Annotated in this window: 108 protein-coding genes and 1 pseudogene (2 of these 109 running past the window's edge); 65 read left to right on the top strand and 44 right to left on the bottom strand. The window is 70.6% G+C overall.

Features of this window, described 5'->3' with window-relative positions:
* Positions 1 to 1,091: the 3' portion of a phosphotransferase family protein gene (locus HALOF300_RS01000; RefSeq protein ID WP_156738785.1), read on the top strand. Its footprint begins 40 nt before the window's first position; the window shows 1,091 of its 1,131 coding nt (coding positions 41-1,131); the start codon falls outside the window, past its left edge; its stop codon occupies positions 1,089 to 1,091.
* 27 nt (positions 1,092 to 1,118) lie between these two features.
* Here the strand turns inward: HALOF300_RS01000 and HALOF300_RS00995 are convergent, their stop codons facing one another.
* Complete coding sequence (locus tag HALOF300_RS00995) at positions 1,119 to 1,445, bottom strand: TA system VapC family ribonuclease toxin (protein WP_231954940.1); 327 nt, start codon at positions 1,443 to 1,445, stop codon at positions 1,119 to 1,121.
* A 138-nt stretch (positions 1,446 to 1,583) separates the two neighbouring features.
* Entirely contained in the window at positions 1,584 to 2,468 is an 885-nt protein-coding gene (locus HALOF300_RS00990; RefSeq protein ID WP_156738783.1) for an Fpg/Nei family DNA glycosylase, read from the bottom strand.
* A gap of 175 nt (positions 2,469 to 2,643) precedes the next feature.
* Between HALOF300_RS00990 and HALOF300_RS00985 the strand changes: the two genes are divergently transcribed.
* Entirely contained in the window at positions 2,644 to 4,701 is a 2,058-nt protein-coding gene (locus tag HALOF300_RS00985; protein WP_156738782.1) for an elongation factor G, read from the top strand.
* 37 nt (positions 4,702 to 4,738) lie between these two features.
* On the opposite strand, the gene HALOF300_RS00980 is transcribed toward HALOF300_RS00985, so the two are convergent.
* The 7 genes from HALOF300_RS00980 to HALOF300_RS00950 all read right to left on the bottom strand — a co-directional run bounded on the left by HALOF300_RS00980 (position 4,739) and on the right by HALOF300_RS00950 (position 13,978).
* The gene (locus tag HALOF300_RS00980; RefSeq protein ID WP_231954939.1) at positions 4,739 to 6,115 is read right to left on the bottom strand and encodes an ABC transporter substrate-binding protein; all 1,377 of its coding nucleotides are present in this window, start codon (positions 6,113 to 6,115) and stop codon (positions 4,739 to 4,741) included.
* Positions 6,116 to 6,126: 11 nt separating this feature from the next.
* Positions 6,127 to 7,080: a carbohydrate ABC transporter permease gene (locus HALOF300_RS00975; protein WP_156738781.1), complete on the bottom strand. Its 954-nt coding sequence runs from the start codon at positions 7,078 to 7,080 to the stop codon at positions 6,127 to 6,129.
* Positions 7,081 to 7,090: 10 nt separating this feature from the next.
* Positions 7,091 to 8,005 carry a carbohydrate ABC transporter permease gene (locus HALOF300_RS00970; protein ID WP_156738780.1) on the bottom strand — a complete coding sequence of 305 codons (915 nt, stop codon included), beginning with the start codon at positions 8,003 to 8,005 and terminating at the stop codon, positions 7,091 to 7,093.
* 52 nt (positions 8,006 to 8,057) lie between these two features.
* The gene (locus HALOF300_RS00965; protein WP_156738779.1) at positions 8,058 to 9,299 is read right to left on the bottom strand and encodes a Gfo/Idh/MocA family protein; all 1,242 of its coding nucleotides are present in this window, start codon (positions 9,297 to 9,299) and stop codon (positions 8,058 to 8,060) included.
* A gap of 93 nt (positions 9,300 to 9,392) precedes the next feature.
* Positions 9,393 to 10,589, bottom strand: a complete 1,197-nt coding sequence (locus HALOF300_RS00960) for an ROK family transcriptional regulator (protein WP_197522203.1) — start codon at positions 10,587 to 10,589, stop codon at positions 9,393 to 9,395.
* Positions 10,590 to 10,620: 31 nt separating this feature from the next.
* Complete coding sequence (gene lysS / locus HALOF300_RS00955; protein ID WP_156738777.1) at positions 10,621 to 12,375, bottom strand: lysine--tRNA ligase; 1,755 nt, start codon at positions 12,373 to 12,375, stop codon at positions 10,621 to 10,623.
* Positions 12,376 to 12,490: 115 nt separating this feature from the next.
* Complete coding sequence (locus HALOF300_RS00950) at positions 12,491 to 13,978, bottom strand: Gfo/Idh/MocA family oxidoreductase (protein ID WP_156738776.1); 1,488 nt, start codon at positions 13,976 to 13,978, stop codon at positions 12,491 to 12,493.
* A gap of 111 nt (positions 13,979 to 14,089) precedes the next feature.
* Here HALOF300_RS00950 and HALOF300_RS00945 point away from each other — a divergent pair, with 111 nt between their 5' ends.
* Entirely contained in the window at positions 14,090 to 16,222 is a 2,133-nt protein-coding gene (locus HALOF300_RS00945) for a dienelactone hydrolase family protein (RefSeq protein WP_156738775.1), read from the top strand.
* A gap of 105 nt (positions 16,223 to 16,327) precedes the next feature.
* Here HALOF300_RS00945 and HALOF300_RS00940 read toward each other — a convergent pair whose 3' ends face one another.
* The 5 genes from HALOF300_RS00940 to HALOF300_RS00920 form a co-directional block, all read right to left on the bottom strand.
* On the bottom strand, positions 16,328 to 18,247 hold the full coding sequence (locus HALOF300_RS00940; protein WP_156738774.1) for an ABC transporter ATP-binding protein: 1,920 nt from the start codon (positions 18,245 to 18,247) through the stop codon (positions 16,328 to 16,330).
* The gene (locus HALOF300_RS00935) at positions 18,247 to 19,428 is read right to left on the bottom strand and encodes an ABC transporter permease (RefSeq protein WP_156738773.1); all 1,182 of its coding nucleotides are present in this window, start codon (positions 19,426 to 19,428) and stop codon (positions 18,247 to 18,249) included. Before HALOF300_RS00935 ends, HALOF300_RS00940 begins: the two co-directional genes overlap by 1 nt.
* A gap of 4 nt (positions 19,429 to 19,432) precedes the next feature.
* Entirely contained in the window at positions 19,433 to 20,425 is a 993-nt protein-coding gene (locus HALOF300_RS00930) for an ABC transporter permease (RefSeq protein ID WP_156738772.1), read from the bottom strand.
* 103 nt (positions 20,426 to 20,528) lie between these two features.
* Positions 20,529 to 22,484, bottom strand: coding sequence for an ABC transporter substrate-binding protein (locus HALOF300_RS00925; RefSeq protein WP_197522202.1), 1,956 nt, complete (start codon positions 22,482 to 22,484; stop codon positions 20,529 to 20,531).
* A gap of 189 nt (positions 22,485 to 22,673) precedes the next feature.
* Complete coding sequence (locus tag HALOF300_RS00920; RefSeq protein ID WP_156738770.1) at positions 22,674 to 23,888, bottom strand: Gfo/Idh/MocA family protein; 1,215 nt, start codon at positions 23,886 to 23,888, stop codon at positions 22,674 to 22,676.
* A gap of 248 nt (positions 23,889 to 24,136) precedes the next feature.
* Here HALOF300_RS00920 and HALOF300_RS00915 point away from each other — a divergent pair, with 248 nt between their 5' ends.
* The 3 genes from HALOF300_RS00915 to HALOF300_RS00905 all read left to right on the top strand — a co-directional run bounded on the left by HALOF300_RS00915 (position 24,137) and on the right by HALOF300_RS00905 (position 26,569).
* Positions 24,137 to 25,126, top strand: a complete 990-nt coding sequence (locus tag HALOF300_RS00915; RefSeq protein WP_156738769.1) for a LacI family DNA-binding transcriptional regulator — start codon at positions 24,137 to 24,139, stop codon at positions 25,124 to 25,126.
* Positions 25,127 to 25,189: 63 nt separating this feature from the next.
* Positions 25,190 to 25,675, top strand: coding sequence for a hypothetical protein (locus HALOF300_RS00910; protein WP_156738768.1), 486 nt, complete (start codon positions 25,190 to 25,192; stop codon positions 25,673 to 25,675).
* A gap of 60 nt (positions 25,676 to 25,735) precedes the next feature.
* Positions 25,736 to 26,569, top strand: coding sequence for a CPBP family intramembrane glutamic endopeptidase (locus HALOF300_RS00905; RefSeq protein WP_156738767.1), 834 nt, complete (start codon positions 25,736 to 25,738; stop codon positions 26,567 to 26,569).
* A 9-nt stretch (positions 26,570 to 26,578) separates the two neighbouring features.
* On the opposite strand, the gene HALOF300_RS00900 is transcribed toward HALOF300_RS00905, so the two are convergent.
* The 3 genes from HALOF300_RS00900 to HALOF300_RS00890 form a co-directional block, all read right to left on the bottom strand.
* Positions 26,579 to 27,826, bottom strand: coding sequence for an N-acetylglucosamine-6-phosphate deacetylase (locus tag HALOF300_RS00900; RefSeq protein WP_156738766.1), 1,248 nt, complete (start codon positions 27,824 to 27,826; stop codon positions 26,579 to 26,581).
* A 73-nt stretch (positions 27,827 to 27,899) separates the two neighbouring features.
* Positions 27,900 to 28,679 (bottom strand): 6-phosphogluconolactonase, encoded by a 780-nt coding sequence (locus HALOF300_RS00895; RefSeq protein WP_197522201.1) that lies wholly within the window; start codon positions 28,677 to 28,679, stop codon positions 27,900 to 27,902.
* Between the two features lie 292 nt (positions 28,680 to 28,971).
* Positions 28,972 to 29,706 carry an HAD family hydrolase gene (locus HALOF300_RS00890; RefSeq protein ID WP_156738764.1) on the bottom strand — a complete coding sequence of 245 codons (735 nt, stop codon included), beginning with the start codon at positions 29,704 to 29,706 and terminating at the stop codon, positions 28,972 to 28,974.
* A gap of 496 nt (positions 29,707 to 30,202) precedes the next feature.
* On the opposite strand from HALOF300_RS00890, the gene HALOF300_RS26830 reads away from it, so the two are divergent.
* The 3 genes from HALOF300_RS26830 (at position 30,203) to HALOF300_RS00875 (ending at position 32,430) form a co-directional block, all read left to right on the top strand.
* Positions 30,203 to 30,382 (top strand): hypothetical protein, encoded by a 180-nt coding sequence (locus HALOF300_RS26830; protein ID WP_197522200.1) that lies wholly within the window; start codon positions 30,203 to 30,205, stop codon positions 30,380 to 30,382.
* Positions 30,383 to 30,524: 142 nt separating this feature from the next.
* Positions 30,525 to 31,445, top strand: a complete 921-nt coding sequence (locus tag HALOF300_RS00880; RefSeq protein ID WP_156738763.1) for an LLM class F420-dependent oxidoreductase — start codon at positions 30,525 to 30,527, stop codon at positions 31,443 to 31,445.
* A gap of 4 nt (positions 31,446 to 31,449) precedes the next feature.
* The gene (locus HALOF300_RS00875) at positions 31,450 to 32,430 is read left to right on the top strand and encodes a hypothetical protein (protein ID WP_156738762.1); all 981 of its coding nucleotides are present in this window, start codon (positions 31,450 to 31,452) and stop codon (positions 32,428 to 32,430) included.
* 15 nt (positions 32,431 to 32,445) lie between these two features.
* Here HALOF300_RS00875 and HALOF300_RS00870 read toward each other — a convergent pair whose 3' ends face one another.
* Genes HALOF300_RS00870 through flgN form a run of 5 tightly spaced genes read right to left on the bottom strand, consistent with a single transcriptional unit; the run spans position 32,446 to position 36,052 of the window.
* Positions 32,446 to 32,886, bottom strand: coding sequence for a helix-turn-helix transcriptional regulator (locus HALOF300_RS00870; RefSeq protein ID WP_156738761.1), 441 nt, complete (start codon positions 32,884 to 32,886; stop codon positions 32,446 to 32,448).
* Positions 32,883 to 33,263 carry a flagellar assembly protein FliW gene (fliW, locus tag HALOF300_RS00865; RefSeq protein WP_156738760.1) on the bottom strand — a complete coding sequence of 127 codons (381 nt, stop codon included), beginning with the start codon at positions 33,261 to 33,263 and terminating at the stop codon, positions 32,883 to 32,885. Before fliW ends, HALOF300_RS00870 begins: the two co-directional genes overlap by 4 nt.
* Entirely contained in the window at positions 33,260 to 34,141 is an 882-nt protein-coding gene (flgL, locus tag HALOF300_RS00860; RefSeq protein ID WP_156738759.1) for a flagellar hook-associated protein FlgL, read from the bottom strand. The genes fliW and flgL overlap by 4 nt, the downstream gene beginning before the upstream one ends.
* A gap of 5 nt (positions 34,142 to 34,146) precedes the next feature.
* Positions 34,147 to 35,562 carry a flagellar hook-associated protein FlgK gene (flgK, locus tag HALOF300_RS00855; protein ID WP_156738758.1) on the bottom strand — a complete coding sequence of 472 codons (1,416 nt, stop codon included), beginning with the start codon at positions 35,560 to 35,562 and terminating at the stop codon, positions 34,147 to 34,149.
* Between the two features lie 7 nt (positions 35,563 to 35,569).
* Positions 35,570 to 36,052: a flagellar export chaperone FlgN gene (gene flgN / locus HALOF300_RS00850; RefSeq protein ID WP_156738757.1), complete on the bottom strand. Its 483-nt coding sequence runs from the start codon at positions 36,050 to 36,052 to the stop codon at positions 35,570 to 35,572.
* A gap of 185 nt (positions 36,053 to 36,237) precedes the next feature.
* Here flgN and HALOF300_RS00845 point away from each other — a divergent pair, with 185 nt between their 5' ends.
* The 31 genes from HALOF300_RS00845 to HALOF300_RS00695 all read left to right on the top strand — a co-directional run bounded on the left by HALOF300_RS00845 (position 36,238) and on the right by HALOF300_RS00695 (position 61,067).
* Entirely contained in the window at positions 36,238 to 37,041 is an 804-nt protein-coding gene (locus HALOF300_RS00845; RefSeq protein ID WP_156738756.1) for a sigma-70 family RNA polymerase sigma factor, read from the top strand.
* A gap of 112 nt (positions 37,042 to 37,153) precedes the next feature.
* On the top strand, positions 37,154 to 37,990 hold the full coding sequence (locus tag HALOF300_RS00840) for a flagellin N-terminal helical domain-containing protein (protein WP_156738755.1): 837 nt from the start codon (positions 37,154 to 37,156) through the stop codon (positions 37,988 to 37,990).
* A gap of 147 nt (positions 37,991 to 38,137) precedes the next feature.
* A complete protein-coding gene (fliD, locus tag HALOF300_RS00835; protein ID WP_156738754.1) occupies positions 38,138 to 39,532 on the top strand; it encodes a flagellar filament capping protein FliD in 1,395 nt (464 codons plus the stop codon).
* A gap of 56 nt (positions 39,533 to 39,588) precedes the next feature.
* Positions 39,589 to 40,008: a flagellar export chaperone FliS gene (gene fliS, locus HALOF300_RS00830; protein ID WP_156738753.1), complete on the top strand. Its 420-nt coding sequence runs from the start codon at positions 39,589 to 39,591 to the stop codon at positions 40,006 to 40,008.
* Positions 40,008 to 40,310 carry a hypothetical protein gene (locus HALOF300_RS00825; RefSeq protein ID WP_156738752.1) on the top strand — a complete coding sequence of 101 codons (303 nt, stop codon included), beginning with the start codon at positions 40,008 to 40,010 and terminating at the stop codon, positions 40,308 to 40,310. Before fliS ends, HALOF300_RS00825 begins: the two co-directional genes overlap by 1 nt.
* Before the next feature lie 194 nt (positions 40,311 to 40,504).
* Complete coding sequence (locus tag HALOF300_RS00820) at positions 40,505 to 40,849, top strand: flagellar basal body rod protein FlgB (protein WP_156738751.1); 345 nt, start codon at positions 40,505 to 40,507, stop codon at positions 40,847 to 40,849.
* A complete protein-coding gene (locus HALOF300_RS00815; protein WP_156738750.1) occupies positions 40,846 to 41,235 on the top strand; it encodes a flagellar basal body rod protein FlgC in 390 nt (129 codons plus the stop codon). Before HALOF300_RS00820 ends, HALOF300_RS00815 begins: the two co-directional genes overlap by 4 nt.
* Positions 41,235 to 41,549, top strand: coding sequence for a flagellar hook-basal body complex protein FliE (locus HALOF300_RS00810; RefSeq protein WP_156738749.1), 315 nt, complete (start codon positions 41,235 to 41,237; stop codon positions 41,547 to 41,549). Before HALOF300_RS00815 ends, HALOF300_RS00810 begins: the two co-directional genes overlap by 1 nt.
* The gene (fliF, locus tag HALOF300_RS00805) at positions 41,549 to 43,141 is read left to right on the top strand and encodes a flagellar basal-body MS-ring/collar protein FliF (RefSeq protein ID WP_156738748.1); all 1,593 of its coding nucleotides are present in this window, start codon (positions 41,549 to 41,551) and stop codon (positions 43,139 to 43,141) included. Before HALOF300_RS00810 ends, fliF begins: the two co-directional genes overlap by 1 nt.
* Entirely contained in the window at positions 43,138 to 44,157 is a 1,020-nt protein-coding gene (gene fliG / locus HALOF300_RS00800) for a flagellar motor switch protein FliG (protein WP_156738747.1), read from the top strand. Before fliF ends, fliG begins: the two co-directional genes overlap by 4 nt.
* Complete coding sequence (locus tag HALOF300_RS00795) at positions 44,147 to 44,761, top strand: FliH/SctL family protein (protein WP_156738746.1); 615 nt, start codon at positions 44,147 to 44,149, stop codon at positions 44,759 to 44,761. The genes fliG and HALOF300_RS00795 overlap by 11 nt, the downstream gene beginning before the upstream one ends.
* Positions 44,758 to 46,089 (top strand): FliI/YscN family ATPase, encoded by a 1,332-nt coding sequence (locus HALOF300_RS00790; RefSeq protein WP_156738745.1) that lies wholly within the window; start codon positions 44,758 to 44,760, stop codon positions 46,087 to 46,089. The genes HALOF300_RS00795 and HALOF300_RS00790 overlap by 4 nt, the downstream gene beginning before the upstream one ends.
* Positions 46,086 to 46,514, top strand: coding sequence for a hypothetical protein (locus HALOF300_RS00785; RefSeq protein ID WP_156738744.1), 429 nt, complete (start codon positions 46,086 to 46,088; stop codon positions 46,512 to 46,514). The genes HALOF300_RS00790 and HALOF300_RS00785 overlap by 4 nt, the downstream gene beginning before the upstream one ends.
* Positions 46,511 to 47,236: a C40 family peptidase gene (locus tag HALOF300_RS00780; protein WP_156738743.1), complete on the top strand. Its 726-nt coding sequence runs from the start codon at positions 46,511 to 46,513 to the stop codon at positions 47,234 to 47,236. The genes HALOF300_RS00785 and HALOF300_RS00780 overlap by 4 nt, the downstream gene beginning before the upstream one ends.
* Positions 47,233 to 48,723, top strand: a complete 1,491-nt coding sequence (locus HALOF300_RS00775) for a flagellar hook-length control protein FliK (protein ID WP_156738742.1) — start codon at positions 47,233 to 47,235, stop codon at positions 48,721 to 48,723. The genes HALOF300_RS00780 and HALOF300_RS00775 overlap by 4 nt, the downstream gene beginning before the upstream one ends.
* Positions 48,724 to 48,739: 16 nt before the next feature.
* Positions 48,740 to 49,159, top strand: a complete 420-nt coding sequence (locus HALOF300_RS00770) for a flagellar hook assembly protein FlgD (protein WP_156738741.1) — start codon at positions 48,740 to 48,742, stop codon at positions 49,157 to 49,159.
* 34 nt (positions 49,160 to 49,193) lie between these two features.
* Entirely contained in the window at positions 49,194 to 50,369 is a 1,176-nt protein-coding gene (locus HALOF300_RS00765) for a flagellar hook protein FlgE (protein ID WP_156738740.1), read from the top strand.
* Positions 50,370 to 50,474: 105 nt separating this feature from the next.
* Positions 50,475 to 50,792: a flagellar FlbD family protein gene (locus HALOF300_RS00760; RefSeq protein ID WP_156738739.1), complete on the top strand. Its 318-nt coding sequence runs from the start codon at positions 50,475 to 50,477 to the stop codon at positions 50,790 to 50,792.
* Positions 50,774 to 51,547 carry a motility protein A gene (locus HALOF300_RS00755; RefSeq protein ID WP_156738738.1) on the top strand — a complete coding sequence of 258 codons (774 nt, stop codon included), beginning with the start codon at positions 50,774 to 50,776 and terminating at the stop codon, positions 51,545 to 51,547. The genes HALOF300_RS00760 and HALOF300_RS00755 overlap by 19 nt, the downstream gene beginning before the upstream one ends.
* Positions 51,544 to 52,359 (top strand): flagellar motor protein MotB, encoded by an 816-nt coding sequence (locus HALOF300_RS00750; RefSeq protein WP_231954938.1) that lies wholly within the window; start codon positions 51,544 to 51,546, stop codon positions 52,357 to 52,359. The genes HALOF300_RS00755 and HALOF300_RS00750 overlap by 4 nt, the downstream gene beginning before the upstream one ends.
* A 121-nt stretch (positions 52,360 to 52,480) precedes the next feature.
* A complete protein-coding gene (locus tag HALOF300_RS00745; RefSeq protein WP_231954937.1) occupies positions 52,481 to 53,329 on the top strand; it encodes a flagellar motor switch protein FliM in 849 nt (282 codons plus the stop codon).
* Positions 53,326 to 54,018: a flagellar motor switch protein FliN gene (gene fliN, locus HALOF300_RS00740; RefSeq protein ID WP_156738736.1), complete on the top strand. Its 693-nt coding sequence runs from the start codon at positions 53,326 to 53,328 to the stop codon at positions 54,016 to 54,018. Before HALOF300_RS00745 ends, fliN begins: the two co-directional genes overlap by 4 nt.
* Complete coding sequence (locus HALOF300_RS00735; RefSeq protein ID WP_156738735.1) at positions 54,018 to 54,440, top strand: FliO/MopB family protein; 423 nt, start codon at positions 54,018 to 54,020, stop codon at positions 54,438 to 54,440. Before fliN ends, HALOF300_RS00735 begins: the two co-directional genes overlap by 1 nt.
* Before the next feature lie 17 nt (positions 54,441 to 54,457).
* Positions 54,458 to 55,309 (top strand): flagellar type III secretion system pore protein FliP, encoded by an 852-nt coding sequence (gene fliP / locus HALOF300_RS00730; RefSeq protein WP_156738848.1) that lies wholly within the window; start codon positions 54,458 to 54,460, stop codon positions 55,307 to 55,309.
* Position 55,310: 1 nt separating this feature from the next.
* Positions 55,311 to 55,586, top strand: a complete 276-nt coding sequence (fliQ, locus tag HALOF300_RS00725) for a flagellar biosynthesis protein FliQ (protein WP_156738734.1) — start codon at positions 55,311 to 55,313, stop codon at positions 55,584 to 55,586.
* Position 55,587: 1 nt separating this feature from the next.
* Positions 55,588 to 56,346, top strand: a complete 759-nt coding sequence (locus HALOF300_RS00720; RefSeq protein WP_156738733.1) for a flagellar biosynthetic protein FliR — start codon at positions 55,588 to 55,590, stop codon at positions 56,344 to 56,346.
* Position 56,347: 1 nt separating this feature from the next.
* Positions 56,348 to 57,544, top strand: coding sequence for an EscU/YscU/HrcU family type III secretion system export apparatus switch protein (locus tag HALOF300_RS00715; protein ID WP_156738732.1), 1,197 nt, complete (start codon positions 56,348 to 56,350; stop codon positions 57,542 to 57,544).
* Between the two features lie 9 nt (positions 57,545 to 57,553).
* Positions 57,554 to 59,608: a flagellar biosynthesis protein FlhA gene (locus tag HALOF300_RS00710; RefSeq protein WP_156738731.1), complete on the top strand. Its 2,055-nt coding sequence runs from the start codon at positions 57,554 to 57,556 to the stop codon at positions 59,606 to 59,608.
* A complete protein-coding gene (locus HALOF300_RS00705) occupies positions 59,577 to 60,491 on the top strand; it encodes a hypothetical protein (RefSeq protein WP_156738730.1) in 915 nt (304 codons plus the stop codon). The genes HALOF300_RS00710 and HALOF300_RS00705 overlap by 32 nt, the downstream gene beginning before the upstream one ends.
* A gap of 9 nt (positions 60,492 to 60,500) precedes the next feature.
* Positions 60,501 to 60,767, top strand: a complete 267-nt coding sequence (csrA, locus tag HALOF300_RS00700; RefSeq protein ID WP_156738729.1) for a carbon storage regulator CsrA — start codon at positions 60,501 to 60,503, stop codon at positions 60,765 to 60,767.
* A 15-nt stretch (positions 60,768 to 60,782) separates the two neighbouring features.
* Positions 60,783 to 61,067 (top strand): hypothetical protein, encoded by a 285-nt coding sequence (locus tag HALOF300_RS00695; RefSeq protein ID WP_156738728.1) that lies wholly within the window; start codon positions 60,783 to 60,785, stop codon positions 61,065 to 61,067.
* 128 nt (positions 61,068 to 61,195) lie between these two features.
* On the opposite strand, the gene HALOF300_RS00690 is transcribed toward HALOF300_RS00695, so the two are convergent.
* Positions 61,196 to 61,795 carry a LysE/ArgO family amino acid transporter gene (locus tag HALOF300_RS00690; protein ID WP_156738727.1) on the bottom strand — a complete coding sequence of 200 codons (600 nt, stop codon included), beginning with the start codon at positions 61,793 to 61,795 and terminating at the stop codon, positions 61,196 to 61,198.
* A gap of 69 nt (positions 61,796 to 61,864) precedes the next feature.
* Between HALOF300_RS00690 and HALOF300_RS00685 the strand changes: the two genes are divergently transcribed.
* A complete protein-coding gene (locus tag HALOF300_RS00685; RefSeq protein WP_156738726.1) occupies positions 61,865 to 62,746 on the top strand; it encodes a LysR family transcriptional regulator ArgP in 882 nt (293 codons plus the stop codon).
* Positions 62,747 to 62,828: 82 nt separating this feature from the next.
* On the opposite strand, the gene HALOF300_RS00680 is transcribed toward HALOF300_RS00685, so the two are convergent.
* A complete protein-coding gene (locus HALOF300_RS00680; protein WP_156738725.1) occupies positions 62,829 to 63,038 on the bottom strand; it encodes a hypothetical protein in 210 nt (69 codons plus the stop codon).
* Positions 63,039 to 63,242: 204 nt separating this feature from the next.
* Entirely contained in the window at positions 63,243 to 63,611 is a 369-nt protein-coding gene (locus HALOF300_RS00675) for a hypothetical protein (RefSeq protein ID WP_156738724.1), read from the bottom strand.
* Between the two features lie 436 nt (positions 63,612 to 64,047).
* Between HALOF300_RS00675 and HALOF300_RS00670 the strand changes: the two genes are divergently transcribed.
* The 4 genes from HALOF300_RS00670 to HALOF300_RS00655 all read left to right on the top strand — a co-directional run bounded on the left by HALOF300_RS00670 (position 64,048) and on the right by HALOF300_RS00655 (position 67,865).
* Positions 64,048 to 64,998 (top strand): hypothetical protein, encoded by a 951-nt coding sequence (locus HALOF300_RS00670; protein WP_156738723.1) that lies wholly within the window; start codon positions 64,048 to 64,050, stop codon positions 64,996 to 64,998.
* 65 nt (positions 64,999 to 65,063) lie between these two features.
* Positions 65,064 to 66,104 carry an LLM class F420-dependent oxidoreductase gene (locus tag HALOF300_RS00665; protein WP_156738722.1) on the top strand — a complete coding sequence of 347 codons (1,041 nt, stop codon included), beginning with the start codon at positions 65,064 to 65,066 and terminating at the stop codon, positions 66,102 to 66,104.
* 106 nt (positions 66,105 to 66,210) lie between these two features.
* Positions 66,211 to 66,744, top strand: coding sequence for an RNA polymerase sigma factor (locus HALOF300_RS00660; protein WP_156738721.1), 534 nt, complete (start codon positions 66,211 to 66,213; stop codon positions 66,742 to 66,744).
* Complete coding sequence (locus HALOF300_RS00655; RefSeq protein ID WP_156738720.1) at positions 66,741 to 67,865, top strand: hypothetical protein; 1,125 nt, start codon at positions 66,741 to 66,743, stop codon at positions 67,863 to 67,865. Before HALOF300_RS00660 ends, HALOF300_RS00655 begins: the two co-directional genes overlap by 4 nt.
* Before the next feature lie 4 nt (positions 67,866 to 67,869).
* Here the strand turns inward: HALOF300_RS00655 and HALOF300_RS00650 are convergent, their stop codons facing one another.
* Entirely contained in the window at positions 67,870 to 68,820 is a 951-nt protein-coding gene (locus HALOF300_RS00650) for an oxidoreductase (protein ID WP_156738719.1), read from the bottom strand.
* A 95-nt stretch (positions 68,821 to 68,915) separates the two neighbouring features.
* Here HALOF300_RS00650 and HALOF300_RS00645 point away from each other — a divergent pair, with 95 nt between their 5' ends.
* Together HALOF300_RS00645 and HALOF300_RS00640 are read left to right on the top strand one after the other, a co-directional pair.
* Complete coding sequence (locus tag HALOF300_RS00645; protein ID WP_156738718.1) at positions 68,916 to 69,572, top strand: helix-turn-helix domain-containing protein; 657 nt, start codon at positions 68,916 to 68,918, stop codon at positions 69,570 to 69,572.
* A gap of 88 nt (positions 69,573 to 69,660) precedes the next feature.
* Entirely contained in the window at positions 69,661 to 69,954 is a 294-nt protein-coding gene (locus tag HALOF300_RS00640) for a DUF4287 domain-containing protein (RefSeq protein WP_156738717.1), read from the top strand.
* A gap of 21 nt (positions 69,955 to 69,975) precedes the next feature.
* Here the strand turns inward: HALOF300_RS00640 and HALOF300_RS00635 are convergent, their stop codons facing one another.
* On the bottom strand, positions 69,976 to 70,881 hold the full coding sequence (locus HALOF300_RS00635; protein WP_156738716.1) for a macrolide 2'-phosphotransferase: 906 nt from the start codon (positions 70,879 to 70,881) through the stop codon (positions 69,976 to 69,978).
* 151 nt (positions 70,882 to 71,032) lie between these two features.
* Here HALOF300_RS00635 and HALOF300_RS00630 point away from each other — a divergent pair, with 151 nt between their 5' ends.
* Positions 71,033 to 72,388 carry an MFS transporter gene (locus HALOF300_RS00630; protein WP_156738715.1) on the top strand — a complete coding sequence of 452 codons (1,356 nt, stop codon included), beginning with the start codon at positions 71,033 to 71,035 and terminating at the stop codon, positions 72,386 to 72,388.
* Positions 72,389 to 72,480: 92 nt separating this feature from the next.
* Here HALOF300_RS00630 and HALOF300_RS27595 read toward each other — a convergent pair.
* The 3 genes and pseudogenes from HALOF300_RS27595 to HALOF300_RS00620 form a co-directional block, all read right to left on the bottom strand.
* Positions 72,481 to 73,038, bottom strand: a pseudogene (locus tag HALOF300_RS27595) (VC0807 family protein); the annotation flags it as partial.
* A 231-nt stretch (positions 73,039 to 73,269) separates the two neighbouring features.
* Positions 73,270 to 74,235, bottom strand: a complete 966-nt coding sequence (locus HALOF300_RS00625) for a phosphotransferase enzyme family protein (protein ID WP_156738714.1) — start codon at positions 74,233 to 74,235, stop codon at positions 73,270 to 73,272.
* Positions 74,236 to 74,323: 88 nt separating this feature from the next.
* On the bottom strand, positions 74,324 to 77,434 hold the full coding sequence (locus HALOF300_RS00620; protein ID WP_197522199.1) for a discoidin domain-containing protein: 3,111 nt from the start codon (positions 77,432 to 77,434) through the stop codon (positions 74,324 to 74,326).
* Positions 77,435 to 77,672: 238 nt separating this feature from the next.
* Here HALOF300_RS00620 and HALOF300_RS00615 point away from each other — a divergent pair, with 238 nt between their 5' ends.
* The 4 genes from HALOF300_RS00615 (at position 77,673) to HALOF300_RS00600 (ending at position 82,982) form a co-directional block, all read left to right on the top strand.
* Positions 77,673 to 80,753 (top strand): family 20 glycosylhydrolase, encoded by a 3,081-nt coding sequence (locus HALOF300_RS00615; protein ID WP_156738712.1) that lies wholly within the window; start codon positions 77,673 to 77,675, stop codon positions 80,751 to 80,753.
* 70 nt (positions 80,754 to 80,823) lie between these two features.
* Positions 80,824 to 81,828 carry a helix-turn-helix domain-containing protein gene (locus HALOF300_RS00610; protein WP_156738711.1) on the top strand — a complete coding sequence of 335 codons (1,005 nt, stop codon included), beginning with the start codon at positions 80,824 to 80,826 and terminating at the stop codon, positions 81,826 to 81,828.
* On the top strand, positions 81,825 to 82,364 hold the full coding sequence (locus HALOF300_RS00605; RefSeq protein WP_156738710.1) for a dihydrofolate reductase family protein: 540 nt from the start codon (positions 81,825 to 81,827) through the stop codon (positions 82,362 to 82,364). The genes HALOF300_RS00610 and HALOF300_RS00605 overlap by 4 nt, the downstream gene beginning before the upstream one ends.
* 93 nt (positions 82,365 to 82,457) lie before the next feature.
* On the top strand, positions 82,458 to 82,982 hold the full coding sequence (locus HALOF300_RS00600) for a GNAT family N-acetyltransferase (protein WP_197522198.1): 525 nt from the start codon (positions 82,458 to 82,460) through the stop codon (positions 82,980 to 82,982).
* Between the two features lie 6 nt (positions 82,983 to 82,988).
* On the opposite strand, the gene HALOF300_RS00595 is transcribed toward HALOF300_RS00600, so the two are convergent.
* Positions 82,989 to 83,864, bottom strand: a complete 876-nt coding sequence (locus HALOF300_RS00595) for a formate/nitrite transporter family protein (RefSeq protein ID WP_156738708.1) — start codon at positions 83,862 to 83,864, stop codon at positions 82,989 to 82,991.
* Positions 83,865 to 84,037: 173 nt separating this feature from the next.
* Between HALOF300_RS00595 and HALOF300_RS00590 the strand changes: the two genes are divergently transcribed.
* On the top strand, positions 84,038 to 84,460 hold the full coding sequence (locus tag HALOF300_RS00590; protein ID WP_156738707.1) for an MmcQ/YjbR family DNA-binding protein: 423 nt from the start codon (positions 84,038 to 84,040) through the stop codon (positions 84,458 to 84,460).
* 106 nt (positions 84,461 to 84,566) lie between these two features.
* On the opposite strand, the gene HALOF300_RS00585 is transcribed toward HALOF300_RS00590, so the two are convergent.
* From HALOF300_RS00585 to HALOF300_RS00570, 4 genes are all read right to left on the bottom strand, one after another.
* Positions 84,567 to 84,794, bottom strand: coding sequence for a hypothetical protein (locus tag HALOF300_RS00585; RefSeq protein ID WP_156738706.1), 228 nt, complete (start codon positions 84,792 to 84,794; stop codon positions 84,567 to 84,569).
* On the bottom strand, positions 84,791 to 85,246 hold the full coding sequence (locus HALOF300_RS26825; protein WP_197522197.1) for a Pr6Pr family membrane protein: 456 nt from the start codon (positions 85,244 to 85,246) through the stop codon (positions 84,791 to 84,793). The genes HALOF300_RS00585 and HALOF300_RS26825 overlap by 4 nt, the downstream gene beginning before the upstream one ends.
* Before the next feature lie 126 nt (positions 85,247 to 85,372).
* Entirely contained in the window at positions 85,373 to 86,386 is a 1,014-nt protein-coding gene (locus tag HALOF300_RS00575; protein ID WP_156738705.1) for an LLM class flavin-dependent oxidoreductase, read from the bottom strand.
* A complete protein-coding gene (locus HALOF300_RS00570; protein ID WP_156738704.1) occupies positions 86,383 to 86,736 on the bottom strand; it encodes a TIGR04076 family protein in 354 nt (117 codons plus the stop codon). The genes HALOF300_RS00575 and HALOF300_RS00570 overlap by 4 nt, the downstream gene beginning before the upstream one ends.
* 143 nt (positions 86,737 to 86,879) lie before the next feature.
* Here HALOF300_RS00570 and HALOF300_RS00565 point away from each other — a divergent pair, with 143 nt between their 5' ends.
* The 4 genes from HALOF300_RS00565 to HALOF300_RS00550 all read left to right on the top strand — a co-directional run bounded on the left by HALOF300_RS00565 (position 86,880) and on the right by HALOF300_RS00550 (position 90,816).
* On the top strand, positions 86,880 to 88,334 hold the full coding sequence (locus HALOF300_RS00565; RefSeq protein ID WP_156738703.1) for a Na+/H+ antiporter NhaC family protein: 1,455 nt from the start codon (positions 86,880 to 86,882) through the stop codon (positions 88,332 to 88,334).
* A 95-nt stretch (positions 88,335 to 88,429) separates the two neighbouring features.
* A complete protein-coding gene (locus tag HALOF300_RS00560; protein WP_197522196.1) occupies positions 88,430 to 88,660 on the top strand; it encodes a PLD nuclease N-terminal domain-containing protein in 231 nt (76 codons plus the stop codon).
* 115 nt (positions 88,661 to 88,775) lie between these two features.
* The gene (gene mqo / locus HALOF300_RS00555) at positions 88,776 to 90,245 is read left to right on the top strand and encodes a malate dehydrogenase (quinone) (protein ID WP_156738702.1); all 1,470 of its coding nucleotides are present in this window, start codon (positions 88,776 to 88,778) and stop codon (positions 90,243 to 90,245) included.
* A 37-nt stretch (positions 90,246 to 90,282) separates the two neighbouring features.
* Positions 90,283 to 90,816 (top strand): NUDIX domain-containing protein, encoded by a 534-nt coding sequence (locus HALOF300_RS00550; protein ID WP_197522195.1) that lies wholly within the window; start codon positions 90,283 to 90,285, stop codon positions 90,814 to 90,816.
* Between the two features lie 15 nt (positions 90,817 to 90,831).
* Here HALOF300_RS00550 and HALOF300_RS00545 read toward each other — a convergent pair whose 3' ends face one another.
* The 8 genes from HALOF300_RS00545 to HALOF300_RS00510 form a co-directional block, all read right to left on the bottom strand.
* Complete coding sequence (locus HALOF300_RS00545; RefSeq protein WP_156738700.1) at positions 90,832 to 91,566, bottom strand: SDR family NAD(P)-dependent oxidoreductase; 735 nt, start codon at positions 91,564 to 91,566, stop codon at positions 90,832 to 90,834.
* Positions 91,567 to 91,724: 158 nt separating this feature from the next.
* Positions 91,725 to 92,426, bottom strand: coding sequence for a phosphotransferase (locus HALOF300_RS00540; protein WP_197522194.1), 702 nt, complete (start codon positions 92,424 to 92,426; stop codon positions 91,725 to 91,727).
* A 197-nt stretch (positions 92,427 to 92,623) separates the two neighbouring features.
* The gene (gene nrdF / locus HALOF300_RS00535; protein ID WP_156738699.1) at positions 92,624 to 93,598 is read right to left on the bottom strand and encodes a class 1b ribonucleoside-diphosphate reductase subunit beta; all 975 of its coding nucleotides are present in this window, start codon (positions 93,596 to 93,598) and stop codon (positions 92,624 to 92,626) included.
* Between the two features lie 125 nt (positions 93,599 to 93,723).
* Positions 93,724 to 95,859 carry a class 1b ribonucleoside-diphosphate reductase subunit alpha gene (gene nrdE, locus HALOF300_RS00530; RefSeq protein ID WP_156738698.1) on the bottom strand — a complete coding sequence of 712 codons (2,136 nt, stop codon included), beginning with the start codon at positions 95,857 to 95,859 and terminating at the stop codon, positions 93,724 to 93,726.
* Positions 95,860 to 95,864: 5 nt separating this feature from the next.
* Positions 95,865 to 96,266, bottom strand: a complete 402-nt coding sequence (nrdI, locus tag HALOF300_RS00525; RefSeq protein WP_156738845.1) for a class Ib ribonucleoside-diphosphate reductase assembly flavoprotein NrdI — start codon at positions 96,264 to 96,266, stop codon at positions 95,865 to 95,867.
* A gap of 89 nt (positions 96,267 to 96,355) precedes the next feature.
* On the bottom strand, positions 96,356 to 96,628 hold the full coding sequence (gene nrdH / locus HALOF300_RS00520) for a glutaredoxin-like protein NrdH (RefSeq protein WP_156738697.1): 273 nt from the start codon (positions 96,626 to 96,628) through the stop codon (positions 96,356 to 96,358).
* Between the two features lie 657 nt (positions 96,629 to 97,285).
* Positions 97,286 to 101,059, bottom strand: a complete 3,774-nt coding sequence (locus tag HALOF300_RS00515) for a metallophosphoesterase family protein (protein WP_156738696.1) — start codon at positions 101,057 to 101,059, stop codon at positions 97,286 to 97,288.
* Positions 101,060 to 101,244: 185 nt separating this feature from the next.
* On the bottom strand, positions 101,245 to 103,977 hold the full coding sequence (locus HALOF300_RS00510; protein WP_156738695.1) for a LuxR C-terminal-related transcriptional regulator: 2,733 nt from the start codon (positions 103,975 to 103,977) through the stop codon (positions 101,245 to 101,247).
* 163 nt (positions 103,978 to 104,140) lie between these two features.
* On the opposite strand from HALOF300_RS00510, the gene HALOF300_RS00505 reads away from it, so the two are divergent.
* From HALOF300_RS00505 to HALOF300_RS00490, 4 genes are all read left to right on the top strand, one after another.
* Positions 104,141 to 104,689 (top strand): hypothetical protein, encoded by a 549-nt coding sequence (locus tag HALOF300_RS00505; protein WP_156738694.1) that lies wholly within the window; start codon positions 104,141 to 104,143, stop codon positions 104,687 to 104,689.
* Positions 104,690 to 104,878: 189 nt separating this feature from the next.
* Positions 104,879 to 105,769 carry an NAD-dependent epimerase/dehydratase family protein gene (locus HALOF300_RS00500; RefSeq protein WP_156738693.1) on the top strand — a complete coding sequence of 297 codons (891 nt, stop codon included), beginning with the start codon at positions 104,879 to 104,881 and terminating at the stop codon, positions 105,767 to 105,769.
* A 42-nt stretch (positions 105,770 to 105,811) separates the two neighbouring features.
* On the top strand, positions 105,812 to 107,092 hold the full coding sequence (locus tag HALOF300_RS00495; RefSeq protein WP_156738692.1) for an enolase C-terminal domain-like protein: 1,281 nt from the start codon (positions 105,812 to 105,814) through the stop codon (positions 107,090 to 107,092).
* A 14-nt stretch (positions 107,093 to 107,106) separates the two neighbouring features.
* On the top strand, positions 107,107 to 107,937 hold the full coding sequence (locus HALOF300_RS00490) for an aldose epimerase family protein (RefSeq protein WP_156738691.1): 831 nt from the start codon (positions 107,107 to 107,109) through the stop codon (positions 107,935 to 107,937).
* Positions 107,938 to 107,963: 26 nt separating this feature from the next.
* Here the strand turns inward: HALOF300_RS00490 and HALOF300_RS00485 are convergent, their stop codons facing one another.
* Positions 107,964 to 109,568 carry an FAD-dependent oxidoreductase gene (locus tag HALOF300_RS00485; protein ID WP_197522193.1) on the bottom strand — a complete coding sequence of 535 codons (1,605 nt, stop codon included), beginning with the start codon at positions 109,566 to 109,568 and terminating at the stop codon, positions 107,964 to 107,966.
* Positions 109,569 to 109,733: 165 nt separating this feature from the next.
* On the opposite strand from HALOF300_RS00485, the gene HALOF300_RS00480 reads away from it, so the two are divergent.
* The 4 genes from HALOF300_RS00480 to HALOF300_RS00465 form a co-directional block, all read left to right on the top strand.
* Positions 109,734 to 110,753, top strand: coding sequence for a LacI family DNA-binding transcriptional regulator (locus HALOF300_RS00480; RefSeq protein ID WP_156738690.1), 1,020 nt, complete (start codon positions 109,734 to 109,736; stop codon positions 110,751 to 110,753).
* Between the two features lie 335 nt (positions 110,754 to 111,088).
* Positions 111,089 to 112,402 carry an extracellular solute-binding protein gene (locus HALOF300_RS00475; protein ID WP_156738689.1) on the top strand — a complete coding sequence of 438 codons (1,314 nt, stop codon included), beginning with the start codon at positions 111,089 to 111,091 and terminating at the stop codon, positions 112,400 to 112,402.
* A gap of 4 nt (positions 112,403 to 112,406) precedes the next feature.
* Entirely contained in the window at positions 112,407 to 113,357 is a 951-nt protein-coding gene (locus tag HALOF300_RS00470) for a carbohydrate ABC transporter permease (RefSeq protein WP_156738688.1), read from the top strand.
* Positions 113,347 to 113,379, top strand: partial view of a carbohydrate ABC transporter permease gene (locus HALOF300_RS00465; protein ID WP_156738687.1) — the 5' portion only. It continues 909 nt past the right edge of the window; 33 of the gene's 942 nt are visible here — the first part of the coding sequence; the start codon lies at positions 113,347 to 113,349; the stop codon falls past the right edge of the window. The genes HALOF300_RS00470 and HALOF300_RS00465 overlap by 11 nt, the downstream gene beginning before the upstream one ends.

Here is a 113,379-nt window from a genome sequence, read left to right as displayed (position 1 = left end):
GCGCCGGGCACACGCTCGAGCGGGCGACGCCCCGCGAGGACGATCACGCGCTGCTGATGGTGCGCACCGGTTCCGGGGCAAGCGTCGCCGGCCAGTGGTTCGCCGACCACGACCGGGCCGCGCACGTCGCCACGGCCACGGCCCGCCGGCCGGGAGCGGCACCGCACGTCCGTCGGGTCGGCGAAGGCATCATCCTGCAGTCCGGGGGCGCCGACCGGCGGCTGCCGGCGCTACAGGACCTCGCCACGGCACCCGGTGCGCACGTGGTGGCGCACCGCCCGGAACGCCGCGGCGTTGTGCGGCACGAGGCGGACGGCCACACCGTCTTCACGAAGGTGGTGCGGCCCGGCCGCGCCGCCGGGCTCCTCGACATGCTCACCGCGGTCACTGCCGCCGGGGTGAGCGCCCCGCGCGTGCTCGGTGCCGACGAGACCAGCGTGACCACCGCCGCGCTGCCTGGACGCACGCTGCACGAGGCGCTCGCCGCACCCGACGCCGATGCCGGCTCGCTGACCAGGGTGGGCCACGCCGTCGGGGCTGTGCTGCGCCGGCTGCACGCGGTGCCGGCGCCCGCGCGCGTGGTCGTCACGCACGACGGCGCAGCCGAGATCGCAGTGACGCGGCGGTGGCTGGAGCTCGCGCAGGCGTACCGGGCGCTGCCGCGGACCTCGGCGGAGCCGCTCGCGATGCTCGCCCGGGCCGAGTCCGCGTTGGTCCCGTGCGCGCGACCGGTGCTGCTGCACCGCGACCTGCACGACAAGCAGCTGCTCACCGCCGGTGACGACGTCGCGATCCTCGACCTCGACCTGCTCGCCGTCGGCGACCCGGCCCTGGATCTGGCGAACCTGCTCGTGCACCTCGAGCTGCGCGCCAAGCAGGGCCTGACCGCGCGGGCGCTCGCGCACGCCTGCGCCGCCGGCGTGCTGCGCGGCTACCGTCCCACCGCCGTCGAGCGGACCACCCTGCTCGGCTACGCCCTGGCGACCCGGCTGCGGCTGCTCGCCGTGTACGCCTTCCGACCCGAGAGCACGGACGCGGCGACGAGTGTCCTCGACGACCCCTGGGAGTTCCATGACGAGCGTTCCGGCTGAGCCGGAGCACGTGCTCGTCGGGGTCCGTCAGCTCATCGGCCGCTCCCGGCGGACGCCCGGGAATCGATCGAAGTCAGAGTCGTAGGACACAACGGTGGCGCGATGCTCGATCGCCAGGGCCGCCAGGTGGCCGTCGGTGACCAGGTTGCCGGCCGCGTTCGTATGGCTCAGGAGATCCGCTAGGACGGTCGCGTGCCGGGCGGTCGGTTGCACGATCTGCGCACTGGGCTGCGCCAGCCAGGCGGATACCTGGGACGTGACCTGTTCGATGGTCGCCGGTCGGGGAAAGAGTCCGGGCCTCGTCGCGAGCCGGATGAAGGCCAGCAGCGGCACCCTCCCTGGCCATTCGCTCACGCAGCATCTGTTCGACATCGGAGTCGAGAGTCACGGTCGTTCGCACGATGACAGCATCGCATCACCGTCAATGATGCCATGCTGTCAGCAGGCGTCAGACGCGCTGGGTGAGCGCCGCGGGATGCTCGAGCCTCCCGGCTACCGGCGGCGCTGGCAGCGGCCGCACCAGTACAGGGTGCGGCCGGCGAGCGGCTTCGAGCGGACCTTGGAGCCGCAGACCAGGCAGGGCTCGCCGGTGCGCTTGTACAGGAAGAACCGCCGCTCGAAGTGGTCGCCGAGGCGATCGCCGGTGATGTCGGCGGTGTACCGAGGCGCCTGCCCGTCGGCGATCTCGGCCTGCGCGGCCTCGATCTGATCGTCCATCGTGAGGATCTGGTGGTAGACCACGCCGAGCGGCAGCATCAGCACCAGGTCGTCCCAGATCGCCCGCCAGGTGGACCGGCGGAGCTCCTTGCCCGGGCGCATCGGATCCACCCGGTGCCGGAACAGCACCTCGCACCGGTACACGTTGCCGACACCGGCCAGCACGGCCTGATCCATCAGGAGTTCGGCGATGGGCCGGGTGCTGCGGCTCAGCTTCGCCCACCCGAGCTCCGGGTCCGCGTCCGGCCGCAACGGGTCCGGGCCGAGCCGGCGGGAGAAGGCGGTGACCTCGTCGCCGGTGAGCACCGCGCACGTCATCGGCCCGCGCAGGTCCGCGACGTGGCCGTCGCCCGTGATCCGCAGCCGCACGGCGCCGGTGACAGGGATGTCCTCAGGGTCGGCGGCGCCGCGCAGGTCCGCCGGCAATGGCATCACGGGGAACAACCCGATCAGGCCGAGGTGCACGTGCAGCCAAGCGTCGCCGTCGAACTCCACGAACAGATTCTTGCCCCACGCGCCGGCCTCCACCAGCACCCGCCGGTCGAGGATCTGTGCGCCACCCGCGAACCGGCCCTGCAGGCTCGTCACCCGCACGGACTCACCGGCGAACGCGCGGTTGAGCCGGCCCGCGAGCGCGTGGATGGTGTGGCCTTCGGGCACGATGCTCCCAGGGGTCTCGGACGTCGCCGGCCTCAACCGTATGCCACCGATCGCAACACCTGCGACGACGACGGATGACGCCCGCCCGTGACGTGGAGGGCACGCGACGCCCCCAGCAGGCGCCGTGCGGGTCTAGCATCGAAAGGCCCCGGCGTCCCGAGCCGAACGGACAGACATGGACGATCCGCGCACGCAGGACATCCGCACCATCGCCGTGATCGGCCACAGCGGCAGCGGCAAGACCACACTGGTCGAGGCGCTGCTGCAGCGCGCCGGCGTGATCGGCCGGATGGGCCGCACGGAGGACGGTTCCACCGTCTGCGACACCGAGCCCGAGGCCACCAGCCGGGGCATCTCCACCTCGCTAGCGTTCGCCCCGCTTGACTGGACGACGGCGGGTCGCGGCTATCGGGTGAACGTCATCGACACCCCCGGTCACGATGATTTCGGGTACGCGGTGGACGTGGCACTGTCCGTGGCCGACCTCGCCGTGCTGGTGGTCGCCGCTACCAACGGCGTCGAGCCGGGCACCCAGCGAGCCTGGGCCAGGTGCGCGGCGCTGCACCTGCCGGCGCTGGTGTTCGTGACCAAGGAGGACAAGTCCGGCGCTGACTTCCGTCGGGTGCTGACCGACCTCCAGGACCGGTTCGGGCCGACCATCCGACCGCTGGAGCTGCCGCTGGGCGAGCGGGCCGACTTCCACGGCATCGCGGACCTGCTGACCGACACCGACGCCGACTACGACGGCGAGGGCCACAGCCACCCGGTCGCTGCACCGTCGGAGCTGGCCGCCGAGCAGCACCGGCTGCACGAGGACCTGGTGGAGGAGGTGGTCACCGGGGACGACGATCAGTTGGAGCGGTACCTGGCCGGGGACCCGCTCACCCCGGTCGAGATCGGTGCCACGCTGGCCGCCGAGATCGCTGCCGGGAGCGTGGTGCCGGTGCTCGTCGGCTCTGCGATCACCGGGGTGGGCATCACCGAACTGCTCGACCACATCTGCCTGCTCGGCCCGCCGCCACGACCGACCCGGGTTCTCGTTGGTGGCCGCGAGACCGACGTGCCGGCCGATCCCGACGGGGAGCCGCTGGTGCACGTGTTCCGGACCCTGTCCGATCCTTTCGTGGGGCAGGTCTCGCTGATCAAGGTGCTCAGTGGCACGGTGCAGGCCGAGGACCACCTGACCAACACCGATACCGGCGCCGCCGAACGGCTGCACGGCCTGTTCCGGATCCGCGGTGCGGACCACCTGATGGCCATCCGGGTGCCGGCCGGTGACATCGCCGCGGTCGCGAAGCTGTCCGACTCCCCCACCCGTACCCTGCTGGCCCGCCCGGGCCGGCCGGTCACGCTCGGCGAGCCGACCTGGCCGGAGCCGGGGTTCGCCGTGGCCGTGCACGCCGCCTCGCCGGCGGAGGAGGACCGGCTGCCCGAGGCGCTGCGCCGGCTGTGCGCGGAGGATCCGGCACTGGTCACCGAGCACGTGGCCGACACCGGGCAGGTGCTGCTGCGCGGCACCGGGGACATGCACCTGGACGTCGCGATCGAGCGGCTGGAGCGCAAGTTCGCGGTGCGCGCCGTGACCGAGCCGGTCCGGGTCGCCTTCCGCGAGACCCTCGCGGCACCCGTCGAGGTCGAGGGTCGCGTGAAGAAGCAGTCGGGTGGGCACGGGCAGTTCGCCGTGGTGCGGGTGCGGTTCACCCCCGCGTCGCGCGGCACCGGCCTGACGTTCGAGAGCAAGGTGGTCGGCGGTGCGGTGCCACGGCAGTACGTGCCCGCGGTGCAGCGCGGCCTGACCGAGGCAATGGCGGCCGGCGGCGCGCACGGGTACCCGGTGGTGGACCTGGTGGCCGAGTGCGTGGACGGCAGGTACCACTCGGTCGACTCCTCGGAGATGGCGTTCCGCGCCGCGGCCGGGCACGCGCTCCGCGAGGCCGTCGCCCAGGCGGGCACGGTCGTCCTCGAGCCGATCAGTGCCGTGCAGGTGAGCGTCCCGGACTCGAGCACCGGGGACGTGCTGGCCGATCTGGGCGCCCGCCGTGCCCAGGTGCGCGGCACCCGCACCCTGGACGGCGGCACCCAGGTGATCGAGGCGCTGGTCCCGGCCGCGGAACTCGGCCGCTACGTGCTCGACCTCCGCTCCCTCACCGGCGGCTGGGGCTCGGTGCAGAGCACCCACGACCACTACGAGGTGCAGCCGGCACGCGCCGCGGCCCGCGGCCGGGACCGGTGACCGCGGGCCGCTGACCCACCCGTCGTGACGACCGGAGTCATCCGCCGGAGAGGATCGCGTTCACCTCCTCGTTCATCTCGGTGAGGGTGGCCACGTCCCGGTTGCCGATGTAGATCTCGTCCATGATCGGGGCACCGAGAGCCGAGATCGAACCGTACGCATCCGTGACCGGGAAGTAGACCGTGTACCCGTTGTCCACGAGGTCCGTGAACGGCGACACGTCCAGGCCGCGGTCGGCGAACGCCTCGATCGCCGCCTCCGTGCCGGCGGGCCGCGCCGGGAGCACCACGCCCGCCTCACCCACGAGGTTCTGGCAGTCGTCCGATCCGAGGAAGGCCACCCAGCGGGCGGCCTCCTCCGGGTCCGGCGACTGGGCGCTGACCGAGTCGGCGAGGCCGTTGTACATCGAGACCGGGTGCCCGATCGGCCCGCTCGGCAGGGAGGCGATGCCGAGGTCGACGCCCTCGAGATTGGCATAGGTGCCGAGCATCCAGGACCCGTTCACCGACAGTGCCGCCCGGCCCGAACCGAGCGCCTGCTGCGGGTTCGGCGCGGTCCCGACCTCCTCGAACGGTGCCATGTAGCCCTTCTCCACGAGGCCGAAGAGCCAGGCCAGGGACGCCTGCAGCCGGGGGTCGTCGTAGTAGTACTCGGTGCCCCACACGTCCGCGTTCGTGAACTCCCACCCGGTCGAGGCGGCGAGCCAGGACCACGCGGTCTGCCCGTCCGTTCCGCCCGAGCCGTTCGAGGCGTAGCCGTACACCGCGACGTTGTCCGGATCGAAACCCTCCTCGTCGCCGCGCACCCCGCTCTCATCGACGCTCAGATGCGCCAGGAGCTCCTCGAACGAGCCACCGTCCTCGGGGTTCCAGTCCAACGACTCGAGGTCCTCCGGGCTCAGGCCCGCTTCCTCGATCACGTTCCGGTCGTAGAACAGCGCGACCGTGTCGAAGTCCTTGGGCATGCCGTACTGCCCGCCGTCCTGACCCACCCAGAGGTCGGCGAGGCCCTCCTGGAACCCGCCCGGATCGAGATCGGCTGTGGCGTCGAGAGTGGACAGATCCACCAACAGGCCGCGCTGGGCGTACTCCGGGTACCGGGTCAGGTGGTCGGTGAACACGTCCGGGCCGGCGCCGGCCACGAAGCCGGCGGTGAGCTTGCTCCAGTAGTCGTCCCAGCCGTACTGGCTGATCCGGATCTGCAGGTCCGGGTTCTGTTCCTCGAACGCGTCCGCGCAGCGTTGGTATGCCGGCAGCTGGTTGGCGTCCCAGAGCCAGTAGTCGATGGCCGTCCGGCCGTCACCCTCGGCGGTACCGGAGCACCCGGCCGCCACCAGCGTCACGGCAGCGAGTGCCGCCGAGGTCCGCGCTATCCGCGATGCGAGCCCACGCCGTCGGGAATGTGTCTTGTTCATGGTTGACCGCCTCACTTGATCCCGCTGAAGCCGATGGAGTTGACGATCCGTTTCGCGAACACGAGGAAGAGCAGGATCATCGGCAGCGCCGCCACCAGGGTCGCGGCCATCAGGCCGGCCCAGTCCGGTCCGGTCTGCGGCGTCTGCGACTTGAAGTTGCCCAGGGCCACCGTCAGCACCCGGGACTCGTCGGTGTAGGAGACCATCAACGGCCAGAAGTAGTCGTTCCAGGAGCCGATGTAGGTCAGGATCGAGATGGTCGCGATCGGCCCGACCGACATCGGGATGATCAGTGCGAAGAACACCCGGACCTTGCTGGCACCGTCGATCAGTGCCGCCTCCTCGACCTCGATCGGCACGTTCATGAAGAACTGGCGCAGGAAGAAGATCGCGAACGGGGTCATGAACAGGCCCGGCAGCATGATGCCCAGCAGCGTGTCGATCAGGCCCAGGTCACGGATCATCACGAAGTTCGGCAGCAGCGTGAAGATGGCCGGGACCATCAGGGAGAGCAGGAACACGCTGAACACCGCGTTGCGGCCCTTCCAGCGCAGCCGCGAGAACGCGTAGGCGGCCATGGCTGAGAAGAACACCTGGCAAGCGGTCACCACGGTCGCGACGATCACCGAGTTGCGCAGATAGAGCCAGAAGTCGATGGAGGCCCCGGAGCCACCCTGCGCGATGGCCTCCTCGGTGGTCTGCAGGCCGAAGACCCGCTCGAACCCACCCCAGCTGAAGTCCACCGGCAGGAGCGAGGTGGCGTTCGAGTAGAGGGCGCCGTTGCTGGACAGCGCGGTGCGCAGCATCCAGTAGAAGGGGAACAGGGTGATGATCAGCAGGACGATCATCACCGCCCAGGCCACCACCTTGCCGACCGTCGGCCGGCGCCGCCGGCGCGGCGCGGCGGTCCGGTCGGTGGTGCGTGCGGTCACGGGTTCGAGACCCGCCGTTGCGATGCCGGTCATGTCCGCCTCCTCAGTTCAGGTCCGTCTGGCCCGCACGCGTGATGCGGTACTGGAGGAATGTGACGACCATCAGGATGACCAGCAGCGCCACGCTGAGCGCCGACGCGTAGCCGAAGTCGAACTGGCCGAAGGCCTTGTCGTAGATGTAGACCTGCAGCACCCGGCTGGCGTCCACCGGACCACCGCCGGTGGTCACGGCCACGGTGTCGAACACCTGGAACGAGCCGATCACGGAGACGATCAGGACCAGGCCGAGGATCGGGCGTAGCAGTGGGACCGTGATCCCGAAGAACATCCGGGTCTCGGACGCGCCATCGATCCGGCCGGCCTCGTACATCGTCGGCGGGATCGTCTGCAGGCCGGCGAAGATCAGCAGCGCCGTGTAGCCCATGTGCCGCCAGACGTTCACCAGGGCGATGGTCGGGATCGCCCACGCCTCGGTGGTGAAGAACCCGATCCGGTCCAGCCCGATCCACTCCAGGACCTGGTTGCCGATCCCGAGCTGGAAGTCGAGGATCCACAGGAACACCAGCGCCGCGACCACGTTCGAGACCAGGAAGGGGGTCAGCACCAGCCCCCGCAGCAGGGTGGACTGGCTGAGCCGCTGCATCAGCACTGCCAGCACGAGGGCCACCACGGTCTGCACGCCGATGTTGATGATCACGTACAGCACGGTCACCCGCACGGCGTTCCAGAACACCGGGTCCGCGATCATCTCGCGGTAGTTGTCGAGGCCGATGAACTCGACGGGGCTGAGCAGGTCCCAGGACGTGAAGCTCAGGTAGATGCCCCGCAGCAGAGGCCAGAAGTAGAACATGGCCAGGCCGATCGAAGCCGGCAGGATGAACGCCAGCGCGAGCCGGGTGTCATCCCGGCGCCGACGGCGTCCCTCCCGTCCGGTGCGGGTGGTGGTTGCCAGGGCCATGTTCTACTCCTTGCGTCGTTGCAGGCGTTTCAGGTGGCTGGTGGTGCTCGGGTCAGGCGCTCGGGTGGGCGTAGTCGGGGATCGGCAGGCGCTCGCCGCCGGCGAGCGCGGAGGCGTGCGCCACGATGCCGGGGGCGGTGAACATGGCAGCCCGTCGAGCGTCCACCGGGGGCGCGACGCCGGTGACGACGGCGCGGACGAAGTCGTCGGCAAGGAAGTGGTGGGAGCCCTCGTGGCCGTTCGGGGCGTCCGCGTAGACGGCCGGGAGCCGGCTGCGGTCGTGCACCGGCGCGGAGCCGGAGGTGAACGCCTCCCGCAGGGCCGGGTCGACGTCCGCCAGCTCCTCCACATCGGTGTCGCTGCGCAGCGGCACGAACTTCTCGGAGATGTCGGTCGAGTCGGACTTGTCGTTCCACACGCTCTGGTGGGCGAGCTGCTCGAAGCTCGCCTCGGTGCCGAAGAACCGGAACCGGGACTCCCGGATGTGCGAGGGGTAACCGACGCGGCGCATCTCGTTCGTGCGCATGGTGCCGCCGTCGGAGAGTTCGAACAGCGCCGTGGCGTTGGAGAAGCTGTTGCCGAACTGGCTGACCTCCCGGTCGAAGACCCCGTCGCCGCGGCGGTCCTCCACCCCGAGGCAGCTGACGCTCACGGCCTGCGTGGGCACCGCGCCGAGGACGCCACCGATCGCGTGCGTGGGGTACAGCATCGGCGGGTAGCTCGCCGTCGCCTTCCAGTCCTCGCCGCCGCTGTACTGGTAGGCCGCATAGAAGCCGAGGTCCATGTCATGAACGTAGTCGCCCTCGGCGTAGAACACCTGGCCCAGCGCCCCTTCGGCGATCTTGTTCCGCAGGTGCACGGTGGCCGGGTTGTAGTAGCTCGTCTCGCCCATCATGTAGGTGAGGCCGGTGCGGTCGGTCTCGGCGATGATCGCGTCGATGTCGGTGATCTCGGTGGCCATCGGCACCGCCGAGTACACGTGCTTGCCCGCGGCCAGCGCCGCCAGCACCAGCGGGGCGTGGGTCCAGCGCTGGGTGAAGATGGCGACGGCGTCCACGTCGCTGGCGAGCATCTCCTCATAGCTTGCCACCGTGGTGGCCCCCTCGTAGCGGGCCGCGAGTTGTTCCGCGCGCTCGGGCACGAGGTCGGTCACGACGAGCCGGCTGACGTTCGGGTGCAGGTCCCAGAGCGTGGCGAAACTCTTGGAGAACTGTCCCGCGCCGACGATGCCGATGCTGAACGTGCCGGCGGCGGGGTCGAGGGGGGTGTGCGGTTCGGGCGCGAAAGCGGTCACTGGTGCTCCTGGGTCGGGTGGTCGGGGCTGTGGTCGGGTCGATCGGTGGGTGTTGGTTCGGATCGGGTGCGAGCGGCCGCCGGGCGTCCTCGGTCAGATGCCGGACGGCGCCCGCTCGGTCGGTCGGTGCGTGCCGACGGTCTCGGGTGCGGCGAGCACCCACTGACAGGCCACGACGGCGGCGCCGCGGGCCCACTCGTCGAACGTCGAGTCGAACTCCTCGATGTGGGGTGCGCGGGTGCCGGGATCGAGGTGCTCGGAGAGCGCCGCGGCCATCGCGGCACGGGCCACGGGCATGATGCCGAGCCCGTCGCCGGCGAGGATGACGGCCGGCAGGTCGAGGAGGTTCACGATCGAGGCGATGAGCGTGCCGAGCGCACGCCCGGCGTCGGTCAGCGCGCGCAGGGCGGCGAGATCTCCGGCCTCCGCGAGCGCGACCGCGCCGGCCAGGTCCAGGTCCGCACGCCCGTGTGGCACGCCGATGGACCGGCTGATCGCCTCGGCGTTCAGCAGGCTCGCGGCGCAGCCGCGATGTCCGAGTTCGCACAGCGGCCCGGAATCCGTGACCGGGGTGTGGCCCACGTGTCCGGCGGTGCCGTGCCCGCCCGCGCGGACCTGGCCACCGAGGACCAGGCCGACGCCGATCCCGACGCCGATGGTCACCACAGCGAAGTCGTCGTAGCCACGGCCCGGCCCGGACCACTGAACGCCCGCGGTGAGCGCGCGGGCATCACCGCTGAGCACCGTCGGCACACCGGTGGCGTCGTTGATCAGGCGGGCGAGCGGGACGTCGTCCCAGCCCAGATAGCCGTTGTCACGGACCGTGTCGTCGAAGTGCAGCATCCGACCCGCGAGTCCGATACCGAGCGCCTGAGCGATGCCCTTGGGGTCGAGTTCATTCACCATCTCAACTATCACCCTGGAGACCGTGGTGACGTCTGTGCTGAGCAGGTCACGGTGTGCGACCTCCTGCACGGCCCCACCGGCGTCCGTAGAGACCCCGAACAACTCGTCGCCAGTGACTTTCATGCCGAGGAAGCGATGCCGGCCCACATCCATGGCGAGTGGCGCCCCAGGGCGCCCCGGGCGCGCGGATTGCGCGGATTCTTCACGAACCAGGCCGGAGTTCACCAAGGGCCGAGTGAGCTTTGTCAGGCTCGCCGGGGAGAGGTCCAGGCGGCGGGCCAGGTCCGCGCGGGACAGCGGACCGGCCCGCAGGAGCTCACGAACCACGGCCCGGGTGGTGGGCCGAAGGCTCGAGAGGGAGGTGGCGTCGGTGCTGCGGTGCACGAGGCTAGCGTGGCCCCGTTCGTTCACCTTGTCAAGGAACTACCAGCAATCCCGTCACGGTGTCCAGGCCAAGCGCAAGGATGAGCGTGGGCAGCCGCGGTCCCCGCTCGGCATCGACGAGGAGGCGATAGAGCAGCCGGAAGAACTCCTTCTGGTCGGTCTTCACGTCGTCGGTCGGTGCTTCGTCGAGCGCGAGCCCGTGCGCGAGCTTCGGTACGCCGTAGACCACCGTGGTGACGCGCCCGAGGTCGGGCACGCCGTGGCTCCAGGCACTCGGCAGGTGCTCGACCAACAGCCGGAGCCACTCGCGCTCCCGCTCACCGAGCGACACCATTAGCTCGCGGTCCGGGGCGGAGCGCACCGTGGTGCGGTCTTCGGGAGGCACGAACTCCTGCGTCCACGTCATGGCCCGGGTCAACCGGGGTTCGAGATCGTTGACCGACGCGTGCTCGTGCCCGAGATCGCCGACGAGGCGGCTGATCTGGGCGGCACTACCGGCGGTGACGTCGGCGATCGATGAAAGGGTACGAAATGGCACGGCCACGGGTGGGGTCGGCAGCGCACCGGCACTCGAGGTGGCCGAGGCACGTTGGAACGCCAACACCTGGGCGTCCAGCTTGTCGGGGTCGCCCGCCCTGCGGCCCAGGGCATCCCACTCGTCATAGAGCCGCACGACCTCGGGCCCGAGGTCGACGGTGAAGGCCTGCTTGGGCTGGCGGCGGGCATAGAGCCAGCGCAGCATCGGCGCTTCCAGCACGCGCAGCGCGTCGGACGGGGTCGGCACGCCGCCCTTCGACGACGACATCTTCGCCATGCCGGCGACGCCCACGAAGCTGTAGCCGACGAACGAGGGCGCGCGTCCGCCGAACAGCTTCACGATCTCCTTGCCGACGGTGTAGGAGGAGCCCGGGGAGGCGTGATCCATTCCACCGGGCTCGAAATTGACGCCTTCCACCGACCAGCGCATCGGCCAGTCAACCTTCCAGACGAGTTTGCCCTCGTGCTGCGTGCGCACGGTGGTGACGTGCGCCGACCCGCACTCGTCGCAGGTGTAGGCGAGGTCGGTCGTGCTGTCGTCGTAGGACGTCAGAGTCACCGTGTCCCGGCCGCAGGTGCGGCAGAACGGCTTGTACGGGAAGCGCGCCAGGGTACCCGCCTGGGTGGCCGGATCGTCGCCGGCGACCGAGTCGGCCAGGTTTGCGGCTTCCCCCTCGGAGAGGACCAGCGCTTCGGGCTTCTTGGTGCGATGCCGGGCGAGCACCGCCTCGATGGCCTCACGCTGCGAGAGCGCGTGCAACACCTGCTCGGTGTAGTCACCCGCCCGGTATCGCTGGGTCTGATCGACCTCCTCCATCGTGGCACCCATCTCGGCGAGCGCCTCGCGCAGCGGTGCCTTGAAATGCTCGGCCCACGATGCGTGGCACTCCCACGGGTCGGGCACCGCCGAGAGCGGCCTGCCGACGTGAACCGCCCAGCTCGCGTCGACGCCGGCGGGTACCTTCCGCAGCCGGTCGAAGTCGTCCCAGCTGTGCAGGTGCCGCGCGGGCACGCCACGGCGCTTGAGCTCCTCGGTCACGAAGTGCACGGTGAGGACCTCGCGCAGGTTACCCAGGTGGATCGGGCCGGACGGGCTGATCCCGGAGGCGCACGTGACGACCCTGCCCTCGTCCGCGAGGCTCGCGCCGACCGCCGGGTCGCGCGGGTCGCCACCGGCGTGCCGAATAGCATCGGCGGCGGCGCGGGTCACCCAGTCCGTGGGCGCGGAGTCGTTGCCTCGTCGTGCCATTCCTGGTCTCTGCCTGCCTCGAAGTGCCCGATGTGCGGGGCACCCGGGGGTGCCGACCGGCTACGTTACCGCTCCGGGGCCGCCCGTCCCGGACCGGCAGGGACGAGCACGGCCGTCACCGTCGGGTTGCGTGGGGTGTGGGATCCGAGGGGATCTGTAGGAGTTCGGCGACGTCAACGATCCTGCGCTCGGCGATGGAGCGCCAGATCCCTTCCCCGGCGGCCACGGCCAAGGCGCCCTCGCGCGCGGACGCCCCGAGGCGTAGCGCCTCGGACTCGGAGTCCGGGCCCACGAACAGGTCTCGTCGCATCAGCGGGTCCGCGCCGTCGTGCCCCCCGGACACGCTCTCGATGTCGATCGTCTCGGCCGGTCCGAACAACGGGCGGTGGGTCACCTGACCGGACCCGGGCAGCGCCTCGCCGGCGGGCGTGCGGCCGGTGAACACCTCGATGGTGCCGTGCGTGCCGGTCAGCGTGGCCCGGTAGCCCTCCCACGGTGAGGAGAAGTCGACGGCGTAGGCCGCGGTGGCACCGGACGCGAACGTCAGCAGGGTCGCGACGTGGTCCTCGATGTCGATCTCGTCGTCGTAGAGGTAGAGGTCCTTGCCTGCCGGGTACTGCACCTCGTAGGGCAGGTCGAACAGCCCGCGCCGGGCCTCGTCGGCGCCGTCGTGGAACGTGCCGCTGCCGCGTTGGGCGAGGTAGTACGGGTCGCGTTCACGCATCTGTGCGGCTACGGCCCCCTCGGGCCGGTGCGGGCTCTGCGGTCCGTAGTAGTCCCGCCCGCCGACGGCGTAGACGGTGCTCGGGGCGTCCGCCAGCCACCACGAGATGAGGTCCAGGTGGTGGGTCGACTTGTGGATGGTCAGGCCACCGGAGTTCGCCCGTTCCCGGTTCCAACGCAGGAAATAACTCGCACCGTGCCGAATATCCACGTGGTAATCGAGGTTCACGTGCAGCGGCCGTCCGATCGCCCCGGCCAGAACCATCCTCTTGATCTGCCGGTGCCGGGCCGTATAGCGCAGATTGTGGGTGACTCGCACGGTGCCCGCCGAGGCCCGCTCCGCCTCGAGCACCCGGGCCGCGTCGGCGGCGGTGGCGACCATCGGCTTCTCGGAGATCACGTCGACGCCCGCGGCCAGCGCGGCCTCGATGTACCGGGCGTGGCTGTGGTCGGGCGAGGTCACGATGACCACGTCCGGGCGGACGTCACGCACCATGTCGTCGAACTGTTCCGGTGCGTAGATCGGTACCTCGGGGTGTCCCGGGGGCAGGATCGTCGCCGCGAACGTGTCCGCGCGAGCCCGGTCGATGTCCAGCACCGCGACGAGTTCGCCGTGACCGGAGAAGTCGTCGGCGCTGGCGCCGTAGCCGAGCGCCGAGTCATCTGAGTTGTCGGTATCCGTACGGCCGGCAACGGAGACGCCCAGGAGTGGTCGCACGAAGCTGGCCACGCCACGGTTCGACAGGCCGACGACGGCGTAGCGTCGCCTCGGTCCGCCGGGGTCGGCACGGTCCGCGGTGCCGACCGGTCCGGCGGCCCGGACGTCCGGGTTCCGACCACTCGAACCGGAATCGCTCGGGTATTCCCGGGGCGTGCTCATGACATCTCCCTGACATCGTCGTAGGCTTGTGCTGCAATTGCAGCAACCGCATGCATCCAGAGCACGATACCGTCGCGTGGCCCTGCCCGCGACACCCACGAAGGAGTGCCATTGCCCTCGCTCGGCTTCCGAGTCAACCTCGACGGCTACGTGGACGTCTCGATCGATCTGCTCCGGCACGTGGCCGCTCGCACCGAGACGGCGCTGGCAGGGGGTCGGGCCGGGCTGCTTGCGGCGGACTCCCCCGATCTTGTCCGCGCGCACCAGGCGGCCACCCGAGCCGCGGTGGCGGCAGGGATCGGCGGGGAAGTGACCACCGACGGCGACGGCACCTGCCCGCCGGTGAGCTGGGGTGAACGCATCGAGACCGCCCACCACACCGTCGACATGCTGATCCTGGAGTCCCTTCCGGGCGTGCCCGTGACGGCGAACCTGTACCGGCCGGTCGCCACCGGGTCTGCCCGTGAGTCGTCGGGACCGAACGCCGCGGGCCCTGCGGTGCTGTTCGTCTGCGGGCACGCGAACCTCGCCAAGGCTGATCCCGAGTACCAGGCCGTGTGCGGGCGACTGGCGGACGCCGGGTTCGTGGTACTCGCGATCGACCCATGGGGACAGGGGGAACGGCTCGGTTACCTCGACGCCGACGGCAGCCCGCTCGTCGCCGGTGGGACCACGGAACACACCTACGCCGGGATCCAGTCGTGGTGGCTCGGCGAGTCCCCGGCTCGCTACTTCGTGCACGACGCGCGCCGGGCGATCGACCTGCTCACGCATCTGCCCGAGGTCGATCCGGCTCGGATCGGCATCACCGGCAACAGCGGCGGCGGGATGCTGTGCACCCTCATGATGGCCCTCGAGCCACGGTTGGCGGCTGCCGCGGTCGGCACCTACCTGACCAGCCGGGCGTCCTACCTGTGGACCGGCCAACGTCAGGACGCCGAACAGGTCCTGCTCGGCGGCACCCGCAACGGCGTCGACCACGCGGACCTCCTCGCCGTCATGGCACCACGGCCCGTGGCGGTGCTCGCCGCCGAGTTCGACTTCTTCCCGATCGAGGGCACGCTGGACTCGGTCGCTCTCGCCCAGCGAGCCTACGACGCGTCCGGCGCACCGGACGCACTGCGGCTCGCGCGCGCACACAGCACCCACCGTTACGCGCCGGAACTGGCGAGCGCCGCCGTCGAGTTCTTCGGCTGGGCGCTCGCCGGATCGGCGGCACCCCCGGGATCGGCTCCCGCACGCCCGGGGTCGACGGCGCCGATGGCGCCGCCGGCCCGGGTCGCCCTCGCCACGCCGGGTGGCGCCACCTCGGCCACCACGTCCGACTCCGGCGCCGAGACAGATCGGGCTGCCGGATCCGACCGCGCCGCCGAACCGGATCTGCTCGATCCCGCTCGGTTGGCCTGCACGCCATCGGGCCAGGTCGCCCTCGACCACCCGGACGCCCGGTTCCTGTACGACCTGAACCTGGCCACCTACGACGCGCTGCCCGAACCGACCCCGGCGGATGCGGTGGCCTGGCTGCGGGACCGGGTCGCCGGCGGGCGCCGGCCGGCCGGCCGACCCAACGCCCGCTGGCTTCCTGGACCGTCGGGGACCGCCCACGGGCTCTGGCGGGCGGAGACCGACCTCTGGGGTGCCGGGGTCCTGCTACCCGCCGACCAGACCCCGACCGGCGGCACGCGGGCCGTGCACGTGCTCCTGCTCGAGGAGGGCACGCGCGCATTGACCGACGACCACCCGCTCACTCGACGAGCCGATCCGCGCGACCTCGTCCTCGCTCTCGACGTGCGCGGGCACGGCGCCCTGACGCCGCACGACAGGGACGGCCTGCCGCCCACCGACCAAGCGAGCTCGACCTACAAACTCCTCTGCGACCTGCTCTGGCTCGACGACTCCCTCACCGCCGCCCGGGTCCACGACGTCACCCGCGCCGTCGACATGCTCCTGACCGATACCCACCTGGCTCGCACCTACCCGGGCCTTGCCACCGGCAGCCCGGTCCACCTGCACGGGGAGGGTGCCGGCGCCTTCCTCGCCGTGCTCGCGGCAGCCGTCGACGAACGGGTTCGCACCGTGCACGTGCGAGACGAGGTCGTCGAGCCGGACCGGTTGATGCGGACCCGCTGCTACGACGATGGCCGCGGCGGCTGGCAGTGGGTGCTACCCGGGATGGCGCGTCGCGCGCCCCTGCGGGTCCTGCGTGCGGCGCTCGGCGAACGGCTCGTTGGCGCCCCCGCCTGACCGCGCGCGCACCGAACCTGCGATCGCGACCGGACGCTCGCCACGAGACCGGCCTCCACGAGGTGCGGTCTCGCCGTCGAAGTCGGGCCCCGCCGGCGCACCGGCTCAGGCGGCCGACTCCTCCTCGGACTCGTCCTCGTCGGGCCGGTAGACGATGCGCTCCCGGGTACCGCGCAGCCGGGGGTCGGCGACCGGCACTGCCGAGAGGAGCGCTCGGGTGTAGCCGTGCTGGGGGTTCGCGAACAGGCGCTCCGCCGGTCCTTCCTCGACCAGGTTGCCGTAGTACATCACCGCGACCCGGTCGCAGATCCGCTCCACCACGGACAGGTCGTGGGAGATGAACAGATACGTCAGGCCGAGCTCGTCCTGGAGGTCGGCGAGGAGTTCGAGGATCTGCGTGCGGACCGAGACGTCCAGGGCCGAGACCGCCTCGTCCGCGATGACCAGTTTCGGCGCCGTGATCAGCGCTCGGGCGATGCCGATGCGCTGGCGCTCACCACCGGAGAACGCGTGCGGGTACCGGCTGGCCATCGAGCGCTTCAGTCCGACCCGCTCCAACATCGCCTCGACCCGGTCATCCAGTTCGGAGCCCTTCGCCAGGCCGGCCACCCGCAACGGCTCGCCGATCACCTGGCGCACGGTCATCCGCGGGTTCAGCGATCCGTACGGGTCCTGGAACACCATGCGCACCTGCCGCCGATAGGGCAGCAGCTGCTTCTGGGAAAGGCTCGCGAGGTCGACGGCGCCCGAACCGTCGTCGTAGAGCAGCTCACCCCCGGTGGGGTCGTAGGCCCGCATCACGCACCTGCCGAGGGTCGTCTTTCCGCACCCGGACTCGCCGACCAGGCCGAGGGTGGCCCCCTCCGTGATGTCCAGGTCCACGCCGTTGACGGCGACGATCTTCTCCTTGCGGCGCCGCCCGAACATGTTCCCCGAGACCGCGTCGAACTCCATCCGCAGGTCCCGGATCCGCAGCAGCGAGCGCGCCGACGCCTCCTCGTGGCGGAGCGTGCGGGCCGGGTCCGAGACCACCTCGACGGCGGTGGCCGGCTCGGGCGGCGGCGTCGCCCGCGGGCGGTCCGCGCCATCGTCCTCGGGCTCACCGAGCGGCGCGGACCGCTGCGGCAGGCTGGCCAGGAGTTCCTTGGTGTAGTCGTGCTGCGGGTCGTGGAAGATCTGGTCGACCGGGCCGGTCTCGACCACCTTGCCGTGCCGCATCACGACCACGTCGTCGGCGATCTCGGCGACGACGCCGAGGTCGTGGGTGATGAAGATCATGGTCATCGACAGCTCGGACTTGAGCTCGCCGAGCAGGTCGAGGATCTGTGCCTGCGTGGTGACGTCGAGGGCCGTGGTCGGCTCGTCGGCGATCAGCAGCGCGGGCCGGGCGATCAGCGCCATCGCGATCATGGCGCGCTGGCGCATGCCTCCGGAGAGCTGGAAGGTGAAGGCGTCGACGCGCTCGTCCGCGCGGGGGATGCCCACGTTGTTCAGCTCGTCGATGACCCGCTCGCGGATCTGCGCCGGGCTGAGGTCGCTGTGCAGCTCGAGGACCTCGCTGATCTGGTTGCCGATCGTGTGCACGGGACTCAGCGCTGACATCGGCTCCTGGAAGATGATGCCGATCTCACGACCCCGGATGGAGCGGATCGCGTCCCCCTGCGACTTCAGCGCGGCCAGGTCCCGCACCGGCCCGTTCGGCTCCGCGCGGAACAGGATCCGTCCGCCCTCGATCAGACCCGGGTTGTCGACCACCTGCAGGATCGAACGAGCCGTGGCGGACTTGCCGGACCCGGACTCCCCGACGATGCAGGTGGTCCTGCCCCGCCGGACCACCAGGTCGATGTCGTCGACGGCATGCACGGTGCCCTCGTCGGAGTGGAACGTGGTCTTCAGCCCCTGGATGTCCAGGATCGCGTCGGCCTCGCTGAGCTCGGCGGCGTCGACGGTCGCGGCGGCCAGGCCGCGTCGTGCGGTCTGGGCGGCGCGGTCGCGCTCACGGATACGGCGACGGGCGGAGAACATCAGGACCTCTTTCCGTACGGGTCGGCGGAGTCTCGGAGCCCGTCACCGACGAAGTTGAACGCGACCACTGCCAGCACTACGGCCACGCCGGGCAGGATCAGCCAGGGCGCGGTCGCCACGACGTTCACGCTCTGCGCGTTCTGCAGGAGCACGCCCCAGGAGACCGCGGGGGCCCTCAGGCCGAGGCCGAGGAAGGACAAGGACGTCTCGGACAGGATCATCGCGGGCACGGCGAGCGACACGGTGGCGATGATGTGGGAGGAGAACGAGGGCAGCATGTGCCGGAAGATGATCCGGCCGGTCGGGACGCCGTCCAGCCTGGCGGCCAGTACGTAGTCCTCGCCGCGAGTCTGCAGCAGCCGACCACGGATCACGCGGGCCAGCGATGTCCAGCCCACCAGCGAGAGGATGACGGTGATCATCAGGTACGTCTGCATCGGCCCCCACTGGGGTGGCACCGCAGCCGCGAGACCCAGCCAAAGGGGCAGGGTCGGGATGGACATGAACAGCTCGATGATCCGCTGCAGCACCGTGTCCACCGCACCACCGAAGTATCCGGAGATGCCGCCGAGGATGAGGCCGAGCAGGAGCGAGATCGCCACGCCCACGAGCCCGATCGACAGCGAGATCTGGGATCCGTAGATGATCTTCGAGAGGAGGTCGCCGCCGCCGCGGTCCGCACCGAGCGCGTACCAGCGCTCGCCCGGGTCCTCGGGGCCGAAGAAGTGGACGTTCGCGTCGATGACGCCGAGCAGCCGGTAGGGGTCACCCTCGACGAAGAACCCGAGGTGCACCATCTGTGAGGTGTCCTCGGTGAAGACCGGGGCGAGCGTCTCCGGGTCCGTGGCGCCGGTCGTGGGGTGCACGTAGAAGCCCTCGGAGAACGAGAAGTGCGGGATCTGCGGGGGCTGATAGGCGTGCTGACCGCTGTAGGAGGTCGTGTTGAACGGCGCGAAGAAGCCCGCGAAGAGGGCGACCACGTAGAGCATCACCAGGATGACCATCCCGATCATCGCGAGCCGGTGCCGGCGGAACCGCCACCAGATGAGCTTCCACTGCGGTGCCGAGGTGACCTCGGAGCGGCTCCGACCGGTCTCGGTGTCGAGGTTGTCGGCCGTCCCGGTCCCGGTCGGGTCCGCCGGCTTGGGAGCGGCTGGGGGGAGTTGGGTCTGGGAGGTCATCCGATCACGCCTTCCCGAATCGGACCCGCGGGTCGACGGCGGCCAGCAGCAGGTCGGAGATCAACGTGCCCACCACGGTGAGCACGGCGATGATCAGGATGATCCCGCCGGCCAGGAACATGTCCTGGGATTTCAGTGCGGCCAGCAGGAGCGGGCCGGTGGTGCCGAGGGCGAGCACGGTCGCCACGATCACCTCGCCGTCGAAGATGGACGGAATCGACCAGCCGACCGTCGAGATGAACGGGTTCAGGGCGATTCGCAGCGGGTACTTGCGAATGTTGCGTCCCTCCGGTAGCCCTTTCGCCCGGGCCGTGGTGACGTACGGCTTGTACAGCTCGTCCAGCATGTTCGCGCGCATGGTGCGGATGATGCCCGCGGTGCCGGCCAGCCCGATGACGAGCACGGGGATCCACAGGTGTTCGAGCAGGTCCCCCACCTTGGCCAGGCTCCACGGAGCATTGACGTACTCCGGCGAGAACAGCCCGCCGACGCTCTGACCGAAGTAGGCGAAGCCGATGTAGGCGAGGACCAGCGCAGCCAGGAAGTTCGGTACCGCGAGGGCGATGAAGCCGACCACCGAGATCGTGTAGTCCGCCGCTGAGTGCTGCTTGATCGCCGAGTAGATGCCGGCCGGCAGCGCGATCGCCCAGGTGAACAGCAGTGTGGCGACCCCGAGCAGGATCGTCAGCGGCAGGCGCTCGGTGATCAGGTCGATGACCGGCCGCTGGAACTGGAAGGACAGACCGAAGTCACCGTGCAGCAGGATGTTGCTGATCCACTTCCAGTACTGGATCCAGAACGGGTCGTCGATCCCGTACCGGACCCGGAGGGCATCGAGCTGAGCCGGGTCGATGCTCTCGCCCTGGGCTTCCAACGCCGCCACCTGCGTGGTCAGGAAGTCCCCGGGCGGGAGCTGGATGATGAAGAACGAGATCACCGAGATGATGATCAGGGTCGGGATCACGTGCAGGATCCGGTGGATCGTGAATCTCAGCATCGCTTCCTCCTTCCGCTCGGTCCGAAGTCGTGAGTCATTGCACGAGGGTGGGCACGGCCGTCAGCCGCAGTGAGGCTCCGGTGACGACCGTGCCGCCCGCGGTTCACGCCGGCTGGAACGAGATCTGCTCAGGCTTCGTGATGCCCTCACGTCCGTAGTAGAAGGACAGCTTCGGCTCGTCGTCGCGCACTCCGCGCACGTCGTTGGTGACGATGACCGGCTGGAACGGCAGGCCGAGCAGTCCGATCGCGTACACGTTCTCGTCATGCTGCGTGACGATGGCGCGGCCCGCGTCGAGCCGCTCCTCGTCCGTGGCCGCACCGCGGAGCAGGTCCCAGTTGTCCATGAGCGCCAGGATCTCCGCCGGCGGTTCCATGCCCTCTGCCCCGTTCGAGGCGTACCACTGGCCGTAGGCCGGCCCGCTGTGGCTGTTGGCACCGGTCGGGATGAACCAGACCGGTTCGAGGTCGAAGTCGTCGCCGGGCACGGTGGTGCCGCTGATGTCGAAGTCGTTCGCGCTGCGCAGTTCTGCATAGAGCGTCGGGTCAACCGGCCGCAGGCTGAGCGTCACCCCGATCTCACCCCAGTACCGCTGCACCATCGTGAACGCGTCCGCGGTCGGCACCCCGGCGGTGCTGTCCACGTACAGCACGACGAGCGCCAGCGGCTGCCCGTCCGGACGCAGCCGGACGCCGTCCGCGCCGCGGGTCAGCCCGAGCCCGTCCAGGAGCGAGTTGGCCGTGTCCAGGTCGAACTCGATGAACCGCTGCCCCGTTCCCTCGACGTAGTAGTCGGAGTTCTCCGTGGCGAGCGGCTGCCGGACGTCTCCGAGGCCACCGAGGAGGGTGGCGTTCAGGTCCTCGCGGTCGATCGCGTGGGACAACGCCGCCCGGAAGTCCACCTCGAGGAACAGCTCACGCAGCACGTCGTCGGTGCTGGACAGGTTCAGACACAGGGAGAGCAGTGTCGCGTCGTTCTTCCACCGGAGCATCTCGTAGCCCCGGTCCGCGGCGTTCTGCAGGTACACCTGCGCCGAGTTGTACCCGAGGTAGTTGCCCTGGAAGTTGAGGTCACCGTTGGCGGCGCGGAGGTCGAGCGCGTCCTGGGCGAGCACCTGTACCTGGATCTGGTCGATGAAGGGCAGCTGTCGCCCGTCCGGGTCGACCTTCCAGAAATACGGGTTGCGCTCGAGGTTCGCGGTGCCGCTCTGGGCGTTCGCGGCACTGACCACCTGGTATGCGCCGAGAACCGGGCGTTCGGGGTTCGTCCACCAGTTGTCCCGGTCCCCGAAGTACTGGTCCCAGGAGTCGAACCCGGCCGCCGCGGTGGCCGCATCCACCTCGGCCTGGTCGGTGTAGGTGGGGTGGAACTGCTCGAGGTAGTGCTTGGGCTTGAGGAACTGGTTGCTCACGGCCGGGTGGCACATGTACTTCTCGAACAGCGCGAACGGCTGGGTGTAGCGGAAGATGACGGTGCGCTCGTCCGGAACCTCGACCGTGGGCCGTGCGTCACCGTCGCTGAACCAGAACGGGGCCGACGGGATGGTGGTCTCATTGCGCAGCACGTCGTCCACGGTGAACTGCAGGTCGGCGGAGGTGAAGGGCTCGCCGTCGGACCACCGCAGCCCTTCGCGAAGCACGAACGTGAACTCCGTGTTCGTCTCGTTCTTCGTGAACTCCTCGGCCAGGCTGGGCAGATATCCGTCCGAGTCCCAGTTCCACTCGAGCAGGCCAACGCTCGCGAAGGCAGTGAGGGCACCGGCGTCGCCGACGTCGGTCTGGGCCCTGTTCAGGGTGCCGCCGTACTGGGCCGGCCCGTCCATGACCTCGACCTCCATCGGCGTCGCCGGCAGCCGCTCGGCAAGTTCGGGGAGCTCACCGGCGTCGACACGCTCGGTGAGCATGGGTGACTCCTTGACGTCCGCTCCGTTGCCGTCGAACGGGTTGGGCGCCTCGTCCTCGGAACACGCGGTGAGTCCGAAGATGGCGATCGCGGCCGCGCCACCGCCACCGAACTTGAGCAGGGACCGGCGGGAGATGCTCCGGTGTTCCATCGTCATTGAAATTCCTCCAGCTCGCGGCTCTCGCCGTGGGTCAGACTTCATGTTGGGTGCACCGCTGGGGTGCGGGACCGGCACCGACGGCCACGTCGGCCCGGGAATGTCGCGGTGCGCCCTGCGGCGTCGGGACGGTACGGGGGTTATCTGAACCTAGCGACCGCAAGCGGTTGCTGCAACATCAGCACAGATTCAGCCAGGGTCACGCTGGCCATTCTCGAAGTACGTCCGTAGCGCTGCATCCAGCTCGGGTACGTCCAGCGCACCCGAATCCCCACGCATCGACTCGGCCGCCGTGGCGCCGGCCGCGACCGCCTCCCGGGCGGCCACGGGCGAGGTCGCGGTCGGGGCGCCGGTGCGGACGAAGTCCAGGAACTCGGCGAGCAGCGCCGGGTCGGCGCCGTGATGGCCGCCCTCGACGTCCGGGATGGGGAACTGCTCATCGCCCTCGGCGTTGTACTCGGTGCGACGGTTCCACAGGCGCACCACGCCGTCATGCCCGAGCCCGAAGTTCTCGATCCGGCCCTCGGTGCCGATGATCGTGTAGTTGCGCCAGTAGTCCGGCGTGTAATGGCATTCGGAGTAGGTGGCGAACACCCCGTTGTCCAGGCGCATGGTCATCATCGAGATGTCCTCGACGTCAACCACCGGATTCAGGCCCTCCTGGGCCAGCGGCGGCCAGTTCTTCTCCCGGTCCAGCCACTCGGTGACGACCTGACCGGTCCGGTCCGTCCGGGACGTCACGTCCCCGTACACGGTGAGGCCGCCCATCGCACTGACTCGCCGCGTGTACCCGCCGGCGAGCCAGTGGATCACGTCGATGTCGTGTGCACCCTTCTGCAACAGGAGCGTGTTCACGTTCGCGCGCTCGGCGTGCCAGTCCTTGAAGAACCGGTCCCCACCGTCGCCGACGAAGTACCGGCACCAGACCGCCTTGACCTGACCGATCCGACCCTGGAGGACGAGGTCCCTCATCAGCCTGATCACGGGCATGTGGCGCATGTTGTGACCTACATACAGGCGCGATCCGGTCGAGCGGGCGGTCGCGAGCATCCGGTCCGCGTCCGCGACCGTGGTGGCCATCGGCTTGTCCACGAAGACGTCGACGCCGGCCTCGAGCAGCGCGACCACGTGGTCGGCGTGCTGGTGGTCGAGCGAGGTCACGAAGGCGGCATCCAGGTCCGCACCGAGCAGCACGCCCAGGTCCGAGCCCACCGCTACGTCCGCGCCGAAGCGTTCACGAGCCCGGTCCTGCGCCCGGGGGTGCGGGTCCGAGACGGCCACCACGGTGGCGTTGCCATCGTCGATGCTGGCCCGCTGCGCGATCACCCCGCGGTTGCCGTTGCCCACGAGTCCGAGCCTGAGATGGGCGTCGGCGCCAGGGCCGGACGGAGCCTGCGTTGCCATCGGAGATTCCATGACCAGGGACGTTACGGGACGCAAGCGGTTGCGGCAACCATGCGTCACTTGTGGCAACCTTGGTCCGGCAATCGTCCGCTCGCCACCGCCGTGCGGTAGCATCGGCGCACGTTGCGCACACGTTCGCACAACCATCGACGGCGCACCCACACGGAAATCCATCACCGAAGTCGGTAGTGGACGCCCACCGGGCGGCCGGTTCGCCACCGCCCCGGGGCCGGAAGGAAGAGGAAGCCATGGCCGTCACGCTCGCCGACGTCGCCCGAGCCGTCGGCATGTCCGCCTCCACGGTCTCCCGCGCCCTGTCCGGCACCGAGAAGGTCAACGACGCCACCCGCGAGAAGATTCGCCGCGTGGCCCAGGAGATGGGTTACGAGCCGAATCAGGTGGCGCGCTCGCTCACCTCGGGCCGCAGCGACCTGATCGGGCTGATCGTCCCGGACATCGCCAACCCGTTCTTCCCGCCGATCATCAAGGCGGTGCAGAGCCGGGCCAGCGCCAGGGGCAAGACGGTGCTGATCTCCGACGTCGACGAGCACCCGGCCGATGAGATCCAGCGGGCCCGGGTGATGCGCAAGCGGGTCGACGGGCTGATCGTGGTCTCCCCGCGGACCCCGGTGGAGTCCCTTCCCGAGCTGGCCGCACTGCAGCCGATCGTGTTCGTGAACCGCAAGGTCGACGGCGCGGCGAGCGTGATCATCGAGGCGTCCGAGGGCATCCAGGAGGCCGTGGAACACCTCGCCTCGCTCGGGCACAAGCGGATCTGCTACCTGAACGGCCCCCGGCGATCGTGGTCGAACTCCCAGCGCCAGGCGGCGATGCGCGCCGCCTGCGCCGAGCTGAACCTCGAACTGGTCGAGTTCGGTCCCTTCGAGCCGCAGATCCAGGCCGGGGTGCGCGCGGCGGACCTCGTGCACAGCCGCGACATCACCGCGGTGATCGCCTACGACGACATGATCGCCATGGGCCTGATGGCCCGTCTGACCGAGCGCGGGGTGCGCGTCGGGTCGGACATCTCGGTGATCGGCATCGACGACAGCCCGATGTCCGGCATGGCCTACCCGACCCTCACCTCGATCCACGTGCCGGGCACGCGGGCCGGGGCGACCGCCGTCGACCTCGTCCTGGACCTGGTGGACCACCCGGACGACGCTCCGAAACCTGTCGTCCAACTCGAGACCCGGCTCATCATCCGCGGCAGCACGGCACCGGCACCCGCCCCGTAGAATCCGGCCGAAGCCCTGCACCCTCCACGAGCGGAAGCCACACCGATGAACCAGCCTGCCCCCATGGCCGCCGACCTGCGCCTGAACACGACCATGCTCACCGGGGCGACGGTCTTCCAGACGAGGAAGGTGCGCCTGGAGTGGACCCGGCAGGACCGGCTCCGGATCATCGACCTCGAGAGCCCTCAGGAGCAGGTCATGGCCGACTTCGCTCCCCAGGAGGTCGCGAAGGCGTCCTACGTGGGCGGCGTCTACGGCTCCCAGCAGTCCACCCTCACCCTCAGGACCGTGTCCGGGCAGAAGTTCCGGATCATGATCGAGGATGCGGTGATCAGCCCGCAGCCGTGGGAGTCCGTCGAGCAGTACAACGCCCGCGTCATGCAGCAGGGCATCCCGGGACCCCAGTGGTGGACCGACCGGCTCGCGGCGTTCGGTGTGAACGCCAAGCACACGGGCGCGGGAAAGGTGTGGCTCTGGGCGGTGGGCGGCGCGGTGGCACTCGTCATCGTGATCGTGGTGGTCGTCCTCATCGCCGACGCCCTCGGCTGAGCCTGCCGCCCCGACGGGGTCACCAGCCCGCAGCCCGGGCACGACGGAAGAGGAGTCCTCGTGACGGACCTGGTCGCCGAGGATGCGTGGCGCGCCTTCTGGAACAAGGGCGGATGGTGGCGAGCCCTGCTCGTCGCCGCGGTCTACCTGTTGCTCTACCTGGGCACGAGTGTGGTCACCAGCACGGTCTTCGCGGAGTTCATCGACCCCGAGGATGTCTTCGGCACGGCGGGCAGTGTGTTCTTCGCAGTGGCTCTCCCGATCCTGATCGGGGGCCTGCTCCTGCTGGCTTTCGCGATCTCCCTCGGCTGGCTGGGTGACCTCTTCGGCCCTCAGCCGATCGCGGGGCGGCGCTGGATGTGGATCGCCGTCGCGCTCGTCGCCATCCCGATCGTGCTTCGTCTCTTCGGCACCGACTGGGCGGCACTCTCGGTGGGTGTCGTTGCGGCAACCCTGTTCATGGGGCTGTGCGTCGGGTTCGCGGAGGAACTCCTGACCCGCGGCATCGCCGTCACGCTCCTACGCAGAGCCGGCTACGGCGAGAAGCTCGTCATGGTGGTCTCGTCGGCCCTCTTCGCTCTGCTGCACTCCGCGAACATCCTCGAAGGGCAAGCACCGCTCACGGTGCTGCTCACCGTCGTGTACGCGTTCGGCTTCGGCGTCATGATGTACCTCGTGCTGCGCGTGACGGGGTCGCTCGTCTGGCCGATGTTGTTGCACGCGGCCACCGACCCGACGACGGCCCTGGCCACGGGTGGCATCGACCAGGCCACGTCCGCCGCAGGCTCGGCCGGTCTCATCGGGATCGCCGGCGTCTTCAACGTCATCTACCCGCTGTTCGCGATCGTCGCGATCGTCCTCGTGAAGGGCAAGGTCGCGCCGCGTCCCTCGTGACGACGCACGTCACCGAGGCGCAGCGACCTCGTGCCCGCGCACGAACGTGCGCCACGGGACCAGGTCGTCGGAGAGGACGACCACGTCCGCGTCATGACCGGGCGTGAGCGCACCCTTGCGATCGGCCACGCCCGCCACCCGGGCAGGGCGTGAGGAGCCCATCGCGAGCACTTCGAGCAACGGCCAGCCGAGGTCCACGTGCAGGTGGGCCAGCATCGCGGCGAGGGTGGTGGTGCTGCCACCGAACGCGTCGGCGCCGATGACCACGCCGACCCCGTCGCGCACCTCGCAGCGGACGTCCGCGAGCCCGTAGGTGTACCCCTCGGGCATGCCGGCGCCCTGGGTCGCGTCGGAGACCACGACCAGTCGCTCGCCGAGGCAGCGGCGCGCGATCTCGAGGAGCGCGGGCGGCAGGTGCTTGCCGTCGGCGATCACCTCCGCGGTGAGGGTGTCCGAGGACAGGGAGGCCTCGAGCAGTCCGGGCACCCGCCACGGGCCGCTGCGCGTGGTGCTGGACTGCCCGCTCCACAGGTGGGTGACGTGAGTCAGGCCGGCCTCGACAGCGGCGGCCAGCGCCGGCCCCGTCGCCTCGCTGTGCCCGGCGGCCACCACGGTGCCGGCGGCGACGAACGCCCTGATCGCGTCGACGGCGCCCGGTAGCTCCGGCGCGAGCGTCACCATCGCGGGGGCGAGCGCGCTCAACCGCGCCACGTCCGCCGCGGCGGGCGCACGCAGCTTGCTCGGCTCATGGGCGCCGGCCTGGGCCTCGGCGAGGAACGGGCCCTCGAGGTGGATGCCGAGCAGGTCCGCGCCGCCGGCGACGCCGCGATCACGCCAGGCGTGCAGGGCCCGGACCTTGCCGGCCATCACGCCGATGCGGTCGGAGGCGAGCGAGGCCTGGGTGGCGGTCACGCCGACCGATGCCAGGTGCCGCAGGATCGCGGGGACCGCGTCGTCGGTGGGCGCGGCCGCCGAGACGTCGCCGCCCAGCGCCGCCTCCTCGAAGGAGTGGCCCGCGGCGCCGTGGATGTGCAGGTCGATGAGGCCGGGTGCGACGATCCGCCCACCGACGTCCAGGACCCGTGCGGACTCCAGCAGCGCGGGCGTCGGCGCGGACGTGAGCACGTCCGCGACCCGTGTTCCCTCGATAAGGACGCAGGCGCCGTCGAGCAGCGCGCCCCCGGCGATCACCCGGCCGGACGTGAGCAGTACCCGCTCGACCATCTCGTGCCCCGCTCTGCCGGCTCCGAACGTCATGATCCGAACCTACCCGGCCGCCCGACCGGCCCGGCCCCACCCCCGCGGGGCCGGGCCGGGGTCCTGGCCGTGCTCAGGCCTGCGCGGGGAGCAGGGACGCGGATGCCGGCTCAAGGAAGAGCCGCGCGTTCGGGGACTCGCGCAGCTTGGTGGCGGGGCAGGCCGTGCTGACGTCCTCCGACAGCGCGCGGGCCACGGCCCTGGCCTTGCGGGCCTCGGGTGCGCAGACCTGGACGTGCGTCGCGGACAGCAGCGCGGGGATGGTCATCGAGATGGCCGTCCTCGGGGTGGCGGCCTCGTCCGGGAAGTGTCCCTCGCCGACCTGCTGCAACACGGACTCCGAGGTCAGCGTGATGATCCGGGTCCAGCGCTCGTCGTCGAAGTCGGCGTCGAACGGCTCGTTGAAGGCGAGGTGGCCGTTCTCTCCGATGCCCATGCAGACCAGGTCGAGCGGGGCCTCGCGGAGCAGGCCCTCGTAGGCGTCGGCAGCCGCCTGCGGGTCGGGCGCATCGCCGATGATGTACTCCACCTTCGCCGGCGCGAAGGGCTCCTCGATGCGCTCCCGGATCCAGCGGCGGAAGCTCGCGGTGTGGTTCTCGTCGATGCCGACGTACTCGTCCATGTGGAACGCGGTCACGTCGCTCCAGGGGACGTCCTGGTCCTTGAGCGCCTCGACGAACGCGAACTGGGAGTTTCCCGTCGCGATGACCACCCGTGCGTGCCCCTTGGCGGCGACGGTGTCGCGGATGACCTGGGCGGCGCTGGCGGCCGCGGCGGCCCCCATCTCGGCCTCCGAGGCGTACACCGCAACGGGTAGCTCCCCGGCGACGAACTGCTGGATCGGCTCCGACACTTGACTCCTCCTGCGCTTCAACTTGGTTGGATCGGCGGCGGGGACCAGCCCCGCCGCAACGAATTGCAACCGTACCGCAACCGCGTGCATTACGCGATTGTCGAGGAATTGCACGGAGCCTCGAGTGTCGATCGTGGACGTGCAGGACCGCTTGCGGTCCTGGCTGGAACGGGAGCCCGACGGCGGTGGTGCCGTCGGGTGGCACGGGTCGCGACGGCGGTGGTCCCGTCAGGCGACGAGCGTCCCCACCCCCACTGGTGCCGTCAGCGCCCGCACCCGCGCGCGGTTCGCCTCAGGCGCCCACGGACTCAGGAGACGCCGCCTCGACGATGGCGCGCACCGCCGTCGGGAGCTCGGACGCCTCGGCGACCGTATAGAGGCGGCGGGCGTGCGCCGTCGGGATCTCCGCCTCGAGCTCGTGGGCCCAGGTGAGGTGATAGGGGACGTGCACGCCCCAGCCGCCGAGCGCAAGCACCGGTGCGATGTCCGAGCGCAGCGAGTTCCCGATCATCACGAACTCCGACGCCCCCGCGTCGAACTCGGACAACAGCCGCGCGTAGGTGGCCGCGTCCTTCTCGCTCACGGTCTCGATGCGCCGGAACAGGTCGCCGAGGCCGGAGTCCCGGACCTTGGCCTCCTGGTGGAACAGGTCGCCCTTGGTGATCATGACGATCGGGTGGACCGCGGCGATCTCCTCGACCGCGGCCCGGATCCCCGGCAGGAGCTCGACCGGGTGCGCCAGCATCTCCTTGCTGAGGACGACGATCCGATGCAGGTCGGCCGCGCCGATCCGCTGTTCGGTGACCTCGATGGCGGCCTCGACCATGGACAGCGCCATGCCCTTGACGCCGTAGCCGAAGACGGCCAGGTTCGCCCGTTCGATGGCGGCAAGCCGTTCGAGCGCGCCGGGGCCGCTCACGTGCGGCGCGACGATGCGCTCGAACTCCGCCTGGGCTGCGTCGAAGTAGTCCTCGCTACGCCAGAGCGTGTCATCGGCGTCGAAGGCGACCATGCGGATCTGCGGCATTGCTCGAGTGTAGGCAGCGGCGCTGCGAGATTTGCATCGGAAATACCTTGGCGTGTGGCGACGACAGACGTAGATTGGCCGCACACGCGAAAGGAGGTGGTCCGAGACGTGAAGAATCTTGGGACTCGTGAGGTGGCTGTCCGCTAGCCGCTCGTCAAAGTGAACGGACGGCATGCCGTCTCCACGGCGCGCGAGCGCTAGCGAGACCACGGCAGCCACCGGAGCCCTGCGGGGCCGCACCTTCGTCCAGTGCGGCACCCCGACACCACGTCGGGAACCGCGGGGCTTCTTCATGCCCGAATGCCGCGCACCGCTCACCGCGTAGTACGCGCGGGCTCGAGTTCGGACGCACGGACCAGCGATCTCATCGCCTCCGGTACTAGGTCAGAACCTGGACCGCCCGGCTCGGAGTCGCCCGGCATAGCGATTGTTCGCCCGCAACGGTCGTACGCTGGCCGACCTCGAGTCGCACGTCGAGATGACCAGGTTCGGTGTCATGAAGCACCTGAAGGTCCTCGAGGACGCGAACCTCGTCGCCGCCATCGCCACGCAGATCTATCACGTGTTCATCAAGGCGACCCCGGAGGCGATCTGGGAGGCGATGCTGACAGTCACCCATGACCGGCTCGAGGGTGCGCCCGCACGGCCGAGAGTGTCCGCGGCGAGGGGTGGATGATGGTGCTGTCCGGGCTGAAGACCCTGCTCGAGACGGGCGAGCCGCTCGTCAGCTGATCGGAGCGGGACGAGTGCTCGCACAGACCGGCCGGGCGCGAGAGGCGTCGCGGCCACCGGCGGACCGGTCGTGGCAGGGTGGACCCATGCAACTGCGCATCTTCACCGAACCCCAACAAGGCGCCACCTACGACGACCTCCTCGCCGTCGCCAAGGCCACCGAGGAACTCGGCTTCGACGCCTTCTTCCGCTCCGACCACTACCTGACGATGGGCGGCGACGGCCTGCCCGGGCCCAGCGACGCGTGGACCACACTCGCCGGCCTGGCCCGGGAGACGTCCCGGATCCGGCTCGGCACGCTCGTCTCCTCCGCCACGTTCCGGCTCCCCGGCGTGCTCGCCATCCAGGTGGCCCAGGTGGACCAGATGTCCGGCGGCCGCGTGGAACTGGGCCTGGGCTCGGGCTGGTTCGAGGCCGAGCACACCGCGTACGGCATCCCGTTCCCGGCGAAGCGGTTCGGGCTCCTCGAGGAGCAACTGGAGATCATCACCGGCCTGTGGCGGACGCCGGTCGGCGAGACGTTCTCGTTCACGGGTCAGCACTACCAGCTGAACGACGCACCCGCCCTGCCGAAGCCGGTGCAGGCGTCAATCCCGGTGATCATCGGCGGACAGGGCCCCAAGCGCACGCCGGCGCTGGCGGCGAGGTTCGCGTCCGAGTTCAACCTCGGATTCGCCGAGTTCGACCAGGTCGCACCCAAGCTGGACCGCGTCCGGGCCGCGTGCACCGAGGCCGGCCGGGACCCGGACTCGCTGACCTACTCGGCCGCGCATGTCCTGTGCGTGGGCGCGAACGAGGCGGAGTTCACCCGCCGCGCCGCCGCCATCGGCCGCGAGGGCGCGGAGCTGCGTGAGCACGGCATCGCCGGCACCGTGGCCGAGGCCACGGATCGCCTCGCCGGCCTGCGTGAGTCCGGGGTGGAGCGGGTCTACCTGCAGGTGATGGATCTGCACGATCTTGACCATCTGGATCTGGTCGCACGCGAGATCGCGCCGCACGTGGGTTGATGCCATGCGCTTCACGATCAAGGGTCGATCACACCACCTCACGCAGGAGAGCGTGCGCGAGTCGCTCGCGGGGCACCGACCCGCGCGGGTCCAGCTCCATTGGGTCGCGGTGGCTGGTCTGCACTGGCCGGTGAAGCAGGCGCTGGAGTTGAGCATCGGGCTCTACCGAGCCGACTTCACCACGGATACCGCGCGGCGGATCTTCCAACAGCTGGGGTTCCAGGTCTCCTCCCCCGCGACCGGTCGGACGCGGCGTCAGAGCGCGCCGACCACCCGACGACCGGAGGACGTCACGGCCGCCGCCGGACTCGCCTGGCAGAACCTCGCGAGGGCGCTGGTGACACCGTCCCTCGGCCGGTTCGTGGACGACTGGGAGCGCGCGCTGTCCGGCACGACGGCGGCCGCCCCCGAGTCCTCCGACGGTGACGCCCGGCGCGTGGCGGCGTCGCTGGTCTCCGATCCGGACGCGGCCGCCGAGCTGATCGAGTACGCCACCCTCGCCCGCAGGCGTGCGGACCGACTGTCCGCGGTGAGCACGGCGACGGCGGTCGCGCTCGGCCTCCAACGGATGCTCCGTGACGGAGAACGGATCCTCGAACCCCCCAACCTGACCGGCCGGGCACGTCCTGGTTTCGACCTGACGACCACGCACCGGCGCGCGCAGTTCGTCATCGGCCCACTCACCTCGAGCAACACCGTGCGGCAGCGGCGGGCGATCTCCTCCGTGGTGCGCCTGGCCCTGGACACGTCCGGAGCGGAGTGCGAGCTCTGGACGTCGGACCCCCTGTTCGCCGACTTCCTGCGTTCGACCGACGAGACCGTGGAGTGGGGCCTGTCGCGCTCCCCTCGGGCGCTGCGGGAGGCGTTCGAGGAGGTCTATTCCTCGACCAGGATCCCGGTCCGCGTGTTCGTGAACGGGCCGGCCGGCGACGTGGCCCTGCGGGACCTGTCCGCGCTCGTGCCGCAGGCCCGGCTCATCGACTGAAGGATGCCGCGGGCGTCAGTCGCCGGTCTCCAGCGCGGCCACCGCTCCGCGCACGTGTGGCTCGCGGAGATGGCGCCGGCGCGCCCTGCCGACGCGGCCGGCGGCCCGGCGGGCGGCGTAGTCGGAGGCGCGCACGACCTCGATCGAGCCATCGGGCAGGGCCCGGGTCATGGTCGAGGAGAACGGACGGGCAGCGAGCCACTGCCGTACGTCCTCCACCCGCCAGAGCGGGGTCGCCCCGGCCCGCCAGGTGGGCTCGGGGAAGCCCGACGACGAGTCCCGACGGTACGAGCGCAGCGTTCCGACGGCGATCGCGGCCAGGGCTGCGATCTCGCGCAGGCCGAGGTACCCGGGCAGCGCCGGGGTCACTCGCGTAGCCGGTTCGTGCCGGTCCCGGTCGGGGTCCGCCGGTGTTGCGTCGTCCGGAACGGGGTCGACCGGATCGGGAGCGCTCACCTGCTCACCGGTTCACCGAGGGGGTGCTGCAACGGCCAGTCCTGGTTCTCCAGGATCACCTGGAGGGCGGCACCGCTGCTGCGGTGCACGATCACTGGTGCCATCAGGTTGACGGTGGTGATCTCACCCGAAGGGTTGGCGACCACGAAGACCCAGGCGTCGTCGGCGTGGGCCAGGCCGAGCCGGGTGCCCTGCTCGGCGGAGAGGACCGGGGCGTAGCCGGGCAGTTGCGTCGGAGCGTCGACGAGGAACAGCCGCGGGCCGTCGTCTGCGGCGGTCAGCGTCAGCAGGCCGGTGACTCCGGGCACCGGTGTCAGCTCGAACCGGGCATGCGGGGCCAGCCCGGGGGGCGGCGTGAGGAAGGAGACCGTGCTCATCGCAGGAAGTCCAGCAGGCTGTTCTGGAGTACCCGAGCCGTGACGCCGAGGGCACCCTGATAGGCGACCTCGGCGGACTTCAGGTCGATGATCATCCTGGCCATGTCCACATCCTCGACTGCGGAGAGTCGGCTCTCCAACCCTCCCATACGTTCCTGCGTGGCCACCTGGGCCACCTCCAACCGGTTGTAGCGGGTGCCGACGCCCGCGAGTTCGCCGAGCATCTCCTGCCGGCGCTCGTCGATCGCGTCGATCCGGGGGGACACGTCGGCACCCGAGCGAAGGTCCGCGGCGATGTCCGCCATCAGGGCGAAGACCGATCCCGGTCCCGAACCGAACACGGCCGCACCGTCGGCGTCGACCCGGACCGACTCGTCCGGACCGACCCGCCTGTGCACCGTGGCACCCGGGACGCCCACGTAGGTGCCGTCCGGGCCGAACGCCATCCCGGCATCGGAGGTCCCCGCGAATACCGATCGCCCGCCGAAGGTGGAGTTCGCCTGCACGAGCAGCGCCTCCCGGATGCCATCGATCTCGACGGCGAGCGCCTCCCGGCCGGCCGGGGACATCGCCCCGTTGGCCCCCTGGATGGTCAGGTCCTGCGCGCGCCCGATCAGGTCGAGGCCGGCCTGGATGGCGGTGTCGGCCGTGGTCAGCCAACCGAGGCCGTCCTGGGCGTTGCGGGTGTGCTGCTGCGCGAGGCGCTGCTCCCCCCGCAGGCGCAGGGATTCCGCCGTGCCGCTCGGATCGTCGGACGGGCGCGTGATCCGGGTGTTGCTGGTCGCCTGGTCGGTGAGCCGGTTCAACTGGGCCAGCGAAGCCTGGAGGTTCTGCGCCGCGGTGCGTGCGGTCATCTGGTGGGTGACTCGGGTGATCATGGCCATCACCTCCCGACGATTCCGGTTCGGTTGATGAGGGTGTCGAGCATCTCGTCGATCGCCGTCATCACCCGCGCGGAACCCTCATAGGCACGTTGGAAGGTCATCATGTTCATGGTCTCCTCATCGAGGTCGACACCTGCGGTGCCCAGCTGCTGATCCAGTGCGGAACCCGCCGCGAGCGCCGCCAGGGCGGCGCTCTGGGCGTCACCACGGGCGCGGACGCCGGTCTCACTGACGAAGGTGGCCCAGAGCTCGTCCGGCGCCTGCGGCCCGGATCCGATCTGCGCGATCGCGTCGGCCACCGAGCCGTCCTGGCCGCCGGCACCGGGTGCGCCGGTCGCCAGTGCGGTGGCGACCACCCGCAGGCCGGCAGCGGCCGGAACGCCTGCGGCGAGGCCGAAGAAGTCGCCGGCCGCGACGCCGTCGACGGTCAGGCCGGCGGCGTGCACGGCATTCACCTTCGCGGCAAGGTCCGTGGCGAAGGCGTTGTAGGAGGCGGCCGCCTCGGCCAGTACACCGCCGGTGCCGTTGCCGTCGGCGGGAGCCAGGAGCGAAATGGTCCCCGCGAGCTCGCCCCCGCCGAGTCCCGCGGGTGCACCCGGCCGGTGGGCCCACTCCACACGTACGGGATCGGAGGAGGCCTCAGCCAACCGACTCGCACCGGCCACCTGGACCGGGTTGTGCGTGGTGCCGGAGACCAGGGGATTGCCGCCGACCAGGACGTCCACGGTGCCGTCCTCGCGCTGGCGCACCTCCCCACCGGCGAGCGCGGCGATGGTGCTGGTCAGGTTCGAGCGTTGGTCGACGAGCTCGTTCACCGATCCCCCGGCTGCGGCCGTGGACCGGATCCGCGCGTTCAGATCCGCCACCTGCGCGGCGGCCGTGTTCAGTTCGCCGACGAGTGCGTCGGCCTGCGCGCGGGCCCGGCCCCATTGCGCGTCCACCTCGGCGTAGCCCTGGTTGACCGTGACGGCCACGGCGGCGGCCGTCTCCAGGACGACGGCCTCGGGCGCTCTCTCACCGGGGCGGTTGGCCAGGTCGGACCAGGACGCCCAGAAGTCGTCGAGCTTGGCCGCGAGCCCGTTCTCCCCCGGCTCGCGCAGGGACTCCTCCAGGGTCGCGAGCGCGGCGGCCCGGACGGCGCTGAAGCCGTGCGTCGAGGCGGTGCCGCGGACCCGGGCGTCGAGGTAGGCGTCGCCGAGCCGGGTGACGCCGTCCACGCGGACACCGCGTCCGGGTTCCGGACTGCCGGCGAACAGGCCGAGCACGGCCGGCGAGCCGATGCCCGAGAGTTCCACCCGCTGGCGGGTGTATCCGACGGTGTTGAGGTTGGCCACGTTCTGGGCCACCACATCGAGGGCACGGCGCTGGGCCGTGACGCCGAGATAGGCCGTGTTCAGTCCGGCGAAGGTGCTCATCGTGTCCTCACAGTCTCTTGTCCACGAGCCGGGCGCCGACCAGCTCGGTCCGGCTGGCCCCGTGGGAGTCGTACGTGCCGGCCGCACCGTCGAGGCCGGCCAAGGTCTCCTGGGCGGCACGCAGCCCGGTATGCAGGAACTGCGCGTTGGCATCCCGCACGTCCCGGATCCGAGTGGTCAGCGCGGTCAGGGCGCTGAGGTGCTCGGCGAGCACCTCGTCCCAGGGCGACGGCGCCCGCTGGATCAGCTCGCGCAGGCTGCTTCCGTCCGCAGCCCCCCACTCGCTGGCCACCCCGGCCGCTTCAACGTCCCGAGCCAATCCAGATTCGTATAGACGTCCGAGCACTTGTTCTACTTCACGGGTAGCGTTCGCCAGCCAGTCGGTCCGACCGGCCGTGAGCAACAGCTGCTCCTCGGTCAACTTGAACAGGAGCAGCTCCAGCAGGTTCCTTTGGTGCCAAATGGCGGCAGACAACTCTTGCACTCCCATGCCAACCCCGATTCGGTCCAAGGCGGGGACCCGTTCCCTCGCACCATTGACTCTCGGCATCGGCACGCTGGCCGTAAGGTCTAGTCCAACGTCTATACATGCGGTAGGGTCAGCGACGCACGACGGCAGGGCCGACCCGGCCCGACCCGATCGTGCTTTCGTTCGAGGTCCCGGGGGTCCGAGTCGTGAATCGTGCCGAGCGCAATGCCGTCGTCGTGGCGAACCTGCCACTGGTCGGCTATCTCGTCGCCGACGTCTGCCGGCGGGCTACGCACCTGAGCCGCGACGATCTGGCCTCGGCCGGTGCCGTGGCCCTGGTGACCGCCGCCGACGCCTTCGATCCGACCCTCGGCGTGCCGTTCGGCGCCTACGCCCGGCAGCGGATCATCGGCGCGCTCGCCGACGAGATGCGCGCGGGCGACTGGGCAACCCGCGGGGCCCGCTCCCGGATCCGTCAGACCCTCTCGGCCCACGAGCAACTGCGCGCGACCCTCGGCCGGGAGCCGGCCCGCGTGGAGCTTGCCGACGCCCTCGGCGTCGACGTGGCCGGAGTCGACGCCGCACTCGCCGACGCTGCCCGCACGGTGCACCCCCTCGACGACGTCACCGTCGACCGACTGCAGGATGCCGACGGCTCGCCACAGGACGCGGTCCTGGTCGCCGAACGCGCCACCTATGTGCGCGCCGCGGTCGCGGCGCTGCCGGAGCGGATGCGCTACATCACCGAGCAGGTGTACTTCGCCGACCGCGCCGTGAACGAGGTCGCTGCGGAGCTGGGCATCTCCCACGCTGCGGTGTCGCAGCAGCGCGCCGAAGCGGTCCGATTGCTCCGGGACGGACTCGCCGCGCACTACGGCGACGACGACGCGCCCGCCCCGGAGCCGACGTCGCGGGTTGCGCCCTCACGCCGCCGCGCCTTCCTCACCGAGCTCGCCGCGCTGACGCAGGGCGGCTTCACCCGCCCGGAGAGCGTTCGCGCCGTCTCCTGACCGATGAGGATCGATCCGACTCCTTACATCGGTGCGCGGCCGGCCGAGAACTACCGGTGACCGGCCCACGGATGGGCCGGACACGACCAACCCACTCACGGAGGAAAGCATCATGGGTTTCGCCATCAACACCAACACCGCGGCGGCCAACGCCTACCGCAACCTGTCCATCACCCAGGACCAGCAGGCCAAGTCCCTGGAGAAGCTCTCCTCGGGTCTGCGGATCAACCGCGCCGGTGACGACGCGGCCGGCCTGTCCATCGCCGAGGGCCTGCGCAGCCAGGTCAACGGCTACACCGTCGCAGCCCGCAACGCCCAGGACGGCATCAGCGTCGTCCAGACCGCCGAGGGCGCGCTCGGTGAGGCACACTCCATCCTGCAGCGGATGCGCGACCTCGCCGTCCAGGGTGCGAACGACACGAACAACGCCGACTCCCGCACCGCGATCGCCAACGAGCTCACCGACCTCACGTCCGAGCTCACCCGGATCGCGGACAGCACCAACTTCAACGGCATCCAGCTCCTCGACGCCACCGCGACGGACCTGACCCTGCAGGTGGGTGCCGATTCCGGGACCAGCTCCCAGATCACGGTGGGGCTGGCCGCCAACAACCTGAGCACCATCGTGGCGGACATGACCACGGCCGGCGTCGCGGTGACCGACGCCACCGCGGCGCAGACGGCGATCGAATCCATCGACGCCGCCATCGCCTCGGTCTCCACCGGACGTTCCGAGCTCGGGGCCACGCAGAACCGGCTCGAGTACGCGGTCAAGAACATCAATGTCTCCATCGAGAACCTGACCGCGTCGGAGTCCCGCATCCGCGACACCGACATGGCCAACGAGATGGTGAACTTCACCCGCTCGCAGATCCTGTCCCAGGCCGGCACGGCGATGCTCGCGCAGGCCAACCAGGCATCCCAGGGCGTGCTGCAGCTGCTCCAGTGATCCGGTGCCGGCCGGTGGTGAACCCACCGGCCGGCCACCTGAGCACCGCCGCAACCTGCAGTATCCGCAACACCCGACGCCCGGGGCGGGAGGGACCCCGTCTCCCTCCCGCCCCAGGCATCGGCACCCCACCGATCGGAGCAACCGATGGCCGGCTTCGGCATCGACGGCATCATCAGCGGCCTGGACACCACCAGCCTGATCAACGCCCTCATCTCGGCGGAGGCAGGTCCGCAGCGCATCCTCGCGAACAAGCGCACGGCCGCCGAGAGCCTGATCACCGCTTGGCAGTCGCTGAACACGAAGATCGCAGCCCTCACGGACCGGGCCAAGGACGTCTCCTCGGGCACCGGCCTGCAGCCGCGCACGGTCACCAGTACCGAGCCCTCGGTCACGGCCACCGCGGCGGACGGCGCGGGCATCGGTGACCTCACCCTCGTGGTCTCCGCCACCGCGCAGACGCAGACCTCGGTGACCGCCGCCATGACCCGCTGGGCCGCGGACCCCGCCGTGCTCACGGTCCGGTCCGCCGATGGCACCCTCACCGAGATCAGCGCCGCGGGCACGGACCTGGACGCCGTCGCCGCAGCCGTGAACACCTCCGAGGCCGGGGTCAGGGCGACGAAGGTGCCCGCCGGGACCGACCCCGACACCGGCGAGACCCGGTTCCGACTGCAGTTCACGTCCACCGAATCGGGCGCCACCGGTGCCTTCGAGGTGTTCGACGGCGACGCCGCCGCCGTCACCGCCGGCACCGCAGAGAATCTGTTCGAGCGGCCCGGCGCCGCCCACGTACGCACCGCAGCCGACGCCGTCGTGACGCTGTGGGCCGGCACCGCCGCCGAGCAGCAGATCACCTCGGCCACGAACACGTTCGTCGACCTGATGCCGGGCGTCGACCTGACCGTCGGTGCGGCGAGCACCGAGCCGGTGACCATCACCGTCTCCGCGGACGTCGAGGCGCAGACCACCTCCGCCAAGGACCTCGTGGCGGCACTGGCCGCGATCTTCGGCGAGATCGCCACCCGCAGCAGGGTCACCAGCAGCACCGGCGCGAGCGGCCAGCCCGTGGTCACCGGCGGGCTGTTCGCCGGGGAGTCGACCGTGCGGGACGCCTCTGCGCGGCTGCTGAACGCGGCAACGGCACCGGTGGGCGGCCGCTCGCCGTCCGAGATCGGTCTGGTCATCACCCGTGACGGCACGGTCGAGTTCGACGAGGAACGGTTCCGTGAGGCACTCGCCGCCGACCCGGACCTGGTCACCGGCACCCTGGCCGCCATCGGTGCGCGCGTGGCCGAGGCGGGAGAGATCATCTCGGCACCCAAGGACGGCCTGCTCAGCGCGCGGATCTCCGGCCAGGAGAGCCAGGTCGCCGACTTCGGCACCCAGATCGCGGAGTGGGACCGCCGGCTCGCCTCCCGGCGGGAGACGCTGCAGCGCACGTACACCTCGATGGAGGTCGCGCTCTCCCGGCTGCAGTCGCAGCAGTCCTACCTGACCGCGCAACTCGCCTCCTTCGCCACATCCGCCAGTTCGTCCTGAACCCGAACACCCCACCCGGAGAGGAGGCAGCACCCCGACAGGGGCGCGCCGCACCCATGACCACCCTCAGCACCGCCCGCCGGTCCTATCTCGCGGACCAGGTCCTGGCGGCATCGCCCGCCCGCCTCGTCACCATGCTCTACGACCGCCTCATGCTCGACCTCAGCCGGGCCGAGACCGCGCAGCGCGCCGGCGAGTGGTCCCAGGCGACCACGCAACTCGTGCACGCCCAGAGCATCGTCACCGAGCTGATGACCACGCTCGACGTGGACGCATGGGACGGGGCAGCCCAGCTGCACGCGATCTACGTGTATGCGCTGTCCACCCTGTTGACGGCGAGCTCCACCAGGGACGCCGAACTCACGGCCTCCGTGTGCGAGCTCCTCGAGCCCATCCGGCAGGCCTGGCACGACGCCGCCGCCGCCCTGCCGGCGACTCGCAGCGCAGCGCCGAACGGCTCGCTCGGAGTCGCCTGATGGCCACCTGGGCCGAGGTTCTGGACGAGTTGGAGCAGGAGACCCGTCGCGAGACCGGTTCGCCGGGTGGCGTGGCCGGCAGCGGCTTCCAGCCCGACGGCGGCACCTGGGTTCCGCCGTCAGGCCTCGGGCCGCTGCCGGCCGAGCTGGCCGGACGCGCCCGCGAGGTGCTCACGGCGCAGCGTGAGGCCACGGCCACCCTGCGGTCATCGATGACGCGGGCCCGACGCCACGACTCCGCCCTCGCCGCCGTGCCGGCGGCGCGATCGGCCCGTCCGGTCTACCTCGACGTCACAGCCTGACCGGTCTGTCAAGACGCCTCTCGGCGATGATGCCGTAGAGCGGGCCGCACTTCCTTGGCAACGTCTATACAGTGGATGTCCAGAACCGCTTACCGGCGGCACCCCGCTGCCGAGAGGAGGGAGTGAGCACGGATCGCTCACTCCTCCGGCCACGGATCGGCCACCCACAGTCTCGACGCTAAGTGAGTGTCCTCGTGCTGGAATCCGTGACCGCCCTCGCGATCTCGAGCGCCCTGGATGGCCTGTCCGCGCGACAGCGGGCCATCGCCTCGAACATCGCGAACGTGAACACCCCGAACTACACTGCCCGCCGGGTCGCCTTCGAGGACGCCATCACCCGGTCCGTGGCCTCGGGTGACGGGCGCGCCGAGGCGACCGAGCAACGCTCCCTCGAGCCCACCCGACTCGACGGCAACAACGTCAACCTCGACACCGAGACGCTCTCCAACGTCGACACCGTGCTGCGGTTCCAGTTCGCGGCGCGCGCGGCCGAGGGCCCGTTCACCGGCCTGCGCACGGCGATGCGGACGAGCTCATGACCTTCGACGCCATCGGCGTGGCCGGCACCGGCCTGACCGTGCACCGCAAGTGGCTGGACGCGATCAGCGACAACATCGCCAACGTCAACACGGTGACCGGCACGGACGGCGAGGCGTTCCGCGCGCGGTACGTCCTGGCCGCCGCAGGCGAGGACGGTGGCGTGTACGTGCAGGGCGCGGCGTACGGGGACGCCGAGGGCAGGCTCGTCCACGAGCCGGACCACCCGCTCGCCGACGCCGACGGCTACGTGCGCTACCCGGACATCGACATGGCCGCCCAGATGTCGCAGCTCATCCTCGCCCAGCGCGGCTACCAGGCCTCGGCCGCCGTCGTCGACCGGGCCAAGGACACCTACACGGCAGCCCTCCAGATCGGACGAAACTGATGCCCATCGAAGCCATCGGCGCGCTCGGCGCCGCGCTCCCGACCACGGCCGCCGGCCTCGCCGGCGCCGACCGGGCCGCCCCGACCACCGGGCCGGACGGGTTCGGCACGGCGCTGACCGGCGCGCTCGAGGACCTGCAGGCACTGCAGGGCGCCTCGGACGAACTCGCCATCCGCGCGGTGAGCGGTGACCTCACCGACATCCACCAGGCCACCCTGGCCTCCACTCGCGCCCAGGTGACCCTCGAACTCGTCGCCACGATCCGGAACAAGGGCGTGGACGCGTTCAACGAGATCATGAGGATGCAGGCCTGATGGCGGCGACCCTGACGTCCTGGTTCGGCCGGCTCGTCGAGTCGGTCCGCTCGTTCAGCCTCGCTCAGCGCACGCTGGCGCTGATCGGGATCGCCGTGCTGGTTCTCGGCACGATCGCACTCTCCTCCTGGCTCACCCGCCCGTCCTTCGCACCGCTGTTCTCCGGCCTGTCCCCCGGCGACGCGAACACGATCGTGGACCAGTTGCGCACGAACGGCGTCGAGTACCAGCTCGCCGACGGCGGCTCCACGGTCCTCGTCCCCGAAGACGCGGTGTACGACCAGCGACTGCAGGCCGCAGCCGCTGGGCTGCCGAGCTCGTCCACCGGCGGCTACTCCCTGCTCGACGACATGGGCGTGACAACCAGCGAGTTCCAGCAGGAGGTCACCTACCAGCGCGCCATCGAAGGTGAGCTTGCCGCGACCATCGGTGCCATGTCGGGGGTCCGGACCGCCTCGGTGCGGCTCGCCATCCCGGAGGAGACGGTGTTCGTCTCCCAGACCGCGAACCCGACCGCGTCCGTGTTCATCGAGACCGAGGAGGGTGTCTCGCTCAACTCCGACCAGGTGCAGGCCATCGTGCACCTCACCTCGGCGTCCATCGACGGGATGTCTCCCACGGATGTCGCCGTGATCGACGCGACCGGACGGGTGCTCTCCGCCGTCGGGCAGGGTGCCACCGGTACCCCGGACCAGCAGGCGAGCGACCACGAGGAGCGGGTCCGCGCGCAGGTCCAGGCCATGCTCGACCAGGTGCTCGGCGCCGGGAACTCCACGGTGGTGGTGGCGGCGCAGGTCTCCACCGAATCGGCCGAGCGGCTCGAGGAGAGCTTCACCGCCCCGGAGGGGACGCCCGCACATTCGACCTCAAGTACCACGGAGAACTACACCGGGTCCGCGGGGACCGGCGCCGGAGTCCTCGGACCGGACAACATCGCCGTCCCCGATACCGAGGCCGGCGGTGGGGACTACAACTCGGAGTCCGAGGTGCGCGACAACGCGCTCAACTCCGTCACACAGACGACCACCATCCCGGCCGGAACCCTGATCCGCCAGTCCGTGTCCGTGGCCGTGGACACGGCGGCCGCGGCGCCGGTGAACATGGCCGAGCTCTCCGCGTTGGTGGCCACCGCCGCGGGCGTCGACGCCGAGCGCGGCGACGAGGTCACCGTCACCCCGGTCCAGTTCGACACCTCGTCGGCACAGGAGGCACAGGACGCGCTCGCCGCGGCGGCTGCCGCCGAGGGTGCGCAACAGCGCGCGGACCTCACCCGCACCGGGATGATCATCGCGGGAGTCCTGGCCGCCGTGATCATCGCGCTCGTGATCTACGCCCGCCGCAACCGACGCCAGGACCGGGAGCCGATCGAGCTCGGTCCGGCCACGATCGAGCCGATCGAGGACGAGATCGCACCAACGGCGCTGCTGACCGACCCGGAGCCGCGGTTCGAGCTGCCGCCGCCACCGTTCCTCGACAACGGACCCGAGGACCTCGTGCGCAAGCGGGCCGAGCTCGACGCCATCGCCGAGCACGATCCGGAGCGGATGGCCGAGGCACTGCGCGACCTGATGGACGAACGGCGCCCGGTATGAGCGTCACGGACGCGCCGTTGACGGGCGTGCAGAAGGCGGCTCTGCTGCTCATGCAGCTGGACACCGAGCGCGCGGCCAGGGTGATGCAGCAGTTCTCCGAGTCCGAGGCGGAGGAGATCACCGCGGAGATCGTCCGGCTGCGCCGGGTGGATCCGGCGCTGGCCGATTCGGTCATCTCGGAGGTGCACGACTCCACGATCGCCGGCCGGTTCCGCTCACGTGGCGGCAAGGACGTCGCGACGGGGCTGCTCGAAGCCTCGTTCGGTTCCGAGCGCGCGGCCGGGGTGATGACCCGGGTCGAGTCGACGATGGCTGGCCAGCAGTTCGAGTTCCTGGAGACGATCGAGGACCCGCACCTGCTCCAGCTGCTCGACGGCGAGCACCCGCAGACCGTCGCACTGGTGCTCGCGCACCTGCGCCCCGAGCGTGCCTCCAGCGCGCTCGCCGCGCTTCCCGACCCGTTGCGACCCCAGCTGGCCCGCCGCATCGCCACGATGGCACCCCCGTCCCCCGAGGCGGTCTCGATCATCGCCGAGACCCTCAAGCAGCGCGCCGGTGCCGCGGTCGCGTCCCGTGAGGCTGCGGACTCCGTGGGCGGCGTGGCGCCGCTCGTGGAGATCATCAACAGAACCGACAAGCGCACCGAGACGGCCGTGCTCGAAGGACTCGACCGGCTCGATCCGGAGCTCGCCGAGGAGGTCCGGTCCCAGCTGCTGACGTTCGCGGACGTGGTGCACGTGGAGGACCTCGACATGCAGCAGGTGCTGCGCGGGATCGACCCGGCCACCCTCGCGATCGCGCTCCGGGGTGCGACGCCGGCGATCACGGAGAAGGTCACCGCCAACATCTCAGCCCGCAATCGGGAGATCCTCGAGGAGGAGACCGGCCGCCCCGTGCGCCTGCGTGCCGCGCAGGTCGAGGACGCCCGGACCGAGGTGGTGCTGGCGATGCGGCGCCTCGAGGCGAGCGGCGACCTGGTGGTCGTGCGCGGCTCGGAGGACCGTTATGTCGACTGACACCCACGCGGCGATGACGGCGTTCGCGCCGGCGGTGTTCCCGAGCACCGGACCGGGCCCGGACCCGCTCGGTCAGGAGCGGGCGCATCGGCTCGGGCACGCGGCCGGGTACGCCGCCGGCCTGCGCGCCGCCCGCGCCACGCTCGCCGAGCGGCTCGCCGACCTCGAGGCCGACCACGAGCGGCGCGACGCCGTACGGAGCGCGAGCATCGCGACCGCCGTGGCGGCACTGAGCGCCGCTGCGGCACGCCTGGATGCCCGGGAGACCACCACCCTGCTCGAGGCCCAGGACCAGCTGGCGGCCGCCGCCGTCGACCTCGCCGAGGCCGTCCTGGGCATGGAACTTGCCTACGGCGACACGAGCGCCCGCGCCGCACTGGCCAGGGCCCTGGCCGGGGTGCGGCACGAGCCGCAGCGAACGGTCCGGATGAATCCCGACGACGTCGCGGCCCTCGCCGGGACCGTGGTGCCGGCCGAGCTCGTCGGCGACCCTGCCCTCGCCCGCGGCGACGCGATGGTCGACCTCGACGACGGGTTCCTCGACGCCGGCATCGGCGCGGCCCTAGGGCGCGCCCGGGCCGCGCTCACGGAGGATCCGTCATGACCGCGGGCGTGCGGCCGCACCCCGCGCGCTTCACCCGCGCTCTGCACGCGGCGCGCCCGGAGCGGGTGGGCATCGTCACCAGTGCCGTCGGCCTCGGCCTGGAGATCGCCGGTCTCGAGGTGCCGATCGGTCACCTGGTCACGGTGGGCGAAGGCCCGACGGCGGTGCCCGCCGAGGTGGTCGCGGCCACCTCCGCCGGGGTGCGGTGCATGCCACTCGGGCGGATGACCGGCCTGGTCGCGGGTGCCCCCGCGCGGGCCCGCGGGACCGGGGTCCTGGTCCCCACCGGCACCGGCCTGTTCGGGCGGGTCCTGGACGGACTCGGCCGCCCGATCGACGGCCGCGGACCGCTGCCGCGAGCACGGTACGTGCCGGTCGCCAATCCGGCCCCTGCACCGCTCGACCGAGCTCGGGTCAGGGACCCGCTCACCCTGGGGGTCCGCGTGCTGGACACCCTGACCAGCGTCGGACGGGGCCAGCGGCTGGGTCTGTTCGCCGGTTCCGGCGTCGGGAAGTCGTCGCTGCTGTCCATGGTCGCGCGCGGCACCGAGGCCGAGGTGTCCGTGATCGCGCTCGTGGGCGAACGGGGCCGGGAGGTCCGGGAGTTCCTCGAGGACGATCTCGGACCGGAGGGACTGGCCCGCTCCGTGGTGGTGGTGGCCACCTCGGACGAACCCGCGCTGGTACGGCTGCGCGCCGCATTCGTCGCGACCCGGATCGCCGAGTCGTTCCGGGACACCGGCGCGCACGTGATGCTGATGATGGACTCCCTGACCCGTGTCGCCATGGCGCAGCGGGAGATCGGGCTGTCCGTCGGCGAGCCACCGGCCACCCGCGGCTACCCGCCGTCGACCTTCTCGTTGCTGGCCGAGCTCCTGGAGCGCGCGGGCACCGCCGCGCAGGGGTCGGTGACGGGTATCTACACGGTGCTGGTCGACGGTGACGACCACAACGAGCCGATCGCCGACTCGGCCAGGTCCATCCTGGACGGGCACGTCGTGCTCGACCGCAAGCTTGCCGTCGCCGGGCACTTTCCGTCGGTGGATCCGCTCGGCTCGATCAGCCGGCTCGCGAACCGGGTGACGACGACCCAGCAGCGTGCCGATGCCACCAGCCTGCGCCGGGTGCTAGCCGCCCGCGCGGCCGCACGGGACCTGCTCGACGTCGGCGCCTATCAGCGGGGTGCGAACCCGCTCGTCGATGCCGCGCTCGAGCACGCGGCGGAGATCGACGCGTTCCTGCTCCAGGACCTGTCCGAGACGGCTTCGGCCGACGATTCGTGGGCCCGGCTGGCCGGGCTCGCCCGAGTGCTGGGAGGCACCCGATGAACTTCCGCCTTGCCGGCCTCCTCCGGGTCCGCCGCCTCCAGCAGGACCAGCGGGCCGGCGACCTCGCCCGTGCGAACCGGCGCCACCGGGAGGACGTCCGACGCACCGAGCGTCTCGCCGGAGCTCTGGCCGGGAGCCAGGTGGAGGTCACGGACCGCGCCACCCTGGTCGCCCTGGTCGCGGCACGCGCCTCGGCCCGTGGCCTACTCGTCGAACTGCGTGCCAGCCAGGACCGGTCCGCCGAGGATCTCGAGACCGCCCGCGCCGCGCACCACGACGCGCGTGCCGCGACGACATCCCTGGAGAAGCTCGAAGAGCGCCACGACGCCGTCGTGGCGTTCGAGGAGCTGCGCGCCGAGCAGGGCGCGCTGGACGAGACCGCCGGCCAGACCTGGGCCCGCTCGAAGCTGGAGCCGGGCCGATGACGGTCACCATGATCTCCGCCCGGATCGGGCAGATCCAGCAGGCGATGGCGCAGCTCACCGCGACGCTCCAGCCGCCGGTCGCGACCCCGTCGACGACCGCCACCTCGGCGACCGCCACCTCGGCGACCAGCCGGTCGGCGGCCGAGATCTCGGCGGGTGGTCGCACCGGCGCGACCGCCGGCGCCGATCAAGCCCTGTTCGCCACGGCGCTCGCCACCGCACAAGCGGTCGGGACCGGGTCGGCTGCGACCTCGACGACGCCGGCCACCACGAGCGGCACTCCGGTCGCTGCGGGCACCGCCACCGGCGACGACCTCGTCGCAGCGGCCCGGAAGTACCTCGGCACCCCCTACGTCTGGGGCGGGGAGTCGCTCGCCGAGGGCGGGCTGGACTGCTCCGGCCTGGTGCAGCTGGCCATGAAGGACCTCGGTGTGGAGGTGCCCCGCACGGCCCGTCAGCAGATGACGATCGGGACCGAGGTGGCCTCGCTCGCGCAGGCGCGGCCCGGTGACCTGATCGTCACCCGCGGTGGCGGCCACGTCATGATCTACCTCGGCGACAACCAGGTGCTGCACTCCCCGCGGCCCGGGCAGGACGTCCAGATCCGGGACATGTTCGAGACCGATGCGGACATCACCTCGATCCGGCGAGTGCTGCCGACCGGCGGGCAGGACCTGGCCACCGCGGGCGCCCGCGACGTGGTGACGGCGGGCTCACGATGAGCGCACCGACCTTCCCCTCGACGACGCGGACCCTCGGACCGTCGACCGGACCCGGCCCCGCCCACCTACGAACGGACCGGTCCGGTCCGGCGTTCCAGGAGGTGCTGTCCGCCCACACCGGCGCATCGCACGAGCCCAGGAACGCGCGCCCGACCGACCGGTCCGCGGCGGGCACCGGCGGCGCCGAGTCCCGCGACACCCCCGCGGCCAGGCCCGGATCGCGGCCGAACCCGACCCGGTCCGGCCCATCCGAGGCCGCAGCCGACCGTCCCGGCGACCGGCCGGAGCCCACCGGACCCGGAGCCGGAGCCGGAACCGACCCGGTCACGGCGCTCGGGACGACACCGGGCGTACCGACTTCGGCCGCGGTGCCCGGCGGCGCGGCCGCCATTGTGGACGGCGTGGCCGCCGGCGTCGGGTTCGGGGGCCCGACGGACCCCGACGGTACGGCGCTCGCCCCGAACGCGGGCGGCGGTCCGGCTGGTTCGGACGGCTACGTCATGTCGGCCGGTCTCGCCGGTGCACCGTCAGCCGAGGACCCCGCTGCTGGCATGCCCGCCGCGCCGAGCCCTGCAGGCGCCCCGGGCACACCGGGCGCCCTCGGCGCAGTGGGCACGACCGGTGCGGCGGGTGCCGCCTCGTCGCAGCGCGCCGCCTCGTTGCACGGCGTCGTCACCGCACCGGACGCCCTCACCGCGGCCGGCGCCGCCGGCCCACTTGCCGGCGCCACCGAGCCAGGCATCGCAGGCGCCGACGCCGCCTCGCCGAACCCGACCACCGGACAACCCGCCGCAGTTCCGGGAACCCCGTCTGACCCGGCGACCGCGGGACCGGGCCGGTGGGTGCCGGCCGGTTCGGACGGTGTCACCGGGGGCGCACCCTCCGTCGCCACGGCCCCCAGTGGCAGTGCACCCACCGCCGGCCCGGACGCCTCGCCGTCCCCCACCCTTACCGCGCCCCTGACCGCACCGGCGCCGAACGTGCCCGTGACCGCGACGGCGCCGGCCGCCGTCGGGCCGTCCGCGTCACCATGGCCGGCTGCAGCGACCCTGCTCGATGGTCTGCTCACCCTGCGCTCGACACCGGCAGGGCAGCACACGCTCACCATCAACGTCACCCCGGACCACCTCGGACCGATCGCCGTGCGGGCACTCATCACCGCCGACGGCGTCCGGATCGAGCTGCAGACCCCGGACGCCGGCCGGGAAGCGCTCCGTGCGATCCTGCCGGACCTTCGCCGGGACCTCGCCGCCGGCGGCCTGAACGCCACGCTGGATCTGGACTCCGGCCCCCGGGACCAGCCGGGTTCGGCCACCAGGGCCGGGTCCGACGGCGACGACGCCCACCATCGCGGCCCCGGCGCCGGCCACTCCGAGGCTTCCGCCATCGGCCGCACCGAAGGTGCCGACCACGCTCCGTGGGTTCCGGACGCCGGCCGGCCGGCCGACCGCCCCGGCGGAGCCACAGCCCTCGACGTCCTGCTCTGAACTCCAAGGAGACCCCATGCCCATCCCACCGATCGGTGCCGCCGCCGCCGCGCAGGAGCCGGTCACCCCGGCCGCACCGAAGCAGACCCTCGACTCCGAGGTGTTCCTCGAGCTTCTGGTCACCCAGCTGCGCAACCAGGACCCGTCCTCACCGATGGACACCACTCAGATGATCGCCCAGACCACGCAGCTGGCCAGCATGGAGCAGCTCACGTCGCTGGCGCGCCTGACCGAGGAGTCCTTCTCCTTGCAGATGCGTTCCGCCGCCGCCGATCTCCTCGGCCGCGAGGTCAGCTACCTCGACGCGGACGGCGCGGCCCACACCGGTATCGCGAGCGCCGTCTCCTACGCCGACCAGGTACCGACGGTGACCGTCGGCACCGAACACGTGACCCTCGACGCCGTCAGCGGCGTCACCGCGACGACCGACTCCTGACCCACCCCCTCTTCGACAACCGAAAGGCAGACCCATGCTGCGCTCACTCACCTCCGGTATCACCGGGCTGCGCGCCCACCAGCAGATGCTGGACGTCACCGGCAACAACATCGCGAATGTGAACACCACAGGCTTCAAGGCGGGCACGATCCGGTTCCAGGACACGCTGTCCCAGATGGTGCAGAACTCCGCCGGCCCGCAGGCCGGGGCGGGCGGCACGAACCCGGCCCAGATCGGCCTCGGCGTCCAGGTCGCCGGGATCTCCACCACCTTCACCCAGGGTGCGGCGCAGTCGACCGGGCGGGCCTCCGACATGATGATCGCCGGCGACGGGTTCTTCGTGGTCCGCAAGGGCAACGAGACCCTGTACACCCGCGCCGGCGCCTTCGACTTCGACGGCGCGGGCCGGCTGGTCACGACGGACGGTTCGTTCGTGCGTGGCTGGGCCGCCGTGAACGGCCAGGTCAACCCGACCGGTCCGCTCACCGACATCACCCTCCCGGTCGGTGCCCTCGCGTCGGCGGAGGCCACCACCACGGCGACCGTCGGCGGCAACCTCCCGGCCGATGCCGAGGACGGGACCCAGCTGGTTCGGGACGTCGAGGTCCACGACGCGCTCGGCGGCACCCGTCGGCTGTCCCTGACGTTCGAGTTCTCCACCGCCGGGGGCTGGACCGTGGCCGGGTCGGACGGCGCCGCAACCGCGCCCGCACAGGCACTCACGTTCACCGACGGCCGGCTCACCGGCGGCGGCGCCCTCACCGTCGGCGGCGTGAGCGTGGACCTCGCCGGCGTGACCGGCTACGCCGACCTCAGCTCGGTCGAGGTGACCGACGTCGACGGCCGTGGCGTGGGCGAGCTCGAGTCGTTCACGCTGTCCCCCGACGGCACCCTGATCGGGTCGTTCTCGAACGGGGTGAAGGAGGCCATCGGCCGCATCGCCCTGGCCGGCTTCACGAACCCGGCCGGCCTGGAGAAGGCCGGCGGCTCGCTCTACCGGGCGTCCGCCAACTCCGGGGCCGCGGAGGTCGGGACCGCGGCGTCGAACGGCCTCGGCCAGCTCATCGGCGGTGCCGTGGAGATGTCGAACGTGGACCTGTCCCAGGAGTTCACGAACCTGATCGTGGCCCAACGTGGCTTCCAGGCGAACTCGCGGATCATCACCACCTCCGACCAGGTCCTCGAGGAACTCGTCAACCTCAAGCGCTGATCCGACCGGTCGGGGGCGGGCCCGCCCTTACCCGGCCCGCCCACCGGCCGACAGTGACCAACGAGGCCCGATCGGGCCCTGCCCGCACCCTAGAACGAGCCTCCCATGATCATCCTCACGCGCCTGAACGGCACCGCCTTCGCGATCAACCCGGACCTGGTCGAACGCATGCACGCCACCCCGGACACCACGCTCATCCTCGTGGACGGTTCCAAGCACGTGGTTGCCGAGGCGCTCGACGTGGTCCTGGACCGGATCATCGACTTCCGGGCCGCCGTCGTCTCCCGGGCGCGGGACCTGCCCATCACCACCGACCGGACGCAGTTCGGTCTGGTGCCGCCCGCCGTGGCCACGGGCCCGTCGGCGCCCGTGCCTCTGCGACCCCGTCAGAAGGAGGATCCGACGTGGACCCCGCAACGCTGATCGGAATCCTCCTCGCGTTCGGTGCCCTGGTGGGCATGGTCACGCTGGAGGGTGCGAGCCTCACGTCGTTACTGCTGCCGGCGCCGATCCTGCTCGTGGTGGGTGCCACCATCTGTGTGGCGATCGCCGGGGGCACACTTGCCGACGCCGGCCGCGCCCTGAAGGGTGCGGGCAAGGCGTTCCGAGGCAAGCCGGTGCCGCCGACCCGGACGATCAGCACGCTGGTGGAACTGTCCGAGAAGGCCCGCAACGACGGGCTGCTCTCCATGGAGAGCATGCTCGAGGAGGTCGACGACCCGTTCCTTCGGGAGGCGTTCCAGGCGATCGTGGACGGCATGGACTCCGAGGAGCTGCGCCAGCTCCTCGAGGACAAGCTCGACACCAAGTCCGGTCGGGACCGGCAGGTCGCCAAGTTCTACTCCGACATGGGTGGCTACGCCCCCACCATCGGAATCGTCGGGACGGTCGTCTCGCTGGTGCACGTGCTCGAGTACCTGTCCGAGCCGGCCACCCTCGGCCCGTCGATCGCGGCGGCGTTCGTGGCGACGCTCTGGGGCGTGATGACCGCGAACTTCCTCTGGCTGCCGATCTCGAACCGGCTCAAGCGCCTGTCCGATCTCGAGTGCGACCGGATGACGCTCGTCATCGAGGGTGCGCTCGCCGTGCAGGGTGGGCTGCAGACCCGCGCCCTGGACGAGCGGCTCCGTGCGCTCGTCCCGGACGACCTCCCGCAGGAGAAGGAGAAGGCGGCGTGAGCCGAGCCCGCAGCCGCTCCCGGCGGGGCCACGCCGCCCACGGCGAGGAGGGCGGCGACGAACGCTGGCTGGTCTCCTACTCGGACATGATCACCGTCCTGATGGCGCTGTTCATCGTGATGTTCGCGATCTCGAGCGTCGACCAGGGCAAGTACGACGAGCTGCGCAACGCGCTCTCCTCCGGCTTCGGTCAGACCGACCTCGGCCGGCTCGACGTCACCGAGGGCGTGGTGGTCCCCCCCGAACAGATGCCCGAGGTGGGGCCCACACCGCAGCCGGAGACGGACGCCGAGCGGGCCGCGCTGGAACTCGCCTCCCTGGAGCAGCTCCGGGACGAGGTCGAGGCGGCGCTCGCGGCCAACGGGCTCGCCGGCGCGGCCCGCCTCACCCTTGACCAGCGGGGCTTGACGATCGGTCTGGTCACCTCCGAGATGTTCTTCGAGCCCAACCGGGCCGATCTGACCGACCGGGCCGAACAGGTCCTGGACGCGATCACCCCCGCCGTGGTGGCCTCCGGGTACGACGTCTCCGTTGAGGGGCACGCCGACCACCGCACCGGTACCTACCCGTTCCCGACGAACTGGGAACTCTCCTCCGGCCGCGCCACCCAGGTGGTCCGGCACCTGATCGCCACCGGCGGCATCGGCCCGGAGCGGATAGCGGCGGTCGGGTTCGGCGACTCCCGTCCCCTGGCAGCCGGCACCGACCCCGACGCCCTGGCGATGAACCGCCGGGTCGACATCGTGGTGCTCTCGGACGCACCGGAGTCCGTGCGCCAGTTGCTGCCGGAACTACTCTCACAGGAATCCTGAACATCCACCAACGTCTATACACGAATCGCTTACATCGGCACCTTCGCCGACGACAGTCAGCCTTGTGACGGCGGTAGACACGCGCTCAGGCGCCCCATCCTCCACACCACAGGAGCCCGTGGTGTATGACTTCCGACGACCGACGGCGCTGGCCAGGGAACAGTCGCGGACCCTGGAGCTCGCGTTCGAGACGTTCGCCCGGCAGTGGGGGACGCAACTCACCGCGAAAGTCCGGGTACGGTCCCGCGTGGCGCTCGACCAGGTCCGCCTGCAGACCTACGACGACTACACCGCCGGCGTGCCCACGTTGACCACGATGGTGCTCCTGGAGCTGCCCGGGGAGGCGCCGCGCGCGGTGGTCCAGTTCCCGGCCGGTGCGGCGCTCACCTGGATCGGGCACATGCTCGGCGCCACCGCGGAGCAGGCCCCCGACGCCGACCGGGAACTGACCGCGCTGGAACAGAACCTGGTACGCCGGCTGATGAGTGACGCCGTCGAGGATCTGCGGTACTCGCTCGGCGACCTGCTCACCGTCGCCCCGGTGGTGCGCTCGCTCCGCTTCAACGCCCAGTTCGCCCAGGCCGCCGGGCCGAACGAACCGATGGTCGTGGCGGCTTTCACGGTCACGTTCGGTGACCGCAGCTGCCCGGCCACGCTGGCGCTGCCCGCCGCGGCCCTGCTGCCCCAGCTCGGCGGGTCCGTCCCCAGCGTCGGGGAGCACTCCGGCAACCCGATCGCCGGAGCGCTGGAGCTGGTGCCCCTGGAGGTGTCCGTCCGGCTCGCACCCGTGCCGGTGCGGCCGGCGCAGATCCTGGACCTCGCCGTCGGTGACCTGATCCCCGTCCCCCACCCACGAACGCGTCCCCTGGACGTGGCCGTCGACGATCGGGTGCTCGCCACCGCCGCCGTCGGGTCGACCGGTTCCAGGTTGGCCTGCGTCATCGTCACCACCGAGGAGTCCAACCGATGAGCACCACCACCGCACCCACCGCAACCCTCGACGCCGCCGCGGCCCTGACCGCGCTACTGCCGATGCCCGTGTCCGGAGTCGAGATCCGGCCCGACGACCTTGCCGCAGACGGCGCCGCCACCGCGTACCTGGCCTCGTTCGTTGGTGCCACCTCCGCCGATGTGGCACTCGTCCTCACCGACGAGCTACCCACGGACGGCGTGGTCTCTGGCGCGGACGTGCTGCGCCCAGCGCTCGAAGCCGCGACCGCCACCCTCGGTGCCGGGATCCTCTCCGACGTCACCGAGGGCGACGCCGCCGACCTGCTCGCCGCCCCGGACGTCGTGGTGTACGACCTGAACGCCCCGGACGGGCGCACGCTCGGCTGGTTCGCGATCCGGCTCCGCCCGAACGCCCGCCAGCCCGCCCGCCCGGGCACCGTCGACGCGGCGAACTCGCGCCCGGGGCGTATCGGCCGGATCAACGACGTGGAGATGACCCTCACCGTGGAGATCGGCCGCACCCGAATGAGCGTGCGGGACGTGCTGGACCTGGAGCCCGGCGGTGTCATCGAGCTCGACCGGTCCGCCGGTGCGCCGGCCGATCTGCTCCTGAACGGCCGGCTGATCGCGCACGGCGAGGTCGTCGTGGTCGACCAGGACTACGCGATCCGCGTCACCCAGATCCTGGACGCGACCGAGGCGCACTGATGGACTCCCTCCTGCTCGCCCTGCGGGTGGCGCTCTCCCTCGCCTGCGTGCTGGGTCTGATGTGGTTCGCCCAGCGCCGACTCGGCCGGGCCCGGACCCGGCGCCACGGCGAGTTGCAGGTCGTGGCTCGCCAGAACCTCGGCGGCAAGGCCCAGGTGGTCCTGTTGGAGACCGCCGGCAGCCGATTCCTGCTCGGCGTCACCGAACACCAGGTCAGCGTCCTGCACACAACCGACGCACCCGCGCAGCCGGTGTTCGAGGCGTCCCTGGCCCGCGCCGCGGACGACGCCGCGGACGAGCCCACCCTGCTGCCGGTGAACGCCCTCGAGCCGGCGAAGGGCTGGGCCGCGGGCTCCCTGCTGGACGCCGGCACCTGGAAGGCGGCCGCCGCGGCGGTCACCGGTAGGAATCGGGCCGCGTGAACACCGCCGCCGACGCCATGAGCGGCGCCGCACGGGTGCGTCGGCTCGTCCTGATCCTGCTCGCCGCCGTCACCTTGACCGTGTTGGTGTCGGTCCTGTTCGGCGGCACCGCGCACGCCGACACCGCCCAACCCCCGGATCCGACCGCGCCCACCGCGCCCGCCGGGCCGAGCGGTCCCGACGACACGAGCGATCCCGCGGGCGGCGTCTCGGTGTCCATCAACGGCCCGAACGACGCACCGAACGGCGCGATCGTCACGCTGCTCGCGGTCACGGTGCTGGCCGTCGCGCCGTCGCTGCTGCTCATGATGACGTCGTTCACGAAGATCTTCGTGGTGCTGGCGATGACCCGGAACGCGCTCGGGCTGACCACGGTGCCGCCGAACCAGGTGCTGGCCGGGTTGGCCCTGTTCCTGTCCCTGTTCATCATGGCTCCGGTGCTGAGCGAGATCAACGACGTCGCGCTGCAGCCCTACCTCGCCGGGGACATCCTGGTCAGCGACGCCTTCGACGTCGGTTCGGGCCCGCTGCGCGAGTTCATGCTCGCCCACACCCGCGAGGAGGACCTCGCGCTGATGACCCGGGCCGCCGGTGCCGAGAACCCGGAGACCACCGCGATGGTGCCGCTCACCACGCTCGTGCCAGCCTTCATGATCTCGGAGCTGCGGGCCGCGTTCATCATCGCGTTCGTCATCTTCGTGCCGTTCCTGATCATCGACCTGGTCACGTCGGCGGCCCTGATGAGCATGGGCATGATGATGCTGCCGCCGGTCATGATCTCGCTGCCGTTCAAGCTTCTGCTCTTCATCCTCGTGGACGGCTGGGGCCTGATCATCACGGCCCTGGTGTCCTCCTACCAGGTGACCTGACGTGGACACCTCGGCCGTCCTGGACATCGCGGTGGACGCGCTCATCCTCGCCGCGAAGCTCTGCCTCCCGATCCTCATCACCGCCCTGGTGGTCGGGTTCGGGATCTCCCTGCTGCAGTCGATGACGCAGATCCAGGAGATCACTCTCTCGTTCGTGCCCAAGGCCGCCGCGGTGGCGGTCGCCCTCCTGGTCTGCGGGCACTGGATGATCGCCGAGCTGACCACCTTCACCACGGGCCTCTTCGACTCGATCCCCGGGCTCCTGGGCGGGGGCTGACGTGGGGTTCGACCTGGATCAGGGCTGGTTGGAGGCCGTGCTGCTCGCGGCGGTGCGGGTGACCGCGTTCCTGTTCATCGCCCCACCGTTCGCGCACCGGGGGGTGCCGGCCCGGATCAGGGCGATGCTCGCCGTCGGGCTCGCCCTGGCGGTGTCCCCGGTGGTCACGGCCGGCTACGTCCCCGGTGACCTGCCGGCGTTCCTGCTCAGCCTGGTTTCACAGCTGTTCATCGGGGCCGGTCTGGGCACGCTCGTGGCGGTGGTGTTCGCCGCGGTGCAGTCGGCCGGCGGACTGATCGACCTGTTCGGCGGGTTCCAGATGGCGCAGGCGTTCGACCCGGGACTGCAGGTCTCGGCTGCGCCGTTCGCACGCCTCTACCAGTTCGCCGCGATCGTGCTGCTCTTCGCCTCGGACGGTTACCAGCTGATCCTGGCCGGTCTGGTCCGCACGTTCACCGCGCTGCCGCTCGGCGAGGCCTGGCCGGCCGCCGACCCGGCCGCCGCGCTGACCACCGCGGTGACCCAGATGTTCGTCGCGGCCCTGCAGATCGCCGGCCCGATGATCGTGGTCCTCTTCCTCGCCGATGCCGGGCTCGGCCTGCTCACGCGGGTCGCGCCCGCCCTGAACGCCTTCGCGCTCGGCTTCCCGGTCAAGATCCTGCTCACCGTCTCCCTGGCCGCGACGGCGTTCCTGGCCCTGCCCCGGATCGTTGCGTCATTGACGGACCAGGTCACCGACCTGCTCGTCGGGGTGGGCTGAGATGGCCGAGACCGGTGGGCAGGAACGATCCGAGAAGGCCACCGACAAGCGGATGAAGGAGGTCCGCGGCGACGGCTCCCTCGCCAAGTCCCAGGACCTGTCCGCGTGGCTGGGCATCGGCGCCGGCGCCCTCGTCCTGCCCTGGACGCTCACCCTGGGCGCGGCGGCCGCCCGGGACCAGATGGGCGCCGTCGAGCGCATCATCGCCTCGCCCGATCCCGCCGTCGCCGTCGCGGCGCTCGGCGAGGGACTGGGCACGGTGCTGCCCACCCTCGTCCCCGTGCTCGCGGCGACCATCATCGCGGCGGTGGCGGGCGCCGTCGGGCAGGGCGGCATCCACCGGAAGAAGTTCAAGGTCTCGGCGCAGAACCTCGACCCGGTCGCCGGCCTCAAGCGCACGTTCGGACCGCAGGCCTTGTGGAACGGTGTGAAGGCCGCGTTGAAGACGGCGGTCGTCGCCGTGGTCCTGGTCGGCGCGGTGCAGTCCCTGATGCCGGTACTGCTGTCCTCCGGTGGGCTGTCCCTGTCCGCCCTGCTGAGCGCGGCCGGCAGCGGGGTCACCTCGCTGCTGCGCGCGGCGGTGGCCGCCGGGCTGGTGCTGGCCGCGCTCGACGTCTTCATCATCATCCGGCGCAACCGGAAGAAGACCCGGATGACCAAGCGCGAGGTCAAGGACGAGAACAAGCAGAGCGACGGCGATCCGCTGATCAAGGGCGCGATCCGGTCCCGGCAGCTTGCCACGTCGCGGAACCGGATGATCGCCGCGATCGCCGACGCCGACGTGGTGCTCGTGAACCCCACCCACGTCGCCGTCGCGCTGCGCTACGAGCCCGGCCGCTCGGCGCCGCGGGTCGTGGCCAAGGGATCGGGTCACGTCGCCGCCCGGATCCGGGAGCGGGCCGCGGCCGACGGCGTCCCTCTGGTCGCGGACGTCCCGCTCGCCCGGGCGCTGCACGCCGCGTGCCGCCTCGGTGAGGAGATCCCGGTCGAGCTGTACGACTCCGTGGCCGCGATCCTCGCGTTCGTGATGGCCCTGAAGCGGCGCGGTTCGGCGCCGCCCGGAGCCGTCCACACGGTTCCGGTGGCGCGGTCCGCGGCGCCCACCCGGCCACCGGCGCCCGCACCGCCGGGCCGAACCACCCGAACCGCCCTGCCGACCCGCAGCCCGGCCGCCCGCACCCAGTCACTACCCGTCTAGGAGACCGCGATGAACCGTAACTACGCCCGCCTGGTCGTCCCGATCTTCGTCGTGGCGATCGTGCTCCTGCTCGTCGTCCCGGTGCCCGCTGCCCTGCTGGACGTGCTGTTCGTGGTGAACATCATCGGTGCCCTGGTGATCCTGCTCATCGCGATGTACGCGACGAAGCCCCTGGACTTCTCCGTGTTCCCGTCCCTGCTGCTCGTGGCGACCCTGCTCCGGTTGGGCCTGAACGTCGCGTCCACCCGGCTGGTCCTGCGGGACGGCTACGCGGGCGCCATCATCGAGACGTTCGGCCACATCGTGGTAGGCGGCTCGATGATCATCGGCGCGGTCATCTTCTGCATCCTCGTCGTCATCCAGTTCGTGGTGATCACCAAGGGCGCCGAACGGGTCGCCGAGGTCGGCGCCCGGTTCACCCTCGATGCGATGCCCGGCAAGCAGATGGCGATCGACGCTGACCTGAACGCCGGGCTGATCACGGACGAACAGGCGCGCGCCCGGCGCAGCGAGGTGGCCGCGGAGGCCGACTTCTACGGGGCAATGGACGGCGGGTCGAAGTTCGTCAAGGGCGACGCGATCGCCGGCATCATCATCATCTTCATCAACCTCATCGGTGGTTTCGCGATGGGCATGCTGCAGCGCGGCATGTCCGCGGCGGACGCCCTCCAGACCTACTCGCTGCTCACCATCGGCGACGGCCTGGTCTCCCAGATCCCGGCCCTGCTGATGGCGGTCGCGACCGGCCTCATCGTGACCCGATCGACCGCGGATACGGACATGGGCACCGCCGCCGGTGCCCAGCTCACGCAGTCGCGCTCGGCTCTGATGATCGCCGGTGGCGCCGCCATCGCGCTGGCGATCATCCCGGGCATGCCGAAGCTCCCGTTCGTCCTGATCGGCGGCGTACTCCTGCTCACCGCGCAGCGGATCAAGGCACGTGAGGACGCGGCCACACGCGAGTCCGCGCGAGCCGAGGCCGTGACGCAGGGTGCGCCCCGGGACGAGACCGAGGACCTGATCGACGCGATGCGGGTGCACGCCCTCGAGATCATGCTGGCCCCCGACCTGGTGGACCTCGTCTCGGGCAGCGCCGACGACCTGCTCGGTCGGGTCCGTGCGCTTCGCCGCAAGATCGCGATGGAGCTCGGCGTCGTGATCCCCCCGGTCCGCACCCGGGACAGCCTCGAGCTCCCGGCCGCCACCTATGTGGTTCGCATCGCCGGGGTCGAGGTCGGCCGCGGGCACGCACCGGCCGGGAAGGTGCTCGCCCTCGGGGAGGACCTCGGATCCCTGCCGGGTACCCCGATCGTCGAGCCGGTGTTCGGACTCGCCGGCAAGTGGATCCCCGTCGAGCTGCAGCACGCGGCCGAGCTGGCCGGGGCCACCGTCATCGACCGGGTCTCGGTGCTGGTGACCCACCTGTCCGCGCTCGTCACGGCCCACGCCGACCGGCTGCTCACCCGGGAGGACGTCCGGGTCCTGGTCGAGTCCGTCCGCACGGTCAGCCCGTCCGCCGTCGACGAGCTCGTGCCGGGGGTGCTGTCCCTGGCGCAGGTGCAGCAGGTCCTGCAGGGGCTACTCGTCGAGCAGGCGCCGATCAACGACCTCACCCGGATCCTCGAAGCGCTGACGCTGCGCGCCAGGGCGAGCACGGATCCGGAGCAGCTGGTCGAGGCGGCGCGCGCCGCCGTCGCCCCCGCACTGGTGGCCCGGCACACCGATGGCGGCCTCCTCCGGGTCGTCACCATCGACCCGAGCCTCGAACAGGCCATGCTGGAGGGCCTGCGCCCTGGTGAGGACGGCAGCCAGATCCTGCTCGACCCCGTCCAGATCGACGCCGCGCTCACCTCCATCGGCACGGAGATGGCGGCCCTGGAGGCAACCGGGACCGAGGCCGTGCTCGTGTGTGCGCCCCAGTTGCGACCGGCCGTACGCCGGCTGGTCGCGGCCCGGACCCCGAAGGCGGCGGTCCTGTCCTACGGCGAGGTGACGTCGGCGTCCGTGGCGATCGAGACGGTGGGGGTGGTGCGTGGTGCAGCGACGCTTACGGCTGGAGGGTGAGAGCCTCGAGGACCTGCGGGCGCAGGCCCGGCGTCAGTTCCCGCGCGCCCGGATCGTGTCCGCGGAACGGGTACGGGTGGGCGGCATCGCGGGCTTCCTCGCCCGGCAGCACTTCGAGCTGGTCCTTGAACTGCCCGACGGCGTCCGGTCCGGTCCGCAGGCCGGTGGCCTGGCTGCGTTGCTCGCCTCGGCCGAGGCCGAGGAGGAGTCGATGCGAGGGGCGCCGGTATCGACCGAGTCGCGGCGGTTCGCGGATCTCCTCGACGCCCTCACGCAGGAGGCCGAAGACGAGGCCGGCCCGCTCGACCCGGTCGGCCCACCGGACAGGCTCGGCTCGCTCAGCACACTCGGCCCACCGGCGGCTCCGCGGCTGCTGAGAGGACCCGGGGACCTCGTGCTGGTCGTCGGGCCCGAGCGAGCGGCGCTCGAGGTCGGCGCCACCATGCTCGGCGCGCTCGGGCTCGAGACCTCCGGTCTGCTGCGCTCGGGAAGCTTCGATCGGGAGCCGATCCCGCCGCTGGAGGCCCGCAACCGCGCGACCCGGGCGCGCGCCGCGGGGGTCGAGGACGGCCATGCAGCCGTGATCGCGATCGGCCTGGGACGTCACGGCACCGAACCGGAGGCCCAGGCCGCGACGGTTCGCGCGCTCGCCGCCGATCAGGTGTGGCTCGTGGTCGACGCCGGCCGCAAGACGGAGGACACAGCGCGGTATGTGAGGGACGTCCGCGCTGCCATGGTGATCGACGCCGTCGCCGTGGAGGGGGCGGGCGCCACTGCCACCCCGGAGACGGTCACGCACCTTGAGGTGCCGATCGGCTGGGTGGACGGCAGCGCGTTGGCCGAATCTCCGTCCGGGCTCGCCAGTGTCTATACATTGGAGTAGGGTGACCACGTGCTTGTACTCACACGGAAGGCCGGCGAGCAGATCGTCATCGGCAACGACATCACGATCACGCTCATCGAGGTGCGCGGCGGCGACGTCCGGATCGGAATCGATGCGCCGCGGTCCGTGACGGTCCACCGTGCAGAAGTACTTGAGGCGGTCTCAGCCGCCAACGTCTCCGCGGCGCACGCCTCCGCGGCAGACGAGGACCGGATCCGCGCCCTGCTCGCACCCGCGGGTGCGGCAGGCAGCACAGAAGCTTCAGACGACGTCTAGACGAACAGGGTGGAAATGGCACACCTCGCACCGCAGGCCGGGTCCCGTGCGGACCGGACCCAGCGCAGCGCGCTCCAGGCACTCATCGCCGCGATGGCGGTCGGGCTGGACCCCTATGGCGTCCAGGGCCTGACGCTGGCGCAGAAGGAACTCCTGGCGGACATCGTGGATGCGGAGCACCGGGCTGCCGATCGCGCCGACGGCATCGAACCCGGACACCCCCTGGCCTACGAGCCGGAATGGCGATGGTGGCGCGAGTCGGTGCTGCCGCCGACGCAGGCGACCACGCGGGTGGGCTGAGCCGACCACCCGAGCGACCGAGCGTGGTGGTCCGACCAGCCGACCACGCAGCCCCGACCGAGGGTTGACGACGCCGGCGGGCGAGACGACCTGACACATCGGGCGTCCAGTTGCCGACATCCGGTTCGTCAGCGAAGCAGGAGTTGCGCTGCCAGTGCGAACATGATGAGCGCGATCACGGCGTCGAGAACGCGCCATGAGCTCCGCCGTCGGAACGCCGGGACGAGCAGCCGCGCGCCGAGACCGAGCGCGGTGAACCACAGTACGGATCCGGTCATCGCGCCGAGCGCGAACCACCAGCGGTCGTCACCGTGCGCGGCGGACATCGAGCCGAGCAGCACCACTGTGTCGAGGTAGACGTGCGGATTGAGCCAGGTGAGCGCAAGTGCGGTAGCCAGCACTCCGGCCCAACCTGGGGCGCTGCCCTCCCCCGGTTCCCGCATCGACTCGCCCCGCCACGCGCGCAGCGCCGCTCGGATGCCGTACCCGATGAGGAACGCCGCGCCACCCCAACGGACGATCTCCAGCGCCACCGGCGCGCGGGTCACGAGGGCACCGAGACCGGCCACCCCGGCCGCGATCAGCACGGCATCGGAGGCAGCGCACACCGCGATCACCAGAGGGACGTGGCGGCGCGCCAGACCCTGTCGGAGCACGAAGGCGTTCTGAGCACCGATCGCGATGATGAGGGAGAGACCGGCAGCGAGGCCGGACAGCAGAGGTAGCACGCGAGCACCGTAAGCCCGCGTCGTTCAGAAGGACACCTCAGGTTCCTTCTGGTACATAAGATGTGCTTCATGACAGCCTTGGCCGCCGAAGCGGCCCGAACGATCGTCGCGATCGCCGAGGCGGGCACGCTCGAAGGCGCTGCCAGGGCGCTGCACGTGACGCCATCAGCCGTCAGCCAACGGGTCCGCGCTCTCGAGGCCGAGCTGGGGCGGCCCGTGCTGCACCGCACCCGACCGATCGAGCTGACCGACGCCGGTCTCGCGGTGCTGCGATTCGCGCGGCAGCTCGAGCAGCTGACCGTCGACCTACGGGCCGAACTGTCTCCGGAGACGACCGGGCCGGAACCTCTCACGATCGTGGTCAACTCCGACTCGCTGCACACCTGGGCGCTGCCGCCGCTGGCCGGGCTGGTCGACCGCGTGTACCTCGAGATCCTGCGCGAGGACGAGGAGCACTCGCTGGCGCTGCTGCGCGAAGGTGCTGCGTCCGGTGCGGTGACAGCCGAGTCCGACCCGGTCCCCGGTTGCTCAGCCGAGCAGCTCGGAGTGATGCGCTATCTCGCGGTGTGCGCGCCCGCGTACGCCGAGCGGTGGTTCAGCGGCGGGATCGACGCCACATCGCTCGCTGCCGCCCCGAGCGTGAGCTACGACCGCAAGGACAATCTGCAGCGACGATGCCTGCGGCGCCTCACCCGGGCGCAGGTCGAACCGCCGACCCACTACGTTCCCGCGTCGGCCGAGTTCGCTGATGCCATCCGGCTCGGCATGGGGTGGGGCATGGTGCCCGAGATCGAGTGCCGTGAGGAGGTACGCGTCGGTGACCTGATCCACCTGGGCGAGCGTGCCGTCGCCGACGTCCCACTGTATTGGCAGCAATGGCGCCGATCCTCTGCCGTGCTCCGCGAGGTCGGCGACACGCTCCGCGAGGCGGCGCAGGCGCTGCTGCGGTAGTTCGGCGAAACTCCGGCGGTACCCGAGTAAGACACGACCGCTCGTTCTCGCGCACGACGGTCCGCGGCTCGGGGCGTGGCGATCAGAACGCGCCGTGCCAGGCGATCAGGTCCGCGGCGAAGCCCTGCGCCGGACCATCGAACTCCAGTGAGCCGAGGGCATCGGCTCCGAACAGTCGCGCGTCCCCCGCGAGTCCGGCGAGCCAGTCCTCGAGCTCGACCGCTTCGGCAACCGCCGGTGACTGCGTGACCCGCCGATCGGCACGGTCACACACCTCCGCAACTACAGACATCCTTCCACCCTCCAGGCCATGACAGGCGGCCCTCCCCGGCCGCGCAAGACACACATTCGCCGGAACCGGCTCGAACCGTCAACAACCCGCAATACTTTCTGTGACCGTTCTGTGACCTTCCGCCCTGTCGGTCACAGGAGAGCCCCCGCACCGGTGTCGATGCGGAGGCTCTGGTGGTTCTGTGCGGGCTGGTCACCCGTGTGGTCAGCGCTGGCGCGGCGCCTTGTACGCGACCTGCGCGCCGGGCGAGGAGTTGGCGTACGCCTGGAGGGCCTGCGTGACCACGTCGGTGACGGTCACGCCCTCCATGTCCGCCTTGGCCCGCACGAACGCGAGCAGTCGCGGAGGCAGCCGGCACGCCCACGGCACGAGGAGTGCGTCCGCGGGTGGCAGTTCGTCCGGCACCGTGGCGCCCTTGCGCCCGTGGGACATCTGCACCCGGGCGATCCGTCTGGCGACCGCGAGCGCTTCATCGGGCGCGATGGGAGCGCCGCCGTATCGCATCGGCAACTGCTCGAACTCGCCCGGAAGGGCCTCTATCGTCGCGGCGTCCGCCGCTGCCGTCTCATTCATGAACTGCGCCTTCACCTGGGCCCGTTGCTGGTGTACCTGACGCACCCTCGCGCGAACCGAGGGCGGCGTTATCCGCACCCAGTACTCTATCGTCCCCACGGATGACTAGACAAACGAACCGAGAACCTCTCGTCGAGAGCTGGCTCGAACTCCCGTCATATCAGGGCAAAGCCCTCATCGCGGCGTCCGCGTTCCCGATCCGGGACGTCTGACGCCGCGTCAGACCGTCGCCCGGTGCGGCGCCGCGAGCGGGCTTGTGGCAGATGTCATATGCGGAATCCACACAAGGGCGGCCGGGGCCGCTACTATGTCGCTGGCAGATGGTGCACGGCCAGTCGGTTCGGGGGAACGACGCTGGTTGCGCACCGCTCCCGCCACATCGATCGTTGTCGCCCTGTCCCCCTCCACGCACTTCTTCTCGTTCGAGGGTTCTCCGATGACCGATCGTCGCAGGCAAGCCATTCTCGCTGCCGCCCTCTCCATCGGCGACCTCACCGATGACACGATGCCCGCGGTCGCGCCCATCGACACCCAGCAGTCGATCTTCGAGATGGCCGCCATCCAGCTCGAGCACACCCTCGACCAGTTGCGGCCGCACAGCCAGGTGCCCGCCTGGGCCGGCGCCGTGGAGCAGGAGCTCATCGCCGCGCACGATCGTCAGCCGGACCTGATCCACTCGGCGTTCCCGTGGTTCGACCGCTGGTACGACGGGCCCGCGGCCTACCGGTCGCCGCTGCTGCACAAGTTCGCCCATCACCTCGGTAACGCGGTCCGCTCCGAGCGCCTGCTGCGCACCGGCGCCCTCGGTCAGTTCCTGCAGGAATGCGTGGGCAGCCTGCTTCGTCGTCGTCGCGGCTTCCACACGCTGTTCCTCGATGAGGCCCCGGCGGCTCGGGTGGCCCGGATCGATGCCCTCCGGCTGCGCGAGGAGGTGCCGTCGCTGGAGCTGCTCACCCTTGACCTGCTGTGGCACTGGCGCGACCAGGTCCAGCTCCAGGCGACCCGCGCTCGGATCGATCGGATCGTCCTGTACCGGACGATCACCCTGATCGGTCCCGCAGCGGAATGGGCGCTGGCCGAGGGCCGGCAGATGTTGGCCAACGGCGACCACAACCCACTCCGGTACGCGCAGCACCATCTCGTGTTCACGCCCCTGGCCCGATGGACGATGTCCCGCTGGGAGGCCACCCAGGAGGGTCTCAAGCTCGGGCGCCGCGGTCAGGTGGTCCTGGAGGTGGAGCTCCCGATCCGGTCGGTCTGGGCGCCCTCCTCGTCCGACCCGGTCGCGTTCGTCGCCTCACCGGTGCCACCCCGCCCGGCCAGCCCCGACTTCCCCCTCGTCACACCGGAGGAGTCCTGGCGGCTGATCGGCGTCGATATCCTCTGACCCGGTGACGGCCCGCTGAGGTCGAAGCGCCCGCTCCCCGATGGCCGTGCGGCAGGATGGCAGTCATGCGCTACGGACTCCACACCGGGTACTGGGCCGCCGGACCACCGACCGGAACCGCCGAGGCGGTCCTTGCCGCCGACCGGCTCGGCTTCGACTCGGTCTGGACGGCCGAGTCCTACGGATCGGACGCACTGACACCGCTCGCCTGGTGGGGCGCGGCGACGAGCAGGGTCCGGCTCGGGACCGGCATCATGCAGATGTCCGCCCGCACCCCGACGGCGACGGCGATGGCGGCGCTCACAATGGACCACCTCTCCGGCGGCCGGTTCGTGCTCGGCATCGGCGCATCCGGACCGCAGGTCGTGGAGGGCTGGTACGGACAGCCGTACCCCAAGCCGCTCGCCCGCACCCGGGAGTACGTGGACATCGTCCGGCAGGTGCTGCGCCGGGACGGCCCGGTCACCTACGCCGGCACGCACTACCGACTCCCGGTCGACGGCGGAACCGGGCAGGGCAAGGCGCTGCGGTCCACGGTCCACCCGTTGCGCTCCGATCTGCCGATCCACCTGGCCGCGCAGGGGCCGAGGAACACCGCGCTTGCCGCGGAGATCGCGGATGGCTGGCTGCCCGCGTTCGTGTCACCGAAGCTGGACGCGGCCTACCGCGAGCACCTCGCGGACGGGTTCGCGGCGCGATCACCCGAGCTGACGCCGTCGGAGTCCTTCGAGGTGTGCGCGAGCGTGCCGGTGGCCCTCGGACGTGATCTCGAGAGCGCCGCGGACCAGATCCGCCCGCACCTGGCCCTGTACATCGGCGGGATGGGCTCGGCGACCACGAACTTCCACCGGGACGCGATCGAGCGGCTCGGCTACACGCAGGAGTGCGCGCAGGTGCAGCGCCGGTACGCCGCCGGGGACAAGGCCGGCGCCGCCGCCGCGATCCCGCTCGAGCTGGTCCTCGACGTTGCGCTCGTGGGCCCGCCCGCCGCGATCCGCGAGCAGTTGGCGGCCTGGGAGTCGAGCGTCGTCACCACGCTGATCCTGCAGACCGATCCACGGCTGCTGCCCGCGTTGGCCGAGGTGCTGGGACTCACTGCGGACTGACGGTTCGGTGGCGAGGACATCAGATTGCGATGTGACGGACGGGCTCGTCCCGGGGATGTAGAGGTGACAGCAGGGTTTCGTCCCCAAGGGTGAGGTGGGCCGCCAGATGACCGACGAGGACCGGTTCGATCGTCTCTACGAGGCGCATCGAGGCGACCTGGAGAGGTTCGTCCGCAGACGGATCCCACCGGCGCAGGTCGAGGACATCGTGGCCGAGACGTTCCTGGTGGCCTGGCGGCGCCTCGACGACGCCCCGGCCGAGCCACGGCCGTGGCTCTTCGGGATCGCCCGCAACCTCATGCTCCGCAGCATGCGTTCGTCGGGTCGGTGGCACGCCCTGCAGGTACGGCTCGCGGCACAACCCCGACTGCTGTCCGAGGACCTCGCCAGCAGCGTCGCCACGCGAACCGACCTCGCTCGTGCCTGGGCGAAACTCAGCGCGGGCGAGCAGGAGGTCCTCGCCCTGGTCGCCTGGGACGGACTCACCACCAACGAGGCCGCGGCGGTCCTCGGCTGCCAGATCGGCACATCCCGAATGCGCCTGATGCGAGCTCGACGCCACCTCCTGCACATCCTCGACCGGCTGCCGCCCGTCGAGGCGCGGCCCGCGCGTCCAGTCACCAACGGAGTCCTCTCATGAACAGCACCGATACGTTCCTGAACGAACTCGCCATCCTGGATCCCGCGGCCGCGTCGCCGCCGACCGACCCCGAGGCCATCGAGGGGACCCGGTTGTGGGTGCTCGGCCACGACCGGGCCGCTCACGTGGCCGACGCGGGCGCGCCTGCCCTCGCCGGCGTGAGTGAACTGGTTACGCGGCTCCAGGAGGAGCCCGTCGCTCCCAAGGTGCGTCGGAGCCACTCCGTGCGTCTCCGGGTCGCCCTCATCGGTGCGGCGGCCGTGCTCGTCCTCGGGGTCGTGGGAGTGCTGCCGAGCGTCCTTCCCGGCGGCGGGACGACCACACCGCCGGCCGCGGCGCTCCCGATGCTCGCGTATTCGGAGCCGGACGGGGCCGACGGACCGACCGGGCTCCTGCAGCTCGCAGACCAGGTGCGCGCCAGCACGATCCCGGACGGGTCCGGACGGTACTTCTTCGAGCACCGCCGCTACGTCGGCTACGCGACGCACGAGGTCGAGGTGTCCGAGGGCTACTGGGAGGCAGACCGCCTGATTCCGATCGAAGACGACGCCTATCGCTGGCACGACACCACCGATCTCTCCGGTGGCCAGTTGTATCTGCGCGATGGCGAGGACCTCGGGGGCGGGGAGACCGTGTTCGCTCCAGGGGAGGCCGGCTCCGACCCGCGCGACGTCCCGGACTCACCGCAGGCGATCTACGAGCTCATCATGCTGAACAACGATCAGCACCAGCGCTTCCCCGGTCACTACCTGATCGACGCGTACAACTTCCAGGCCAATGGACTCAGCCAGGCCGACCGCGCGAACTTCCTCGAGGCGATCGCGCTCGCCGGCGACGTCACCTCCTACGGCAGGGTCACCGACCGCGAGGGACGCGACGGGCTCGCGTTCGGGGCCTCCCGTTTCGAGGACGCCGGGGGCGAGACGATCGAGATCGAGCTGATCCTGATCCTCGACCCGGCCACCGGAGCCGTCCTCGAGACGGATACGGTCTACCCGAACGACCTTCCCGGAGCACCCGACATCGTCGAGCAGTACGACCTGGTGGTCGACTCCCGGTACACCGACACGCTGCCGGCCTGCGGGACCGTCACCTGCCCCGGAGCCGCCGACGCCGGCTGACGCGTCAGGCCGGCCCGCCGGCGATCCCGTCGAGCAGCGCGAGCTCGGACTCGCTCAGTTCGAGCGCACCCGCCGCCACGTTCTCCTCGAGGTGCGAGACGTTGCCGGTGCCGGGGATCGCGAGCACGTGCGGGCCACGCTGCAGCGTCCAGGCCAGCCGCACCTGGGCCGAGGTGGCGTCGTGGGCCTCGGCGACGGCGTCGATCTCCGCCGTCCCGGTCTCGTCGGCCGCGTCATGGGGGCTCGTGCCGGGCACCACCGCCGCGACGGCGAAGAACGGCACGAACGCGATGCCGAGCTCGCCGCAGCGGGCGAGCAGGGCATCGTCGGCGCGGTTGGTGAGGCCGTACTGGTTCTGCACGCACACGATCGGGGACACCGTCAGTGCCTCGGTCAGCTGCTCGGTGGTGATGTTGGAGATGCCGAGGTGCCGGATCAGGCCGGCGTCGCGCAGGTCCGCGAGGGTGCCGACATGGTCTGCGACCGGTCCCGCCTCGGTCGTCATGCCGGAACCCCACCGGAGGTTGACCACGTCGAGGTGGTCGAGGCCGAGCTGGCGGATGTTCTCCTCCACCTGGCCGCGGAGCTGCTCGGGGCGCGCGTACGGCTCGAAGCCGCCGTCGCGGGAACGACTTGCGCCGACCTTGGTGGTGATCACGAGGTCGTCGGGGTAGGGCTGCAGGGCGGTGCCGATGAGTTCGTTCGCCGTCCGAGTGGGCACGAAGTAGAAGGCGGCGGTGTCGATGTGGTTCACACCGAGCTCGACGGCGCGGCGCAGCACGGCTATGGCGCCGTCGCGGTCCCGGGGTGCCGGGTCCCACGGCATGCCGGTGAGGCGCATCGCGCCAAGGCCGATCCGGTTGACGGTCCGGTCGCCGAGTTGCCAGGTGCCGGCGGCGCCGGCGTTCGGGCCGGACTGGGTTGCGGTGTTCGGGGCTGCGGTGTTCGTTGTCATGGGGACAGCCTTGCGCGGCGCCGGCCGGCTACGGCCGTGCTGGCAGGTTGCTGCCGATCCTTGGCAGGATGCTGCCGGCGAGCAAGAATCGATGTATGCAGACCGGCGAAGCAGTCACGCTCGTGCACGGTGAGGAGGAGTTGCTCGCCCGGACGAAGCACTTGTTCGAGACGGCGACCGACGTGGCGTGCGCCGCGAACGATCTGGGCACCTGGACGATGAGGCAGGAGCCACAACGGCTGGACGCCACGGCATTGTCGCGGCGGGGCGACGTCCGGGTCCGCAAGATCTACCGGCCCGGGATGCTGCTCGACCCGGTGTCCGCGCAGCAGGTGGCCACGGCCCGCGACCGCCACGGTGCGCAGATCCGCATCACGACCGAGGACATCAACGAGACCATCATCTTCGACCGGCGGCTTGCGGTCCTGGCCGGCGACGTCAGGGCCGGCCGGCGCAGCTACAGCGTGATCACCCAACCGGAGGTGGTGCAGGGCGTCACCTCGCTGTTCGAGGCGGCTTGGCGTTCCGCCACGGATCTCGCGCGCTACGACGCCCGGATCGCCGAGGTGCGCGAGCTCGCACCCCGGGTGCTGGACCTGCTCGCCCAAGGGGCCAAGGACGAGTCCGCGGCCAGGATCCTCGGGCTCGGCGTGCGGACCTATCGCCGCCGGGTTGCCGAACTGATGGAAGCCCTGGGTGCCGAGTCGCGGTTCCAGGCCGGCGTGCGGGCCCGGGAACTGGGTCTCGTCTGAACGACCGATGAGAAACGCCGAGGACATGGGTCCATAGGCTCTGAGTCGGCACGATGCCGTACTCCCCTCGACGATCCAAGGAGTTCACATGTCCTTCCAGGCCTACCTCGACACCATCGAGGACAAGACCGGACACACCCCGCGCGAACTACTCGCGGTCGCCGAGGCGAAGGGCATCACCGCGGGTTCCAAGGCCGGTGACGTCGTCACCTGGCTGGCCGACGACTACGGCCTGGGCCGCGGGCACTCGATGGCGTTGTGGCACGTGATCAAGAACGGGCCGCAGATCAGCAGCAAGCACGTCGGCACCACCGGGGCCCACCGGGACGCGTCCGACACCCTCTGGCTGGACGGGAAGGCGACCCGGCCCACACCTGCCTGACCGGACCCCAGCAACGGTGGCCTACTCCGGCGGATCGAGCAGCGTCTGTGCCGCGTCGCGGTGCTCGGGAAGTCCGGTGGTCAGCGCGAACAGGCCGTACCCGACGGGCCCGAAGGCGTGCAGCTCCGTGCACTGATCGGCGAGCCGCGGCCAGGTCCGCCCGCCCGCCTCGCGGTAGGCCTCGAGCGTGAGGTCGAAGGTCTGCGGCGGGGCCGTCATCTGCTGCAGCATCAGGTCACGGGCCGGGTCGCCGACGCCGCCGGTAGTCCAGTCCAGCACGCCGGTGATCCGCTCGTCGGAGTCCAGCAGCACGTGGGCCTGGTACAGCTCGCCGTGGCTGAACACGGTCCAGGTGGGCCAGAGCGAGTCGTCGGCGAGCCACGCCTCCCACCTGCTGCGTAGCTCGGGGGCGATGGCGAACTCCGCCGCCACCCGTTCGTACTCCGCGCGGCGCTCGGCCCGGACCTCCTCCGGGCCGGGCGTCTCGAGCCCGCCCGCTCGGGCCTCGGAGATGGGGATCGCGTGCAGCGCGGCCAGCAGCCGTCCGATCTCGACGGCGTACACCTCCGACGCCACGTCCATGTGCCACACCGGCTCGCCGGCCTCGTCGAGGGTGAGGCCGGGCGAGCCGGGCAGCTGCGGGTAGGCGATCAGGTCCTCGCCCGCGATCCGCCAGTCCGGCACCGCGACGGGCAGGTGCCGCCGCGCCACCTCCAGGACCGCGGACTCGCGGGCGATCGACGCGGCCATGTCGCCACGGCGCGGGATCCGCAGAACCCAGGCGACGCCGTCGGGCGTGGTCGCGTAGGCGACCCGGAAGTCCAGCCCGGCCTCATTGAGGCGAACCGATCCGGGTTCGATCGTCAGGCCGTGCCTGGCTGCGAGCGCCGCGATCGACTTCGGGCTCGTGGGGTTGTCGGCGGGCATCGGGCCAGCCTGGCACAGGCTGTGGCGCTCCGGCGCCTTCGGGGGAGGACTGAAGTACCTTGTGTACCCGCGGGCAACGCACGAGCGGCCGCCGCCCGCGGGCCGGGCATCATCCGGTCGATCCGCCCCGCTCCTGACCGGTAGGGACCCGATGTCCGACGAAGCCCGCACCGAGGCCGCACGCGAAGCCACCCAACCAGCCGTGACCCGCTCCGAGCGTCTGGACCGGCTCCCGTTCACCCGGCTGCACGGCAAGCTGCTCGGCGGTTCCGGCATCGGCTGGGCCCTGGACGCCATGGACGTCGGGCTCATCTCCTTCATCCTGGCCGCGCTCGCCACGGAGTGGAACCTGAGCCAGGCGCAGGTCTCCTGGGTCGCGTCGATCGGGTTCGTCGGCATGGCCATCGGCGCGAGCGTCGGCGGGCTGCTCGCCGACCGGATCGGCCGCCGGCAGGTGTTCGCCCTGACCCTGCTCGTCTACGGCCTCGCCACCGGCGCATCCGCGCTCGTCGGCGGCCTCGCCGCGCTGATCGTGCTGCGCTTCATCGTCGGGTTGGGGCTTGGCTCGGAGCTGCCGGTCGCGTCCACGCTGGTCAGCGAGTACGCCCCGAAGAGGATCCGCGGCCGGGTCGTGGTGATCCTCGAGGCGTTCTGGGCGGTGGGCTGGATCGCCGCCGCACTGATCGGGTACTTCGTGGTGCCGCTGGAGAACGGGTGGCGCTGGGCGTTCCTGATCGGGATGGTCCCGGCCGCGTACGCCCTGGTGGTGCGCCGCGCCCTGCCCGAGTCGGTCCGGTTCCTCGAGCGCAAGGGCCGAACCGACGAGGCCGAGGCCGCTGTGCGCCGGTTCGAGGCGGCCGCGGGCGTCGCGGCGGTCCCGTCGCCGCCCGCCCAGCCCGAACCTGCGCCGCCGCACTGGCGTGAGCTCTGGACCGCCCGGTTCCGGCGCCGCACGCTCGCCCTCTGGGTGGCCTGGTTCGGCGTGAACTTCGCCTACTACGGGGCGTTCATCTGGCTGCCGTCACTCCTGGTGGCGCAGGGTTTCACGCTGGTGAAGTCCTTCGAGTACACGCTGATCATCACGCTCGCGCAGATTCCGGGGTATGCCCTGGCTGCATTCCTGATCGAGAAGTGGGGACGACGCGCCACCCTCGCCACCTTCCTCGCCGGCTCGGCGGTCGCCGCCGTGTTGTTCGGCCAGGCGGACACGGTCGCCGGGATCATCGCCGCCGGCATGGCGTTGTCCGCGTTCAACCTCGGTGCGTGGGGTGCCCTGTACGCCGTCACGCCCGAGGTCTACCCGACGGCGTTGCGCGGCACGGGGGCCGGCGCCGCCGCCGCTTTCGGCCGGATCGCCTCGATCGTGGCACCACTGTGCGTGCCGGTGCTGATCGCCACCGGCGGCTCACCGCTCGCGTTCGGGGTGTTCGGGGTCGCGTTCGTGGTGGCGATGGTGGGCTCATTGTTCCTGCCGGACCTGACCGGGGTCGCCCTCGAGGAGACCTGAGCGGGACGGTGCCTGCTGCCCCACTGACTCCCGAAGAGCGTGCGCCAGTGACCCGTCCGACGGATCAGCAGGTGGGTCGGAACCTGTAGGGCCGCGATGGTGACGAACGTCAGTGCCGTGTCCAGGCTCGGCACCAGGGCCACCGGCAGGGTGACTGACATCCAGATCCGGAGGACGGCGTCCAGCATCACGGAGCCGCCCCAGACGACAGTGATCTGCCGCCAGGCCCGCCGGAACGCGGGGTCGGCGTCCCACAGCCGATCCATCAGTGCCGCCTTGCCGGGGAGCACCTCACGAGTCACCGTGAAGGTGATCGGCCTGGCCAGTGCGAGCGTCACGAACGTCCACAGGCTCAGTGGGGCGCTCACCCACGCGTTGCGGACGAGCAGCTGCCGGGGATCGTCGGTCGCCACGCCGACCACGAGACCCGCCACCATCGCGAGCAGGACGAGCACGCCGAGCGCGTCGACGGTGCGGGCCCGGACCAGGCTCACGACGGTGCTCACGACCGGCGGCACCATGCCGGCGATCAGTGCCGGCATCTCACCGACACCGACGGCGAGCAGCCCGTGGAAGAGTGCGAGCGGCGCGGCCACGTCGAGGAGCAGGCGGGACGCGCGTCGGAGACGGTGACGAAGGGTCTTCCTCATGCCTTCCAGACTCGCTCGCGACGGAGTCGGCGCGCTGCGGCCTAGCGGCTACCGCCGAACCAACAGGAGGAGGCGGCGACACCTACTTTCGTAGGTGGTCCACCCGATCGTCACCGCTGCACGGAAGGTCGAGGGCCAACAATGGCCAGCAGTCAGCGCCTGATCGGATCGTTGTCGCCCAGGATGTCGGCGACTTGCTCGACGCCGCCTCATGTCGTCACGGCATCCGCATCATGATGCAGCCGGTCGGATGGCATGTGCGAGCACCGCCTGTCGGTGCCACTGGTTCGCCTCGGTGATCGACGCGTGGAGCTCGCGCTGCCATCCGGGGTCGGTCGCTCGTGCGCCCTCGTCGAGCGTCCCGCTATCGCTCGCGCGCCGAGCCGAATGCGCGAGCGCGTGCAGAGGGACCGCGTCGAGCTCGGCATCCGAGAAGGGCGCGCTCGAGCGATAGCCGGCCACGAACGCGTCGAACAGGTGCGACAGTGCTGGCGCCCCCTCCTCGCCTCGCAGGTCCCGGGTGGCCAGTGCGACATCCTCCGCGGCCCATCCCGCGCGGGTCTCGTCGAGGTCGAACACCGTGACGCCATGTTCGGGCAAGCGCAGGTTGTCCAGCTCGAAGTCACCGTGCAGCGTGACGCGTCGATGCACCCGCGGGTCCAGGCGCTCAAGTCGCTCCTCGATGTCCGCCAGTGCTGTCGTCAGCTCTGGGTCGGAGGCGTCGAGCCGGCTTCTCCCGGCGTCGACCACGGGAGCAGCACCGTGGAAGCACGCCAGCGCGGCGCCCCAGCGATGCGCCTGCTCGCGGGTGAGCGACTCTGCGACGACGGCGTCCCCGGTGGCGTCCTCGACGAGCATCGCGACCATCGGCCCGGCCGGGGTGTCGATGGTCGGCGTGCGCGCCCCGGATGTCGTGGACACGGGCGCGGACACGCTGAGACCAGTAGTGACTGGGAACGCCGCCGCAAGGTCCGCGCCCCGACGCAGCCGCGCCGCCGCCGGCGATCCGGCGGGAGCGAACCGCAGGTAGTGGCGCGGCGGCCCCGGGACGACGAACACGTGCGTGGCACTGGACCGCCACCATCTCGCCGCGCCCGGTGGCAGCATCCACGCCCCTGCCACGGCATCGGCGACGGGGGAACGCCAGTCCTCGTCGACGGATTCGTGCACGGCCCGGATCTCACTCAGTCGCAGCATCGCGCCGACATTGGCACGAGGGCGAGACCTGTGTCGACAACTTTCCCGCCGGCGTCGCCGGCCGCGGCGTGGGCGCCGAGCTCGTCACTCAGGCGGGCGCTCCGAAGACCTGGACCTCCCCGATCTGCATCAGGTACCCGTCCGCGGCCGGCTGCGCGAGTTTCAGTTCGGTGCCCACGACCCGAAGGTAGGCCGCCGTGGTCGGCGTCTCGAGGGTGATGGTGCGCGGCTCGGCGGTGACCGCGACGTCATCGACCACCTCGGCGACCACGGTCCAGGTGACACCGTCCGCGGACGTCTCGATCCGGTAGTCGGTGGGGAACCCGCGGCCGGCGTTCGCCTGGTCGGTGGCCGCGTTGCGCGGGTGGAGCACCACCTGCTCGACGGCGTACGGCCCGCCGAGGTAGACGGCCACCCACTCGGAGTCGGTGGGCGAGGTGTTCGTGCCGACCTGCGAGGTCCAGCCGTTCGTGGTGGCGGTGGGACCGAACTGACCGTCGTTCACGAACGTGCTGGCCCAGCCCCACTGTGCGGCCTCGGTCGAGCTGGAGACCCCCACCGGGCGTGCCTGCGCCAGGTCCTTGCCCTCGTACCAGGGGGTCTCCTCGACGGTGTCGTCGAAGGCCTCGGGGGCGGGCAGAGAACCGTCGTCGGAGTAGACCTCGATCTCGGCGAGCTCGAGTGCGGCCGCGCCGGTCCGGGTGCTGTGGGAGTCGACGACCACCCGCACATACTGGGCGCGCACCGAACGGAACGTGATGCTCGGCACCGGCACGGACGCCGTCGGAGGTTCGAGGGCCGCCTGCGCCACCGTCCGCCACGCAAGCCCATCGGTGGAGACCTGGATGGTCGCCGTCTCCGGGAACGCCAGACCGTAGCCGAACACGCCTCCGGCCGCGTAGAGGTCCACGCGGTTGAACCGGCGCTCCGTGCGCAGGTCCAGCGTGAGCGTGCTGGGTTCGCCCTCGACGATCTCGGTGGCGCGCCAGCCCTGGCTGCTCGGGGTCGAGAAGCGCTCGCCGTCGGTGAGCTTGTCCATGTACCAGCCGTTCGCCCCCTCGGAGGAGGCTGCGGTCACATCCGCGTTCGCGGCCAGATTCAGCGGCACGGCTGGGCCCGGAGCCACGTAGCGGAGGTCATCCGGCAGCGCGAGCAGCACGGCATCCCCCGCGGCGAGGTCGAGGGCGAACCTGCCGTTCCGGGCGAACAGCGGCTGGGACGACCCGTCCTCGCGGCTGATTACCTCCAGGTCGCGAACCCCACCACGCAGGCGCAGCTCGACCTGCTGCTCGCTGGTGAAGTCGTTGTTCACCACCATGAGGTACTGGCGCCCGGTCTCGGAGTCGACCATGCGGGAGACGATCACGTTGTCGTCGTCGGCGAACCGAGCGATGAATCCGTCCGGGATCGACGGCTGCCCGAACTGGTCGGGTCCGTGCAGGTAGACCTCGGCGGCGTCCAGGCTCATCAAGGTCGGGCCGAGGGCGTGCACCTCGGCGTTCAGCTCACTGACCGGCTGGTACAGATCGGTGGGGGTGCCGTCCGGCGCGATGATCGCGTCGGTGAACGTCTCCGGCCGACCGGTCGGGGTGAACCACGTGAAGTAGGACAGCTGCGTGTAGCCGTAGGCGAGTGCCGCGTTCACCTCGTACCGGACCTCCGCGGGGTTCGTGCGCCGGAACCCGGCCGGGTTGCCGTTCGCGTCGACCCGGCCGATGGACTGGATGTACAGCCCGGTGGGCACGTCGTTCTCGAGTCCCTCCACGCGCATCGCGTCCATGTTGTCCAGCATGGACGCGTAGTCCAGCGAGTCCGGGGCGTCGCCGAACGGGTACCGGTCGTACATCAGGTAGTCGAGCTCGTCGGTGAGTGCCAGCTCGGCGAAGTCGTCGACCTGGCTCTGGTAGGTGGCGCGATCCGGGTAGGCGAACATCGGCAGGAAGTTGAGGTAGGGGTAGAGCCAGTCCGCCTCGTCCTTGACCGCCTGGTGCACGCGGCCGTAAGCGTTCGCGTTGTACGGCTCGTCCCGCAGGTAGAAGCCACCGACGCCGGGCACGTTCTCGTACTCGGCGACGATGTCACGGATCTCCTGGTCCGTCAGGGACAGCGATTCGTTGAGCCGGGGGTCCGAGACTCCCACGAGCATGCCGCGCTCGGCGGCCAGGGTGGCCATCTGCATGTTGATGGCCCGGCCCTGCAGGTCGGTGGAGTCGACGTTCTGGACGTAGTCGATGCCGGCGTCGGCGAGGTAGTCGTACTGCTGTGCCGTCGTGTGCTGCGCGGTCGGCGGCCAGAACGCCGAGATCATGAACTCGGCATCGGTGTCGACCCGCTCAGCGATGACGGTGACCGGGATGGTCACCGGCGCACCGCCGTCGCCGGTCGCGGAGACGGTGGTGGAGCCGAGGGCCACCGCGGTTACCAGCCCGGCGGCGTCGACGCCCGCCACGGACGGATCCGCCGAGGTCCACGTGAAGGCGCTCGGGTCCGTGGGAACGCCGTTGCGGCTGGGAGTCAGCTGGTCGGTGTCGCCCGGGAGCAGCTCGAGGGCCGGCTTGTCGAGCTCGACGAGCACCCCCGAGCTGGTGCCGTACACCGCGAACTCGGCCAGTTGGACCAGGTAGCCGTCACGACCGGTTGGCTCGGCGCGGCGAGTGGCGAGGGCTCTGACGTAACGGCCCTCGGCGGCGTCGATCTCGAGGACCTGGGCGCCGGCGACCGCGGTGTTCCCGGTGCTGGTGGCCACGGTGGTCCAGGTGCTCGCGTCGTCGGAGACCTGCACCTGGTAGTCCACCGGGAAGTTCTGGCCGTCGTTGGCAGCGTCCAGCCGCGGCCACACGGCAACGCCGTTGATGGTGCTCGGCGCGAGGAGGTCCAGCTGCACCCACGCCGGCGTGGTCGCCGTCGCCGTGTTGCCGATCGGGTTCGTGGTCCAGCCGTACGGCAGGGTGGCGGTGCCGATCCGGCCGTCGTTGATGAATGACGTGGCCCAGCCCTCGTTCGACATCTCATACGAGGAGGAGGACGTGGCGGGCTTGCCCTCGGCGAGGTTCACAAGGCCGTCCGGAAGGTTCGGGTCCACGTCGAAGATGTCGATATCTGCCGCGTGTGCCGGCTGGGGCGTGACGGCGAGACCGAAGGTCAGGACCGCACCGAGAACCACGGCGAGGCCACGTCTTGTCCGGGTGTGAAGTGCCATGGCAGAACCTCCGAGTGTGCACATCGACGTGCTGGGGCCCGACCCTATCTGAATCGACTCAACCCCGGTCAAGGGCTGCGCGCGTTCTCGTTCGCGAGGACGTCGGGTCAGGTCGCGGCCGGGGGCACCCATGCATTGACCCCGTCCCCGATCTGCGCCACTGTGTGCCACACCAGAGATCTGTTCGGTGTTCGCGTTGCGATGTGGCGGCGCGATCCAGCACGAGGAGCTTCCGATCGTGACGTTGTTCTCAGGACTTGGCCGCACCGTCGTGGGTCTCGCCGGTGCGGTGGCGCTGATCGGGCCGCTGGCGGTGGTCGCGAGCGCTCCGGCCAGGGCGGACGAGGCCCCGCGGGACGTCGCGCTCGACGGCGTCGCAGTGGCATCGTCGGAGTTCCCCGATCCTGCGCGGTTCGCGGCGGCCCACGTGAACGACGGCGATCCGTCCACCCGGTGGGGTTCGGACTACGCGCACGGCGAGGAGGAGCCTGGGTACCCGCCGAGCGATCACGACCCTACGAACGACTGGATCACCGTCGAACTCGCACAGCCGAGCACCGTACACAGCGTGGTGTTCGAGTGGGAGGCGGCGTACGCACGACAGTACGAGATCCAGGTCTCCGACGACGGGCAGGCCTGGCAGACCGTGTCGGCCCTCGCCGGTCAGCAGGGACGCCAGGAGGTCGTGCTCGGCCTCACCGACCCGGTCGGCTTCGTTCGGATGCAGGGCCGGGAGGCGTCCGCGTGGGGCTACTCCATGTTCTCCTTCGAGATCTGGGACGCCGCCACCTCGAGCGAGGAGCCGGACCCCACAGGTTGGGATCACGGCATCGACATCGGCCCCGAGGGCGTCGCCACGGCCTCCTCGGTCTACACCGGTGACCTGGCACGATTCGCGGCGGCCAACGCCAACGACCGCAACTCCGCGTCGCGCTGGGGCACCGACTACGCACGCACCAATCCGGCTGAGCCACCGCCGAGCGACCATGACCCGAGCAGCGACTGGATCCAGATCGCCCTCGCCGAGCCGTCACCGGTGTGGAGCGTGGTACTCGACTGGGAGACCGCCCGACCCGCCCTGTTCGAGCTCCAGACCTCGACGGATGGCCTGACCTGGACCACCGTGCGCGAGGTGGCCAGCCCCGCAACCGGACGCACCGAGTACCGGCTCGGCCTCCAGGAGCCGGTCTCGCACGTGCGGATGCAGGGCGTCGCGACCGCCACCACCTTCGGGTACTCGTTGTGGAGCTTCGAGGTCTGGTCCGGGCCGCAGGCCCCACCCGAGCCGGGCGGAACGATCCTGCCCGCCCCGGTCTCGCAGACCCAGATCGATGCCGACGCCTTCACGCTGACGGCGCAGACCCGGATCACGATCGGGGTCGAGGCCGCCCGCGCGGAGGCGGAACTCCTCGCCGAGCGACTGCGCCCGGCCACCGGCCACGACCTGCCGGTCGTGCTCGAGGAGCCGGAGACCGGTGACATCAGCCTGGTGCTCGACGCCGAGGAAGGGCCCACGGACACCGAGCTCGCAGTGGCCGAGGGCTACACGTTGACGGCCTCCGCGATCGGCGTGCGCGTCGTGGCGGCCACCACCACCGGCCTCTTCAACGGCGCCCAGACCCTCGTGCAGCTCCTCCCGGCCGAGATCGCCGGCGACGTGGTGCGACCCGGCCCGTGGCAGATCGAGGCAACGCAGATCGTCGACTACCCGCGGTTCTCGCACCGCGGGGTGATGCTGGACCCGGCCCGCAACTTCATCGAGGTCGACGGCGTGCTGGGCATCATCGACGCCCTCGCCGCGCTGAAGGGCAACCGCCTGCACATGCACCTCTCGGACGACCAGGGCTGGCGGATCGAGATCCCGTCATGGCCACTGCTGACCGAGATCGGCGGGTCGATGTCGATGCCGGGCGGACGCTCCGGGTTCTACACCCAGGAGCAGTTCGCCCAGATCGTGGCCTACGCCGATGCCCGCCACATCGAGGTGATCCCCGAGATCGACCTGCCCGGCCACTCCACGGCGGCGATCGCCTCCTACCCGGAACTCGCCTGCGGGTCGTCCAACACCGTGTGCACCACCTCGCCGGTGGTGGACGGTTTCATCAATGACGTCATCGGCACGATCGCCCCGATGGTGAACTCGGACCTGTTCCACATCGGCGGCGACGAGTCCATCTCGGGCCAGCCCTACATCGACTTCATCACCAAGCTCGAGGGCTTCGTGATGGACCATGACCTGCGCATGGTCGGCTGGACGCCGCTGCCGATGGCGGGCCTGGACCCGACCTCGGTGCACCAGTACTGGCGGGACCAGAGCCTGGAGATGACCCCGGAGTGGTTCGCCGGCGGCAACGACGTCATCCTGTCGCCGACCTCGAAGGCCTACCTGGACTACCCCTACCCGGCCCACACCGCCTACAGCACGCACGACTGGGACCCGAGCAACGTCATCGACGACTACCGGAACCTGTCCCTGCAGTCGTTCGGGCTGGACGACGACGACATCATCGGGATCGAGGGCCCGGCGTGGGGGGAGAACAACAGCGGCGGTGCCGTGGACGTGGAGCACAAGGTCTTCCCTCGGCTCGCCTCCATCCTGGACCTCGCCTGGTCGCCGCAGGAGCTGACGGCTGATTCCCGGTCCTTCCTGGACCGCCTGGCGGTGCAGGGCAGCAGGTGGCAGTTCGCCGGCACGAACTTCTGGCCGGACCCGAACGTCGCCTGGACCACCTCGATGGTCGGCACCAGCCACGTCATCGACGACGACCTCACCGTCAGCGGATCGCTGGCCACGGTCGCCTCGCCCACGGTGCGGGTGGAGAACCTCGCCGCGACCATCGACTGGGGCGACGGAACGGTCTCCGAGGGGTCCCTGACCGGTGCGTCGGCGGCGGGCAAGGTGGGCAACTCCCTGTACCAGGTGACCGGCGCGCACACCTATGCCGACGCCGGCACGCGAGTCGGCACGGTCACCGTCTCCGGCCCGGGCGGACAGACCTGGACCACCTCGTTCATCGTCGGTCCACCCGCGGACGACTCCCGCTCCTTCGCCGAGCACAGCCAGGAGTACCTCGCGCAGGTGGACGCCTACGTCGCGCAGGGGCGGCTCGACCCCAGCAGCGCCGACCAGCTGCACGCCGCGGTCGCGCGGGTTCTGCGCCACCAGGAGGCCGGCCGGGTCACCAGGATGCATCAGGAGCTCGACAGGCTGGAGGCCATGATCGCCAGGCAGCAGCGCCACATCGACGACCCGGAGGTGTGGACCTATCTCTGGGAGGAGGGGCAGGCCCTGATCGAGACGGGCCTCGACGAGGGCTGAGCGCGCTCGATCGGCGCCTGAGCAAGAACGGTCGGGCGCCGGTGGGCGGACCGGCCGCACACTGGATCCCATGACCGAGAACGGACGCGACCGCCTGCGCGAACTGCTCGATGCGGTGCTCGACGACGACCACACGGACCTGCGAGACATGGCCGCGGGCGCGTTCTCCTCGCCGTGGCACTTCAGCCGGCAACTCAGCCGCGGCACCGGCGAATCCCCGGTGGCGCTGCGCCGCCGGGTCATCCTGGAGCGGGCCGCATGGCGCCTGAGCCATGGCGACACCGTGACGGACACCGCGTGGGCGGCCGGCTACGACTCCGTCGACGGCTTCAGCCGCGCGTTCGCGCGTGCCTACGGCTACCCACCGAGCACCGTCGGCGAGAGCGATGACTCACCCCACGCCGTCGGGCACCGCGACGGGACCGGCTCCGGACCGGCGCCCGGCCGCGCCGTGGCGAGCACGCACTGGCTGCCCGCGCCGAACGGCATCCACTTCCACCCGCCCACCAACCTGTGGGTGAGCGCGACCGAGACGCCCGCGCCGGACGGCGCGCCGACGGCACACCTGGTGCGCCACGACGTCGACGACACCCGCCACCTGTTGCGGCTCGCCGCGGACCTGGACGACGACGCCTTCCGGCGGGTCCGGTGGCCGGGGCTGACGGTGCTGTCCTGGGACGGGCCGGAGGAGTCGATCGCCGCCGTCCTCGAGCACCACATCTGGACCAAGGAGGTCTGGCTCGCCTCGATCGAGGGCCGAGACTTCCCGGACCGGGGCGCGGACGATCCGGCGACGTTGTCGGACCGGCACGAGCGCGCCGCCGGACGGTGGCTCGACGCGGTCCGGGACATCCAGCGGCGTGGCGCCTGGGACGACCGGCTCATCGACGCACTCTGCGAACCACCCGAGAGCTTCGTGCTGAGCAGCGTCGTCGCCCAGGTGCTCACCTACGCCGCACATCGCCGCCTGTTGGTGCGCCACCTCCTGCGCGACGCCGGCGTCGACCCCGGCGAGGGCGACCCGATCGACTGGCTGCGCGGACCGAACCCGACCCCCACCGAGGAGAACCGATGACCCGCACCATCTACTACACCGCGAGCACCCTGGACGGCTTCATCGCCACCCCCGAGCACTCCCTCGACTGGCTGCTCACCCGCGACATCGACAACACCGGCCCGATGAACTACGACGAGTTCATCGCGAAGGTCGGGGCGATAGCGATGGGCGCCTCGACCTACGCCTGGGTCGAGGAGCACGCACCCGGCGGCTGGGAGTACACGATGCCCGCCTGGGTGTTCGCGCACCGGGACTTCCCACCCCGCACCGACGGCGCAGATGTCACCTTCACCTCCGAGGCCGTCCCGCAGGTGCACGCCCGGATGGTCGCCGCGGCCGCCGGGAAGGACGTCTGGATCGTGGGCGGCGGCGACCTCGCCGGCCAGTTCGCCGACCACGGCCTGCTCGACGAGATGATCGTCTCCTACGCCCCGGTCACGATCGGCGCCGGCGCGCCCCTGCTTCCCCGCCACGTCGAGTTCCGGCTGGAGGAGGTGGCGCGCAACCGCGAGTTCGCGTGTGCCCGATTCGAGGTGGTGCGCGACGGCGAGTGAGGCGCGGGCAGCCGGGTCGCCTTGCGCTCGGTCACCTCGAGCGCCCGCGTCTGATAGATAGTTGGGATGCGCCCGACGCTCAGCACGCCACGGATGACGCTGACACCGATGCGGATCGGGCACCTGCCGCGCCTCGTCGAGCTCGACCGTGACGCCGAGGTGATGCGCTACCTCATCGGTCGGGCCCGCACGCCGCAGGAGGCGCGACAGACCTGGGCGCCCGTGTGCGAGAGCACCGCCGCCGACGCCCACGGGCTCGGCCACTGGGTCGGGTTCGCCGACGGCGAGTTCGTCGGTTGGTGGGACGCAGCACCGTCCGAGCCGCTCACCCGGGCGCCGGCGACGGCGGAGGTCGGGTGGCGCCTTCGTCGAGAGTTCTGGGGTGGCGGCCTCGCCACGGAAGGCGCGCGGGCCGTCGTCGAGCACTGCTTCGGGACTGTCGGTCTCGAGTCGGTGACCGCCGAGACGATGGCGGTGAACCTGGCCAGCCGCGGCGTGATGCGCAAGCTCGGCATGAAGCACGTGCGCACCGAGGTGCGCGAGTGGGACGAGCCGCTGCCCGGTACGGAGGAGGGTGAGGTGATCTACGAGCTGCACCGCTCGCACTGGCGCCGCTAGGTCGCGTCAGGCGCGCTCGGGAACCAGGTCGAGCTCCGCCGTCGTGCTCACGTCCGAGTCCTGGTGGTCCGGCGCGGTGCCGCGGCGGGCCGAGGGGCGGCCGTGGGTGAGGTAGAGGGGCAGCCCCGTCAGCAGCAGTCCGCCGACGAGGTTGCCGAGGACCGTCGGGATCTCGTTCCAGATCAGGTAGTCCATGATCGTGAACTGCCCACCGAGGAGCAGGCCGGACGGGAACAGGAACATGTTGACGATCGAGTGCTCGAACGCCATGAAGAAGAACAGCATGACCGGCATCCACATGACGATCGCCTTGCCCGGCACGTCCTTGGCGACCATCGCGCCGATGACCCCCATCGACACCATCCAGTTGCACAGCATCCCGCGCACGAACAGGGTCAGCATGCCCGACGCCCCGTGCTCCGCGTACCCGACGGTCCGGCCCTCACCGATGTGCCCGATCGCCTGACCGACCTCGTTGGGCGGGGTGTCGAACCCGTACGTCACGACGATCGCCAACATCACGGCGACGGCGAACGCCCCGAGGAAGTTGCCGACGAACACGAGTCCCCAGTTGCGCAGCACGCCCCGCACCGTGATGCCGGGCCGCTTGTCGAGCCATGCGAGCGGGCCGAGCACGAACATGCCGGTGAGCAGGTCGTACCCCAGCAGGTACAGCAGGATGAAGCCCACCGGGAACAGCACGGCGCCGAGGATGGCGTGGCCGGTCGTCACGGTGACCGTGACGGCGAAGGCGGCGGCGATCGCGAGGATCGCGCCGCCCATCGTGGACCGGACCAGCGTGTCGCGGGCGGACAGGAGCACCTTGCTTGCACCCGCGTCGATGATCGTCGGGACGAGCTCAGCTGGCTTGACGTAGGACATGTGGCACAGCTCCGTGGATCGGACGGTCGCGATCTGCCGCTGATACGGCGTCCCCGACGCTATGAGCACTCCGTTTCATCAGCGTGTCTGCGCCTGCCCGGTCTCGTTACGGTCTTCGCTCAGTCGGGCGGTACCCACTGTGAGATCGCGCGCGGAAGTGGCACCATCGGAGCATGCGGAAGCCAGCGACGACGCCGGCCCGGGTGGAGGACATCCACGCGGCCGCCCTTGCGATGCCGTTCGTCACCGTCGAGTCCGCCGGCCAGAATCCGGTGTACCAGGTGGGCGGGAAGTCGTTCGTGTTCTTCCGCAACCCGCGCAAGGACGCGTTCGACCCGGCTACCGGGGAGCTCTACGACGACGTCATCGTCATCTGGGTCAGCGATGAGGCGGACCGGGTCGCACTGGTGCAGGACGAGACGCGGCCGTTCTTCACGACGCCGCACTTCAACGGCCATCCCTCGGTGCTGATCCGCGCGACCCACGTGGGTCAGGTGGCACGCGAGGAGATCACCGAACTCGTCCAGGACGCGTGGCTCAGCCGGGCCTCGCGTCGGCGCGCCAAGGAGTGGCTCACGCAGCACGCGCCCGGCTGACCCGTTCCTCGCCGGCTCGGCGTCGGTCATCCCTACCGGCGGGCTCGGCTCGAGGCTCGCCTCCTCGCGGCCCAGTGCACGATGCGTCGCGTTCGTCGCCGGACGGTCAGGATGTTGTGCTCGGGTGTGGGCGCGAAGAGGCCGCCGCCGCGGCAAGCTGCCCCCAGACACCAAGTTGGATCTCGAAGCACTCCTCGACCAGATAGTGCGAGAGATCGTGCGGCATGAGGTCGTCGTAGCCCGGCGCGTGACGCGGAACCAGGGCGGGACCACGCTCGCGCTCGATGGCGACCAGGTACCGCTTGCCGTCGACCTTCGTGAACGTCACCCTCACGCGACGAAGACAGGCCGGAAACTACTCAGGTCACTCGAAATACGCGGGGGGCGCGGTCCTCCAGGTACCCGGAGCCAGAGGCCTGCCGACCGGCTGGCCGCCCAGACGAGCGCGCCCGCGGCCAGGAGCGTGCCGAGCAGCGCCACGACGTGAAGGCCCAGAGAGGCCAGCCCTCGGTCAGGCAGCAGGAATCCGTAGGGCACCCAGCCGTCGGTGACGCCACGCACGAGGACGACGAGCAGCCACAGCAGTGGGTAGGGAAGCACGAGCCAGAGCCGGCGCCAGGCCAGCGGCCCGCGGTCTCCGACGAGGAGCCAGTCGAGCGTGATGGCGAGCGGGAACGCGAGGTGCAGGATCGTGCTCACCACTGGTGGTGCGGACCCGGTGCCAGGGATGAGGGTGTTGTAGATGACCGCGACCTGCGCGGCGTATGGGTACCCGAGTACGCCCATGACCAGCAGCCCGGCGAGGATCCGGATGATCGCGAACAGCCCCGGCGTTGGTGCGGTACACGCCGGACGCCATCACACCGCGCAGCCTAACGACCGGCCCGGTCCGGCAGGTCGTCGCCGGCTCGCTCAGGCGGCGGCGAGCTCGGACCGGACCGCGGGCAGCACGGCGGAGCCGAGCAGGTCGATGCCGCCCGCACCGGTGAGACCGTGCGGCGTGCCGAACTCCACCCGGTCGGCGCCCGCCTCCACCAATTCCAGCGTGTGCGCGACGATCTGGGCCGGCGTCCCGGCGAACGCGAACCGGTCCAGCAGGTCGTCGCTGAGCAGGGCGCCGGCATCGTCGGCACGATCCTGCGCGAGCAGGGCACGCAGCCGCACCAGGAGCTCGTCCTCGATCCGCACCGTGGGGTCGAGTGCGGCGATCACGTCCACGTACATCGCCACCTCGCGACGGGCGATGCCCCGCGCGAGGTCGCCGTCGGTGTCGACCACGGTGACCGCTCCGGCGCAGACCGCGACGGCGCCGGCGCCCCGCCCCGCCGAGACGGCTGAGTCGTCCAGCCAGTGGCGCATCTGGCGCACCATGTCCGGGTTGGCCGATCCGCCGATCTTCACCTCGTCGGCGATCCGCCCGGCCAGGGCGGCGCCCCGCGGACCCCAGACCCCGAGCAGCACGTCCACCACCGGCCGGACCGGTTCGTACTGCAGGGCGAAGCCGGCCTCGATCGCGAACACCTTCCCGGCATAGCCGGAGTCGTCACCGGCGAGCAGCCGCCGCACGATCTGCACTGTGTCCTCCAGGTGCGCGAGCGGCCGGTCCTGGCGCACTCCCACCTGCGACATCCAGGAGCCGCGTGCCAGGCCCAGGTAGGCGCGCCCACCGGAGGCCTCGTCGAGGGCGGCGATCTGACCTGCGATCTCCACGGGGTGGAGCAGGTACGGGTTCAGGCAGGACGGACCCAGACGCACCGAGTCGGTCACGTCCGCGGCGACCATGAGCGGGGCCATCGGCGGCTGATAGCCGAGGTCGGAGTACACCGAGAGCCCGTCGAAGCCGATCCCCTCCACGATCCGCGCCAGCCGGGCGTACTCGACCGCGGTCTTGTCCGACTGGAGGGCGATGGTCAGCGACACGCTCACGTGAGGTCCTCCGTGGGGATGCTGCGTCGGCCGAGGCGTTCGATCCGCATGATCAGCCGCTCCTCCGGGTCCGGGCAGGCGACCTCGTCGCTCGCCAGCCAGTCGTCGGGGTCGACCGACCGCTGGGCGGCCGGCAGCAGCGGCAGCACCGCCGAGAGCGCATAGATGCAGAAGTGGCGCCCCTCCGGAATGGTCAGCCGGCTCGAGCAGGAGACGTCGAAGGAATCCCCGGGAGCCAGTCCGCACACCGATCGACCCTCGATCCGATCCACCACGACCCGCAGATCACTCAGCTCGGTCCGGCGCCGCGCCGCGGTGTTGCCGGCGCGCTCGCCCGTCTCGTCGCTCATCGCATCCTCCCGTTCCGAGCAAGCAGTATCCCCGATCGGTGGACGGCGACGACTCGGCGTTCCACGCCCGTGTAAGGTCCGTGGCCGAGCCGCGCGAGCTGGGTCGCGGCAGATCCGTCACGGCGAGGTACGAGGTCGAATCGATGAATGACGAGCCGGAACTGAAGTTCCGCGGCGGCTGGATGATGGCGTTCGTGCCCGTGGCGATCTTCCTGATCTTCTGCGTCCTCTACTTCGTGGTGCTCGACGCGTTCGACATGACCGCGCTGGCGACGGGCGGCTTCATCGCGCTCCTGATCGGCGCGCTCCTGGCCCGCAACTACGGCAAGTACTGGGACGCCGTCATGGCCGGGATCGGGAGCCCGACGGCGGTCTCGATCGTCATGGTGCTGTTCATGGTCGGCATGCTCGGCCAGTTGATCAAGGACTCGAACGTCTCCGGTGGCTTCGTCTGGATCGCCGACCAGGCCGGTCTGAACGGGGCCGCGCTGACCTTGTTCACGTTCTTGGCGTGCTGCCTGATCGCCATGGCCACCGGGTCCTCCATCGGCACCATGTTCACCGCGTTCCCGATCTTCTACCCGGCGGGCGTGCTCCTCGGCGCGGACCCGACGCTGCTGGCCGGCGCGATCGTCTCCGGCGCGATCTTCGGCGACAACCTCGCGCCGATCTCCGACACCACGATCATCTCCGCCTCCACGCAGCGCTTCCGCCGCAAGGACGGCGCCGCGGACATCGGCGGAGTCGTCACGAGCCGCGCCCGGTACGCGCTGGTGGCGGCGGGCGTCAGCGCCGTGGCCTACCTGGTCTTCGGGGGCACCGGCGCCGGTCCGGTGGACAGCGCCGACCTCGCTGAGGCGTCGGATGCACGCGGCCTGCTCATGCTGATCCCGATCGCCGTGCTGCTCGCGGTGTCGTTCTACACCCGGAACATCTTCCTGGCCGTGACGGTCGGACTGATCCTGGGGACGGCGACCGCGCTGCTCTCCGGGCTCCTGGAACCGTCCGGCGTGCTCGGGGTGGTCGACGGCGCCCCCACCGGCTACCTCGTGACCGGGGTCGCGTCGTTGCTGCCCACGGTCTGCCTGGTGATCTCCGTGTTCGGGATCATGGGTGTGCTCCGTGCCGGCGGCGTGCTGAACCGGATCGTCGACGCCCTCGCCCGGGGGCGGCTGGCCGGCACCCCGCGTGGCGCCGAGACCGCGATCGGCCTCGGCGTGAGCGCCACGACGGTGCTCTTCGGCGGAGTGAACTCGGCCTCCATGCTCGCCTTCGGACCCATCGCCGACGAGATCGGGGCGCGTCAGCAGCTCCACCCGTACCGGCGCACGAACGTGATGGACTGCTTCGCGATGGGCGTGTCCTGCGTGGTCCCGGTGTTCAGCGCGTTCCTGTTCATCGGTGCGCTCCTCACCGGCGGTCACGAGCAGGCACCGGCCCTGTCCACCGTGCAGTTGTTCGGGGCCACGTTCTACCCGTTGGTGCTCACGGTGGTGCTGATCGTGGCGGTGGCCACCGGCTGGGGACGGCGCTTCGAGGGGGCCGACGGCGTCGCGGTGCGGCAGCGCGAGGACGCCGCCGAGCCGGTTTCAGTCTGACGTCGAGGCGCGCCCGATCACCCTCCATGACCCGCACCTGTCGGACGTCGCGTGCGTCCCGGGCACGGCCGAGCCAACGGTCGTAGCCTGGTGCAATGCACCCAGACGATCAGCACAGGATGCGGTGGACGAACCTCTCCACCGGGCAGCAGGCAGCGCTCATCGGTGTCGCCGCGGTGGAGATCAGCCTGCTCGTCGCCGCACTCATCGACCTGAAGCGGCGGCCCGCGGATCAGGTCCGCGGCCCCAAGGGCGCCTGGGTGGCGGTGAGCTTCGTGAACTTCGTCGGCCCGATCAGCTACTTCGCCTTCGGTCGCAAGCGTTGAGCCGGGCCGCCGTTCGTTGAGGACCCCGGTGCCATGAGCACAGGGGCCCGCTGGGCGGTGTCCACGGGTCGACCGGAGACTGGCCACCGCCGCCGCAGTCCGTAGGCTGCGGTCCATGGGTTCAGGCACCACGGACGTCGCACTGATCGGCGCCGGCATCATGAGCGCGACTCTCGGCACGCTGATCCAGCACCTCGAGCCGGACTGGTCGATCGAGATCTTCGAGTCCCTCGACGGGGCAGCGCTGGAGAGTTCGAACGCATGGCACAACGCCGGCACCGGCCACGCAGGCTTCTGCGAGCTCGACTACGCGACCCCGTTGCCGGGTGGTGGCCTCGACGTGTCGAAGTCCATCGCGATCAACGAGCAGTTCCACGTCACCCGCCAGTTCTGGTCCGCGCTGGTCACCTGCGGCGATCTCCCGACACCGTCGGCATTCGTGAACCCGACCCCGCATGTCGCGTTCGTGACCGGCGCGGAACAGGTCTCCCTCCTACGGACCTGGTATGCCGCGCTACGGTCGCAGCCGCTGTTCGCGAACCTCCATTACAGCGACGACCCGGCTCAGATCGGCGAGTGGTCAAGGGCGCTCGTGGAGCGCCGGACACCGGGTGAGCCGATCGCTGCCACCTACGAGGCCTCAGGCACGGACGTCGACTACGGTGCTCTGACCCGTGCGCTGACCGACACGCTGGTCGAGCGTGGCGCGCGCCTGCACCTGCACCAACGGGTCACCGACCTGCGCCGCGACGGCGAGGGGTGGATGATCGAGCACCGCACCCCGACCGGCGTCGCCACGACCCCGGCCCGGTTCGTCTTCGTCGGCGCGGGCGGTGGCTCGCTCCGGCTCCTGCAGCGATCGGGAGTCCCCGAGGCCAACGGCTTCGGCGGCTTCCCGGTCAGTGGGAAGTTCTTGCGCACCCGCACGTCCGAGGTCGTCGACGCACACCCCGTCAAGGCCTACGGTCTTGCCGAGAAGGGCGTGCCCGGCCTCGGCGCTCCGCACCTCGACCACCGCACGGTCGACGGCGAGGACTCGCTGCTGTTCGGCCCGTTCGCCGGCTTCGACCCGCGATTCCTGAAGGCCGGCTCCCGACTGGACCTGTTCCGCACCATTCGCCCCGGAAACATTGCCCCGATGCTGACCGTGGCCAAGGACAACTTCGACCTGCTGAAGTACCTGATCCGCGAGATCACCGCCCCGCGTGACAAGCAGATGCGCGCGCTGCGCAAGATGATGCCCGCCGCCGTCGACGCCGACTGGGAGATGATCGACGCCGGCAAGCGCGTCCAGGTGATCGGCAGGAACGAGCGCGGACACGGCGCCCTGCAGTTCGGCACCGAGCTTGTGATCTCCCCCGGGAACAACCTCGCCGGACTGCTCGGCGCCTCACCCGGCGCATCGACGGCGGTCCCGGTCATGATCCGGCTGCTGCAGGAGGCGTTCCCCGACCGGTATCAGGGCTGGACGCAGCCACTGCGCGAACTGGTGCCCTCCCTCGGACGGTCGATGAACACCGACGAGGAGTGGGCGCTGGAGATCCGCCGCGCCACCGCGCAGACGCTGGGACTGGGCGGGGCATAGAGCTCCGGCCGCGGGAAGCCCTGCGATACTCGTCGCCGTGAGCACCCCCGACTGGCAGGCACGGCTCGCCTCCCCTCGCTTCGTGCCCTACGCGGGCGCGGACATCCGCTACCAGCGGACTGCACCGGCCGAGGAGCTCATCACCCGGCTGCACCTGGTCGCGATCACCCCGGCCGGACGCGTGCTGGTCTGTCACAGCATCGAAGGCTGGCGGTTCCTGCCCGGCGGTACCCGCGAGCAGGGCGAGTCCGTGCGCGAACTGGCGGGGCGGGAACTGCTCGAGGAGGCCGGCGCGGAGTTCCGCAGCGAGCCCGTCGTCTTCGCCGCCCACGCGGCGACCAGCCGCCTGCCCCACCCCTACCGGCCGCACCAGCCGCACCCGCACGCCTACTGGGCCTACGCCGTCGGGCAGGTCGAGGTGACGGGACCACCCACCAACCCGCCGGACGGCGAGCAGATCGTCGCCGTCGAGGAACTCGATCCGGACGCGGCCGTCGCCGAACTGGAGACGCACGACGAGCGGCACGCCGACGTCCTGCGCGACGCGATCAGCCGCGGGATCGTGGGCTGAGCGCCGGGCGAGTCCTCACCAGGCGACGAGTCCGTCACTGTCGATGAAGGTTCCCGACTTCGCATCGGCGGGCAGCGTCGCCGCCGTGACGACCACCCTCGCGGCCTGCTCGGCGGTGGTGGGAGCCACCTCCCTGCTGAACGGTGTCAGATCGGTCTGGACGAAGCCGGGGCAGACGGAGGTGACCTTGATGTGGGTGTCCGCCAGCGTCTTGGCAAGGCTGATCGTGACGCTGTTCAGGGCCGCCTTGGAACTCTGATAGGCGGGCACGACTGTCTGGTAGTACGCCGAGTCAGGGTTCTCCTGATCGTGCAGCGAACCCATAGTGCTGGAGACGTTGACGATCCGACCGGCAGTGCTCCGGCGCAGCAGTGGCAGGAACGCCTCGGTGACCGCGACCGCTCCGAAGAGATTGGTCTCGAAGGTGGTACGGAACAGGTACGGATCCCCGAACTGATGCTCGGTGGCGTCCGTCGCCTCGGGCAGGATGCCGGCGTTGTTCACCAGCACGTCGATGTGCCCGTGCCGCCGTTCGACCTGCTTCACGGCGGCTTGGATGCTGTCCGGAGAGGTGACGTCGAGTTGAACCGCGTGCGCATCGAGTCCTTCCTGGCGCAGCCCGTCGACCACCTGCTCCGTGACGGTTCGTGCCCGGCCGGCGATCAGCACGCGGGCGCCGGTCCGTGCCAGCGCCCGGGAGGTGGCCAGGCCGAGTCCACGGGTGGCTCCGGTGACAAGTGCGGTAGTCATACTCGGTCCCTTCACGAAGATTCCTCGGGCGCCGGGTCCGGCGCGCGAGGTGAGCTCATGGCTCGTCACCGTGTAGACGTGGACCGGCGCCGAGATGTGAGGTGCGAGCCCTGCGCAATGCGATGAGCGCCGAGATTCTGGGTGACCGCGGGGCCGGGCTATCGCGCGAGTTCGACGACCAGGTCGCCGGCGCGGACGGACGCGCGCCGCTCGTCCTCGGAGAGGGTCACGTTCGCGACCCGTCGCCGAACCGCTTCGCCCAGCTGGGCGACCGGGGCGCCGCCGGCGGCGGCCAGGAACACCCCGACGGCGTGGCGCAGCTGGTCGTGCAACGCGCCCACGAGCTCCGCTCCGTCGGGGTTGACGGCCACCTCGGCCATGATCAGCGCCGTCATCGCGACGTCCAGGTCACCCGGTCCGATCTCGGCGTTGTTCCAGTCGATGAGGACCGGGCCGCGGCCGGGCTCCATGATGACGTTGTCCGGGTGCAGGTCCAGGTGGATGAGCCCGTGACCGGTTGGCACCAGGGCATCCGGGGGCGGGCCAACCTGCCGTAGTGCGCGGTGCAGCTCGGCCAGCACGGTCATGGCGGTCTCGATGTCCATCTCACCTGCGATGAGGGCACCGAGCATGGTCGGCCCGTACAGCCGCTCCATCACCAGGTCGCCGCCGTGGGCCGAGTGGACCAGTGGGACCGGGAAGCTCTGGCGGGTGAGGTGGCCGATTAGTTTCCCTTCGGGCTCCGCGTTCTGTCCGTCCCGGTACCGGCGCAGCACCGAATCGTCCCCGAGCGCGAACACGTCAGCCGTGCGGCCGCGGCCGATCAGCTCTCCCGGCGGCCCGGCCTCGTCTGCGTTCACGGCCCTATGACATCGAAGTTCTCACCGCTGCGCAACGCCCTTGAACGCAGGATCTCAGCGAGCGCCGACCCGGCGGCAAGCCCAGGAGCCAGCACGCGGCCCGCTAGGCTGGACCGCTCGAGGGCGCCGGTTCCGCTGACGTCGGATGCGGGTCGCGTGTGCCCGGACCCGCTCCGCGCGTCAGTGGAGCCCTCGGCTCAGAACTCCCAGTCCTCGTCCTCGGTGTTCACGGCCTTGCCGATCACGTAGGAGGACCCGGACCCGGAGAAGAAGTCGTGGTTCTCGTCCGCGTTCGGGGACAACGCGGACAGGATCGCCGGGTTCACGGCCGTCTGGTCCTTCGGGAAGAGGCCCTCGTAGCCGAGATTCATCAGCGCCTTGTTCGCGTTGTACCGCAGGAACGCCTTGACGTCCTCGGTCAGGCCGAGCGGGTCGTAGAGGTCCTCGGTGTACTGCTCCTCGTTCTCGTACAGCTCGAAGAGCAGCTCGAAGGTGTAATCCTTGAGCTCCTGGCGGCGCTCGGGCGTCGCCTTCTCCAGGGCCTTCTGGAACTTGTAGCCGATGTAGTACCCGTGCACGGCCTCGTCCCGGATGATCAGCCGGATCAGGTCCGCGGTGTTCGTCAGCTTCGCCCGGCTGGACCAGTACATCGGCGCGTAGAAGCCCGAGTAGAACAGGAACGACTCCAGCATGGTGGAGGCGACCTTGCGCTTCTCCGGGTCGTCCCCGCGGTAGTAGTTCAGCACGATGTCGGCCTTGCGCTGGAGGTTCTCGTTCTCCTCCGACCAGCGGAACGCGTCATCGATCTCCGCGGTGGAGATCAGGGTGGAGAAGATCGAGGAGTAGGACTTCGCGTGCACCGACTCCATGAACGCGATGTTCGTGTAGACGGCCTCCTCGTGCGGGGTGACCGCGTCCGGGATGAGGCTCACGGCGCCGACGGTGCCCTGGATCGTGTCCAGCATGGTCAGGCCGGTGAACACCCGGGTGGTCATGAGCTGCTCGTCCGCGGTGAGCGTGTGCCAGGACTGGATGTCGTTGGACAGCGGGACCTTCTCGGGCAGCCAGAAGTTGCCGGTGAGACGATCCCAGACCTCGAGGTCCTTGTCGTCCTGGATTCGGTTCCAGTTGATGGCCGTGACGCGACTGACCAACTTGAGCTTCTCGGACACGGGTGCTGCTCCTTGCGCGGGGTGGTTCTGGGGAGGGGAGAAATGGGGGCCCCTCCCGGCGCGGAGCGAGTCACGCGCCGGGAGGGGGATCTGATCCGGAACCGGTCAGGAGACCGGCCGGAGGTTCACAGCATGCAGGACACGCAGCCCTCGACCTCGGTGCCGGTCAGGGCCAGCTGGCGCAGTCGGATGTAGTAGAGCGTCTTGATGCCCTTGCGCCAGGCGTAGATCTGCGCCTTGTTCAGGTCCCGGGTGGTGACGGTGTCCTTGAAGAACAGCGTCAGCGACAGGCCCTGGTCCACGTGCTGGGTGGCCGCGGCATAGGTGTCGATGATCTTCTCGTAGCCGATCTCATAGGCGTCCTCGAAGTACTCGACGTTATCGTTGCTCAGGTAGGGCGCCGGGTAGTAGACGCGCCCGATCTTGCCCTCCTTGCGGATCTCGATCTTCGAGGCCACCGGGTGGATCGAGGAGGTCGAGTTGTTGATGTAGGAGATCGAACCGGTGGGCGGCACGGCCTGCAGGTTCTGGTTGTAGATACCGTGCTCCTGCACGGACGCCTTCAACGCCGCCCAGTCCTCCTGGGTGGGGATATGCACACCCGCGTCGGCGAACAGGGTGCGGACCCGCTCGGTGGCCGGCTCCCAGGTCTGGGTGAGGTACTTGTCGAAGTACTCCCCGCTGGCGTACTTCGAGTCGTCGAAGCCCTTGAACTTCGACCCCCGCTCGATGCTCAGCTTGTTCGACTCGGTGAGGGCGTGGAACAGCACCGTGTAGAAATAGATGTTCGTGAAGTCGATGCCCTCGGTGGACCCGTAGAAGATCCGCTCCCGGGCAAGGTAGCCGTGCAGGTTCATCTGGCCGAGGCCGATGGCGTGCGAGTCGTTGTTGCCCTGCTCGATCGAGGGCACCGACCAGATGTGGGTCTGGTCGGACACGGCCGTCAGGGCCCGGATCGCGGTGCCCACGGTGGCCCCGAAGTTCGGGGAGTCCATGGTGGCGGCGATGTTCAGGGAGCCCAGGTTGCAGGAGATGTCCTTGCCCACGTGGTCGTAGGAGAGGTCCTCGTTGTACGTCGAGGCGGTGGAGACCTGCAGGATCTCCGAGCACAGGTTCGAGTGGGTGATCTTGCCCTTGATCGGGTTCGCCTTGTTCACCGTGTCCTCGAACATGATGTACGGGTAGCCCGACTCGAACTGGATCTCCGCGAGGACCTGGAAGAAGTCGCGCGCCTTGATCTTCTTCTTCTTGATCCGGCCGTCGTCGACCATCTCGTGGTACTTCTCGGAGACGTTGATCTCGGCGAACGGCACGCCGTACACGCGCTCCACGTCGTAGGGGGAGAACAGGTACATGTCCTCGTTCTTGCGGGCCAGCTCGAACGTGATGTCCGGGATCACCACACCGAGCGAGAGCGTCTTGATGCGGATCTTCTCGTCCGCGTTCTCCCGCTTGGTGTCCAGGAAGCGCAGGATGTCCGGGTGGTGGGCGTGCAGGTACACGGCGCCCGCACCCTGGCGGGCGCCGAGCTGGTTGGCGTAGGAGAAGGAGTCCTCGAGGAGCTTCATGACCGGGATCACGCCGGAGGACTGGTTCTCGATCTTCTTGATCGGGGCGCCGTGCTCACGGATGTTGGACAGCAGCAGGGCCACGCCGCCGCCACGCTTGGACAGCTGCAGCGCGGAGTTGATCGCCCGCGCGATCGACTCCATGTTGTCCTCGATGCGCAGCAGGAAGCAGGACACGGCCTCGCCGCGCTGCTTCTTGCCGGAGTTGAGGAACGTGGGGGTGGCCGGCTGGAACCGCCCGGAGACGATCTCGTCGACCATCCGGGTGGCGAACGTCTCGTCGCCGTCGGCCAGGGTGAGCGCCACCATCACCACGCGGTCCTCGAACCGCTCCAGGTAGCGCTTCCCGTCGAAGGTCTTCAGCGTGTACGACGTGTAGTACTTGAACGCGCCCAGGAACGTCTGGAACCGGAACTTCTTGCCGTAGGCGTGGTCGAAGATCGACTGCAGGAACTCGAAGGAGTACTTCTCCAGGACCTCGGCCTCGTAGTACCCGTTCTCGACCAGGTACTCGAGCTTCTCCTTGAGGTTGTGGAAGAAGACCGTGTTCTGGTTGACGTGCTGCAGGAAGTACTCCCGCGCCGCCTCCCGGTCCTTGTCGAACTGGATCTCGCCGTCCGGGCCGTAGAGGTTGAGCATGGCATTCAGCGCGTGGTAGTCCATCGCCGGCTCACTCGTCGTGGTCTCTGTCATTGTCGTCAGCGTTGCAGCCAAAACTGTCCCAATCCCTCACGGACGCGATGCACGTCCTCAGCGGTTCCCAGTAGTTCGAAGTTGTAGAGGTAGGGCACCTGGCACTTGCGCGCCACGATGTCCCCGGCGATGCAGTAGGCGGAGCCGAAGTTCGTGTTGCCCGCGGCCACCACCCCGCGGATCAGCGACCGGTTCTCCTCGTCGTTGAGGAACCGGATCACCTGCTTCGGCACGGCGCCCCGCCCGTTCCCGCCACCGTACGTCGGCACGAAGAGCACGTAGGGCGCCTTCACCTTCAGCGCCGGTTCGTGCGCCCGGAGCGGGATGCGCTCCGCCGGCAGCTCGAGCCGGTCCACGAAACGGCGCGTGTTCTCCGAGACGGAGGAGAAGTACACGATGCCGGTCACGATGATCACGCCCTCGGTGGTCAGACGCCTACGACTGATGGCCGACGGCGGGACTTAGCGGTCCCGTCGCCGGCGGTGTGCGGTGGTGCTCAGGCGAGCACGGCGGCGGCGTTGGAACTGCCGGCCGCTCCCGCGGCCACGGCTGCGAGCGCCTTGATCTTGTCCGGACGGAAGCCCGACCAGTGGTCGCCACCGGCGAACACCACGGGTGCCTGCTGGTAACCGAGCGCCTTCACCGACTCCAGGGCCTGCGCGTCCTCGGTGATGTCCACCACCGTGTACTCGAGGCCCTGCTTCTTGAGGGCTCGGTACGTCGCGTCGCACTGCACGCAGGCCGGCTTGCTGAAGACGGTGATGGTCATGGCGGGGATCCCTTCGGTGTGGTGTCGGTGGTGCGTCCCCCTGGACTACCGCCGTGTAACTACCTTCATGTCATTCGTCGGGGCAACTACCGCTGCCCGTTCCATAGACACTACACCTAGTGGTGACGATCCGCGCGAACCCCTAGGGATTGTGTCGGCGCGTCGTGTCGCGGGCGTGTCTTCCACAGCTGGCGGCGTGTCGCTGTGGACTTCCGCGGCTGTTCTGTGTACCGCCTGTGGGCCGACCTGTGGGTAACCGCCCGACGGTGCCGGTGCGGCCGAGTTGTCCACAGCCGGGGCCGTAGCGGCGCCTGATCGACGGTCCGTGAATCCACCGGCCCGTGCACCGTCCGTCCACGGATCCACAACCGCGGACCGGCACCTGGAGCACCTTCTGGTCACGACACCAGTCTCGACCCGACCACCGACATTGGTCGTCGAGGCGCGCGGGGCGAACTGCCGCCACCTCCTCCGTCACCTCCCTCGCCTCCGCGGCCGAACGCAGCCCTCCAACGTTTCATCGGTGGGATGCAACGTTGGAGCGTTGCGGTCGGCGGCGCGTTGGCGACCAGAGTGAGACGCGACGGCCCCCGAGGTCACCGTGAGGTGCCTCGGGGGCCGTCGGATCGGAGCCAGGGTCCGCCGCGTGGCGGTGCGTCAGCCCCGGGTGGGGATCACCGTCAGGTCGTCCCAGCCGAGGATGACCTCGTCAGCGGCGAGCAACGCGAGCCTGGCCCGGGCCCGGGCGTCGGCCGGCAGGGTGATCGTGACGGTGCCGTCGGCGGCCACCACGGTGGTGCCCAGTCCGGTCGCGTCACCGAGCGGAGTCGAGTACAGGAACGTGCCGACCTCGGTGCCGGCGTATTCGGCGCCGACCGTCACGGTGAGGCTCGTGCCGGCCCGCGCCGAGGGCGGCAGGTCGACCGCGCCACGGTTGCCCGGCACCAGTGCCTCCCGAGGCACCGGGACGATCTCGCCCGGCGCTTCGAACTCGGTGGTGAACACCCGCGTGTCGGACAGGGTCACCCCGCCCGCCGCACTGGTGGTCACGACGAACCAGGCGTAGGTCTGGTTCGGCTCCAGGTCCGTCCAGGTGGCGGTGGCCGCTGTGCCCGAGGGGACGGTGTCGGTGCCGATCACCTCGGACGTCGGGGTGAACAGCGCCACCCCGTCCGTCGCGAAGCTGGTGGCCCGGCTGGACAGGTCGACCGGCAGCACCATGTTGTCCTCGAGCCCGTTGTAGCGGGCGTCGGTGTCGAACTCGGTGGCGCCGAAGTCGTCCAGCCACGGGGAGTACGTGTCCACGATCATCTCGGAACGGTCCACGTCGAACTGCAGCAGCCGGAAGAAGCTGGCGCCGAACCGCAGCCCCTGCTGCGGGTCGTAGCCGCCGATGTCGACGAGGCCGGCGCGCTCGGCGGTGACCTCGTAGAACTGGTAGTCGGCGAGCATCTCGACCACGCCGTTGCCGTCGGCGCCGACGTCGGTGCGCACGTTCGTGCCGACGCCGTGCTCGTGGCCGCCAAGGACCAGGAACACGTTCGGGTTCACGGTGACGACCCGGTTGTAGAGCAGCGCGCCGTCCCGGCTGGAGAACCCGGCGTCCCGGCCGTCCGGGTTCACGCTCGGGCGCAGGTAGTCATGCGCGAGCAGGATCGCGTTGCGGTCGGAGTACTGCGCGAGGATCTCGTTCGCCCAGGCCGCCTCCTCGTTCGTCACGCCGTAGGAGAGGTAGACCGCGACGAAGTCGAGGCCGCCGGCGGTGAACAGGTCGTAGTGGTTCTGGTTGTCCCCCTCGCGCCAGGGCGCGCCATAGGCGGCGCCCGCCCAGGTGCCGGAGAGAGCCTCGTACCGCTCCGGTCCGTAGTAGTCGTTGAAGAGCGCCCCCGGGCCGTCGTCGGTGCCGGTGCCGTTGTCGTGGTTGCCGGCCAGCACCCCGTTCGGGATACCGGCGTCGTCGAGGATCCGCTGGGCGGCAGAGGACACCTCGTACTCGGCGCGGGCGTTGGCGACGTAGGCCGGGTCGTCGTTGTTCTGGGTGTAGTTCTCGATGATGTCCCCGGTGTGTGCGGCATAGGCGATGCCCCGCTCGTCGGCGTTGTCGGCGATCCACTGGGTGACGTCGGTGTAGGCCTGCTCCCAGACGGCTCGCTCCTGCTCGCTCTCCTGCTCCACGGCGCCCTCGGACAGGTACTGGGTGTCGGTGAAGTGCGCCAGCGAGAAGTCGTAGTCGTCACGGTCGGCGAACCCGGCCGGGTCCCCTGGCTCGATGTCGTCGGCGAACGGGTCGGTGCCGGTCACGAGCACGTGCACCAGGCCCGCGTCGAGGTGGCCGGCCGCGACCGGGGCCGAGAGCGCGGTGACTGCGTCGAACACGCCGCGGGCGCTGTCGACCAGCACCCACGCACCCGTCGGGACGTCCCACACGTACAGGGAGGCGAGCCGTTGCGGGTCGAGCGTGCCCTGCCAGGAGATGGTCGAACCGTTGAGGTCGGTCGCGGTGGCGATGTCGAACCGCTGGTACACCACCGCCGCGCCGGACGGTGAGTCGAGGGTCATGCCGTCACCGAGGTTCAGCGCGTCGACCGGCACCTCCTCGGCGCCCTCGATGTCGAGGGTGGTCGGCACCGTCTCGGACTCGCCCTGGTAGGCGACCGTCGCACCGTCGGCGCCGGCGCGGTTGAACGTCGCCGTGACGTCACCACCGTCGGGTTCGGCGACGACCGCGGACAGGTCCACGGTGTCGGTGGTGACCACGGCGCCGTCGGCCGGGCTGAGGTCGGCCGGTACGGACGGCACACCGAGCGCCACGAACGTGATCTCGTGCGTGGAGACGTTGCCGAGCACGTCCTCGGCGGTGACACCGATGACGTGCTCGCCGGCGGTCAGGCCGGGGCCAACGGAGGTACCCGGGGCCACCTCCGCGCCGTCGAGGGTGAGGGTGGGCTCGCCGAGCACGCCGGAGAGGTCGTCCAGCTCGACGGCGAGGGGCACCGGGGAGCCGATCTCGGCGCCGTCGGCGGGGCTGCTACCCGTCAGGGCGGGCCCGGTGTTGTCCGTGCTGATGGTGCGGCGCGAGGTCGCGCCGGACGCGGTGACCGCGGTCAGCGTGTGTTCGCCGTCGGTCAGGGTCGCGGTGTCGACGTCGGCGCGCAGGCCGGACGTCTCGGCGTCCACCACGAACGTGAGGCTGATCTCGCGCGGCTTCGTGGTGCTCGAGCCACAGTCGCCGTCGCCCATGTTGTAGGAGGCGGCGATGTCCTGGCCGACGGCGGTGCCCTGGGAAACCTCGAGGCTCAGGTCCGAGACGACGAAGTCGTCGCGGTTGGCGCCGCAGGAGGTGACGAACGTTCCGGTGACCACCTCGATGACGTTCTCGCCCGCGAGCAGGTACGAGTTGGGCACGTCCACACGTACGGTCTCGCTGACGTGGTCGCCGAGCAGGATGGGCAGGCCGTTGACGACGACGGAGTTGCCGTAGCGGGCCTCGATCGAGTTCGAGCCGACCGTGAGGACGAACGCGGAGGTGTCGGCGCCGAGGGTTGGCACGGTGGGCAGCGGCACGTCGTCGAGGGTGAGCTCCGCGACGGGATCCGCGGCGTCCGTGGGCGCGGCGAGGAACGTCTGCGGTCCGTTCAGGAGAGCGCCGTCCTCGGGGATGATCGTGGGCGCACCCGGGTCGCCGTTGTTCACGACGACGGAGTGGGAGGTGCTCACCCCGGCGACGGTGATCGCCTCGAGGGTGTGGGTGCCGTCCGTCAGCGCGGTGGTGTCCAGGGTGGTGGCCAGACCCGTGGTCGCGCCGGGCATGCCGTCGAACTCGAAGGTCAGTGTGACCTCGGGCAGCCGGGAGGTGTTCGAGCCGCAGCTGCCGTCGCCCATCAGGTAGGCGTACTCGTTAACGGACCCGTCCGCCGTGCCATCGAGGAACTCGATGTCGAGGTTCGAGATGTCGAAGTCGTCGAAGTTGTCGCCGCAGCTGCTCGGGGTCGAGCCGGTGACGAACTCGACGGTGTTGGTGCCCTCGGTGAGGTAGTCGTTCGGGACGGGCAGCGCGACCCGCTCGTCGACGTAGTCGCGCTCGGTCAGGCCGATGACGTTGCCGTTGACGACCACCGAGTTGCCGAACCGTGCCTCGATCGAGTTCGTGCCGACGTCGAACAGGAGCGTGGCCGCGCCGGTCGTCACGTCGGCGGTGAGGTCCTCGCCGTCGAGCCGCAGCGCGGTGACCGAGTCACCGGCCGCGACCGGCTCGGCGGCGACCGCGGCGTCGCCGTGCAGGTAGCTGCCCTGTTCGGGCAGCAGGATCGGTGCCCCGTCCTCGGTATCGGCCAGCGCGGCCGGTGCCAGCAGGCCGGAGGCCACCAGAGCGGCCCCGGTCACCAACGCGATGGCGCTCGCGCGCCCTGATCTCCCGCTACGTTCTCGCATGCTGCTGCGCACGTTCCGTTCCCCCGGATCGTCGTGGAGTCCCCGCCACCACGTGGGCCGGGGCGGACGTCATCGCCCGGGTACCCAGCCTGTCGGTGCCGGGTGAACTCCGTCCGACCTGCGCGCGAAGCGCCGCCAACGGATCGGCGCCCAGTTGAAGATCGAACGATGACCGGATGCGCGGCTCAGGCCCTGGCCGGGGCGTCCGGCGGCAGGGCCGCCAGTTGCTGACGGCCGCGCACGTCCAGCTTGCGGTAGATCCGGGTGAGGTGGGCCTCGACCGTCGACTCGCCGATGAACAGTTCGGCGGCGATCTCCTTGTTGCGTCTGCCGGCCCGCACGCGAGCGGCGACGGCCGACTCCGTGGGCGTCAACCGAGCCCCGTCCACGCCGACCAGCCGGGCGAGCGCGTCGTCGACCATCGCCGTCCACCCGGCGACCTCCTGCGCGGCGAAGTGGGTGCGGCACGCGCCGAGTTCCGCCCGTGCGAAGGTGCGGCGTCCCGCCCGCACCGAGGTCACCGCCGCGAAATAGCCGGCGCGGTGCGCGTCGAGGGTGAAACCCAGCGCGGAGAGCCGGCGCGCCGAGTCCCGGAAGTCCTGCTCCGCGTCGAGGTCACCGGCGAGCAGTCGCGCGTGACCGCGGCCCAGGACCGCGATCGCGTCCAGCCAGGGCGAGCCGAGCCCGGCCGCGCGCTCGGTCTGCCGGGCCACCAGGTCCGCGCACAGTCCCTCCTCGCCGAGGATCGCAGCCGCCTCTATCGCGCACGGCAGCGCCGGAAGGAAGCCGGGATGGACGACACCCAGGTCGTCCAATCGGGCCAGCCCACGCAGGTGATGCTCCAGCGCCGCAGCCCAGGCGCCCTGCGCGGCGGCGAGCACACCCCGGATCTGTTGGGCCACGGCCAGCCGCAACGGTTCGTCCACTCGGGCCGCCCACGCCTCGATCCTCATCGCCGCCCACAGGGCCTGCTCATCGCCGCCCCGCATGGCCGCGACCAGTCCCGCCGGGTGAGCGAGCCACACCACCGCCTGGTCGTTGCCGGCGTCCGAGGCGGCCTCCAAACCCTGCAGCACGAGGGCCTGAGCGAGGTCCAGCCGCCCACACGAGATCTCGAGCATCGCCATGTCCCGGAGCCGGTAGGGTCGCTGGAACTCGCTGCCCAGGACCACCGCCTGCTGCAGGGTGGCCTCGAACCCCGTCCGCGCCCTGGGGAGGTCTCCGTCCCACAGCGCCTGGCGCGCCTGGAACACGCCGGGCCAGACGCGCAGCAGGCTGCCCTCCGGCGCTCCGCCGGCGTGCGCTCCGGAGCGCAGTGCCTCGGCCATCAGGGCGCGCCGGGGCACCCCGGCGATGAGCGACACCGTCGACAGGGTCGCCGCGGCACGGGCGGTGGCCTCCCGGTCCCCTCGCGCACGCGCGATGTCCAGAGCTTGTTCGCAACAGGCCATCGCCTCCGCGACCCGGCCTTTGAACAGCCCGAGCTGCCAGCCGAGCAGGTCGAGCAGCATGCCGCGCAACGCCTGATCCTCGCCGACCGCGTCCAAGGCGGCGCGCAGGAAGGTCTCGGCGCCCGCGAAGTCGAGCAGAACCCGCTGCCCGAGGATCTGGGCATGCAACGGAGCGGAGTGCCGCTCCGCGAGCAGCCGGTCGGCGAGCAGGGTGGCTTGCGCGATCTGCCCGGCACCGGCGCGGAACGTGACCTCCGCGAGTGCCCGGATGGTCGCGTGCGACGCCTGGGGGGTCGGGGTCAGCCGCACACTGTGCGCCGCCAGCTCGGCGGCGGTCGATGCCGCGCCGCGACGGATCGCCCGGCCGGCAGCCGCCTCGAGTTCCGCCGCCACGTGCTCGTCGGGCACCGTGGCGCTGAGGGCGAGGTGCCGGGCGCGCTCCACCGGATCGGTCAGGAGCGGCACCAACCTGGCGTGCAGATCCTGACGGCGGACCGGGTCGAGCGCGGCGAGTGCGGCCGTGGCGATCAGCGGGTGGCCACAGCGCAGCACGAAGTGGTCGTCGAGATCGGCCAGGTGCGCCAACGGCCCACCGAGGTGCGCGAGCACGCGTTCGACGTCGTGGGCTTCCCCCGTGGCCAGTCGGCCGATCGTCGCCAACGGCGCCGGACCGGTGATCGCGAGGGCGTCGAGGATCCGGCGGGACTCCTCGGGCAGCGACTCGATCTGGTCGGTCAGCAGCGCCAGGGCGCTGCGCCGCACCGCCTGACGCTCGCCATGGTGCCATTGGCGGCTCAACTCGAGGGCGAACAGCGGGTTTCCTCCCGCGACCTCGTGGATCCGGTTCAGGTCCGGCAGCGTCACACGGCGACCGTCCCGGACCAGGACGCCGCGCAGGTCACGGACCGGGAGCGGGCCGATCTCGACGACGTCCGCGTCCAGGACAGGGTGGCGCAGGGGGACCTCCCGCGCCCCCGGGGTCCAGGTGCGGGCCGTCGCCAGGACCGCGATGGGCTCCCCGTCCAGGCACCGCAGCAGGTGGCGGATCAGCCGGCGCGTGAGTCCGTCCAGCCACTGGAGATCATCGATAGCCAGGACCACCGGAGCGGCCCTGGTCAGGGCGCGCAGCCGTTCGACGTATACCTCGGCGCCGCCGACCGGGTCCGCGGCGAGCGCCTCCGCCGGGACGGCGGCAGAGGCACCGGGCTCCCCGAAGAGGTCACGCAGGCCCAGCCCCGGGTCGGGCCAGTCGTCCTCTGCCGGACGAGTGGTGAGCACGTGGTACCCGGCGTCGGCGGCGCGGTCCAGACCATAGGTCCACAGCGTGCTCTTGCCGATCCCCGCCTCGCCCACCAGCACCATCGACCGCGGCGCGCTCACCAGCCGGGTGACGAACTCCTCCACCCGGTCTCGCTCCACGGGCCTGCCGACGAGACGAGTCGGCAAGCCCGTCTCCGGCTTCCCCACGGACCCAGCGTAGCCCTGCACCCCCGGGGTCACCGCGGGGTTTTCGGCCCGGATCTTGAGGGTCGTCCGAGGGCTTTCCCACTGTTGGGCGAGCGTCGCGCCCTCCTACCGTTGGCGCAGGACCCGGCCACCAAGGGACGGGACCCGAGAGAGGACAACACCAATGAGCACCACCGACACCACTGCGCGGACCAAGGGGACACAGGCGATCGCCTCGACCCCGTTCCCGCAACCAAGTCCCAACACCGTCCTGGCGGATCTGGAGGAGGCCCTCGAGACCTACCCCCAGACGTACCTCATCGTCCAGATCTACTCGGTGGATCCACCCGGCGGGTCGTTCAACGTCGGCGAGAACGCGACGTACAAGGTCCGCGTGCACAATGACGGGCCGCTCGATGTCGACGACCTGACCCTGCTCATGAGCGGCGAGAACGGCAGCCGCGTCGGCGAGCACGGGTGGGCCAGCGGGCAGATCTCCTTGCAGACGCCTGTGTTCGCACGGGTACCTGCCCACATGGCCGACGACACGTGGGTCGAGGCGCCGGACGACCACTACCACCTTTTCGTGCACCAGCCGCTGCCGGCGAACAGCGCCCTGCTGAAGGTGTCCGTGAAGGACTGGAACACCAAGCTCGATCACCTCACGATCGGCCACAGCGATCCCGTCCTCGCCGCCAACGACATCTACCGCAATCAGGTTCTGGCGGACTGAACGAGCACGACACCCTGGCGTTGCCGGCGCCGGACCGATCCGTCGCCGGCAGCCCGGAAGACCGGACCCGGCACGATCCGGTCCCGGCGGAAGGTCACGGTTCTCGAGGTCCCGCGAACGGTCCGGCGCGTCCCGGTTCGCCCCGCGTGTCGGCAGCGTCCGCGGAGCAGGACTGGGCAGGATTGCGTTGTGGCCCCCATCCCCGACGCACCGAGTCGCGTACTCGTCACCGGGGCGGCCGGCACGATCGGACGCGGGGTGCTCTGGGCACTGCGGCGTGCCGGCATCGCGTCCACCGCCCTGGTCCTCGACGACCCCGGTGACCTCGACGCCGACCGGGTTGTGCTCGGCACGGCGACCGACCGCGACCGGGTGCGGGAAGCGCTCGACGGCGCGGACGCCGTCGTGCACCTTGCCGCCCTCGCGGCGCCGCACCTGGGCACCGCGGACGACGTGTTCGGCGGCAACACGGCCGCCACGTTCACCGTGCTCGACGCCGCCGGCCGGGCCGGCGTGCGGCGCGCCGCCATCGCGAGCAGCATCAACGCGCTCGGGGTGCTCTACAGCCCGGTGCCGGTCGCACCCGCGTACTTCCCGCTCGATGTCGAGATGCCCACCGCGGCCGCCGACCCGTACTCGTTGTCCAAGCGCGTCGACGAGGAGACCGCCCGCGCCATGCATCGCGCGTACGGTATGGACGTCATCGCCCTGCGGTACCCGATGACCGGCGGGCTCGGGCAGGAGCCGGGCCTCGGCGACCGGCTCCTCGGCGGCATCGCGAACGGGCGGGCGAACCCGGCCGCCGTGGCCGCCGACGGGTGGAGCTACCTCGAGGTGCGCGACGCCGCCCGCGCTGCACTCGCCGCCCTCAGCCCTCGCCGTCGGGGCGCGTTCGCCGTGCACGTGGCCGCGCCCACCACCTACCTCGCCGAGCCCACCGAGGCAGCACTCGACCAGTACTGGCCGGGCGTGCCGCGGCGCCGGGCGATCCCGGGCCGGGACGTTCCGATCGACCTACGCCCGGCACAGGACCTGCTCGCCTTCAGAGCCGAACACATCGTCGACCCCGAGTCGGACTGACCGAACCAGCCACCCACCACCACGAGGACGTGAACCAGCCGCATGCCTGTCGACCCAACCGTCGAGCCCGCCTTCCCGACCGTCACCCCGCCCTGGCCCGCCCCTGACGACCTGCGCATCACCGCGGTGCGCGCGATCGTCACGGCGCCTGAGGGGATCCCGCTGGTGGTCGTCCGCGTGGACACCACCGACCCCCAGATCTACGGCCTCGGCTGCGCCACCTTCACCCAGCGGTGGCACGCCGTCGCGACCTACGTCGACGAGCACGTCGCCCGGCTCGCGGTCGGGCGCCACCCGGAGGACATCGAGGACATCGTCCGGGCCGTGAAGTTCTCCTCCTACTGGCGCGAGGGTCCGGTCGGCAACAACGCCATCTCAGGCCTGGACATGGCGCTCTGGGACATCGCCGGCAAGCGCGCCGGACTGCCGGTCCATGCGCTGCTCGGCGGCCGGGTGCGCGCCGCCGTGCCCACCTACGCGCACGCCTCCGGCGGCGACGTCGACGCCACGCTGGCCTCCGCCCACGCCTGGATGGACTCCGGCTGGCGACACGTGCGGCTGCAGACCTCCCAGCCCGGGCGCGGCAGCTACGGCAGCACCGGCTCCGAGGCCGCCTACCCCGGCCAGCCGAACGAGGACGGCTGGGATGTGCAGCACTACCTGCGCACCACGCCGGAACTGTTCGCGCGCGCCCGCGCCGAGCTCGGCGACGAGGTCAACCTGCTCCACGACGTGCACTCCCGGCTGACCCCGAAGCAGGCCGTGCTGCTGGCGCGCGCGCTGGAGCCGTACCGGCTGTTCTTCCTCGAGGACGTGGTGGCACCGGAGTTCTTCGACGAGCTCCCCGGCGTCCGGGCCGCCTCCCCGGTGCCGATCGCGGTCGGCGAGCTGTGCACTTCGCTGACCGACGCCGCCCGACTGATCACCGGCGGCGGCGTGGACCTGATCCGCTGCCACATCACCGCCATCGGTGGTCTCACGCCGGCACGCAAGCTCGCGACGCTGGCCGAGTTCCACGGCGTCCAGACGGCGTGGCACTCCCCCGGCGACGTGTCCCCGGTCGGCGCGGCCGCGAACGTCGCTGTGGACGTGACGAGCGCCGCGTTCGGGATCCAGGAGTACCACCACTACTCCGAGCCCGTACACGAGGTTTTTCCCGGCACGCTGCGGGCCGAGGCCGGGTACCTGCGCCCGAACGTTGCACCTGGCTGGGGCATCGACATCGACGAGGAAGCAGCCGCTCGCTATCCCGCGGGTCTGTCCCGCCACGACGAGTGGGCCCTCGGCGTGCGCGGGCTGGACGGCGCGCTGTACGCACCATGAGAGGAGCCGAGCCCATGCCCACCCTGACCAACGCCGAGCTCACCGTCGAACTCCTGGACCCCGTCGCGGACCGAGCCAGGTTCGGGCCTCGGTACTGCACCGGCGGTTACGTCTTCCAGATCCATGACCGTCGGCACGGCCCACTGCTCACCGGACCCACCTATCCGCACGAGTTCAACTGGTTCGACGGCCAGGGCATCCCGGACGCGTTCAACCTCGCGCCGTTGCGGGACCCGGCGAGCACCAGCACGACCTCGCTCGTGATCGGCGTGGGGACCTGTGATCTCGAGCGACGAGAGGTGCTCGAGTTCTGCTCCTGGGAGACCGAGCAGGTGGCCACTCCCGGCGGTGGCGCCATCACCTACCGCACCGCGCACGCCTTCCAGGGCTTCGAACTGACCCTCGTGCGGACCGTGACACTGGAGAACCGTACCCTGCACTCCGAGACCCAGATCCACAATCACGGTCAGCGGTTGCTCCCGGTCTCCTGGTTCCCGCACCCCTTCTATCCGCAGCCGTCCGGGGACGAACTGCTGCGCACGAGCCTGTCGATCGACATGCCGGCCAACGACGGCTACGACCTCGCTCCGAACGGTTTCATCCGACGCCGGACGCTCGCTCCCGGGCACGAGGGCCACTACGCGGCGCTCGGCGTGCGCGCCCAGGAGCGAGCGACATTCACGCAGCGTCATCCCGCCCTCGGCCTGGTCACCGCGACGACGAGCTACGCGCCGACGTTCCTACCGATCTGGGGCAACCACGAGACGTTCTCGTTCGAGCCGTTCTTCGAGCGGACCCTCGGCGCCGGTCAGTCCGACCGGTGGTCCGTCAGCTACGACTTCTGAGCCCGGGTCCGGGTGCGAGGGCACTCTCACCACCGCTTGTCCTCCGCCCAGCGCAGTTGCACGCCGCGCGCGGTGAGGACGCGCTGGAAGTCCTCGACCGAGCCGGGCGCCGCGACGACGGCGTGTGGCTCGGTGCCGTTCGCCAGGCAGTACGCGGCGAGCGCCCCGACCGCCTCGCCGATGCTCCATTCGACCGGGTGCAGCCGGTAGGCGCCGTTGGTGATCTGCGTGGTCCCGATGTTCTTCGCGGCCGGCAGCAGGTTGCGCAGCCGGCGGGGGATCAGCGCCCGGAGCGGGATCTCGAACGGGTGCGGGGTGCCGCCCGCGCCACGGCCGTCGCCCGTGGTGTGGTGGCGGTCGATCCAGTAGTAGTGACCGGTGCCGACCGAGTCCGGGTAGCGCTCGGCCCCGCCGTCGCCGCGGTAGGCCGTGGAGAGTTCCTGCTCGATGATCGTCTTCAGCGCGAGGATCCGGCGGGACTCCCGGATGTAGGGGTACATCGCGAACCCGTCCTCGGTCCCGGCGACGTCGGCGCGCAGCCGCATCCCGGGCCACCCGGTTCCGCCGTCCGGGCGTGGTGCGTCGGTCTGCAGCCAGTACACGAGCGACCTGCTCAGGGCCTTGGCCTGGTGCCAATGGTGCTCGGCTTCCGGGACACCGAAGAGCGGTCCGCCGACGTAGTCGTTCATCGGCCAGTTGACCACCACCACGTCGCTACGGAAGAACCCGGGCGTGAAGAACCGGCGCACCGCGATCCTGCGGTAGTTCCACAGCTCCGGGGCCAGGTCCATGTTGCGGTGGTCGAGGTCGATGACGTCGTCGTCGAGGTTCGGGTTCAGGGTGTAGACGCGTCCGGGCTTGCCCTCGGGGGTGACGGGTTCGCCGAAGCTGAGGATCTTGCGCCCGTTCAGCTGGGCCGGGCGCAGATCGCGCCAGTAGGCGTAGTCGTCCGGGCGGTCGATCGTGTGGTCCTCGCCCTCGAGGTGGTCGATCGCGAAGCACCAGCTCACGCCCTGCATGTCGGTCGGGTCCGCCGTCGGCCACGCGCCGGGCTCCCCGGTCTGCTCCTGCGACTCCCGCCCCGAGACGTGCTCGACCCCGGCCAGCGGAAGCAGGTCGCCGAGCTCGGTAGCGTCGAGGACATATGCGGCGGCGATGTCGATCTCGTCCCCCGTTGCGGTACGCACCCGGACCGAGGTGACGTGGTCGCCGTCGGTGGCGACCGAGACCGGCACGGTCTCGCGCAGGACCACGAGGCGGTCCGCAGCCAGGTACGGCATGAGCAGGTCGTCGATGACCGCGACTGCCACTCGCGGATCGACGCTGACCGGGCTGACCCAGGCGTGGCCCGGGTTCAGGTGGGGGTCCGCCCGCGCAGCATCGGTGAGCGGGAAGTTCCGGCGGTAGTGCTCGCGCAGACCGTCGCGCAGCCGACGGTAGGAGCGGTTCGCGCCGTCGTCCTCGATGTACCGGTGCTCATCGGTCGGCACCAGTTGGCTGGTCAATTGGCCGCCCAGCCACCGGGTCTGCTCCGTGAGCACCACGCGACGGCCGGCCTCGAGGGCCGCCAGGGCCGCCGACACCCCGCCCATGCCGCCGCCGATGACGGCGATGTCTGCCTGCAACTCCACGATCGACCACTCCTATGTGAGACCTGTGCCATGCTCCGGTTCCAGCCGAAGCATCCTTCCCGGAGAAGACTACCCGAACATTTTCGGAGAATTCTAGGGTTGTTTGCTACAGTTGGTACTCGGATCGACGGGCGCGACGCCGCCCAGGAGCGAGAGGAGCCGGTCATGGGCGACCGCCCCACGAAGCGCAAGAAGCCATCACTGGCCGAGGTCGCCGCCATCGCCGGCGTGTCGATCTCGACCGTGTCCAAGGTGGCCAACGGCAGCGCCGACGTCTCCGACGTGACCCGGGAGCGGGTCGATCGGATCCTGCGCGATCGTGGCTACGTGGCAACCAAGAAGCGCCGCGGCTCACTGACTCCCGTGGTGATCCTGGCCCGGGACATGCACTCCCCGTACAGCCTCGACGTGATCCGCGGCGCGGTCGACGCGGCAGGACCGGCGCAGATCGACATCAGCATCGCGCTCTACCCGAACGACGCCCAGGACCTCGGCTGGATCGACGAGATCCAGGCGGCCGGCAAGCGCGGGGTCATCGCGGTCACGTCCGTCCTCGACGACGCGCAGCGGGCCCGCTTCGACGCCCATCGTCTGCCGCTGGTCGTGATCGACCCGCTCAGCAACCCGGACGAGAGCACCTACAGCGTTGGCGCCACGAACTGGGCCGGCGGCCTCGCGGCGACCGAGCACCTGCTCGGCCTGGGACACCGCAGCATCGCCATGCTCAGCGGGCTCCCGACGGCGATGGCCAGCCGGGCCCGCATGTCCGGGTATCTCGCGGCGCTGAATATGGCCACGGACGACCACGAACCGCCACGGGTGATCCCCGGCGACTTCACCTACGACTCGGGCCTCGAGGAGGGCCTCGCGCTGCTCTCGGAGCCGGAACCGCCGACGGCGATCTTCGCCGCGAGCGACTTCCAAGCCCTCGGAGTGCTGGAGGCCGCGCGCCGGGTGGGCATGAGCGTGCCCGACGACCTCAGCGTGATCGGCTTCGACGATCTCATCATCGCGCAACTGGCCTCGCCGCCACTGACCTCGGTGCGACAGCCCGTGGACCAGATGGGCGCCGCCGCGGTGGAGACGATCGTGGCCCTGCTCGGCGAAGCCACCACCCGGCCTCGTCACACGGAGCTGGCGACCCGGCTCGTCGTCAGGCACTCCACTACGGCGCCCCGCGCCTGACCATCCGCGCCCGCCACCCCTGATCGCGGACCTTCGCGCCGGGACCGCCCGCGTCACACCACGTCGCGCACCTTCGCGCCCTCGCGGCCCTCCGAACGAGCCGCACCGCTTGCCGAAAATTCTTCCAAAAATCTCTAGACACTTTCGAGGAACCTGCAGTAGCCTCGCTCGCAGCAGGGACAACTGCTACCCAACGCCGATGTTGAGGTGATGAGAACGATGGCTATCCCGAAGGCAACCCATCGCCCCCGAGCGGGGCGTCCCGATGCACACACCCGCCGGCACCCCCACCGGCGTCCCGCCGTCATGCGGCCCAACCACCGACTGGAGCTCCGATGAACGGATCAACGAACCGGCGCCGCTTCCTCGCCGCGGCAGCAACCCTCAGCGCAGGCGCCCTGTTGCTCGCCGCGTGCAGCGGCGGGGACGACGGCGGCGGTGACGGGGACACCCCCGACGGCCCAGTGGAACTGCGCATGGTGATGTGGAGCGCGAACGAGGGCCACCACGAGATCTTCAACCAGATCGCCGACGCCTATATCGCCGAGAACCCGGAGCTGGTGAGCGCAGTGTCGTTCGAGCCGCTGACCGGATCCGGCTACGTGAACGCCCTGACCACCCAGATCGCCGGCGGTGACGCGCCGGACCTGGCCTGGGTCTCGGAGGCCAACGCGGCACAGTTCGTGCAGAGCGGCGTGCTCTACAACCTCCAGCCGACGTTCACCGAGACCGAGGGGTACGAGATCGACGACCTGCTCGACGGCGCGATCGACGTCTGGTCCGCGGACGGCGAGATCTACGGCTACCCGTTCTCGAACAGCCCGTTCGGGATGTACGTCAACAACGACCTGCTGACGGCCGCGGGCCAACCGAACCCGCGCGACCTGATGGTGAGCGGCGAATGGACCTGGGACAAGGCGATGGAGATCGCGGCTGCCGTCGCCGACGGTACCTCGACCACCGGCTTCCAGGCCTCGGACGACCCCTACACCAACTGGAACTCGGCGCTCGGCGCGATGTGGATGTCGTGGGGCGCGGCTCCGTGGAGCGAGGACGGCACCGAGTGCACGTTCGACTCCCCGGAGATGGTCGAGTTCTTCGATTGGTTCCACGGCCAGATCTATGACACCGGCGCGGTCGCCGAGCCGGGCGCGGAGTTCGACTTCGCCTCCGGACAGGTCGGCCTGCGGCTGTCCCAGCTCAGCTCCTCCACCGCGCTCGGCGACGACTTCGCCTGGGACTTCGTCCCGATGCCCGAAGGGCCGGCCGGCACCGTGCCCGTGGTCGGCCAGGGCGGTGTGGGTGTGGTCGCACGCGGCGACAACCCGCAGATCGCCGCAGACTTCCTCGCCTACTTCACGAACCCGGAGAACTCGCAGCTGCTCGCCCAGTTCTTCCCGCCGCCGCGCGAGTCGCTGCTGACCGTCGAGACTCTGTCCGCTGCCGCCCCGGCCCTCACCGAGGAGCAGATCCAGGGCACCGTCATCGACCAGGCACTGGTCGGCGTGACGAAGGCCGGACACGTCAACATGAGCGAGATCGCCGATCCGGTCCGGGTGGAGCTCGACGCCCTCTGGGTGCCGGAGGGTGACGCCGCCACGGTCATGCCGGCGATCTGCGAGGCCATCTCCGACAGCCTCGCCGGCTGATCCGATGAGCGCCGAACCGATGGGGGCGACCGACCGCAAGGTCGGTCGCACCCCAGGGCCGCGGACCGGCTCCTCGAAGCGGTTGGCCCGGATCGACGCCGCCGTCGGGCTCTCGTTCGCGGCCCCGGCGGTGATCGGTGTGCTCGTGCTGGGTCTCGTGCCGTTCGGGTACGTGATCTGGTACAGCCTGCACGACTGGAGCCCGCTGATCGGAGAGTTCAACTGGATCGGGCTGGACAACTTCACGCGGTTGATCGCCGACGACACGGTCTGGTCGTCCTTCCTCACGACGTTCAAGTACGCCGCGTTGCTGATGGTCCTCAACATCACCCTGGCCATGGGCCTCGCGGTCCTGCTGAATCAGAAGCTGCGCGGCACCACGACCTTCCGGGCGTTCTTCTTCTCCCCGGTGATCGTCTCGGCCGTGGCCTGGGTCCTGGTCTGGAACTACCTCGTCGCGGCCAACGGGGGCATCAACGGCGCCCTCGCCACGATCGGCATCCAGGGTCCGAACTGGCTGCGCGATCCCACCTGGGCACTCGTCACCGTCGTCGTGATCCAGGTCTTCAAGGGCGTCGGTATGAACATGATCCTGTTCCTGGCCGCACTGCAGAACGTGCCGGCCGAACTGAGGGAGGCCGCCCGCATCGACGGCGCCTCCCCAGCCCGAATCTTCCGGTCCGTCACCCTGCCCCTGATCAGCCCGACCATCCTGCTCGTGGTCATGATCACCACGATCGGCGCCATGGACGTGTTCGTGCCGATCCAGATCCTCACCCAGGGTGGGCCGGGACGGTCCACCACGGTCATCTCCTACCTGCTCTACCGCACGGCATTCGAACAGCAGGACTTCGGGTACGCCTCCGCGATCGGCGTGGTCCTGTTCGTGGTCGTCCTCGTGCTCGCCGCCCTGCAGTGGAGCTCCCGGAAGAGGTGGGTACACGATGAGGTCTGACGTCATCACGGCCGAGGAGCAG

It is taken from the genome of Occultella aeris (assembly GCF_902703175.1).
Lineage (GTDB): Bacteria > Actinomycetota > Actinomycetes > Actinomycetales > Beutenbergiaceae > Occultella > Occultella aeris.
Note: the sequence above shows the minus strand (reverse complement) of the source record. Positions and strands in the feature narration are given on the sequence as shown.

Coding starts and splice junctions, on each gene's coding strand:
- HALOF300_RS00985 (WP_156738782.1), top strand. CDS start 2,644: ATGGACGATCCGCGCACGCAGGACATCCGCACCATCGCCGTGATCGGC.
- HALOF300_RS00980 (WP_231954939.1), bottom strand. CDS start 6,115: ATGAACAAGACACATTCCCGACGGCGTGGGCTCGCATCGCGGATAGCG.
- HALOF300_RS00975 (WP_156738781.1), bottom strand. CDS start 7,080: ATGACCGGCATCGCAACGGCGGGTCTCGAACCCGTGACCGCACGCACC.
- HALOF300_RS00970 (WP_156738780.1), bottom strand. CDS start 8,005: ATGGCCCTGGCAACCACCACCCGCACCGGACGGGAGGGACGCCGTCGG.
- lysS (WP_156738777.1), bottom strand. CDS start 12,375: ATGGCACGACGAGGCAACGACTCCGCGCCCACGGACTGGGTGACCCGC.
- HALOF300_RS00950 (WP_156738776.1), bottom strand. CDS start 13,978: ATGAGCACGCCCCGGGAATACCCGAGCGATTCCGGTTCGAGTGGTCGG.
- HALOF300_RS00940 (WP_156738774.1), bottom strand. CDS start 18,247: ATGTTCTCCGCCCGTCGCCGTATCCGTGAGCGCGACCGCGCCGCCCAG.
- HALOF300_RS00935 (WP_156738773.1), bottom strand. CDS start 19,428: ATGACCTCCCAGACCCAACTCCCCCCAGCCGCTCCCAAGCCGGCGGAC.
- HALOF300_RS00930 (WP_156738772.1), bottom strand. CDS start 20,425: ATGCTGAGATTCACGATCCACCGGATCCTGCACGTGATCCCGACCCTG.
- HALOF300_RS00925 (WP_197522202.1), bottom strand. CDS start 22,484: ATGACGATGGAACACCGGAGCATCTCCCGCCGGTCCCTGCTCAAGTTC.
- HALOF300_RS00920 (WP_156738770.1), bottom strand. CDS start 23,888: ATGGCAACGCAGGCTCCGTCCGGCCCTGGCGCCGACGCCCATCTCAGG.
- HALOF300_RS00915 (WP_156738769.1), top strand. CDS start 24,137: ATGGCCGTCACGCTCGCCGACGTCGCCCGAGCCGTCGGCATGTCCGCC.
- HALOF300_RS00910 (WP_156738768.1), top strand. CDS start 25,190: ATGGCCGCCGACCTGCGCCTGAACACGACCATGCTCACCGGGGCGACG.
- HALOF300_RS00900 (WP_156738766.1), bottom strand. CDS start 27,826: ATGACGTTCGGAGCCGGCAGAGCGGGGCACGAGATGGTCGAGCGGGTA.
- HALOF300_RS00890 (WP_156738764.1), bottom strand. CDS start 29,706: ATGCCGCAGATCCGCATGGTCGCCTTCGACGCCGATGACACGCTCTGG.
- HALOF300_RS26830 (WP_197522200.1), top strand. CDS start 30,203: ATGAAGCACCTGAAGGTCCTCGAGGACGCGAACCTCGTCGCCGCCATC.
- HALOF300_RS00880 (WP_156738763.1), top strand. CDS start 30,525: ATGCAACTGCGCATCTTCACCGAACCCCAACAAGGCGCCACCTACGAC.
- HALOF300_RS00875 (WP_156738762.1), top strand. CDS start 31,450: ATGCGCTTCACGATCAAGGGTCGATCACACCACCTCACGCAGGAGAGC.
- fliW (WP_156738760.1), bottom strand. CDS start 33,263: ATGAGCACGGTCTCCTTCCTCACGCCGCCCCCCGGGCTGGCCCCGCAT.
- flgL (WP_156738759.1), bottom strand. CDS start 34,141: ATGATCACCCGAGTCACCCACCAGATGACCGCACGCACCGCGGCGCAG.
- flgK (WP_156738758.1), bottom strand. CDS start 35,562: ATGAGCACCTTCGCCGGACTGAACACGGCCTATCTCGGCGTCACGGCC.
- flgN (WP_156738757.1), bottom strand. CDS start 36,052: ATGGGAGTGCAAGAGTTGTCTGCCGCCATTTGGCACCAAAGGAACCTG.
- HALOF300_RS00840 (WP_156738755.1), top strand. CDS start 37,154: ATGGGTTTCGCCATCAACACCAACACCGCGGCGGCCAACGCCTACCGC.
- fliD (WP_156738754.1), top strand. CDS start 38,138: ATGGCCGGCTTCGGCATCGACGGCATCATCAGCGGCCTGGACACCACC.
- fliS (WP_156738753.1), top strand. CDS start 39,589: ATGACCACCCTCAGCACCGCCCGCCGGTCCTATCTCGCGGACCAGGTC.
- HALOF300_RS00825 (WP_156738752.1), top strand. CDS start 40,008: ATGGCCACCTGGGCCGAGGTTCTGGACGAGTTGGAGCAGGAGACCCGT.
- HALOF300_RS00815 (WP_156738750.1), top strand. CDS start 40,846: ATGACCTTCGACGCCATCGGCGTGGCCGGCACCGGCCTGACCGTGCAC.
- HALOF300_RS00810 (WP_156738749.1), top strand. CDS start 41,235: ATGCCCATCGAAGCCATCGGCGCGCTCGGCGCCGCGCTCCCGACCACG.
- fliF (WP_156738748.1), top strand. CDS start 41,549: ATGGCGGCGACCCTGACGTCCTGGTTCGGCCGGCTCGTCGAGTCGGTC.
- fliG (WP_156738747.1), top strand. CDS start 43,138: ATGAGCGTCACGGACGCGCCGTTGACGGGCGTGCAGAAGGCGGCTCTG.
- HALOF300_RS00795 (WP_156738746.1), top strand. CDS start 44,147: ATGTCGACTGACACCCACGCGGCGATGACGGCGTTCGCGCCGGCGGTG.
- HALOF300_RS00790 (WP_156738745.1), top strand. CDS start 44,758: ATGACCGCGGGCGTGCGGCCGCACCCCGCGCGCTTCACCCGCGCTCTG.
- HALOF300_RS00785 (WP_156738744.1), top strand. CDS start 46,086: ATGAACTTCCGCCTTGCCGGCCTCCTCCGGGTCCGCCGCCTCCAGCAG.
- HALOF300_RS00780 (WP_156738743.1), top strand. CDS start 46,511: ATGACGGTCACCATGATCTCCGCCCGGATCGGGCAGATCCAGCAGGCG.
- HALOF300_RS00775 (WP_156738742.1), top strand. CDS start 47,233: ATGAGCGCACCGACCTTCCCCTCGACGACGCGGACCCTCGGACCGTCG.
- HALOF300_RS00770 (WP_156738741.1), top strand. CDS start 48,740: ATGCCCATCCCACCGATCGGTGCCGCCGCCGCCGCGCAGGAGCCGGTC.
- HALOF300_RS00765 (WP_156738740.1), top strand. CDS start 49,194: ATGCTGCGCTCACTCACCTCCGGTATCACCGGGCTGCGCGCCCACCAG.
- HALOF300_RS00760 (WP_156738739.1), top strand. CDS start 50,475: ATGATCATCCTCACGCGCCTGAACGGCACCGCCTTCGCGATCAACCCG.
- fliN (WP_156738736.1), top strand. CDS start 53,326: ATGAGCACCACCACCGCACCCACCGCAACCCTCGACGCCGCCGCGGCC.
- HALOF300_RS00735 (WP_156738735.1), top strand. CDS start 54,018: ATGGACTCCCTCCTGCTCGCCCTGCGGGTGGCGCTCTCCCTCGCCTGC.
- fliP (WP_156738848.1), top strand. CDS start 54,458: ATGAGCGGCGCCGCACGGGTGCGTCGGCTCGTCCTGATCCTGCTCGCC.
- HALOF300_RS00715 (WP_156738732.1), top strand. CDS start 56,348: ATGGCCGAGACCGGTGGGCAGGAACGATCCGAGAAGGCCACCGACAAG.
- HALOF300_RS00710 (WP_156738731.1), top strand. CDS start 57,554: ATGAACCGTAACTACGCCCGCCTGGTCGTCCCGATCTTCGTCGTGGCG.
- HALOF300_RS00695 (WP_156738728.1), top strand. CDS start 60,783: ATGGCACACCTCGCACCGCAGGCCGGGTCCCGTGCGGACCGGACCCAG.
- HALOF300_RS00685 (WP_156738726.1), top strand. CDS start 61,865: ATGACAGCCTTGGCCGCCGAAGCGGCCCGAACGATCGTCGCGATCGCC.
- HALOF300_RS00680 (WP_156738725.1), bottom strand. CDS start 63,038: ATGTCTGTAGTTGCGGAGGTGTGTGACCGTGCCGATCGGCGGGTCACG.
- HALOF300_RS00675 (WP_156738724.1), bottom strand. CDS start 63,611: ATGAATGAGACGGCAGCGGCGGACGCCGCGACGATAGAGGCCCTTCCG.
- HALOF300_RS00670 (WP_156738723.1), top strand. CDS start 64,048: ATGACCGATCGTCGCAGGCAAGCCATTCTCGCTGCCGCCCTCTCCATC.
- HALOF300_RS00665 (WP_156738722.1), top strand. CDS start 65,064: ATGCGCTACGGACTCCACACCGGGTACTGGGCCGCCGGACCACCGACC.
- HALOF300_RS00660 (WP_156738721.1), top strand. CDS start 66,211: ATGACCGACGAGGACCGGTTCGATCGTCTCTACGAGGCGCATCGAGGC.
- HALOF300_RS00655 (WP_156738720.1), top strand. CDS start 66,741: ATGAACAGCACCGATACGTTCCTGAACGAACTCGCCATCCTGGATCCC.
- HALOF300_RS00650 (WP_156738719.1), bottom strand. CDS start 68,820: ATGACAACGAACACCGCAGCCCCGAACACCGCAACCCAGTCCGGCCCG.
- HALOF300_RS00645 (WP_156738718.1), top strand. CDS start 68,916: ATGCAGACCGGCGAAGCAGTCACGCTCGTGCACGGTGAGGAGGAGTTG.
- HALOF300_RS00640 (WP_156738717.1), top strand. CDS start 69,661: ATGTCCTTCCAGGCCTACCTCGACACCATCGAGGACAAGACCGGACAC.
- HALOF300_RS00635 (WP_156738716.1), bottom strand. CDS start 70,881: ATGCCCGCCGACAACCCCACGAGCCCGAAGTCGATCGCGGCGCTCGCA.
- HALOF300_RS00630 (WP_156738715.1), top strand. CDS start 71,033: ATGTCCGACGAAGCCCGCACCGAGGCCGCACGCGAAGCCACCCAACCA.
- HALOF300_RS00625 (WP_156738714.1), bottom strand. CDS start 74,235: ATGCTGCGACTGAGTGAGATCCGGGCCGTGCACGAATCCGTCGACGAG.
- HALOF300_RS00620 (WP_197522199.1), bottom strand. CDS start 77,434: ATGGCACTTCACACCCGGACAAGACGTGGCCTCGCCGTGGTTCTCGGT.
- HALOF300_RS00610 (WP_156738711.1), top strand. CDS start 80,824: ATGACCGAGAACGGACGCGACCGCCTGCGCGAACTGCTCGATGCGGTG.
- HALOF300_RS00605 (WP_156738710.1), top strand. CDS start 81,825: ATGACCCGCACCATCTACTACACCGCGAGCACCCTGGACGGCTTCATC.
- HALOF300_RS00600 (WP_197522198.1), top strand. CDS start 82,458: ATGACGCTGACACCGATGCGGATCGGGCACCTGCCGCGCCTCGTCGAG.
- HALOF300_RS00595 (WP_156738708.1), bottom strand. CDS start 83,864: ATGTCCTACGTCAAGCCAGCTGAGCTCGTCCCGACGATCATCGACGCG.
- HALOF300_RS00590 (WP_156738707.1), top strand. CDS start 84,038: ATGCGGAAGCCAGCGACGACGCCGGCCCGGGTGGAGGACATCCACGCG.
- HALOF300_RS26825 (WP_197522197.1), bottom strand. CDS start 85,246: ATGGGCGTACTCGGGTACCCATACGCCGCGCAGGTCGCGGTCATCTAC.
- HALOF300_RS00570 (WP_156738704.1), bottom strand. CDS start 86,736: ATGAGCGACGAGACGGGCGAGCGCGCCGGCAACACCGCGGCGCGGCGC.
- HALOF300_RS00565 (WP_156738703.1), top strand. CDS start 86,880: ATGAATGACGAGCCGGAACTGAAGTTCCGCGGCGGCTGGATGATGGCG.
- HALOF300_RS00560 (WP_197522196.1), top strand. CDS start 88,430: ATGCACCCAGACGATCAGCACAGGATGCGGTGGACGAACCTCTCCACC.
- mqo (WP_156738702.1), top strand. CDS start 88,776: ATGGGTTCAGGCACCACGGACGTCGCACTGATCGGCGCCGGCATCATG.
- HALOF300_RS00545 (WP_156738700.1), bottom strand. CDS start 91,566: ATGACTACCGCACTTGTCACCGGAGCCACCCGTGGACTCGGCCTGGCC.
- nrdE (WP_156738698.1), bottom strand. CDS start 95,859: ATGACAGAGACCACGACGAGTGAGCCGGCGATGGACTACCACGCGCTG.
- nrdH (WP_156738697.1), bottom strand. CDS start 96,628: ATGACCATCACCGTCTTCAGCAAGCCGGCCTGCGTGCAGTGCGACGCG.
- HALOF300_RS00515 (WP_156738696.1), bottom strand. CDS start 101,059: ATGCGAGAACGTAGCGGGAGATCAGGGCGCGCGAGCGCCATCGCGTTG.
- HALOF300_RS00505 (WP_156738694.1), top strand. CDS start 104,141: ATGAGCACCACCGACACCACTGCGCGGACCAAGGGGACACAGGCGATC.
- HALOF300_RS00495 (WP_156738692.1), top strand. CDS start 105,812: ATGCCTGTCGACCCAACCGTCGAGCCCGCCTTCCCGACCGTCACCCCG.
- HALOF300_RS00490 (WP_156738691.1), top strand. CDS start 107,107: ATGCCCACCCTGACCAACGCCGAGCTCACCGTCGAACTCCTGGACCCC.
- HALOF300_RS00480 (WP_156738690.1), top strand. CDS start 109,734: ATGGGCGACCGCCCCACGAAGCGCAAGAAGCCATCACTGGCCGAGGTC.
- HALOF300_RS00475 (WP_156738689.1), top strand. CDS start 111,089: ATGAACGGATCAACGAACCGGCGCCGCTTCCTCGCCGCGGCAGCAACC.
- HALOF300_RS00470 (WP_156738688.1), top strand. CDS start 112,407: ATGAGCGCCGAACCGATGGGGGCGACCGACCGCAAGGTCGGTCGCACC.